The following is a 115,343-nucleotide window of genomic DNA, read 5'->3' as shown; positions in this document are numbered from 1 at the left end:
CCGATCACTTGATCGCCTGGACGAAACATTTCATCACCCGAAAGGCGCCATGCAACTGCTTCATTAAGTCCAGGGACAGGCACATCATATTTTACTACGTAGTTAAAGGAACGATAGAATATCGAACCAGTAGGGATCAGCATATAGCCGTTCGAGGTTATATGAATATGATTTCGGCAATTGATCATGAGTTTATCGCAAAAGAAAATAGTGAGCTATTTTTTCTTTTCATACCCGCAGAAATACTCGAACGCTACAGATATACATTCCCACCGGTTGCTCCCCTGTTGTCATGGAGCAAAGATCAAAATCTGCTAACCCTGTGTGAAAGGGACATAAAAGACGATGGCAGGGCAGCAAACCTGATCAACCAACTTACCATGGCGACAAATACAACAGTCGCCCCTGAACCCAGTATGATACTGGAAAAATTACTTATTACCGTCCTGGATCAGATGTTTCCCATACCAAAACACGTTTGGATACCTTCTCCATGCATAGAGGCTGTGCAGGCAGTTCGGACCGCAATACTTGATAATTTATCAAATGGGCGCCCCCCAGCCTTACAGAAGGTGTCGAGAATGGTGGGATTAAACGCTCGTAAGCTAGAAACCGTATTTAAACAATATTACGGCACTACAATGCTTGATTTTTATCAAACTGCCCGCATGGAGGCTATATACCGCGCATTGAGCGACCGAAATAAGCCACTACGGGAAATTGCCGACAATTTCAATTATGAGGACTATTCTACTTTCTCGGCAGCCGTTAAACGAAAATGGGGAAAGGGACCGCGGGGTATACGGTACGACTTACTCATAGCTCAAAAACAGCATGAAGGTACATGGCCGGTAAACAGCGTTGCCTCCTAAGTTTAGATACCCCTGCTCACAATATATAGAACACTTGCTCCAAACCACCTTTCCAGGTAAGCTGCGTAATTTTGGTGTAAACAGTTAATTGAATTGTTAGAATGGATCATTCTCCAACAACCACGCAGAAGATTAAATAAAATGCTTTTCTGAGAAACCAGAGCCAACAGTTTCCATGTAAAGTTCACACTTTCTATGGATAATGAGGATCTTCGAAAAAACAGCTCATCTCTGTTTAGTCATCAACTTATGTCTTAGCCTGAATATGAAAAGAGAGCAGATTGTATTTGTCATCGCGGTTTTACTGCAGGTCTTATTTTTTTATGCGGCTGTCAGCAAAGTATCAGATATGGAGAAATTTCGAACAGAGATCGGTCAATCACCATTGCTGACTTACTTTGTCCCGGTTATAGCCATTGGTGTGCCAGTGTTTGAGATAGCAATCGTAGGCCTTCTATATTTCGAAAGAACGAGGCTACTGGGGCTGTATCTTAGCCTCTTTCTTATGGCTGCTTTCACGGCTTATGTTATCGCAATAATGCGGTTTGCTTCGCACGTACCATGTTCCTGTGGCGGCATCTTATCTAATATGAACTGGAAACAGCATTTGGGCTTCAATATAGCCTTTACAGGCTTAGCACTTGCAGGTATACTTCTCGTTGAAAATTATACTAAAAAAGAGCTTAATAAAAAAGGTAAAGCCAACAACCTGAATGTAGGCATATTTTATAATCCTTAATCAAATTCCTTATGAAGTATCGAAAAATATTAATGACCACGTTGTTGGTTGTAACTGCTGTAGGCGCATTCTCGATGAAAGGCCACACAAACAGAGGACCATATATTTACGGCAAAATCGCCACCCAATGTCAGATACTATGCTCTACAACCCCTAATTATATTTGTGCTATGAATTCTAGCGACAACAAATATTATGGACTCGAAAATTGCACAACACCATATTCAGGGATGCGGTATGCGATGCCTGGTAATTGATCTTCTACAATAGGGCCGGAAAATCCGGTCCCATTGTACCATACTAGTCGAAATGAAAATAATTACAAAAGTTTCCGGATGTTTATTTTTCGGCATCATTGTCGTTTACTTTTTAGTCGTATATGCTCGCCGAAAAGAAGCGACTAACAATGGATTTAATAGAACAATTTTTAAGACAATTCATGATTCTCCTTCCATTACGAACTTACAAGTAAGTTCGTATTATATTATCGGTCTTTCAGAGAAAGTTATTTATCTAGGCAACCATGCCAGGTCCCAGCAAGTCCTAGTATTACCGTATAACGGAAATAAAGTCGATACCTCCTGGCTGAATATCCCGGATTCCACTCTATTTGGTTGGGGAGCAGCCCGTATTCACAAACAAGGAAACATTTTTTACCTGGCAGAGGGGGTGACTCCAAATATTATTTCGTTTCCCAAACTGGATACTGAAGGAGTATTATTGCAGCCTGGATTTAACCACTTCGATATCATAATACCGCTCGATAGCTTTTTTATATTTCGCATGTACGATACTTCCCTACGCAAGAATATTTTAGCACGTGCTCAGTATGGCCAGCAAGGCACTTCAAACCCGGCGCTTCTACAAAACCAGCTGGATGGGGTTTTCTCGACCGACGGCATGTTACTATTTGATAGTGCTACCAAGCGGTTCATATATGTCTATTATTATCGCAATGAATTGATCGCGTTTGATAAGGAACTGGGTAATGTAATTCATGGAAAGACAATAGATACTGTCAGCGTCGCACAAATTACAATGCAAACAGTCAAAAGCGAAAATAGTATCAAATTTTCTTCTCCACCGCTAAAGGTCAATAAGTATGCTTGCACTTATAATGGTCTTTTGTTTATATACAGCGGATTACGGGCAGACAATGAACGTGGCAAAATAGCTTTTACATCTTCACCCATTGATGTATATCGAATCAACAATTTAAAATACATGGGAAGTTTTTACATACCAAAATACGAAGGAAGAGGAATAAGAGATATGGCCATCTTAAATAACCGATTGGTTATTCTAAAGGGTAATGAAATTGCAGTATTTAACCTCCACCTCAAACTTCTTTTTAACATTGACTAAACTAATGCCTTAACTTATACTAATAACCAACATTTTGGGTGAGATGAGGGTTAAGGGCAATCTCAGATTGCGGAATAGGATATAAAGTATCTAAAGTGTTCCATCCCGGGAACTTGAGATCATTCAATACTTCATCAGCACGAAGCGTTCTTTTCAGATCGAACCATCTATGCCCCCATTCTGAGAAAAGTTCGACTTGTCGTTCCATGTATATGGCGTTCAATATACTATCAACAGATATTGCATCAAAGGGTGGTGTGCTCGCTCTCTCTCGAATAATATTAAGATCTGCGAGGGCACTATCTATCAACCCTAAGTGTGCATATGCTTCAGCTCTGACCAAATATAGTTCCCCAAGTCGAAGTAACATCAAATACTCTTGGACGTCGGCTCCTACCTGTACCTTATATTTATAAGGGAAATAAAACCTGTCATCTAAAATTTTTACGCTCCCCATCCATGCAGCTTGCCGCTTGTCGGTTGGTTCAAACGCTGTTTGAAGTTGTCTGCTGCATGCTACTAACGTCGGGACAGTATTTAGGATAAATATCTCCGCATCAAAAGTATTGTATTTCGGTAAACTGGGTTGCAATTGAAGTATGACTTCTGGACTATTTTTTAGAAATACATCCGTTAGTTGATCACAAAGATGATATTTGTTAGTACAATTAATAACAAGAGAGGCATTTACTACCGTTTGTTCCCATTGGTGACAATATAGATAAACCCGTGCAAGTAGTGCGCTTGCCGCGTACCGGTTGGCTCTAATGCGCTCCGTTCCGGAGATGTATTCATCTGAAAGCAGTGTACGAGCAGATATTAAATCATTTTTTATTTGGCAATAAACATTTGGTATTGGGCTACGGGAAAGTACGTTATTTACTTGGTAGCTGGTTGTTAGCGCCAAAGGCACCTGCCCGTATAAATTAACCAGGTAAAAATAAAAGAAAGCTCTTAGAAATAAAGCTTCCCCTAAAAGTTGTTGCTTAAGTAGAGGAGTGATCATTGATGAGGTATTTAGTCCCTCCAGCACACTATTACACTGATAAATAGACACATACAATTGCCGCCATATGTTCCAATTTATTGTATTTGTAGGTGATATGTCATTTGCATAAAATTCTTTTATTTCAGACATGCCAGAATAATTGTCCAATTCATCAGCGTTTAGTCCAGTTAAAAGCGTGATGCTTTGGTCACCAGAAGGGAAATTCAGCCTTTGGGATGACATCGCTGCATAAATACCTACCAAGGCTGCAGTGGCTGTGGAATCATTTGCAAATACCATAGGATTGGTTAGCCTATTCTCTGGGACTTTCACAGTTAAAAATTTCTTACAGCTGTAACAAAGTTGAAGAAATAGCAAAATGAATACGCAAAAGAAAATTCTTTTCATAACGCATTTAGCATTTAAAAACCAACTTCCACCCCGATCATGACAATCCGAAGTGGAGGAATCGCATTATTTATATTTTGATTCTCAGGGTCCAGACCTTGATATTGATTTATTGTTAAAACATTTTGCCCCTCGAGATACAATTTAACACGTTCAAGGCATTTTGTTTTTAGTATACTCCTTGTTAAATCGTAACTCATGGATAGATTTTTCAATCGCAAATAGGACGCATCACTGACTTTGGCATCGCTATGTGAAAAAATAGAGTAGGCATTATAAGCATCTACACCGTATCGTTGCGTAAATTGCTGAACACCCGTCGCTATTCCTGGATCCCGCCACCGGTTCAAAACGACTTTTGGTTGATTGGCTTGCATGCCAGGTGCGAGGCTGCCTTCAAATAAGTAATTGTATCCAGTTTGTCTATTAAACTGTATGAAAATGTCTATCCTTAATCCTTTATAAGTGATGGAGTTTTGCATACCGCCAAAAAATGTCTGGGACAAAACCTTATTGACAGTTAAATCGTTGGGAAAAGTAATTTGACCGTCTTTATCGACGTCTTCAAAAGTGTAAATTCCAGTATTTTTATCGACCCCAGTGAAATGGTACGCCTTAAATATATTTAAGCTTTTGCCTATCACGTATTGATCTCGGTAAATAGTCTTATCCAGTTTAGGAAAAGCTTCTAAAATGTTACTCGGAAATGTGAGATTAAAGCTAGTTGTCCATTTAAAACTTCGGTTTTTAATATTGATCGTATTTATTTCCACCTCAACGGCGCTATTCAATATAACTACTCCGAAATTACCTCTTACCGATTCAAACCCCGTAACAGTTGATAGTGAGTAGTCGATTAACTCATTGAAACAGCGACCATGATAGTAACTGATACCCAACCGCACCCTATGGTTCAAAAGGGCTGTTTCCAATCCGATATTCAATTTTCGGTTAGTCTCCCAGCTATATTCACTATTGTAAAGTCTTTCGGGCACAAACCCCAATCTATTCGCATATTTATATGGAGAATTCGACCAGGTACTCAAGTATTCATAATCTCCAATCTGATCATTACCAGTAATACCGTAGCTGAATTTCAATTTTGCGAAGTCAAAAATTTTAGACCTCTTTTTCTTGAACCATGGTTCCTCAGATAAAAGCCAGGCGATTCCAAATGCGCCAAAAGTCCCAAAATGCTGGTCTGGACCGAATCTGCTACTGCCATCGCGTCGACCTGTTACTTCCGCAATGTACCGGTTCATTAAGTCATACTCCACCCGTGCGTAAACTCCATTATACCGGTATTGGGAAAATCCTCTATTCACAACAAATGTGCTGGCTGCGCCTTCAGTTGTTTCCAATTGTGAAGGATCTATATACCCCGTGGCTGATAAAAACTGTGAGTTAGTTTGTATATCTTGAAACGTAATGCCGGATAGTAAGGTGATCTTTCCGCGTCCCACGTAGCGAGTATATTCTAACTGGGGTTCCGCAATCCATGAGAGCACCTTCTTCTGGGCGAAGTTGCTGAAACTGGTTGTTATTCCAAATGCAGGATCAAGGGTCGATACAGGTACTGGAGTTATTTCCTTTAAGAAGGTCGAAGTCCTACCAAGGTTTATCTTAACATTAAACCCTTTATAAGGATTATAAGTAAGATTACCATTTAAAATCAGATTATTGCCAGTCGCCTTATATACTTGATTAAGTGATGCGTATGGGTTTGTAAAGCCAGGTGTCCAGTTAAATGTTCCGTCTGCATTTTGCCCAGCAGGTGCGTTTGGTGGCAGAGTTAAGGCAGGAAAAGTAGGATCAGAAGATGGTAAAACCTTTTTATCTACCGTACCGAGCGAAGAAAAACTGGCGGTCACTTTCTTATCTTTCGTGCTCGTCTGCAAACTGGCATGCAAGAAACCTTTTGCGATATAAAAATGACCGGGAAATACGGTTGTTTCCTTGCGATAACTGGTCGATATAGAAAAGGTTGTCAGTTTGCCGCCACCGGAAACAGATAAACGTTCCTGGAAAATGCGGGCAGTCTGGCCAATGAGTTCTTCCTGCCAATCAACATTCCGGGTCGAATCCCAAGACAACAGATCATGATCAACTGTTGGATCTGGCTCAACCTGATCATTTTTAAAGGCTTCCCAACGCATCATGAGGTATTCAGGGGTAGAAAGCAATCTCATTTGAGATGCAACGCGTCCTAGGCCCACAGCAGTTGCAACCGTTATTTTACTTTTTCCAGGACGCCCCTTTTTGGTCGTGATCAGGATCACGCCATTGGCGCCCCTTGAGCCGTATATAGCCGTGGCATCGGCGTCTTTCAATACTGAGATGCTTTCTATATCCTGCGGATTCAAATTTGCTAGTGGACTTCCGTATAAAATAATTCCATCACCCGCCTGTATTAAAGTTGCTGAAGGAAATGGAACTCCATCAACAATATACAATGGCTCATTGCCAGCCTGAATACTGTTCTGTCCACCAATGCGAACTTTCACTTCACCATCAGACATTCCGGTCATTTGCTGGACAAATAATCCTGTGACTCTTCCCTGTAGCGCCAGCAAAGGATTGGTGACAGGTTGGATTCCAATCTGCATACTATTTAGAGTCCCAACAGACCCGGGATTTGTTCTCCTGGAGGTCGTGCCATAGCCGATTACAACGGGTTCATCTAACTCTTGCGCTGCTTTGGACAGTTCAATTTGCAATGTCACATCGTCACGAATTACCAATTCACGAAGTTCAAAGCCGACACAAGAAACGATTATTACGGTGTCTGAAATATTTCCGGTCAAAGAAAATTCACCTGTGGGGCCGGTGATGGTTCCTTTTGAAGTTCCTTTGAATTGTATCGATGCACTTTCTACCGGCCGGCCTTCTGAAATTACTGTGCCGTGTATTACATGCAAAGTTGTGCCATCTTTACGTCGAGTGATGACGATGGTTCTGCCGATCACCTTGTAGTTTAGAGGTTGATTATTAAAGATCAGATCCAGCAGCTTTTGAATTTCCAGATCAACTACTTCGATATCTACTTTCGTTGACTTATTGAATACACCATCTTCCACCCAAGCAAGATAGCCAGTCTGAGATTCGATAACGTGTAGAACATGCTCGATTGACAATTGTTTACCAGAGAGCGTAACCCTCTCCTGCCCAACGGTAACATCAAAAAAAAGGAGTGATGTAATCAGTATAAAAAATAACCTTCCCGAAAAGGCAGGCGTCGGTTTAAGGTAGGACAGCAAATAATTTGCTGTAACCAGGATAAGTGTTTTGTAGTCAGGATAGGTAGTCATAATTTTGTTCCTGATCTACAAATGACCCATATTTTGTAGTCGAAAGGCGGATGCTGATAGAAGCAGTATCCGCCATTTTATGTGGTACGTGCAACGTTTAAATGTTGAACATGCCAATTATAAAGATACAAACGGCTTTTCACAACTGTTCATCTTCGCCCATTAAACTTTTTTTCTATTGTAAAAAGGATGTGTAAGAATGATTAGCAGTCCTAAAAAGTAAAGCCAATAACGGTCAGAAGGCATAATGTTCAATGCCATATATAATACATATTAATATATCTAAAACCCAGGTAAAGGTGCATTTTTGGGGCAAGTTGTATCTCTTCATGCATCGCACACGTTGCAAGTATTTATCGTCCTCTTTTCTTTCCATCCTTTCGGCCCTTAATCAGCTTGCGCTGTCGCATGAAGCTAAACCGGGACATACTTAGATAATCGGCAAGGTCTTCTATGGTAACCAGCGATATAAGTCTTTCGAAACGATTTACCAATTTTTGATAGCGTTCGGAATGGGTGAGATACTTAAGATCATAGCGCAGTTCTTCAATTCGTTGCATATAATTAGCGGTAAGAATTCGAGACAGATTAGCTGCTTCTTTCGGGAATCGTTCTACGACCTGGGCAAATTGATGATGAGTAAATGTAATTAGAATTGTATCTTCTACTACGTCTATCAGCACATCTGCTCTTTGCTCGGTCCAGGAGACATTTTCAATGCCTATGAGTTGACCAGCAAACCAAAAGAAATCTGTTTCGTAGTTGTGTGTTTTGGGTGATCTAACCTTACGACGGACGGTTCCTTTTACGACAAACCAAAGGAATAATGGTACCGTATTCTGAAAATGTAGAATGGCTTTATTCGGAACAACAGAGATGGCGGGTTCCTTGAGCAGGTAATCACGAAATTCTTTACTGATCGGGCATAACTTTGCGAGTTCCTCAATCATGAAAAGGCTGTGACGACGATTTTCGTCCATAAACAGTTTTCCCCTTTATTTAATATGGGTTAAATAAAATGCTATTACCTAGCTAGTGTGGGAGAAAATGTTAGCCTTTTGCCACTAAAAGACAATCATAAAAAAGCAGGCGCCATAAATATACAAATGAACCCTTAATCAACAATAATAATCAACAATCCGGGTATATTTACTCATGGCGGCTGCTCCATTGGTTGTAACAATGGTATCGTTCCATCCGACGCTACATGTCTTATCCTGCCCTACTATAACAGCTCCGTTTTCCCAATGTTTCTTTTATAAACCGTACTCCCATTCTCCTTGCCAAAGATCCTGTCTACGAGAATTCTCCAATAAACTGGAAAAGTTGCTGATTAACAGACCAAGAAACTATCGCTTTTAGCCGGGTCTATCCAAAGCCTAATTGTTGGGCACAAAACTATATGGGAAACAGGTGCCGTGCCGTTTCTGATGCCACTATCTGATAGAGCGTATGCTACAAAACATATGCACCGTATGCACATTAAAATGTCACAAAGTGCCATCTTAATAAGTGCCTCCATGCAGTGTGGTACACAATACTCATAACCACCGCCGCTCGAGCTGTCAACTACTTATTTCTCCCAACTTCGGATATCTGTCCTTTTAAACAGAGACAAGTGCTGATTTTTACAATCAAATAACCGCAAATGGTTCGTTTACGGATTTTACGCCACTGCGGGGTTTATTGGCAAGAATGAAGATCTCCTAAAGTCAGATGTGTATGCAAATAGAATTGAAACGAATAGAATATAGTGCACGGTTATCTGAAGAGACGCTGGCTTTTAGTGCCGACATTTATATTGATGGCCAAAAAGCCGGATATGCGTCCAACAACGGACAAGGAGGCAGCACTGACTATCACTGGTACGATGAAAAGGGCCGTTTGCTAATTCAATCCGCGGAAAAATACTGCAAATCTCTTCCCGCAGAAGTCAATGAAGACATAGTGGTGGACGGCAAACCTTTGACAATTGAGATGACCCTGGAAACATTTATCGACAACCTGATGGGAAAGCATCTGATGGACAAAGAGATGAAAGCCTTTCAACGAAAAATGTATAAGGAAACAAAGACCGGGATTGTATTTGGCATTGAAAACCAGCAATACAAGGTGGTAAAATTCGTGAATAGAACCATTGAAGACATCTTATCTAAACCCGGTGGCGCTGAGCTATTAAAACAAACGATTATAAAAAACGTGATACCCAAACTATTGGCAAATCCTGGTTACAAAATACTCAATAACAATATACCCAAAGAGATTATCGAGTTGGCAATGCAGCAAATGCAGATCTCACAACTGGATGCTGGGAAGAAAAGGGTTATTAAACCGCCGGGGTCTGCCAATAAACGAGGACCGGCAAAAGGAAAATAATAAAGTGGGTAAATAATAAGGGAAGAGCGTATGGTGCATGGGAGTGTTTTTTCGGGACTTGGCGGGTTTGATCTTGCAGCGCAGTGGATGGGATGGCGTAATCAATTTTATTGTGAACTTGATCCGTTTTGCAGACGAATATTAAAATATTACTGGCCAGATGCAGAAGAAAACACAGACATCAAAGAATTCAACGCAGTTAAGTTTCGAGGAATGGTCGATGTCCTCACCGGAGGCTTCCCCTGCCAGCCATTCAGCCTGGCTGGACAGAAAAAGGGAACAGCAGATAACCGTTACTTATGGCCGGAAATGCTTAGAATCATTAGACAGCTTCAACCACGTTGGGTGGTGGCAGAAAACGTTCCTGGCCTTCTTAATTGGCGAAGAGGGCTGGTATTCCAGCAGGTCCAGGCTGATCTGGAGAATTCAGGCTACCAGGTCGCACCAGTTGTATTGCCGGCTTGTGCCGTTGGCGCGCCCCACCTTCGGTACAGAATATGGTTTGTTGCCTACGCCTACAAGTTCGGACAGTTGGGACATCAAGAACCCACGCAAGGATTCAACGTTGTTGACTGGCGGCATGCATTCAGTAACATTAATGTCGATGGGGCACGCAGGCAGGCTACCGACACCTACGGCGAGGGACTTCAAAGGCCCCCATCCGAGAGGCCATCACCGCAAGCCGGACGATCTGGGTGGGGTGATCCGGTTCGAACATGGGATAGCTGGCCAACTCAATCCCCGGTTTGTAGCCGAGATGATGGGATTCCCCGCGATCTGGACGCTATTACCTTTTCAGCCTGGCGTACACAAAGCATTCACGCATTAGGAAATGCGATCGTCCCTCAGGTTGCATATCAGATATTCCGCTCGATCGAAGCAATTGAGAAAATAACGGCTGGGCTACCGGGTGGCGGCTAAATGTAAGTAGACGCAATATCTTATATTACATCATGATACTAACGTCTTTGCAAAAAAGGGGACTATAGGTCCCCTTCATCGGCAAATGAATAATATCCATGTGCTGACATTATCAAATGATCATATAGCGCTATGTCCATGTAGCTTGCCGCTTCTTTAATCTTGCGTGTCAGCGCCAGGTCCGCGCTGCTCGGCTTCAGCGACTCACTGGGATGGTTATGCGCCAGTATAACGCCCGTAGCGCAGGCTTTGAGAGCAGCCGCCAATATCAGCCGGGTATCCATAACAGCTCCGGTAATCCCGCCTGTCGCCAGGTCAATTATCCCAAGTACTTTGTTCGCCCTATTCAGCAATAATACCTTTGTTTGTTCCAGCAACTCCAGCTTTGACTCATCCCAATGAGCCATCAATACCTCATAAGCTTTTCTGGCGCCATCAATGGCAGGTCTATCTTTTGCTTTTATCTTTCTGCGATATACTAGCTCAATTTCATCTACCTGCATGCTCACTAATTTGTTCGTTGTTTCCATAACAAAATCATTTAGAGATTAAAAAATTTATTATGGAACCATTCCAGGACAGGTGCGAGCCAGGCCAGAAGGAATCGCAATAAATGCCCCTGTCCGTTAGGACAGGAACAGGCGTTTTATGGCGAAGTCTTTTGGCCGCCCCGAAGCACCTCGTCCTAACTTTGTGCAGGAATAAATGCAAAGACCCACGTATTCACAAACTAAGCTGGCTAAGTGTTGACAATTCATTATTTTACAGCCGTAACCTCATCGTTGAAATCAGTGTTGACCAATGAACAGAAATAGATCAGATCTATCAAATTGGATCATCCATTTCGTGCATGATCGCAACGCCTCTCTTGAGCCAGTAGAAAATCCTGATTGGCCTATTAATAACTTCGTCCATAGTTATGACTATAATGGACAGGCCATCAGAAACGAATATCCAATCTGCAATGACGACCTCCCGTTAGATGAACATGCGGGCGCATTTCAGGTATTGCAAAAAGATCATTTTTTTGGGCTATCTGAAAGCAGGTTATTCTTTTAGAAAAAATCATAAAGGAGACGTCAAACCGACCATCTATGGCCCCAAGCCTGCCGTATGCTTCACCGAAATGCCGTTCAACTCCTTTCTTGAATACACGAAGACAAGAAATGACTCTGAGAATGTCACTCCCTATGGTATTGCCTTTCATAGAACCGATCTATTCAATCTTGGCGCCAGGCCTGTAATTTATGGTACGTCCGGCGATCACCAGGAAGCTCAACCAGGTAATACTTTTTATGGAAAGGGGCACAGAATGTTACACAGCAGTTGCAGCATTGGCCTTAAAGAGCAATACCGGTACTTATATACACGGCTGACCGGAAAATACCCTATTAATTGGACCCACGAAAGAGAATGGCGGTAGGCTGATACGACTGAGCGATATGACATACCCGGGTTGCCATTTTTATTACAGTCACTTTCTTACAACCTCAATAGTATTTTTGTATTATTTACGTACCGATCAAGAGGTAAACGAATTGCAAGATTTGGGGCAACGTCTCTATCATAAGGAAACCAACTACGCGGGTGATTCTTATAAATTGCACCTGTTAGGAGATTTAAGAATCATATCCCTGGAAACACTCAGTAGGAAAACGACCAATTTGCAACAAATAAGATTCGAAGACTTCGCGCCGCTGAAGGTCATTAAAAAGCTGCCACAACACCGGCCTTCGGCGACAATCAAGGAAATGGTAAAGGCCGAAGTGGCTGAGGCACTTAAATACCTTGATGAGTTCGAAAAGCACACGGCTGCTATCCATGCCTCGACAGATGCAAATATTCAACGTGATTTATTTGCTTATCTGAGCACTGTCACACCGGATGCTACTACAGAACTGACTCAGGCCATGCTGGATATTGATTATTTCAAAATTGACAATGGCCAATACATAGTCTCTCATAAACGCCTGTGGTATAAACATACGCCCTATTTTACCTTGGCAAAAGAGGCATTCGACAAAATAGCGGATCATCTGAAAGTTACATTACACCAGGAATTTTATTGTGAATACAGATTGGACTAACAATCTCCAGCGTTGATAAATAAGGTGACAGGAAATGCAAAGAAGGACGTATTCATTTAAAGTAAACGAAAAAGGTTCAACTATGTAGATGCCCTCTTTAATTCAATGATACACGTGAAAACATGCTATAAAATAGACTTTAATAATTTAACAAACGTTATTGAGGCGTGACTTGTGAATGTATTTCGCTAACGGTGTCTTGCCGCCGACTTCAGGGTGTCAACTAGATGTTTTCGCTGCTCTTCGTCTACTCTTTTTAAGTTTTCTATGGCACTAATTGCGACGTGGGTGGGTAACTGCCCGGCCAACGCGATTTCCCGGAGGTAATTCGCTTCCGCAAGCTCCTTTACGTTTGGTAAGTTTGCTCGCTGCGACCATTCTATCGCACGTTGGTAAAATTCCTTGCCTGTAGTTATATCATTCGTCCTGAAATAGTAAAATCCAGTTGTTGCCATCGCGAAAATCTTCTCCTCATTACTATTAGCTCTTCTGACTAATTCTTCTAACATTTTTTCTCCATTGACGAAGTCGCCCTTGGAGATGTAGGCAAAAGCCAAGTTATTTAATATAGGAAAATAGTTCGGATTACTACGTTTTCCTAACTCACCCACTTCTATAGCTAGATCATATTTTGACATTAGTCCTGTACACAAGAACGAAACAAAATGACTTGCACGTTTTGAAAAAGGTTGATCGAGTAGCCAGTTCTTGGCTTCCGCCAACGACTTATTATAGTCTTTGGCATGTAAATACTCAAAACTCCTAGCTTCAAATCCTAATGTCACTTTATCTATCCAGGGAGCAACGGAAATATCGCCTACGCTCTGTGACAGCCATTCTGCTTGTGCAAGACTGTTGTCGTTAGGCGCTAGCAGTGATTGACGCGTAAACTTTCGCGCCTTTTTAAATTCTTTGCTATGAAACTCCATCGTGGCCAGAACTCCGGCGAGCTCGGAAATAGCCGCATTAGAATAATTTTTTGATTCGATCATGGCAAGTGCCGGTTTGAGATTCACCGGGTTGCGCCCCATCTTATTTGAATAAGAAATATCCGCCGAGACAAGCAAGGGATCACTCTTGAGAGCAGGAGATAGACGAATCACACTTTGTGCAGCGTCATACTTCCCAACATGGTAAAAAAAACGGGACGCGGTACGTAAGAAATAGCGACTACGCTTATTGGAGAAATAAATGCTGATATTAACCGCCTGTTCTGCCTTTGTAAGGTCACCCAAAATGGAATATAGTCGGCCAAGCTCCAACCACAGAAGATCATTACGTAAATAGTATTTCAATCGGTTTTTTACATTCCTCATCTCCATTTGCACCTCATTATACAGACTTTCAAACGGAATATCTCGAATGCTCGGAAACTGTGGCTCGTCGCTCTCTCCGAGTACTTCATATACCACCTTTTTTAGCTGCGGAGCAATATGTTTTAGATGGGCCTGTAAATACCGGGCTGCCTCCTTTGCGATTTCGTGTTCATGATTGAGGTATGCAGAATTTACCAACTCCCAAGCATGGCCAATCGTTGGGATATGCTTCCAGTCGTAAATTTTTTTCTTTATCGTGAAATCGACGTTAGACGAGGCTTCCACAGGCTCATTCACCTGTAAGTTGCCGAATTCTCCTGCCGACTGCGCCATTGTATACTTCCTCCACCGGGGTATGATGAGACGTTTCGTGTCATCAAAGTAAATTGCCATATTACATTAATTTACTTTCGAACTTGGTTGTCAACCTGTCGAATATTGAAATAAAGCGTTCCATAGAATAACGACTCGTAGCATGGCTGTCTGGATGACCTCTTTTGCAAGGGTCCGGATCGCATAAATATTTTACAAGTTTCATAATTTCACTTGCGATCTGTTTATCTGAAAAGCGGTCTTCTAACTGTTCCTCCAGGTATTGCAAAATCTCTGAAAAAGCGTTTTTCATGTCCGGCAGTATCTCCTCATATGTTCCATTCCATACACCATACTGTAGTTCCGGGGGTAAGACGGTCGCATACAGACTCGTCATCGGACTTTGGGTATAATAGAAAGTAATCAAGCTCCCCAGATGATAAAGATCTGTCGCGATACGTCTTGTTTCCCATTCTTGATCAGTGTATCTGTACTTCTGTCTATATTTCTGCTCAGGCGGTGCATAATCCGGGTCACCCGCGATAGTCATGTTGAATATCGGCGACTTATTCTCCTTATTCTCTGCGCGACCGAGATCTGCTACCTTACAATTCCCGCCTTTGTCAAATAGCAAAACGTTGGAACACTTTATATCCTGATGTGCAATTCCTGCGCCATGTAGTTGCGAAATTCCTACTGCAACATCATGTAAAGAGCGCATCAAACAGGCATTATCAATTGCATCAAATACTTCAAAGAGATGATCACGTATCGTTGTCTCCGCTAACTCGAATATTAAATAGGGAACAAAATGCTTATTAGGATTATGCTCTATTGGCTGAACCTCACCAGCTGCCAGAATCTTTACCACCTTGTCCATCTTCTGACCCTTGCAAATATCCAGGAGCTCTTTTTCGTAGAGGTACATGGTAGTTATCTGATTTAACGCCAGCATACGATTATTTCCGGTAAGCGCCCTTGAAATATCAAACGCCTTCAAAAAGGCAATATCATCGCCTCTTTGAACTTTATAGCCAATCGAAAAGTTTCCCCCTGTTTTTTCTAACATCCCATTTTCGGCTTCCATTTGATTGATTCGTTCAATAACCACCCATTCATCTTCTAATTCCAGGTTGAGTAGGTATTCCGTCGGATTCTCCATTTAGCAGCAAGATTTAGCAGCGTTAAATTTTCCAGTAGGATTTGAAGATGATCACGAAAGACTCTTTTGATACCGTATGTATTTCAAGTAATCTAAGAGTTGCTTTTCTTCTTCATTGGTGAGTTCTTCTGCAGCCAACGCCGGAGAAGCAGAAAGCAGTCTGCTCTTTTCCGGTTTATAATCTTCTATAATACCAGCGGCGGCCAGAAAACTATCTAGCGGTTCGTTATATAATGAAGCTAACTTATATAAAACGTTTGCAGAGGGTTTTTTAATCTTTCCGTTCTCGAGTTGACTCAAGTAGGCATTTGAAATACCGGTCGATTCTTCCACTTGCCTCAAAGTCATGGGTATTAGTTCCCTTGAACGCTTTAATGCTTTTCCCAAACCGTCCATAAAGAGTATCGTTTTGTCTGTTTTGCAAAGGTAATCGATTCTACTCAGTTTACCAAATTCAGCTAAGTTTATGCTAATTAAAAATTAATTTGCTTGATATTCTTAGATTGTGTAATTTTACAACATGTTTTTAATTCTTAATTACATAGCTGATGAAAATACCAAAGGCTGGATGTTGTAGCACCCAGCCTTTAAGTGGAAAAAGTCCTCTGAAAACTTTTTCCCGCTGAGGCTCATCTCCTCAGTCTACGGAAATATCGTTTTACAAAGTAAGTGGTTTCCTCGTGAAAATACAAGCGTGAAACGAAGCTACACTGTCCGGTCGATTTCTCCTGGACGCGGCAGTAGGATTGGAGGAAAAACAAAACTTTTGTAAAAATGAAACAGAATGACTTAGTAGGGCTACAGCGTACCCTTGAGCTGATTATAGAAGGTAAGAAATTTACTTGGACCGAGCAATATATCACAGGTGCCCAGGTCCGCAAACTAGGAAATCTCAGCCCTGAGGCTGAGATCTATCTAAGGGTACAGGCCCCATGGAAGGATGAGCCCGTGCTCGACGACACTCTGGTAGACTTAGCCCGTCCGGAGGTCGAACATTTCTACGTACTGCAACCACTGGAGTATACTATCAACGGTGTTCGCTTTGAATCACGTAGCCAGTACATAAATGGAAACCTGATACATCAACAGGCATCTATACCAAGGGATCACCAAATATACCTCGCGATTCAGGGCCCATGGGATGACGAATTGATCGGTAACAATGATTTTGTTGACCTGGCACGCCCGGGAATTGAACACTTTTATTCTAAAGAAGTGGTGTATGAATTTCTGCTGTGGGTGAACGGCAAGGAGAAAGTCTGGAAGAAGTCGAAAATCAGCTATAGCGAAGCGATTATATTGGCTTACGGAGAACAGCTACCGAATGAATGCAGGGTATACACTGTCACTTATAAAAAAGGGCCGGAGCAAAACCCTGAAGGTTCTATGATTGAAGGTGATGTCGTATTTGTAAAATCAAAAATGATCATTAATGTCTCAGCAACTGATAAATCATAATGCAGATCTTATGAAACTGCAAGATTCCGGTTACGAGATAGAGGTTTGTGGGGGCTACTTGGTAGCCCACCACATCCCCTATGTCAATGCCAAGCGAGAAGTAGCCTATGGTAAGCTGGTATGCCCACTAACGCAAAATGCAGGCAAAACACTGCGTCCATCGGACCATGTGATGTACTTTGCAGGTGGTCAGCCTTGTAATACAGATGGACAGATCATTAAAGGTATCTATCACAGTGAACAGCCGCAGGTTTTTACGGACACTATAGCTGTGGATCGATCTTTTTCAAATAAACCGCCGGATGGATATGCGGATTACTACGAGAAAGTGCATACCTACGCAAGCATCCTTTCTGCACAAGCAAAGGCCCTTGACAAGGCAGCGACGCCACTCACCTTTCGACGTACGCAAACAGGCGAAAGTGAGAGTGTTTTTTGTTACCCGGATACTAATTCAGTTCGTGCGCACATAGTTGAAATCAACAAAAAGTTGGCAGGACAGAAGGTGGCCATTATCGGTTTGGGGGGTACGGGTAGCTATATCCTAGACTTGATCGCCAAAACACCGGTCGCGGAGATACATCTGTTTGATGCAGATGTTTTCTTGCAGCATAACGCCTTTAGGGCTCCCGGCGCACCGAGCTTGGATGAACTGGCCGAGGTGCATTTCAAAGTGGACTACTTCAAAAGACAGTATGAAACCATGCATCGCAATATCATCGCCCATTCAGTTCGCATTACATCTGAGAATATTTCCGAGTTAGCCGAATTTGATTTCACTTTCATCAGTATAGACAGCAACAGCTCGCGGGCAGTAATATCTGCATTTTTGCTGGGTCAGGGTAAGCCGTTCATTGATGTTGGAATGGGAGTGGAAATAGTAGGCGATAGTTTGATAGGCACGACGAGAATGACGGTTGGCACTGCGGCAAAAAGCGATCATCTGAAGAGCCGTGTAGCATTGATTGATGCAGAAGACGATCTGTATGCTTCCAATATACAGATTGCAGATCTGAACATGCTTAATGCAACGATGGCAGTTATCAAGTGGAAAAAGATGTTCGGCTTTTATCAAGATTTAATGATGGAACACAATGCAACCTACACAATCAACACCTCTCAGTATGATACCTCAGATTTTAACCCATGAATTTGTTGAGTTTATGCCAGACCAACTGGAAGATGGAAAGTTATACGTTTCGATCACCTGCAGTGTAGTGGTCCACAAGTGTGCCTGTGGTTGTGGCAATGAGGTGGTTATACACCTATCTCCCTCAGATTGGAAATTAACCTTTGACGGAGAGACAATCTCGTTGTCCCCATCAGTAGGTAACTGGCAGTTTCCCTGCAGGTCACATTACTGGGTTCGAAAAAACATGGCTATACCGGCCATCGAATCTGGCAGGAACAAATCTGGCTTTCATACATGGTTAGAACGACTTAAAAACAATATTAAATCCAAAAAACGTGCGAACAAAAAGCGCCGGCCTGGTAATGATCGTTTAAATAACTAGCGGAAGAAAGCCCACCGCGTGCCAATATTATCACCAAATGCCACAGGCATTCGATGACAACACCTTATTTATCCGTGTGAGTGATTCTGCTTACAGTCATCAAATATGTATGGAATGAGAAAAGATTATTTATTACCCGAACGATATTAAGGCGCCTAACCGACAGACAATTGGCCGCCGCCGGCCGGTTAAGATATGAGATTGAAAAAAATTCGGCAAGCACTTAAAACGAAAAATATAAACTATGACAGCAGCATACCGCAATGTACTGGATAGATTTGCCAATGGGGAACTTACGCTCGATAAACCGATTTATGACTATAGTGCTAACAGGCAACTTCATGAATTATATGACACTTTTTATATTGCCATGGATGGGCACCTGCAGGACAGGGCACAAATGTTAGGCTGGCCGCCACCCGTATTACTATTCGTGGAACGACCAACAGTAAACGCATTTGCCAGCCCCGGCAGAAATCCTAAGATGATCGGCATCAATTGCGGATTAGTTGAAACCATGTTCACATTGTTTGATGGCCAGCAGCAGGTGTTTGATCTGCCGGAATTTGCAGAAATTGGCCAGGTGTTGGCCAGTACAGGCAATGAACCATCGATATCAATTTTACAATTTGTTTTATCGTTCTGTTACCAGCACGAATATGCGCATTTGTTACAGCTAAGTCCGGCAGTACCTTTCACCGTCGAAGAAAGGCAAGGTTTGCCAACCCCTCCAGCCAGTGTTCCGGTAAGACACGCTTTGGAAATGGACGCAGACCATGTGGCAGCGCACAGGGTAGGTTGGCTGCTCACCGGGCATTTCAAAGATGAGCACGATAACTGGCAAAACGGCACCAGCGAACAGGTTACAGACCTCACCGCCGCCGCTCAGGCAGGTATATTCTGTTTAATGGTGCATTTTGCGAAAAAGTTTCCTGTAATATATTATGGTGAATTAGATCACCCTCATCCCTTGGTACGGATTGCTTTTATAGCCCGATACCTGCCTAAAATTATACGCGCCAATGTGCCGGATGGCATTGTTCTGGACGACCGGGCTGCGCTTACGAAGGCTTTTAGACTCGCTGAAAGACTCTTACTGCCCACATACGGAGACCCAGTGAAAAACCTTGCTACTATATTCGCCGCCAATGAAGCCGATATTCAAGCCTACGGTAATCAGATAATAGATTTGGCACGCAGTATGCCAGGCCTTAGCCATCATCGGGACCCGGCGCATTTTTAAGCGCTGCTCGCGGATGACCGGGTCGTTTGGGTGGTAGCTAGGTGTCGGCATCAACTCATTATCACCTTTATGATCCTTGTTTTGGTTAGAGACATACTGTTTACGTAGGAACATGAGTGCGGTGCTGTGTCAGCCAAAGAATCGTTTTGACTTACCATTCCATATATAGAAAAACTACTTAAATGAATCCTACCTTTACCCTATTGGGAAAAGGTGGGAATCTTTAATCGATGCTTCAGTAAAACTACTGGATCTATAAGATATAACGTCGACCAATATTAAACAAACAACCGTTTAGCTCTTTATTATTCTCTTACCGTGCAGCGGTGAGTAAATACGTGAGTAGGCAACCGGAAGATATTTATTTGTAATTGATAATAAGATATTTGCGAAAGCTTTTTGAATCCAGCCCAACCGACACCATGTCCAATATAGGAGAACGAAAAACCACCCTGACTGCTGGCAATGAAGGACAATCTAAACAAAAGCAGCAGCCGTAAAAAAACGACAGCGACGTTGAGAGGATGCGTGCCTACTCACTTTAATATAGAACTCCATATTTTTCCAGACAATATACCGTCAACAAAACGACGCTAACAATCAAAGTAGGTATTGGAACCAACTTTGGCAAAGTCAAATTATAATTCCCATCTTCCTAAAACTTCCAAATTAGTTCAGCCAATACAATGAAATTGGGATTGTGTAAATATCCCTATCGGTACTCAACTTAATGAATGAGCGTTATGAAAATAGAGATGAATGAAATAGGCGATCCTAACGCGGCTCAATTCTTTGTTAAGGGAATCGTATTTAACATTGACTACAAAACTTGCACGGTATATCCGCAAAAAAATCCCCGGCTAGCCACCTCCTTTGAGGGCGCCACCGCTAAAAGCGGCTATGTTCATGCCGTATTCAATAGTAAGACCGACTCGATTGAAAGAAAGGTAGTAGCAGACCAGGTTCATGAAACAAATATCATGTTACCGGAAATACTATTCAAAGATCCCATTAAAGACGATGAGACCCTGAACAAAATCAACAGGCAGTGTTTTAAGGATAATGCCGGTTTTGTCATCGCCAATCAAACCATTATAAATCGTTTATCGGGGCACTTAAGACAAGTGGATATCATGAACACCAAATATTTCCTGGATATACGCCTGGAAGAATTGCGAAATATTCACGATTTCACACGTAGTCTTTCTTTTAAAGATTTTTATCAAACCAGCGACAAAGTCACCGCCTGGTACGATGCAGTTAAAAAGCAGATAGCTGACATTGAGCCTGACTATTTAACCCGGACACCCAAAAATGTGTACCTGATTGAACTTCCCACCTGGTTTCGGCTGGACCCTGTATCATACGCCCGGATCGACAACTCCTTTGGAGGTCGGGTAAAAGGAGGTGATGCGGCCTATTTAAACGAAGTGATGATGGAAGTAAACCCGGTTGCCAAAGCGACACATATCTCCCAAACCTTTATCGCCAAAACCATTCTCAAAAACCGGCAACAATGTGGGTTACCCCCGGAAAAAATGAGAGTGATCCCACCCAACAAGACAAAGGGACGGAAACTAAAATGACGCAAGATAAGCTACAGACCGCTGGTAAGACGGCTGCAGGTATTTCCCGTTGGTTACGATGCCTACTAAGCTCAGTGTGCAGGAAAAATTGGCTATTCTTCAACCCGTCCTCGCAACCGTTCACCTGCAGTAGAATACATCAGCAGAAAAGCTGGTTGTTGACCATAATAGTTATTTGAAAGCAATTACTGTATACTATAGATCCTATATCAAGATCATCCAAACAGTTACCGCTTTTGATCACTTACTCACCCAGACCCGAGTAACTCCCATTTCTTTACTATTTCAATACTGAAATTATAGTGGTAATTCCGGATATAATCAACCGAGGTATTAACGTGTACTTGGCTAACAATTTTCAAACCCAAATCATGTGTTATGATGAGAAAAGAGGAAGTGTTGGTGATGAGGGCAGTTGCCATATGCCACAAGCCTTATTTAAAGCCCGAAGAGGCTCTTATTTATTGCAACCTGGGTAGAACACAGTTTGCGAAACGATGTGAAGAATTCCGGATATATAAAAACGGAGCAGGGTATTTTGCCAGAGAGGACCTTAACCGGCTGATGAGCGGAGAGCCGGTTCCTATGGTAACGAAACTGAATGGCCTGTAAGGTATCTGGGGGCTGACCAAAAAGTCAAAAAAGGCTTTTAGGTCGGCCCTTATCTTTTGGACGTATTTTATAGTTGATTTTTGGTGTAAACAAACGTAAAGGGGTTCGAGATGAAAAAAACACGGTGTTATTCATGCCAATTTTATCTTTTTAGACGGCCTGTTTGGTGCTTTTCAGATGGATCTTTCGCAAGTTATGGGCAAGAGCTATTAGGCCAAATTCGGTTTTTACCTTTTGTTTGCCTCGTAAATGGAATCGCCTGAACCCTTGATTCTTTTTTATATCTCCAAAACAACTCTCTACCTCGATGCTGCGTTTTCGCTTCAATATATCACATTCTTCACTTTTAAGATTATTGCGAGCTTGTTGTTTATAGTGCTCAAGAGACTGGTTGACTTTTATTGTGCGATTGGATGCTGATGTACCCTTACAGTCTTTTGCAAAAGGGCAACCCTGACAATTTTCACACTCATATAACCGACTAAAGCTGATATACCCGTTTTTACTACGATCTGTTTTGACATAGCGGAAGCGAAGGATTCTGTTGTTAGGACAGATATAACTATCCTTATTCTGGTCATGGATGAAGTTTTCTTTACGGAAAGGATTTTCAACATATTTACGACTTCGTTCTCTATGATACAGTGGGAATTTTACATAGGCCGCAATCTCCTTATCATCCATTAGTTCATAATTCTCCTGCGTGCCAAATATGCTATCTGCTATAATAGCAGCAGGCTCATATTCTCCATGCTGTTCAAATTGCTTAACATGGTCTTTAAAACACGCACCATCGTTATTCTTTTGATGCACGCTATAGCCAGTGATAAACTGATCTTCACTTCCAATAAGCACATTATACCCTGGTAGAACCTCTCCGTTTTTCATCTTCATTGCAGTAGCATCTTCATCTGTTGCACTATAGCCACTGCGGTTCTCACTAATGAGCTGCTGCCGTTCGTATTTATCTATACTGGCTTGATGGGTAGACAATTTTTTCTTTAGAGATGCTGCTTTACGTTTTAATCGTTTGGATGTTGTTACGGCAATAACTTTATCAAGCTTATTGCTTTGCGCCGCGATTTGTTCTTTAGTAACTGCTTGACCAGTTGTCCCGACTTCTTCCAGGTCTTTGTTGCCGTATTGAATTTGCTCTGCTTCATTGAGCTGATCAATCTGTTTGAATAACTCTCTACACTTTTGCTCTGTGGCTGCCTGATAACGTTTTGCATTCTTTTTCCAAACCATCTTATGCCTATTGGCATCGGCCTCAAATGTCGAGCCGTCACAGAAATAGTTTTCAAACTTGATATAGCTATGAGCGAGCAAGAAATCCAGCATCTGCTTAAACAACTCCTCGATAGTTGTTTTGAGCAATCCACTACGAAAGTTATTAATTGTGCGAAAATCCGGGCGATTATAGGCGGCCAGCCACATAAATGTAACATCCTGCCGTAACGCCTTTGCTATACGACGGCCAGTGTAGATTTTAACCGCATAAGCATATAGCAATATCTTAATCATCATCCGTGGATGATAAGCACTTGTACCGCCGCCTACATAGCTATCAAGTATGACCGTAAGGTCCATATTGTCCACCACCTCACTTACAATGCGCACAAGATGATGGGAATCAATTAGTTCACCCAGGTTAGGAGGTAATAATAAGTTCTGGCCGGGAGAGTATTGTTTGAATACCTGTTTAGTCTTAGCTTTGCTCATAGTATTTTTGGAGTGGTATTTAAAAATACTAATCGGCCCTCTTTCTGCAAAGAAAAGGGCCGACCTTTTTGGTCAGCCCCTTATCTGCATGGCCACCCTTAGAGCTCGATCCATCCATCATCGTCAATTTCTGGTGAAGCAATCTCAGGTCCGGCCGCCTCATCGGCAGGCCCGGGCGGCACCGCCTGGCCACTGGCTGCCGGATCACATTCTTCGAACGCAAGTTCGTCCGGATCGGACAGGTGATGTGGCAGCTGTTTGGGGGCAGGCAGCTTGATCACCTGGCCCATGGCATCTTTAGGACGGTGTCTTTTATAGGTCCTTTGTACCTGGTTGGTGGTGGTATGTCCAAGCAAATAGGCAATCGTAGCGTCATCGGCCTGGGCGTCCTTGAGCAGCACCGAGTAGGATAAACGACAACAGGACCAGGTGACTTCCTTATCACTTCCCAGTGCCTGACGGCACCATGCTTTGATCACCTTATTACAGGCCTCCAGGCAGGATAGCTGGAATAGCAGTTTGCCTGGTGTCGGCGTAATCCCTAAGAACCGTCTGCGTTTACGTAAGATAGCTGCTGCGATCGGATGCAGGTGCAGGATAACGGGTTGTTTGGTCTTTGCCTGCAGTAGTCTGGTCGTAAGATGGGTACCGTTAAAATCTGAAAATCGAAGCGGGGCAATATCACAATAACGCAGTCCTGTATACAGGCAAAAGATAAAGGCTTCAATAGTTTCGGTAAGGTGAGCAGGCGGTGGCACTTTCAGTAATGCCAGATAGTCTTCTACCTCCAGAATAGATTTTAGTTTAACACTGGGATTTCTGATGGCCGGTAGCTTATCTGTTGGACAAACTTTAAAATAGCCTTCCTGTGTGGCATTTTCCATCATCCTTTTGAAGGTGGCAAAATAGTTCTGGGGCGTTTCGCCGGTGAGAGTATCCAGCAGGTGTTGGCGAAAACGCTGGCATAGTGCATGGGTAATATCCAGGGGAGATATCACGTCGCGTTTGATGAACTTTTTGAATCTCGAGAAACAGCATTCCAGGTGGCGCCGGGCCACACGTTTGTTTTCACTGACAAACTGCTCATAGTATTCTAAAAAATTGCGTTTGACCCGGTGATTGGGAATATATCCGGTACCGATAGCCTGCTGGTCAAGGATCACCTGGGCCTTTTGCACATCAATGATCCGCTGCATTTCCACGTTGTGGTTCTTTTCCAGGTCCGTACGTGGATTGGTATATAAAAAATAGCCGGTGGATTTTCGCTGACCGGCTTCCCGGCCATTGTCGTAATAGAGGTAGATCTTATCTCCCCGCTCGTTCACTCGCTCTTGATAATTCATACGCACAATATTTTCAAATTCACTTGTAGGTGCGCGCAACCTGTGTGCCGATCCGGGTCATTGGCAGGTCGTCAGCCCTTGCAACAAGTGCGTTTGTGATGAAAAAGAATAGAAGCGTTGAAATCTGAGAAAAACATTTTTTTGGGCAGACAACTGACAAACTAACAGGATGGTGTACACTGAAATGGACTACACCAAAGTTGGGTGCCAAAATGCATGTTGGTTGTCAGTTGCGCGACTGTTCAAGGGGGACATTGTACATCAAAATTGTGTGCAGGTAATTGTGCAGCTAACAGTGCAGGTTGGGTGCTGAAATAAGTGCAGGTTACAATCTGTGTCATGTGCATGTGTCATTAGTGCGTCAAAAGGGGCGAAAAGAAGCGGGAAAAAGCGTACAAAAATGACACAGGCAAAAACAAAAAAGCTTGATAATCAAGTGATTACCAAGCTTTTTGAAGTGCCCAGAACAGGAATCGAACCTGCACTCCGTTGCCGAAACAAGATTTTGAGTCTAGCGCGTCTACCAATTCCGCCATCTGGGCAAGGCAACTGTCCTTCAGTTGCGGGTTGCAAATGTATATATTTTATTTAAAATCCCAAACATTTTTTTTATGCTTCCAAAAAACTATTCAAAACCTGGTCCGGGATGCTCCATTCGCATTAGAAATTAAACAGACAATTAGCACCGAAAACATCAGGCTTATATGAAGTAATTCCCTTCATGTAAGATGCCCGGATCTCAATGTTATGCTTTTTCTTTGCGCCGAGACCTATACGGATACCTATGTTCGCGGCCAGACCGGTGGAACTCCTTGTTTCAGATATATTATACTCATACCCGTATTCATTCAAAAAAGGTACGTATACCGAACCGACATGATAAGCATAACCAGCTCCAATAAAATAGCCCATTTTGTCACGGCAGGTACTGGAAGAACCGGCGCCGATATTAAAGTTGAGCATAACGGGAATATTGATCGTATATCCAAAGTCGCTATCGTCATAAATTGAATACGCGTATGAATATCCGTCATAGTAAGTTACAGAAAATCCGACGTTAAGGGGGACACCAACCGACAATGAAGTCTTGTCTGTCTCGGCAAAACTGAAGCGTGGAGAATACGACAATGTATAACTGCCTTTCGGCTCTGCTCTTTCAGCATCCTCTACGAAAATGCCTACACCGAGACCGTGAGAGAAATGTTGCGCTTGTGACACTTTTACGCCTGCCAGGCATACGGCGGCTAACAAAAAGATTTTTTTCATTGGTAAAGGGAATTAAATAAATAGTTCGTCTATAGTGATGTAAAGATACATTCCTGTAATTAATTGCAGAAATCCGGAGATGAATTCATTTTGGCTACAATAACCTCCTCTTTGGCAACATGCTCCCCGCTCCTATCAGCCACCTTTGCACTGTAATCAAACCACTTATAGCAATGAAAACGATCTTTATTACCGGCGCATCGGCAGGACTGGGTAAAACAACCGCTAAACTATTCCACTCCAAAGGCTGGAGAGTAATAGCCACAATGAGATCTCCTGAAAAAGAAACAGAACTATCCGGGATGGAAAATGTTATTCTACTACCCCTGGACGTAACTAATGCAGAACAGGTAAATATTACCGTACAGGAAGCCCTGAAACTGGCTGATATTGACGTAGTCTTCAACAATGCTGGTTATGGTCTGGTAGGGCCGCTGGAATTGTATACAGAAGAACAGATGATCCACCAGTTCGATACCAACTTCTTTGGCGTACTTAGAGTTACCAAAGCTTTCATCCCCTACTTCAAACAAAAACAAAACGGGCTCTTTATCACCACTACATCCATTTGCGGCCTGGCTACTTACCCACTCTGCTCTGTCTACAATGCATCCAAATGGGCACTGGAAGGTTGGAGCGAAAGCATGTCCTACGATCTCGCACAGTTTAATATCGGTATTAAAACGGTAGCTCCCGGCGGCATTAAAAGCAATTATATGAACGTGATGACTGTAGTTGCTGACAACGCGTACGACTCGCTAAACAGCAAAATGGCGCAAGGATTCACAGATGGCACACTAATGGAATTTTCCGACCCTGAAATCATTGCTGCAGTGGTCTACGAAGCTGCTACCGATGGAAAAGACCAAGCCCGTTATCTGGCAGGCGCGGATGCAGTAAGGACCTATAACAAAAGAGAACAACAGGGAGCGGAAGCTTACAGAAAAGAGCTCTCTGCTTATCTGGGCCTCAAAAGTCCGTTTAGTAAGGCGTAATTTAACTAACTTGGCATGAAATTCTTGTACGAAGAATTTCATGCCTGAATACATAAAGTATGGAATCAGCGAGCAAACAACCGTATATCTTTAATTCAATATCAGAGCTGCATCGGGCGCTTGGCCTGCCTAAACCATTGCATCCGTTGGTTAGCCTGGTCGATTATGCCAACATCAAAACAGATACTACAGCATTGTCAAAAGGAATGGTACTGAATTTCTATAAAGTATCCTTCAAAAAGAACTTTACAGGGAAAGTAAAATACGGACAGAACTATTATGATTTCGATGAAGGAGGATTGTCTTTCGTTTCTCCCAATCAGCTAATTTCAGCTAATGAAAAAGAAGCAGATTATGGCGGATATACGCTGTTGTTCCATCCGGATTTCATCCGCAACTTCCCACTGGGAAAGAATATCAAAAATTATGGTTTCTTCTCCTATTCCGTAGCAGAAGCTCTCTATCTTTCAGAAAAGGAAAAAGAGATCATTGTTGGCATCTTCAGAAATATTCAGCACGAACTGGAATCTGCCATAGATCATTTCAGCCAGGAAGTGATGATCTCTCATATCGAACTCTTGCTGAACTACAGCAAACGTTTTTACAGCAGACAATTTATCACCAGGAAAGTTGCCAATAATGATCTGCTGACAAATCTGGAATCCCTGCTGTCGGAACACTTCGATTCAGACAAAGCACTGACGAAAGGACTGCCTACCGTTCAGGAACTATCAGCACAACTGAACGTCACACCGCATTATCTTAGTGATATGCTTCGCTCACTTACCGGACAAAACACACAACAACATATACACAACAAGCTTATTGAAAAGGCGAAAGAAATACTTAGCACCACTAATCTCACTGTAGCTGAAATAGCTTATCAGCTGGGATTCGAGCACCCTCAGTCTTTTAATAAGATCTTTAAACGCAAGACGAAGATGTCTCCCGTTGAATTCAGAGAATCATTTAATTAATCATATAACTTTAGAAGGATCACATATGTCATATTGCAGCGCAATCGGGTACATGTCGGAAGAAAAAAAAGCGATACACAAGACCTACCATGATCAGTACTACGGCTTTCCTATACATGACGATAATGAATTGTTCTGTCGCCTGATCCTGGAAATAAACCAGGCAGGACTTAGCTGGGAAACCATTCTGAAAAAAGAAGCCGGTTTCAGAAAAGCTTACAGCAATTTCAATATTAAGAAAGTGGCAGCTTACACAGAAGAAGATAGAGAAAGATTGATGGCAGATCCGGGTATCATCAGGAACAGGCTGAAGATCAATGCGGCCATAGAAAATGCCAAAACTATCCTTCAACTACAAAAGGAGTATGGTTCTTTTGAGAAATGGCTGGAGTTCCATCACCCTAAAACAATAGAAGAATGGGTGAAACTATTTAAGAAGACATTCAGGTTCACCGGAGGAGAGATCGTCAATGAATTTCTGATGAGTACCGGCTACCTTCCTGGCGCTCATACCGCCAATTGTTCAGTATATAAAAAAGTACAACAGGCGAAGCCAATGTGGATGGTAAAGAAATAAGATGCATTCCCATATCAGCCGATATGGGAATGCACTGTAAATAAGACCTTACAAAGCAGGTTCTTTCTTATTCAGAAATACCAATTGCCCCATATGATAGCTAATGTGTGATGTACGGCTCAATAATACGTTTAACTTATTACGATGAGGCTCTTTAGCAAAATCCTCTTCTGATACCTTTGTGTGCCTGGACAACCAATCCTGCACCTGCATTTTGTTGAAGTTGGCTGTCAGTGCACTGTTCACGTTATCCCAGTACCCCTTCAGTTCTACAAGAGATGGAATATCATCAAAAGTCCTGTCAGGGTTTGTAAGGAAGAGCTTTTCCAGTTGAGGATATAAGCTATTACCCAGACCCAGTAATGGCAACAGACCATCAGCCGAAGCGATCAGGTGACCAAATAAATAAATGGCGCGGCTACGTCCGGGTGCAACTTCCGCCTGATAAGCAGCATCTTCATATTTATTGAAGAAGGCCTGCATACGGCTGTTATTTGTGTTCCATGCAGTCAGGATCTGTGAAATGATCTGTTCAGCAGGTGCTACTGCAGTGTTATTAAGTTGGGCGCTCATGGTGTGTTGTTTTGAGTTGTATCGAATAAGAAAAAGGGTGGCCTGACAGCGGACGTCTCTGCCCACCGCCTTATAATGTAATTTCCTCTGCAAATATATATATGATTTATTGACCAAACTAAATATTTCGATAAATATCCTCCAGGCAATAAAAAAAAGGGGCTTAATGCCCCTTTTCAACTTTTTCAAGATCAATATTTTGCTTTTTCTTAAACTCAAAGTTCATAAAGGAATTATCGTCCGGCACACTCAGATGGAAGTCCTTCAGTTCCGCTACCTCGATCATCAGATCATCTCCCGAGAAACCAAGCATATGCCCGCCTTGCCTGCGGCTGTCGGAGAGAAAATGGAAGTGATACCCTTCTATGCTGACACCGTTTATATAGGTCGGCAACTTATATCCTACCAATACTCCTTTAGTATTTTTTATATCGAAGAATTGCTGCGTGTTCAACAAAGTTGCCAGTGGTGGATAAGGACGTTCAGGATGGGCAGGAAAAGCCCTTGCCTTTACCTGGTTGAAACTACCTGAGATCCTGATAGCATACATACCATTCTTTTTCTTCAAATAGCTGTCAATTGCTTTGAAAACTCCTGCCTGATCAGCAGTACCATTAACAGAGAAAACGGTATCTGCCTTAAAGAAAGTAACAAATGCCAGAGCTGTCTTAAAACTATCTGGCACCTCAAAAGTCTGACCGCTGGACTGCGTCTGATAAGCTTTACCATCACAGATAGTCAGTTCCCCATCCAGCTCTCCCGGAGCACCCAGTCCGAAATCACCCTGCTCTTTAAGCTGCGTCCAGGGATAGGTTGCTTCAAATACCCCACCTACAAATGCATCGGCTATACCGTATTGAAAAAGTGTATTATATTTCACATCACTCCTTTTCTTTCCTGCCTTTTTTTCTTTGCCGTCCTTATGAAGCCTGTCTGCTGCAAAAGCGTTCCTGTTTACGCTATTCGTCGCCTTCTGTGCCTGCAGGGAAGGAGAGAATAACCCGCACAGTACGAATGCCAGTAATGTTCCTGTTCTGTTGTAATAGAATAATCGTTTCATGTCTTTATGATTGGATAATGGTAATTCAATAAAAAGTCGTCCCGCATGAACCGGGACGACTATTAAGCGGAAAGATCCCCCATCAGATCTTCTACTTAAACGTAGACTTTTAACATTACTATCTGTATGCAAATGTCTGTCAACTAATATGATATACAAATCCCCAAAGATGGGGACGTACCTGATCGGGCATCCTCATTTTTGGGGATATTAGCACGCCGGATTTTGTGTTTCCTTTGTAGTGTCAAACAAACTACTGATGACAATGCAAAAGTAGTGAATACACCTTATCTTTTATATAAATAAAACCTATAGCGACAATGAGCTGTGACATTGAAATGAAGATCATAGAAGGCGTTCCGGATGGCAGTAAGGATCAGCAAATAGTAACGGTTACGCCTGAACAGGTAGGTAAATCGATAGAAGCGATCATAGCAGAGCGGATCCGGTTGTCAGACAAACCGCTGATCTCTTTTATCGTAAAAACGTTTAATGAACAAAATATAATAGAAGAAACTGTCATACGGGTTATAAATAAAGAGGCATATTTCCGGCATTACTGGATATAATATGACTCTCCATACAAACGACAAAGTCCGCCTGTAAGGGCGGATTTTGCCATTTAACAAGATGATCACTGGCTGTTACAGGTTCACTGCTTTCATTTGTTGTTCGTTATATCTTGTACCTGCTGTAGCACCAACCGGTATGATGGATTCTAACTGTGTCATCTCTTCCGGCGTGAATACAATATTAGCCGCTGCTGCATTTTCCTCTATGTACTTTATACGTTTTGTTCCGGGAATAGCAGCCACTCCTTTGGAAAGCACCCAGGCTAATGCCAGCTGTGAGGAAGTAACGCCTTTGTTCGCTGCCAGGACCTGTATCTCTTTCAACAGATCGAGGTTTCTGTAAAAGTTCTCTCCCTGATAACGGGGTATCGTTCTGCGGAAATCATTCTCTTCAAAATCATCGGGACTTTTCAGGTCGCCAGTAATAAAGCCCCTGCCCAGTGGTGAGTATGATACGAAACCAATACCTGATCCTTTCAACACATCGAATATGCCGTTCACTTCAGGCTCGCGTTCAAACAGGGAATATTCTGTTTGTACAGCCGTAATGGGATGCACCTGATGCGCTTTACTGATAGTTTGTGCAGACACTTCGGAAAGACCGATATACTTCACTTTGCCAGCCTTTACAAGGTCTCCCATAGCGCCTACCGTCTCTTCTATTGGCGTGTCAGGATCCGCCCGGTGCAGATAGTACAGGTCAATATAATCCGTACCCAGGTTCTTCAGTGAGCGGTCTACCGATTTACGGACATACGCTGGTTTCCCATTGAAACCCCATGTCAGCTGTTCATTATCATCTATCTCAAAACCGAATTTGGTAGCTATTATGTATTTATCCCTGTTCCCTTTAATAGCTTTTGCGATGAGGCGTTCATTCAATAATGGCCCATACAGGTCGGCCGTATCGAGAAAATTAATACCGAGTTCAAGTGCCCGGTGAATGGTGGCCATAGATTCTTTTTCATCTGCTTTACCATAGATATTGTTACCTGCCAATGCTGTCATCCCCATACAGCCAAGACCTTCTACCGGCACATCCAGTCCCTGGCTACCCAGCTTCATTCTTTTCATAGTACTCATGAATCACTTTTTTCTGTTTACAATTGATGATGTCTCTCTTGTCAGGACGCGTCCCTGTATCTGATGACACAAAGGTAGGATGGACTATCTCCAGCAGATTAAACAAATCAAAGTATTAATTAAGTAATTCAACGGATAGATCATCCGGCAGGTAACAATGATTTTTCTTTCCTGATCTGCAAAGGGGTAAACCCTGTATGTTTTTTAATGAAGTTGTTGAAATAGGAAGCATATTCAAATCCAAGTCCATAGGCTATATCAGCTACGCTCCAGTCTGTATGCTTCAGCAGGGACCTTGCTTCCGATACGATCTTTTCATTGATATGTGCGGTAGTTGACTTTCCTGTTACTTCCTGTACAGCTGCATTCAGATGGTTTACATGGACGCTCAGTTTGTCAGCATAGTCACCCGCGCGCTTAAGAGCAAGAGGATACCTGGGAACATCTACCGGGAATTGCTTCTCCAGCAATGTTAAAAAGAGGTTGGAGATACGCGCAGCGGCATTATGAGGAGTGAAATAAGCTACTGCCGGTTGCATTTTTATTGCCTCATGGATAATCAGGTTCACCTGGCTTCGGATTACATCGTATTTGTATAGATACTCAGTATCTACTTCCTGCCTCATGCGGCTGAAAATACTCCGGATATAACTGGCCTGGAATTCGTCCAGAATATAAACAGGTTCTCCACCCGGCTTGAATAAAGGGGAATGCTGCAAACTATCCGGCCTTCCTCCCTCCTGGATGAACTGATCTGTAAAAACGCAGAAATAACCATCATGTTCCGCTCCTTCAACGGATTCCCATGAATAAGGAACAAACGGATTAGAGAAAAGAAGGATGGGGCCTTTCACTTCGATCTCCCGGTTGGCGTAGAGCAGCTTACCCCGGCCTGTAAGAATCAGACTGATCTTATAAAAATCCCTTCTGTTATAGGAAGCTAATGTGCAAAGGTATTCGCCGATAGAGGCCACTCTGAACTGTGACGGCCCCGCGCCATGATCTGTAACACTTATAATATCCTTCATATCTGATCCAATTTAATCAATCGGACTCAAAATTAAACAATTCAAAGGGAATCTATCTCAGGAACCGGGCGCGGAAATTTCAAGCAATTGGTCGTCATTACCGCCATTACTCGTGCAAACGTATACACGTCCCTGGGGAGATATACAGAGATCTCTTAAACGGCCCCATTTCCCATCAAAGTATAACTTTGGTACGCTTGCTACCTGACCTGCATTATTTAACGGGAACTGGTACAATGTGGCATCTTTCAGTGTTAACAGTAACAATGAGTTTTTCCATTGCCCGATACGGTCGTGATTATAGTAGTCAAGACCGCATACGGCAACAGTCCTGTTACCACTTGACCAAACCGGCATCTTAATGTTGGTGGTTACATTCGGCCAGCCATAGTTCTGTCCTTTTTCAATAATGTTGATCTCATCCTGTATATTAGGACCATGTTCCGAAGCATAAAGAATATCATTGACAAAGACCATTCCCTGCGGATTACGATGCCCGTATGTCCAGTAAGGATTACCCGGCACGGGATTATCCGCCGGAATAGTTCCGTCCAGATTAACGCGAAGGATCTTTCCATTTAGAGAAGATATGTTCTGCGAATTTCCGGTGTTACTGGCATCTCCCGTGGTAATAAGCAATTTATTATCTGGCGTTATGAGCAGGCGGGAACCGTTATGAACAGATGACGCACCGATGTTGTCAAGGATTGTTAATGGACTTCCTAGCGCATTATTACTAAAACTTAGCCTTACTACCTTTTCTCTATAGTCACCTCCATTATTATAGTTGTATACGACATACAGGTGTCCGTTGTTGAGGAAATCGGGATGATGTACCATTCCTAATAAACCTCCTTCACCCTGGGAAACAACATCCGGTAATTGCGCGGAGAAAATTGTAGTACCTGTTTTTGGATCGATCTTACTGATCTTCCCTCCCCGTTCTGTCATCCAGATATGATCGTCTTTTCCCCAAAGAATTTCCCAGGGAAAGTTTAGTCCGTCTTTTACCCTGCGGATAGAATCCACGGGCCAGTTATCATCAGGCCTATCGCCATCTTTCTGACAGGATACATTAATACTGGCAGCTATTAGCAACATCGAGATTGACAATACGTGGAAAGCTTTCATAAAATGGGGATTTAATAAAAGGCAGCAAATATCCTGCCCGTTAACAAATAGCGAAGATCATCTCCGGTAAGGTGCTTAACCTTAATTTAATATAATAAACTTTTTCCAAACTATATATTTGAGCGTCATATGCATGTTGTTCAAGATACAGATAGTTCACTACTGGCTGCTTTGCGAAAAGGAGATGACCTGGCATTCAGAATATTGTACGAGCGCTATTGGGCAACACTCTATACCATGACCTACCGCCGGATCGGCGATGAAGAAGCAGCAAAAGATATTGTACAGAATATATTTGTCAATCTGTGGACCTCGCGCAAAGAGATATTTATTGAAAGCTCCCTGGCACCCTATTTAAACCGTGCTGCACGCAATAAGACCATCAGTTATTACAAAAAGAACCTTGCGCTTATAAACCGGGAAACACAATTCCAGCATGAGCAGGTACAGTACTCCGCCGAATATGGACTTGAAGCGAAGGAACTGGAAGCGGTGATCAACAATGAAATAGCAAGTATGTCGGATACCATGCGTAAAGCATTTGTATTGAGCCGCCAGGAAAATAAATCTATCAGGGAAATAGCTGCTGAACTGCATCTTTCAGAACAGACCATTAAGAACAACATTTCCCAGGCACTTGACAGATTAAGAAAGAAAACACAACTCTTTTATTCAGAACCAGCCAATCTCTTAGGCGTTGTCCTGATCCTGTTAACAAATCGGTAACCTGTAGATAACATTCCGTTAAAGTACTTTCCGACTTTGGCGTGGTTAAGTTACTATATGGGTGACAATAACAACTCCTCGCGTAACAGAAAATCTGACCAGCAGGCAAATGCCTGGTACGATCAAATAAATGATGCACAACCATTTGATGCTTTCAGCAGTGAAGCTCAAAAGATGCGCATTGGTAATGAGATCTATGACCGCATACAACAGGATATTTCCCGGAAACGGCAACGTTTCCTACTTCCTTTAAAGATAGCTGCTGCCATACTTGTTCTTTTAATAAACAGTGCTTTAGTCTACAGGTATTTCCATCGTCCGGCTTCACATGAAAGACCTGTGATGTGGATGACAGTTACTTCCGGTGCTAATGAACTTAAAAAGATAACCCTGCCAGACAGCAGTATCATCCACTTGAAAAGCAATTCCCGCATCTGTTATACTGCTGCGTTCAGGACCGGTACTGAGCGTAGCGTACAACTGGAAGAAGGCGCCGCATTCTTTGATGTGAAAAAGGACGCCAGCCGGCCATTTACTGTGCATTCGAAAGGATTTCTGATCAGGGTACTGGGCACTTCATTTAACATCTCTGCTTACAAAGACCAGCCAGACTTTAAAGTAGATGTAGTGAGCGGAAGGATCAGAATAGAACACAGCGGAGGCTCGGGTATCAAAGTATTAGCAGAAGAAATGACAAAAGATCAATGCCTGACAGTTGATCTGGCTACTACAGATTATAAGATAGAAAAGAAAACAGTTTCGCCTGTAGTGAAGCCCAAAGCTGTTGTCAGACAGTTGACGTTGCAACAGATCGGACAGGAACTGGGCGACAGGTTCAATCTCTTTGTGCAGCTGAATAATCCGGAAAATGACACGTCCACTTATATAGTCGATCTCAATAACAGATCCCTTGAAGCTATATTAAAGACCTTATCTGAACAGACAGGATTTAGTTACACGATCGTAAACCAGCAACACCTGATTATTCAACCTAAAACATCAGACCACATGGAATGAGCTGTTAAAAAAAAAAAAAAAGCAAAAGTGGTGACACACTTTTGCTTTTGACAAGAGGTCCTGAAACAACCTCCATATTTTAATTAACTGATTGACTAAAAAAATTAATTAAAACACTACAAGATGCAATTTTTTCTGCAAAGAATGGTAAAACCAATGAAGAATTTTATCATTCCCACAACCTGTATTACCTGCATATTTATCCTGTTCATTACTTTATTCACTGGTAACAGCGCTTACGCACAGTCGACAGACGCTTCCATATCCGGCAAGATCACCAGCAAAGACGGTAAGGGCTTGTCTGGCGTATCAGTCACAGTACGTAATGAATCAACAGGGTTTCAGTCTGTGACTGTCAGCAACAAGGAAGGAAAATATTCTTTCATACAGTTGCCCCTGGGTAAGCCTTATACCGTTAAAGCGGCCTTCGTTGGCTTTGCTACACAGATAAAGAATCAGCTGTCAGTCAATCAGGGCGACAACCTGGTGATCGATTTTGTGATGAGTGAATCTGTAAGTAATCTGAAAGAAATAACCATCAATGCGAATACATTAAACAAACGTATAGACCGTTTAGGCTCCAGTACAGCAGTAACTGCACAGAATATCCAGCAGTTACCGGCGCAGAACAGGAATTTCAACAATCTGTCTGCATTGGCGCCTACTACAAATGGTTCCAACATCAGCGGACAGCGGGCATCTTCCACCAACTTCCTTATTGACGGCGCCAGTGCGAGGAACAACCTGACATCTGGTGCGCTGGGTAGTGGCCCCTACTCTCTTTCACTAGAGGCTATTCGTGAGTTTGAGGTGATCACCAACGTATATGATGTTACACAGGGCCGTCAGGGTGGCGGCGCTGTGAGCGTTGTAACTAAATCAGGTACCAACACACTTACAGGAAGTGTATTTGATTACTACCGTTCCGACTTCCTTGCCAGTCCTTATGATATTCGTGGAAATAAGCGCCAGCAGCAGTTCACCACAAACCAGTACGGCTTTAGTTTAGGCGGGCCTATCATCAAAGATAAACTGCATTTCTTTACTGCCCTTGACAGACAAGATGAGAAGCAGCCCTTTTATATTGCCGATCTCAAAGATGACAACGATGTAATTTCTAACCGCATCAGCAGAGGTGCTTTAGACACATTGCTGAATATTGCAAGGACTAAATATGGACTGAGCAATAATCCGCAGGTCGGTGAGTTCCAGCGTAAGACACTGGCCAATACATTCTTCGTACGACTTGACTGGCAGATCAACAGTAAGAACCGTCTTACTATCCGTAATAACTATAGCGACTGGAAGAACCCCAACAGCAATAGTGATAACTCGAACATTAACCTGTTTGAGGTATGGGGAAACTTCAAGTCCAGGGAGAATAGCACCCTGGCGTCCCTGCGTACACAGTTCTCACCTAACTTCCTTAATGAGCTGAAGGTACAGTACCAGAGTGCAACCCGTAACTACGTACCGAATAGTGAACTGCCGGCTGCAAACATTCCCCGGGCTATTGTTACGGTGCGTTCCTTCCTGCCAAATGGTACTATGGGAAATACAACCGTGCAGTTAGGCGGACAGCGTTTCTTCCCGGAAAACAACCTGGAAAACCAGATCCAGCTTGTGAACACGTCCTATCTCACCAAAGGGAAATACCGTTTCACTTTCGGTACTGACAATACACTCACTTACCTGGATACTTACATTTCCAGTGAGCAAAATGGCCGTTTCATATTCAACAGTCTGGAAGACTTTGCTAACCTGACCCCTTCCCGTTATGCCAGGGAAGTGCCTTTAAAGGGTATTCCTTCCGTACAGCAATGGGTAGTGAACGGATCCCTGTTCGGACAGATGCAGTTTGAACCCTTAAAGAATGTGGAAGCGTTGGTAGGCTTGAGATGGGACATCACAGGTTACCTGAGTCAGGCGGATTATAATCCGATCGTAGACAAGTCTTTTGGCCTGCGTACTGATAGCAAAATAACCGACGCCGGTAAGATCCAGCCGCGTTTGCAGTTAACCTGGGATATTAAAGGAAATAAAACGGATATCATACGTTTAGGCGCAGGTATGTTCTCTGCATATCCTGTGAACTATGCGCAGGTGAACAACATACAGAACAGTGGTACTATGGTGGCATCAATTGATGTATCCCGCCCGGCAACTGGTCCGAACCTTGTACCGGTACCAGATTTTCCATCTTACAGAAACGATCCTTCTACAGCTCCGGGGCTGATACCGGGAGTACCGACAGTATCAACTATCAACCTGAATGATCCAAACCTGAAGATGCCCTCCATCTTCAAAAGTAATCTGAGCTATAACAGGATATTCGGCGACTGGCTGCGTGTAGGCGTAAATTTCCTCTATTCATATACCAGCAACAACTATGTATATATTGATCAGAACCTGGTGGACCAGCCTTCTTTCCGTTTGACGAATGAAGATAACCGTGCAGTATTTGTTCCAGCCAGTTCAATCACGGCAGCGGGTATTACAAACAACGTACTGGGCAGAAAGACACAGGAAGTAGGCAGAACCCTGATGCTGACCAATGGCGCCAAACTAAGACAGGCAGCCGTGATAGTCGATGCGAGTTTAAGATATTTCAAAGATGGTTATTTTAATATCAGCTATACCTGGAATGACGCAAAAGATAACTCTTCCTATAACGGTAACGTAGCCAATACTTCTACTTTCAGACCAGTGAAATCAGACCCTCGCGATATGAGCGAAATGAACTATTCTGACAACCAGTTCAGGCATAAACTTGTCCTGTACGGTGCAACTCCCAGCTGGAAAGGGTTCACTTTCGCCGGTACGTTCAGAGGACTGGGTGGTACCCGGTATTCATTAACAGTGGATGCCGATATTAACGGCGACTTCGTGGGAGGTCCCGGCAATGACAATGACCTTGCGTTTGTATTCGATCCTTCAAATCCAAACACGGCCGCGGATGTAAAAGCATCTATGGAAAAGGTACTGGCCAATCCTGAAAACCGTGCTGCGAAATACATCCGTCAGAGCCTGGGCAAGATAGCAGACCGTAATGGCGGATCTAATCCTTTCTCCGGTACCTTTGATGTGAGATTACAAAAAACTTTTAAAACATTTAAAACACAAGGCTTGACCTTTAGTGTTGATGTGTTTAACTTCGCAAACCTCCTCAATAAGAACTGGGGAGTAAACTACAATTTAGGCGATCAGAGCCTGCTTTTCGTGAACGGATTCGATCAGGCTACTCAACAGTATAAATATCGTGTTAATGAGAATGTGGGAGTTACTACTAAAAACGGTACTCCTTATCAGGTCCAACTGGGAGCCCGCTACTCATTCTAAAGGTAATATCAATTAAATAATATGGATACCCGCAGAGATTTCTTAAAAAAGGCAGCACTGCTATCAGGCAGTGCCGCCCTTGCCAACGCGATGCCACCGGCTATACAGCGTGCACTGGCTATTAACCCGGAGCTGGGCAGCACATTCTATGATGCTGAACACATTGTATTCCTTATGCAGGAAAACCGCTCATTTGATCACCTGTTCGGTTCCCTGCAAGGCGTGCGGGGCTTCAATGATCCCCGGGCTATCCGCTTAAGCAACAAGAACAAAGTATGGCTGCAATCTAACAAGGAGGGTCAGACCTATGCTCCTTTCCGTCTGAATACCCTGAACACTAAAGTGCCCTGGATGGGATCGACGCCGCATGGCTGGACAGATCAGACAGATGCACGCAATGACGGTAAATATGACCGTTGGCTTGACGTAAAAAGGGCTTCCAGAAGAGAGAACGCAGACATACCACTTACATTAGGGTATTGCGACCGTGCTGACTTTCCTTTCTATTATTCACTTGCAGACGCCTTCACCGTATGTGATCAGAACTTCTGTTCCAGCATCACCGGTACGCACCCTAACCGTTATTACTGGATGACCGGCACTGTACGTGAAAAGAACGAGCCGGCCGGTGTTGCTCACCTGTGGAATATCAGCAACTATGCTACTCCTGAACTGAACTGGAAAACTTATCCTGAACGTCTCGAAGAGAACGGTATATCATGGAAAGTATACCAGAATGAGGTGACCATGGGATTCGGCATCAAAGGTGAGGAGAATGACTGGCTCAGTAACTTCGGGACCAACGTACTGGAATATTTTAAGCCCTACAATATACGGCTGCATCCTGGCAGTATTGCTAATCTCGAACTTAAGAAAGCGAATATCCTCAAAGAGATAGAACGCCTTGAAAAAGAGCCTGCGTCAGATGCGATCAACCTTAAAATAGCGGCAGCTAAGAAACTGCTGGTCAGCATAGAAAAAGATAAATTACAATATACCCAGGAGGCATATAACAACCTTCCTGAAGCAGAGAGGAAACTTAATGCTAATGCATTTACGGTTAACAGTAATGATCCCCACTACCATGAGCTGACCGCTATCAAGTATGAGGATGATGGTACCGAAAGAGAAATGAATGTTCCTAAAGGAGACATTCTTCATCAGTTCAGGGAAGACGTAAAGAACGGTACGCTGCCTACTGTTTCCTGGCTCATGTCGCCCGCCAACTTTTCAGACCATCCGGGTGAGCCCTGGTACGGCCCCTGGTATGTAAATGAAGTAATGGAGATCCTGCTACAGAATCCGGAAGTATGGAAGAAAACGATCTTCGTGCTTACCTATGATGAGAACGATGGTTTCTTTGATCACGTGCCGCCTTATGCAGTACCAAATCCTTATAAGGAAAATACAGGTAAGGTATCAGCCGGTATCGATCCTAAGATGGACTTCGCTACAAAAGACCAGCAGACAAACCCATCAGCCATGGCGAACAGGATCAGAGAGAGCTCCATCGGACTGGGTTACAGGGTACCTATGATCATCGCTTCTCCATGGACAAGAGGCGGCTACGTGTGCTCAGAGTTGTTTGATCATACATCCTCTTTACAATTCCTGGAAAACTTCCTTGCAAAGAAGTTTAACAAACAGATCAAGGAAGAGAATATCACGCAGTGGAGAAGAACCATATGTGGTGATCTCACTGCTGCGTTCAGGCCATATAACGGCGAGAAGATCGACAGTCCGGAGTTCCTGCAGAAACAGGCGTTCATGGAGAAGATCTACAGTGCTAAGTTCAAACAGGCTCCTGACAATTTCAAAGCCCTCACAAATACAGAAATTGACCTGATCAATAAAGATCATTCACAATCGCCTTACTTCCCGAAACAGGAGAAAGGGACACGTCAGGCCTGCGCTGTACCTTATGAGCTACTAGTGAATGGACAGTTTAACAAGGAGAAAAACAGTTTCAGCATCAGCTTTAATGCGGGCAACACTGCCTTTGGAGAACGTGCATCCGGCGCTCCTTTTATGGTATATGCCATGCAACCTTACCAGCATGAAGCATTACGTACCTGGCAATATGCCGCAGCTCCGGGAGATACACTGACTGATGAATGGACGTTGAATGCTTTTGATAATAGCAATTATCATCTGCGTGTATATGCACCAAATGGTTTCTATCGTGAATTTGCCGGTAATAAGAATAACCCTCAGATCAGGATAGAAAGCAGCTACGAGAAGGGCAAAAAGAATGCACTAACGGGTAATATTGTTGTGAGCATCACGAACCATGATACCAAAGCACATGTGATCGAAATAAAGGACAACAGTTATAAGAATGGTGCTGTTAAACGTACAGTGGCGGCTCAAGAGACCGTGAAGGTTGTGCTGAATTTAAGCAGAAGTCATCAGTGGTATGATTATACTGTGAGCGTTCAGGGAACGGATATGTTTGAAGGATTTGCGGGACATGTGGAGACAGGGAAAGTTAGTCAGACGGACCCGTTGATGGGTGGTGTAGTGTGAGGGGTGATGATTGATCTCATGATTATAATGTGACGATTATGATGTGGTGATTATGATGTGATGATTATAACACAACGATCGCAATACGATTAACACGAAACCCGGGGTTTGCAACCCCGGGCTACAAAAAAGGGACTCCTAACGGAGTCCTATTGTGTTTTGTTAATTGCCTGTTTGGTTAATATCAATGGTCATTTAAGGGTAGCCCTCTGCGCTGGAATTCCTTCCAGTTGAGGTATTCGTCGCCTTTGCGGTGTTCAACCATTGTGATGCAGTTATCTACAGGACAGACTATTTTACACAAGTTGCAACCTACACACTCTTCATCCTTGACGGTGTATGTGTTATATGGCTTTCCGTATGACAGGTTGATAGCCTGATGAGATCCATCTTCACAACTGATATAACACAAGCCGCAGTGAATGCATTTTTCCTGGTTAATTTCTGCGATGATATGGTAGTTGATATCGAGTTCTTCCCAATTTGTCAACGTAGGCACAGAGCGGCCAATAAAATCATCAATGGTTTTAAAACCCTTTTCATCCATCCAGTTGTTCAGTCCATCGCACAGATCATCGATAATGCGGAATCCATAACGCATGGCAGCGGTACAAACCTGTACGGTTGTGGCACCCAGTAGCATGAACTCAGCCGCATCCTTCCAGGTGCTGATGCCGCCAATACCTGATATGGGCACTTTAGCGGTAACAGGGTCCTGACTGATAGTGGTGAGCATCTTCAGGGCGATAGGTTTTACAGCGGGGCCACAATAACCGCCGAATGTAGATTGTCCGCCGACATTGGGATTAGGAACGAATGTATCCAGGTCTACGCCGGTTACAGACTGGATCGTATTAATGAGGGACAGGGCATGTGTACCGGCATTTACCGCTGCACGGCCTGTAGGCACTACTGAATGGACGTTGGGTGTCAGCTTGGTGATAACGGGTGTAGTAGCAGCCTCCATCACCCACTCCACAACACGGGCAGCAATTTCAGGGTCTTGTCCGACGGCAGCCCCCATGCCTCGCTCTGTCATACCATGCGGGCAACCGAAGTTCAGTTCGAGGCCATGTGCACCGGTATCTTCCACCTTTTTGATCAGTTCATGCCAGCTTTCCCGGTTGTTATCCGCCATAAGAGAAACTACCATGGCGCGATCGGGAAAGAGCCGGACGCATTCTGCGATCTCTTTCAGGTTAAGGTCAAGCGGGCGGTCGCTGATCAACTCAATATTATTGAAGCCCATTACACGGCTACCATTATAATTAACGGAAGAGTAGCGGGAGGATACATTCTTCACCTGGCTTCCTAAAGTCTTCCAGACTACGCCACCCCAACCTGCTTCGAAGGCACGCAATACGTTCACTTTTTTATCTGTAGGGGGAGCACTCGCCAGCCAGAAAGGATTAGGCGATTTGATACCCAGGAAATTTGCTGAGATGTCTGCCATAGTTAAAAGTTTAACAACGTTCGTTCTGCAAGTATTCCAATATTGCTTTCGCGCCCTCTTTTCCGGCCTGCACTGCATCTACTACCTCCTTACCGCCGTTTACACAATCGCCGCCAGCAAAGACACCCGCAATACTGGTAACACCATTACAGGTAGTGCTGATCTTTCCATGATCATTGCTTAATTGGTGACTGTATACCAATTGTTCGAACGGCATCTGACCTGCGGCCTTAATGATCATATCCACGGGCAGTATTATCTGCTCATCTGTGATCACCGGTTGACGACGGGCGCCACCTGCATCTTCAAGCTTTACAAGGTTGCAGACCAGCTGTGTGACCTTCCCATCTTCTCCTAATATTTCAGTGGGTGCGGCCAGCCAGACAATTTTGCATCCATCCAACAGTGCGATGTTAAGTTCAGCTTCTGTACAAGGCATTTCCTGCTGCGTTCTTCGATAGACCAGGGTCACTTCTTTTGCACCCAGTCTTTTGGCTTGTGTTGCGGCATCAATAGCTGTCATTCCCATCCCGATAACCGCCACCTGGTCACCTACAGGAACGGCAGGAAAACCACTGTTACGGATCTCATAAATGAAACTGATAGCATCTACAACACCATCCAGCTGCTCTCCGGGTATATACAGCTGACGTGCAAGACCAACACCGAAAGCGAGGTAAACGGCATCGTATTGCTGCTGCAGATCTGCTAAGGTGATATCCCTACCGAGTTCCTTATTGTATTGGATATCTATGCCACCGATAGAAGTGATATAATCTACTTCATCCTGACAGAATTGTGGCGTGACCTTATATGCGGCGATGCCATAAGTCATTAATCCTCCACCCTTACTTTCCTTTTCGTAGATAGTTACGTCTATACCTTCTCCCGACAACGCATGTGCGCAGCTGAGCCCACCGGGACCTGCACCAATCACCGCTACTTTTTTACCTATGGAAGGCTTCCTTTCAAATAAAGGCCACTTTTCCTGTATTGCTCTTTCTGTTGCATAACGCTGTAAGCGTGCAATAGGAATTGCTTCTTCCTCCATCAGGTTGTATACACAGGCGCCTTCACATAATTTTTCTACAGGACAAACCTTGGCACAACCGCCTCCCATGATATTAGAAGAGAATATGGTGTAGGCAGATCCTTTGAGATTATCTGTAGTGATCTGCTTAATAAATTTGGGAACATCGATACCAGTAGGGCAGCTTTTAGTGCATGGCGCGTCATAGCAGAACAGACAGCGGTTGGCTTCAACCAGTGCCGCATCCCGCGTTTCGAAGGGTGGGTGTATATCACTGAAGTGTTGTTCATATTCTTCAGCAGTCAATCGGTTATTATGTACTGCCATAAGGTGTGTTTAATCAATACTGATAACTTATGAGTTGTTCAGTATGAGGGGTATGCTTCCTTAAATGATCGATCCGATAGTAATAACGTTTATCGCTGCCTGTCTTATTGTCCTTACGCTGTATTAGTTCTATGAATGATTATAATTCTGTGAGTTTACCATATGTCTCGGGGCGGCGGTCCCGGTAAAACTGCCATACACTTCTTACCTGGTCGATCATATCGAGATCGAATGTGGCAATAAGCAGTTCGTCCTTGTCTTCTGAGGCGCTGGCAAAGATCTGCCCGCGTGGATCAACAAAGTATGACGATCCGTAGAACTTACCCAGGTTCCAGGGTTTCTCTTCTCCTACTCTATTGATACAGCCCATGAAATATCCATTGGCAGCTGCATGTGCGGGTTGTTCCAGTTTCCACAGATATTGTGACAAGCCCGCTACTGTAGCTGATGGATTATATACGATCTCTGCACCATTAAGGCCCAGCACCCTGGCGCCATCAGGGAAGTGACGGTCATAACAGATGTAGATACCGACCTTTGCATACCTGGTCTGGAATACAGGATATCCGAGATTACCAGGTTTAAAGAAGAACTTTTCCCAAAAGCCGGAAGTGTGAGGAATATGGTTCTTCCGGTATTTGCCCAGATAAGTACCATCAGCATCGATAACAGCAGCTGTATTGTACAATACGCCTGCCTGTTCTTTTTCATAGACAGGCACAATGATCACCATGTTATACTTTTTCGCATAGGCTGCGATCCTGTCGGTAGTCGGGCCGGGCACTGTTTCGGCCGACTGATACCATGCAGTATCCTGACCGGGACAGAAGTAGGGCGTATTAAAAATCTCCTGCAAACAGAGGATCTGTACACCTTTTTCACCCGCTTCTTCAATCAGCGGAATATGTTTTTGTAACATCGCTTCCTTGATCTCGTCGATGGTCCCCTCTCCTTCTGTTTTGGGTAAGCTCATTTGAATAAGTCCTGATTTGATAATACGCGACATGAGGATCTATTTTAGGGTAATGAATTTTTCAGATCTTTCCGCTGACCTTATTACGCTTGATGAATTGTCCGTAGCCTCTGGAAACCAGGCATTCGTTGTTATCAATTGCTACCTTTCCTCTCAGCAGTACGGTTTTCACTTTACCTGTCAATTCCCATCCTTCATAAGCGGAGTAGTCCACATTCATGTGATGGGTAGCTGCGGAAACAGTATGTTTCTGTTGAGGATCGAAGATGATGATATCTGCGTCACTGCCGACGGCGATCGTTCCTTTGCGGGGGAACATACCAAAAATCTTTGCCGGGTTGGTACATGCTACTTCGACGTATTTATTCAGGGAGATCCTGTTTTTGTTAACTCCTTCACTGAACAACAGTTCCATCCTGTTTTCAATGGCGGGGTGACCATTGGGGATCTTCGAGAAATCGTGCTCACCCATCAGCTTCTGTTTCCACATAAAAGGGCAATGGTCAGTGGCTACAATGTTGACAATCCCCTGGTTGATACCGGCCCATAACGTTTCCTGGTCTTTAAGTTCCCGGAGGGGCGGGCTCATGACCCACTTCGCACTTTCGAAGCCTTTGTCGTAGTTTGAAGCATCGAGCAAAAGGTACTGGATACAGGTTTCCACGAAGACTTTCTGATTCCGGCGGGTGGCATTACGTACGGCGTTCAACGCACCTTCACAGGTGAGATGTACGATGTAGGCAGGGCAGCCTGTATAATTGGCAAGATCTGTAAAACGTGCGGAGGCTTCAGCTTCCGTAACTTCCGGTTGAGAGATGTAATGATACAGTGGTGATGTTTTTCCTTCGGCCAGGTGTTTCGCAACAAGGTAATCAATCACGTCGCCATTGGTAGCGTGCACGGTGACCATGCCGCCCTGTAGTTTTACTTCCTGCATCAATGCGGTCATCTGCCGGTCGTCGATCATCAGTGCGCCTTTATAGGCCATAAAGGTTTTGAAAGAGGTAATACCTTCCGTTTCCACCATTGTTTTAATCTCCGTTTTGGTATTGGCGTTAAAATCGGTTACGGCCATATGGAAACTATAATCGCCTACAGCAGTACCTAAAGCTCTGCTGTTCCATTCATCCAGTGCTTCTCTCAGGGAGTGGCCTTGTTTCTGCAACACAAAATCGATCACCGTTGTTGTACCGCCAAAAAGAGCTGCCCTGGTACCTGTTTCGTGTGTATCGCTGGAGAAGGTACCCATGAAAGGCATATCCAGATGTACATGCGGATCAATTCCTCCGGGCATGACCAGCAGGCCGGAAGCATCGATGACGCGTTCGGCATCGGCGATGAGGTCTTTCCCGATAGCGACAACCTGTTCACCTTCCACTAAGATATCCGCGACGTAATCGTCAGTAGCGGTAATGATCCTTCCGTTTTTAATCAGCAGTGACATAATTGATCTCCTCCTTATTTTTTCCGGTGGTGGTAATGATACTATAAGAACGCATGATGAAGTAGTAACTGATGCCTGAAACAAAGAACCCTACGAACCATGCATAACTGTATAACTGAGTGATCCAGACGGGGACAGTTTCCGGGGATATAACTTTAACTGTAGTGAGGAAACCGGGAATGTTCGGAGCAATCCCCAGCAACAGCGCTACCATGGCATACCTGTTGAAGCCATTGGAGAAACTGTAGGCCCCCTGGGGCTGGTATAATTCATCAACGCTTAACTGCTGCTTACGTATCAGATAGTAATCAGTGATCATAATACCACCTACGGGGCCTAATAAGCCCGAATAACCAACCAGCCATGTGAAGATATACCCTGTAGGGTCGGCGACCAATTTCCAGGGGAAAATGAGTATTCCGATGATCCCCGTGATATATCCACCTATGCGGAAGTTGATCTTCTTTGGGGCCAGATTGGCAAAATCGTTGGCGGGGCTGATAATATTCGCGGCGATATTGGTGGCCAATGTTGAAATAGCTACAGCGATCATTGCGATGCTGACCAATATCTTGTTATCGAACCTACCTGCAAGGACAACGGGGTCCCATATCGTGATGCCGTATACGATGGTTGTGGCAGATGTCACCACTACGCCAATGAAAGAGAACAGTGTCATTGAAGGAGGCAGTCCTAAGGCCTGTCCTTTGATCTGTGCTTTCTGGCTGACAGCATAACGGGTAAAGTCGGGGATATTCAAAGAGAGCGTGGCCCAGAAGCCCACCATACCTGTTAGTCCGGGAATAAAGAACGCCCAGAAAGCAGCATTGGAAGTAAACTTCGAAGGTTGTTCAAGGATCGGGCCTAGTCCGCCGTCAACTGCGTTTATTGCCCAAAACAGTAATGCCAGTACGGCTATTGGTAAAAAGATAGCTTTGAATACAAGCAGTTTGCGAATGCTTTCTATTCCAAGATAAACGATATACATGTTCAATAACCAGAACAAAATAAAGCAGATAGCAGGGCCTGTGGCCAGCCCGAAGGATGCAGGAAACACAGGCGGTAAGGTGGCTAAGCGGGGAATCCACAATTGCAGCATCTGGTATAGGGCAAAGCCGCCTATCCAGGTCTGGATACCAAACCATCCGCAGGCAACAATAGCACGCAGCATGGCTGGTATGTTAGCTCCTTTGGTACCAAAGCTGGCCCTTGCAAATACAGGGAAAGGAATACCATATTTAGCACCGGCGTGACCGTTTAGGATCATTGGAATGAGTACAACGGTATTACCGGCAAAGATGGTCAGGATCGCCTGCCACCAGTTCATACCGCCTTCTATAAGAGAGCTGGCCAGCATATAGGTTGGAATACACAGGCTCATACTGATCCAAAGGCTGGCATAATTCCAGGTATTCCAGGTACGCCGGGAAGGAGGCACGGGAGCGAGGTCCTCGCTATAGAGTGTAGAGCGGGGAATCTGCTGGTTGATATCATGGTTTTGGCTGTCCATCATGTTTATCAGATTACTTATGCTTTTCGGACGTTATCAGCATTTTGGGGTTGCCATTCATCAGGGGCTGTGTATCATCAGTCGGTTATCCTAAGATAACATATTCGTCGGCAATAGACAATGCGTCTGCTATCATTGCCAATCCTTCATCAACCTGCGCCTGCGTAATACTTAAAGGTGGTGCAATAAACACATAGTTCCAGCGAACAAAAGCATACATACCCAATTGTCTGAGACGGGAGGCGATCCTGTTCATCACCGCCATTTCTTCCGGCTTTGCGTTAAAAGGCACCATAGGTTCTCTGGTATTCCGGTTTTTTACCAACTCGATACAACCTAGCAGACCGGTGTTCCTGAAATCGCCGATACAGGGATGGCGCTGTTTCATACGTTCAACCTCCTGTTCGATATATGCGCCCATTGCTGCGGCGTTCTCAATGAGATGTTCGTCTTCATAAATATTCAGCACCTCCAGCGCTGCTGCGCAGGCAACAGGATGCGCGGAATAGGTAAGTCCCAGCCAGAGTGTTTTATCATCGAAATGGGCAGCTATTTTATCACTGACGATCAATGCTCCCAGGGGTATATATCCGGCGGTAATGCCCTTCGCGGTAGCGATCATATCGGGTACTACACCGTGCAGGTCGCAGGCGAACCATTTGCCTGTTCTGCCGAAACCGCTCATGACTTCATCTGCGATAAGCAGGATGCCGTATTTGTCGCAAATAGCCCTGACCTTCTGCAGGTAATCCGGCGGGTATTTGATACAACCGGAAGAACCGCTCTCTCCTTCCATCAGAATGGCGGCCACGTTTTCGGGCCCTTCGAACTGGATCACTCTTTCTATATGACTGACACATTCGCGATTGCAGGTGTGTATTTCCTTTCCGAAGGGGCAGCGGTAACAGTATGGATCTTCGACGTGTACAATATTCGGCGTCTGCTGTGCATCATGCGGTAGTTTGCGGGGATCGCCCCCCGCAGTCATAGCGGCTGCTGAAGCGCCGTGGAAGGCCCTGTAACGGGCGATGATCTTATGCCTGCCTGTATAAAGGCGAGCGAGTTTGATGGCGTTCTCTATCGCGCTGGCGCCGCAAACGGTGAACAATGTTTTCTTCAGGTTGCCGGGTGTGATCTCCGCCAGTTTACGGCCCAATTTGCCACGGACTTCGGTTACACATCCGGGTGTAACATAGCTGACTTCCTGCATCTGTTTCATAACGGCGGCAGTGACCCGTGGATGGCCGTGGCCGATGTTGACATTGATAAGCCCTGAGGAGAAATCGAGGTAACGTTTGTCGTCATAGTCATAGAGATATACGCCGGCGGCGTACTTTATGGCAATAGGTGAGATACCTTTCTGTTTACTCCAGGAGAATAAGGTATAGTCCAGATTATCCTGGATAATTTCCTGCGCGTGAGATATAGTCTCTGTCTCTGACATACCAGTCGTTTAAATTGAACAATAATACTAACTCATCCAGTTTACGCCTTCTTCGGGATTCCATTTGGTAGTACTCTTCTTTAGTTTCGTCCAGAACTCTATGGAGCTTTTGCCGGTGATATCACCTACGCCAAATTTGCTTTCGTTCCATCCTCCGAAGGAGAATGGTTCGCGGGGTACAGGCACGCCTACATTGACGCCGATCATACCAGCGCTGGCCCTTTCCGCGATATAGCGGGCCATACCGCCATTCTGTGTGAACACGGAGGCAGCGTTACCATAGGGATTAGCGTTTTCGATACTGAGGGCTTCATCAACGGTATTGGTGCGCATGATACTGATAACAGGGCCGAAGATCTCTTCTTTTGCGACCGACATGTCTGCGGTAACATAGTCTATGACGGTTGGGCCAACATAAGTACCGTTTTCCTTACCGCTTACTTTTGCACCACGGCCATCTACCAGGATCCTGGCTCCCTGTGCCTCAGCTTCCGTGATGTATTTTTCTATTCTTTCTTTTGATTCTTTGCTGATAACGGCACCGAGATTTTGTCCCGGTATGATCTTTTTCACTTCTTCACATACAAGGTCAACTATATGGTCAACCTGTCCCACGCCTATCATGGCTGATGCCGCCATACAACGTTGGCCTGCGCACCCACTCATGGACGCAGCTACATTTTGTGCTGTCATACCCGGTTTGGCGTCAGGCAGAACGAGCAGATGATTTTTCGCACCACCCAGTGCCAGGCAACGTTTCAGATGCTGTGTGGCGCGCTGATAGACTATTTTTGCCACCTTCGTAGATCCAACAAAGGAGACTGCTTCAATATCGGGATGATCGCAGATAGCATCCACCACTTCACTATCTCCATTTACTATATTCAATACTCCATCCGGCAATCCAGCTTCTTTCAGCAAGCGCGCGAGGACTGCAAGACTGAGAGGAACTTTATCAGATGGTTTCATGATCATACAATTCCCCAGGGCGATGGCATTGGGAATTGTCCAGTTAGGTACCATTGCCGGGAAGTTAAACGGTACAATAGAAGCGACTACGCCCAATGGTACGTGCGATGTACGGCATTCCACACCGGCGCTTACTTCCAATATTTCTCCTGTGATCAATTGCGGCAGCGAAGTAGCGAATTCAGTCAGTTCTATACATTTCTCTACTTCTGCGATAGCTTCAGCCATCGTCTTTCCATTTTCTTCACTAACCAGCGCTGAAAGTTCCTGCAGATGCTGCTCCAGTAGATATTTATATCTGAAAAAGACCTGTACTCTTTCTTTGATGGGCATCTTGCTCCAAGCCGGGAAAGCCGCTTTTGCAGCTTGCACGGCATCATTAACATCTGCAGCGGTTGAGCAGGGCATTTCTGCCAGGATACTTCCGTCTGATGGGGAGATGATAGGGAGCGTACGTGGTGATGATACTTCTTTAAAGCTTCCATTAATAAAATTCCTTACCCGTTCGTATTTCATTGCCTTGGGGAGTTTGGGTTATGAATGCATTTTTTATACGATACCCTTAATTTACTGAAAAAAATGTACATTTAGTACGTATTTTCTATCATTTCTGCACATTTCATTTAACTCCTATTATTCAAGAGAAATGGGAAAAACTAAATCCGCTGATAAGATCCCTCTGGACGACCTGGATTTCTCAATCTTAACCTACCTTCAGCAGGATGGCAGGGTTTCATTTACAGTTATTGCTGAAAAGCTTAATGTATCTATTGGCACTGTCCGAACGCGGTTTAACCGGTTGATCGAAGATGGAACCATCAGTATTATCGGCCGGGTTGATCCGGAGAAAGTTGGATTCCGGTCTTACGCGCATATTGCGGTTTATGTGAGGCCTGCCACCATGAAGGAATCTGTGGCGAAAAAGATTGCCGGTTTACCGGAGGTAAGTTTTCTCGCTATGACTTCGGGGGCATATGATCTTGAGGTAAATGTCATGTGCCGGGATAATGATCATCTATTAATGTTCGTTGACCAGCTATCGACGTTTGACGGCGTGTACCAGACGAATACTACGATCTATTTCAAGGTATATAAGTATGCGCAGCCAGATCTGATGCTGCTGAAAAGATAAAAGCGTTAGGGCATACCACCGGTTGTACTAGTCAATGTTTCATTTGTTATTGACTTATTCTTAACGCTATACCTAACATTTCCTATAACTAGTCATTTCTCAGTTCGTGCTTTTGCTGGCTTGATGATACATTATCAGATGAGAAATTAATGCTGATATTCAGCGCCGCTACTACGTCGGTGATGTGGTTGGCTAGTGTAATTTGTGGATTTGCATTGCCGTTGCTGGCGAATAACAAACCGACGATGTTATTATGTATATCAATGATCACGGAGCCGGAGTCACCTTTCTCTGAGAAATGTTGGGAAGGGGTTATAGCCTGAATGGCGATCTGTCCCGTGAATGTGCGGTTTACACCTTCAATTGGAAAAGTGGTTGTAGGATAATTGATATCTACAATTCTACCTTCCGTACGTCCAGACACCTCTCCTACTTTGAAAACTGTTTGTCCGGCGATGGCGGTAGCCAAACCCACAATCACATTCTTCTCTGGTTTTCCCTCCACACTCAAGCCGTTGATCTCATTAGTCCATTGGGAACTGCCGTTGATGCGGGGATAATCTATTACTGCGATGGCGGCATCGACTTTATTGTTAATGGTAGCCTTGATGATACTACCTACAGCATTGACGTCGTCTTTGGGGTAGTATGGCAGTTGGTCTAAATTGACATCCGGTATCGTAAGAGGCGCCGGCTGGTATATTTTATCGCCCACTTTGGCATTATTAGCCATCAGCACATGCCAGTTGCTTAGCAGGACCGGTTTACCGCTTTCATTATCTGTAGCCAGGCAACCAAGTGTACCGTGGGCTATTTCATTGCCAAAGCTTTCCGGATCCTGCACAACAATACGGTTAGTAAGCTGAATACCTCCTTTGAGCGGGCGATAGGTATTCTTATCTACAGATGCATTAAAGCTTGGAATAATATTGACATCGGTAGGGATTCCATTAATTTCTGACGGCAAGACCTCCTCTGCCGACAATAGACTGTTATGTTTTTTCTCCTGGACATAGATCCTGATACACAGTGTATCAGTAATGTGCCCGTTGACTTCCTTCAGGCCGATGCTAACGTGATGTACACCGGGAATTTTGAGCAGGACATCTTCCACTCCGTTTTTCAGCATGTCCTGGATCATTTCGTTTTCCCGTTGCAGTTGCTCTCTCGATTTCATATTATTCTTGTTTTGTCTACTTGTTTGTCTAAAGATCGGTATTCAAAGAATGTATTGCAAATATGTGTGATAAATAAACAGACGGGCGGGCTATACCTGCGACTGGACAACGTCTGTTATAAGGCCATTGATCTGAGTAGGGATCATTTCTGCTGGCGGGATATCTGCGGGCTTTTTCTTTTCCTGCACGTATACACGCAAGCCAAATTGATCTGTCAAACCTTTCCTGGTTTCTTTATATCCGAGGCTGACTGATGTTACTCCGGGAATTTGCAATAATTTTTCCCTAGCGTCTCTGTAACGCTCTTTCAAGGGTGAAGAGGGAGAAATACTCATCGAAGCATTATTTGGGGTACTAACTTTTAGGGAGAGAATGACTTATCTTTTCTATAAATGTTTTTGGGGTGTTCGTAATATCCTCTCTATAGCAAACTACAAAATTTTCTTCAGATCTCAAATGAATTTTGACCTGCGCCATTCTACTCATAAATAAAATATAATTGGCATTTCGGAAATCTCCGATATCTTTGTTTTGAAAATCTTTTAAGCCTTCCCCGGGCAACGTAAACATAAATGTAAACAGAATGAGTAATCTGAGCTTATTTAAGCCCTTCAGCCTTAAGTCGCTGAATATAAAGAACAGGATTGTGATGGCCCCGATGACGAGGTCTTTTTCACCTAATGGAGTACCTGGTGATAATGTAGCAGGTTATTACCGCCGTCGAGCAGAGGGCGAGGTTGGCCTGATCCTTTCAGAGGGTACGGTCATTAACCGCGCTGCGTCTTCAGCTGACCCTAATATCCCCCGTTTTCATGGGGAGAGCTCCCTCAACGGTTGGCAACAGGTTATCAATAATGTACATGCCGCAGGTGGCAGTATGGGGCCACAGATATGGCATCAAGGGGTAATGGACAATCACCATTCCGGCTGGTTGCCCCTCACTCCTTTTGAAGGCCCGTCCGGTATTAACAGACCGGATAATACGAATGGCCTGGCGATGTCAGAAAAGAACATTGCAGATACGATCAAGGCTTATGGCGATGCTGCGGCGGATGCCAAACGCCTGGGATTTGACTGCGTCGAGTTACATGGCGCACATAATTACCTGATCGATCAGTTCTTCTCTGAAAAGACGAACCTGCGGACAGATGCTTATGGTGGTAAAACATTGGCAGAGCGGTCGAGATTTGCCATTGAAGTCATTAAGGAAGTACGCAGGCGCGTGGGTGATGATTTTGCTGTTATTATCCGTTTGTCACAATGGAAGCCTTATGACTACACTAATAAATTGGCGCTGACACCTGCTGAAATGGAGTCCTGGTTGCAGCCTATGGCGGATGCGGGCGTGGATATATTCCATTGTTCACAGCGTCGTTTCTGGGAGCCTGAGTTCGAGGGTTCTGATCTTAATTTTGCCGGATGGGCAAAGAAGATCACCGGTAAGGCCACTATCACTGTCGGCTCGGTGGGACTTAATGGTGAATTCCTGGCTGCGTTTAAAGGAGAGAGCTCTGCTCCCGATTCACTGGATGAATTGCTACGCAGGTTTGACCGTGGCGACTTTGATTTGGTAGCTGTTGGGAGGCCTATTTTGGCAGATCCGAACTGGGTGAAGAAGATCAGAGAAGAGAGGACTTCGGAATTGAAAGGATTCTCGAAAGAGGCATTGGCTGAGCTGCTGTAATTAAAATAAGGAAAGGCGCCTCCGGTAGATACCGGAGCGCCGTTTTACTACGAACCACAACAACTCTTAGCGACATAGGTAACCTCAGAAAATAAATCCTTTCATCGCCGGAAAGAGGCACCTTATCATACTATGTTTTGATACAAATTCTGGCAGCTTGTGCAATTTGAGAAGACGCTTTTTTCCGGAAGCAACCAGCATGTCTTTCACCGTAAGCTTTCCAATAGCTGTAGCGAAGTCTATTTCCCCCAAAAGACTTAACAGAAACATATTTATTGCATCATTGATATGTTTCGACTGGCTTATGTATTTGAAGTCTTTTATAAATAACTGAAGATCTAATAAACCTAGACGTTTATTATTTTTTCTTGCTTTGAAATAAATATCGTCCTGAAATAATATTACATCCTCATAGATAAATGCTCCTGAGACATCATTAGGATATATAAAGTTGATAAAATCCCAATCCTCTAACACAGGTGAGGTGTTGACAAGAAAGAGGACATCCTCAAACAGTTTAAAATTTCCTTCTGCAGTTATAATTAATTCTGCATGAATACCATTCATAAGGTTCAACACACATCCCAGCTCTTTATTGTATTTATGCAATTGGTCAAGCAATTCGTCTAACCATGCTTCCTTTTCCTCCTCATTTACATTTTCTAAGTTCAAATAAACCTTCTCATGACACATGAACCACATCCAGAATGATTGAGCTTTCTTTATATTAGGCATTGCAATTAGTTTTGGGTAATCTTTATTAATTGGATTCTTTGGAGTAGAGTATTATGTTCCCCGGCCTGAGTTTGGCCGGCGGCAGCAATAGCCTTCCTTATTCTCTATTCAGAGAACGGGATACACTATTTTTCGCTATCAGATATGGTTCCCCTGTTTGACGCTAGTTTAGTATAACATAGTGTCATCCAGTAATGGAACACAAACGACTATCAAAGTAGTCAAGGACTTAGGTGATGACTTATTGTATTTATAATGTGGGGGCTGATTTCAGTATGTGTCATACATGCGGCCAGGGGTAACTTTGATATGACACTTGATAGGTAGAATCCTTTGGGAGGCCGGTAGGTATTGAGGTTGGTGTTTGTTCTTACATGCTGGCTATTGTTCTCCTCCAGCAAGTTGTAGAGATCATTCAGATCCAGGATGCAATTTGTTTGTTGTTTCATTTGGATATGTAAGTTTTGATAATTGGGAAATGAACTGTCTGCCTGTGTTTTCTACACGTAGTAGTGGTAGGACTGGTAGTAGTAGGAACTTTAGATTTTTCATTATTTGGGAATTTAGATTTGGTGTTAAATAATTACGTTGGGATGTTAATGTTGCAAAGGTAAGTGATAAGATGATTCGGAAATGCTTGTTTTGAATTTTTTTTTAAATGAGTTTATAAAACCAACGATGCATTAAAATTTAAAACCAAGTGATGACACTTGAAAATATTCCAGCCGGAACTATACTCACTTCTGAAGGGCTTATATATAAAAAAGCTCAAATCATGTATTATACATAATTTGAGCTTTAGAATTGCATTATTAACTCACTGTTATTACTGAATCTCCGATTCAGGAGGTGGTAATTGCGTATAGTAATCCTCTATTACGGATTCGATCTCTTTGTCTTTAGACAACTTGTTGATAAGACTACTATCTCCCTTTCCCATAATCACGCCGTAAGTTGTAACGTCGGAAACAGCAACACCCTGGTTCTTCAAACGTTCCACAACGGAATTCAGATTACCAAGAGAATCTTCGTTCAGTGTTATGATTAGATCAACCTGCATATTTAAATCTTTTATGGAGCAGTTCCCAGCCCACAGCCAACATCAGTAGGCAGTAAGGGTGCCAATGACTTAGCTAAATTACGTAATTCCGTTTTTACCTGTGCAGGAGTAAAGGAAGGGTTCTTCTCCCATATCAGTGCAGCAATGCCTGCCACATGTGGTGTGGCCATGCTTGTACCGGAGATTGTCTTGTAGCGGAGTGGTGTTAACCATGATGAATAAACATCCACACCAGGACCAGCAATATATACATCCTGTCCGGGGTTGATAGACCTGTTTGAAAAGAAAGCGATATCCAGGGCGCTGTCGATAGCAGCAACCGCCAGTACAGAAGGACAGTTGGCCGGGCTGCTTACAGGAAATATTTGTCCTCCTGGTCTTCTGCTGTCATTGCCTGCTGCCGCCACAATTAAAGCGCCATTTGCTACGGCGTTGGCAGCGGCACGTTCGTAAGCAGTAACAAATGAAATACCAGGGAATACTTTTGCACCGAGGGACATCGATATTACTTTGCAATTTTGAGAAACTGCCCAGTTAATACCATTAATAGCCCATGCCTGGGCGCCGCGGCCACTGTTATCGAGAACTTTACCAATATAAATTTCACTATCGCCAGCCACTCCATATCGTGTGCCCACGTTGTCTTTTCTTCCACAAGCAGTGCCGGTACAATGGGTGCCATGTCCGTGCATGTCCTGCACACTGGTAAGTCCAGGTACAAGCGAGCGTTGATTGGCTGCAGGAACACGTCCGGCAAAATCAGGATGCTGGAGATCCAGGCCGGTATCCAATATTGCCACTTTGACGTTTTTACCCGTAAATATGCTGATATCACTTCCTGTTGCCTGTATACCCCATGTACACGGACCAGCGGCTACAGCAACCGGATTTGTAGCAGCAATGCCTTCCACTAACGGAGAACCTTCAAACGGAATAGAATACATCACCAGTTCCGGCTCTATTCTCAGCGGCTGAGTACTTAATACTGTTTCCATCATTTGTACCTGTTCCTGATCTGCCGAAACAAGTGCGAAACCAAGATCTTCATAAAGGAAGATATCAGCATCAGCGATGTTCTCTTCTTTAAAAGACTCAGGACTGTAATCACCGCTACTTGCTACGCTCATGCCCATTGCCTGACTGAAACTGTTGACAGCCTCCTGTAATGAAGTTTCACCATTCTCCGGCACAATGAAATAACGGCCTGTATAGATGGGATTCTCCAGATCATCGCCCGGAACAGGACTAGCTATTCCCTTATATTTTGTTGAAAAGGATTCCGGAATATCGGACATAGCTTGCCCTAAAAATGGAGCTTTCATTTAATTAAGTTTAGAGGTTAAATAAATATGTTGAATGACAAAATTGTATCTGACAATGCTGGTTCAATAAAGGAAGTGCTTTTAGAACAAAAAGCATAAGTTGATCAATAGCAATCTTCCTGAACAAAGTTACTTCCCTGACCATATTGGAAAAATACCAAGTTGTTTGTATTTTTTAATTTCCACACTGCACAGGCTTTTACCGTGGTTAATTCTTCCAAAGCCATCTTGAGTAACAGGCTATCTCCCAGTAATATTCAAGGCGCAAATGGGCAACTTCATCTGAACTTTATAACAAAGTAAATTGAACCGTCCAACAAACCTATGCCAGTCATTAGTCTGTAATTTTGAGGTAACGTTTAAAACTACAGATCATGAATAAAGTATGGTTTATCACAGGCAGTTCAAGAGGATTGGGAAGAAGTATTACAATGGCAGTACTGGCAAAAGGCGACTTTGTAGCAGCGACTGCAAGAAACCCTCAACAATTAAATGACCTGGTTGAGCAATATGGCGATCACATTATGCCCGTTCAACTGGATGTAACAGATTATAAGCAGGTTTATAAAGCAGTGGAAGACACCATTGCGCGTTTTGGCCGCATAGATGTCCTGGTTAATAATGCCGGATTCGGTATTATGGGCGCCGCAGAAGCTTTTACAGAGGAACAGGTACGCAGCCAGTTTGAAACCAACCTGTACGCACCGGTAGAAATTACAAGGGCGGTACTACCATATATGAGAAAGCAACGTTCCGGCAGGATATTGCAGGTGAGTTCAGTTGGCGGACGAATAACCAGTATAGGATTAAGCATGTACCAGAGTGCAAAATGGGGCTTATCAGGATTTAGCGAAGCATTGGCTAAAGAAGTCGCCCCACTGGGTATCAAGGTAACTTCAGTAGAACCTGGTGGCTTCCGCACTGATTGGGGAGGTGACTCTATGTCTTATGCGGAACAGATAGAAGGTTATGAATCTACTGTGGACAGCAGAAGCGAGATGTACAAAAACAAACAATTCATTCCCAAAGGGAATCCTGACAAGGCTGCAAAGGTACTGGTCGAACTGACAGATCATCCGGAGCCTCCCATACATCTTGTATTAGGTAGTGATGCCACTTCCCTATTGCAACAGGTAGATGCGATCAGACGGGATGAACTTGAAAAATGGCTTACTGTCAGCAATTCTACTGACGGGGATGATACTAAATAATAATTCTTAGCTTTGAATCATTACGCATAGCTGCTTTCCGGCAGCTATGCTATTTGACTATAACCGGGGATGATATGAATGAGCAAAAAACAACGAACCAGATCACTTACTCCTGTTACTATGATCAGGTAAGAGAGGGAGAACAATTTGTACCCGAGCATGTATTCAGTTATCAGCTATCCGGTACGCTTACCATGACTGATGGCGAGAAACAGTATATCTTCCGGGAAGGTGATTTCCGGTTAACCAAAAGAAACAGTCTGATAAAATTCACCAAACAGCCTCCGGTAAATGGTGAGTATAAAAATATCTCCGTATACCTGGACCAGCAAACACTCAGAAGCTTTGGTACTGAGTATGGGTATACATCAGAGAAACATCTGCAAACGCCACCTGCCATATTGCTACACTCCCACCCTCTTTTGAAAAATTATATGGATTCCTTACAACCATATGATGATTTGATGAAAGGGGATAATGATGTATTACTGTCATTAAAAGTAAAAGAAGCAATTGCTATTCTGCTGCAAACAAATCCGACGCTGAAAGATATCCTGTTCGATCTGACAGAACCCGGGAAGATCGACCTGCAGGCTTTTATGAATAAGAACTTCCATTTTAATGTATCGCTGGACAGGTTTGCTTATCTGACAGGTAGAAGCCTTTCGACCTTTAAGCGTGACTTTGAAAAAGAGTTTAATGCGGCACCTGGAAAATGGCTGCAGCAAAAGAGATTGCAAGAGGCATATTACCGGATCAAGGAGAAAGGCGTGGCTCCCTCAGATGTCTATATAGATGTGGGATTTGAAGATCTCTCCCACTTCTCTTTTGCGTTCAAGAAAATGTATGGGATGGCACCGAGTAAAATCTGATGCTCATCCGCGCTAAATCAGGCTACAAAAATCCGGAAACAGGCTACTTTTATTTTTTCGCTGAAATTGACCTTTGCGGTATAATACCAATAAGGTTATAAGATGAAAAAAGTAATACTGATCACAGGCGCATCATCAGGAATAGGCAAAGCTACAGCCATCCGGCTGATCAATGAAGGATACATTGTTTACGCCACCGCGAGGCGAATGGATAAATTAAAAGAGCTAGCGGACCGTGGTGCACGGGTGTTACAACTGGATGTAAATGACCATGAAGCTGTTCAACATACCGTATCTGTGATTGTAAAAGAACAGGGACGGATAGATGTTCTCTTCAATAATGCAGGTTATGGGATCATTGGGGCAGTAGAGGATGTTGATATTACTGAAGCACGCGAGCAATTTGAAACGAACGTGTTTGGCGTGGCAGCGTTAACAAAAGCTGTATTACCTGTTATGCGGCAACAGCAATCAGGAAAGATCATTAACACGTCTTCAATGTCTGGCAAAGTGTACGCACCGTTATCGTCCTGGTACCATGCATCGAAACATGCCTTAGAAGGCTGGTCAGATTGCCTGCGGCTGGAGGTTAAACCATTTGGGATAGATGTTGTGATCATAGAGCCTGGAATGATTGCTACGGAGTTTGGGGATGTTTCGATACCGCATATGAAACAACTTGCAGCGGCGGGCCCTTATTCATCTATGTACAAAGCCCTGCTTACTGCTGTTGAGAAATCCATACAAAAAGCACAGTCCTCCTCTCCTGATGTTATTGCCGATGTGGTATCCAAAGCCATCAAAGCCGACAAACCTGCCATCCGCTATGTAGCGGGGAACTTTGCCAAGCCTGCGCTTTTTATCCGCCGATGGTTTGGAGACAGGATCTATGATAAGATTGTTATGAGCCAGCTCAAATAACTTTAATAATTTTAACCTGTCTGCATATAAATCCGCAGTAACATGGCATCTAAAAAACCAGCGCATATTGTACTGAATTCTCTTTCAGCATTGCACGATTTACTTGGACTGCCCAAACCTGAACATCCGCTGATATCTGTTATGTATTCCAAAAGCATGCAATACCAGCATCGGGAGGCAGATAATGTAGTGATCAACTTTTATGCGATCTGTATTAAAGAGGGTTTTAAAGGGAAAGTGAAATATGGTCAGCGCGATTATGATTTCAGCGAAGGTGTAATGGCGTTCCAGGGACCCGGACAGGTATCTGGCGTGGAATTAGCAGATGAAAAGGATTTTACCATACAGTGGGTGATCTTTCATCCGGATCTGCTGCATGGCTATCCGCTGGCTAAAACCATAAAAGACTATGGTTTCTTTTCTTATGCTGCTAATGAGGCATTACATCTCTCGGAAAAAGAAAAAACAACGATTGCCTCTATATTGGTCAATATCGAGCATGAGTATCATACAAACATTGACAATTTCAGCCAGGATGTGATGGTCGCAAATCTCGACCTGTTACTCAGCTATTGCAACAGGTTCTACAACAGGCAGTTCATTACACGTAAGAAAGTGAACCATGACCTGCTGGTAAAACTGGAAGACCTGTTGTCGGACTATTTTAATAGTGGCATGGTACGGCAGTCAGGACTTCCATCAGTACAATATGTCTCTGCGCAGCTAAATGTTTCACCTAATTACCTGAGTGATATGTTAAGGACTTTAACAGGTCAGGGTACGCAGCAACATATTCATAATAAAGTAATTGAAAAAGCAAAGGAGTTTTTGACGACCTCAAAATTATCCGTGAGTGAAATAGCCTATGAACTGGGATTTGAACATCCACAGTCATTCAATAAATTGTTTAAAATCAGGACCGGCACAACACCTCTCAAATTCAGAGCAACGTTTAATTAACTGATAATCCCTGCTTAAGCAGCCGCACTGTTAAAAGTGTAAAAATTGCACTTCATAAAACTAATATTATTAGTAATATTGCTAAATAAATTAGTTATTCGTAAATCAACAGTCAGGTATGCCAGCAGAAAAAGCAGATATTATTTCACAATTGCAGAAGGATATCCTTCGTTTGCAAGGGTTCAGGTCGAAATCCGCCGATAGTACGCCGGATATAGACCTGGGCCCTATAAATACTGCTTTTCCCAATGCTACCTTCCCTACAGGCGCTGTGCATGAATTCCTTTGTGCTGTAAAGGAGCATTCCGCAGCTACAACGGGCTTTGTGAGTGCCTTGACCGGCAATCTGATGCGGCATGGCGGCGCCTGTATCTGGATCAGTGTGGCCAGAACACTATTTCCTCCTTCCCTGAAGACTTTTGGTATAGAGCCGGACAAGGTCATTTTCATAGACCTGCAACGGATAAAAGATGCTCTCTGGGTACTGGAAGAAGCCCTCAAATGTGAGGGTATTGCAGCGGTGATCGCTGAAATACCGGAGATCAGCTTTACGCAGTCCCGGCGGCTGCAGCTGGTGGTAGAACAAAGTAAGGTGACCGGTTTTATCCTCCGTACCTCTGCCAGAAATGCAAATACAACAGCTTGTGTAACCCGCTGGAAGATCACTCCATTACCGAGCCAACTGGAAGAGGGCATGCCAGGTGTTGGTTTTCCCCGCTGGCATGTAGAATTACTAAAAGTGCGCAATGGCCGTCCCGGCGTCTGGAACATGGAATGGGCCGATGGAAAATGTGTTGTTATTTCAGATAATAAAGCGTCGGCTTCTACGCAGGAGCGGCGATTAAAAGCGGGATGATATGTCTAAGCGATTTGTCTCGATATGGTTCCGTCATCTGCTGACTGACTGGCTTGTACGCAAACAGCCAGGACTGCAAAACAAACCCTTTGTTTTTACCGCCCCTGTACACAACAGAATGATCATTACTTCGGTCAGTCCGGCAGCGGAAGCACAGGGCATCAGAACAGCCATGCCGCTCGCGGATGCAAAAGCTATAGTGAGCTCTTTAGAAGTATTTGATGATCAGGCTGAAAAAGGTTCTCAATTGCTCAAGGCATTGGGCGAATGGTGTATCCGTTATACGCCTGTGGTAGGGATAGATATGCCAGATGGCTTGCTGTTGGATGTCAGCGGCTGTACCCATTTATGGGAAGGAGAACGGCCTTATCTGAAAGAGATCGTTACAAAACTCCGTGCCATAGGTTATGACGTGCGTGGCGCTATGGCCGATACTATTGGGACGGCATGGGCTATATCCCGCTATGGGAAGGTAACGCCCATTATTAATGCCGGGGAACAGTCTGCCGCATTGATGTCGTTGCCCTCCGCCGCCTTGCGGCTGGAAGAAGATGCTCTTGCCCGTTTACAAAAACTGGGATTACACCAGATCGGTAGTTTCATGAATATGCCCAGGGCTGTATTGCGCCGCCGGTTTGGGCAGCAGTTATTATTAAGGCTTGGGCAGGCATTGGGACAGGAAACAGAGGTGATCGAGCCTATTTATCCTGTATCGCCTTATGAAGAGCGGTTGCCTTGTCTGGAGCCAATCCGCACAGCTACCGGTATTGAAATAGCTGTTAAGGCCTTACTTGAACAGCTCTGTCTTCGTTTACAGAAAGAAGGCAAAGGACTGCGTACCGCTATCCTCAAAGGATACCGGGTAGATAACAGGATGGTACAGGCGGAGATCGGTACCAATCGTCCATCACACAATACAGACCATCTTTTCAACCTATTTGAACTGAAAATACCGTCCATAGAACCAGCATTGGGGATTGAGCTTTTTACATTGGAAGCACTAAAGGTTGAAGACGTCTCCCCTTCCCAGGAAGTATTATGGATAGGCAACCCTGGTTTAAAAACACCTGCTGTAGCAGAATTGCTGGACAGGGTGGCGGGCAAGGTCGGCGAAGAAAACATCCGGCGTTATCTACCTGCTGAACATTATTGGCCAGAGCGATCTATCAGACCGGCAACTGCTATTGAGGAAAAACCAACTACGACATGGCGTACAGATAAACCCCGGCCGGTACAATTATTGTTTAAGCCCGAGCCTATTGAAGTCACAGCACCGATACCAGATTATCCACCGATGTTATTCCGGTATAAAGGCAAATTGCATGAGATCCGCAAAGCGGATGGTCCGGAGCGTATAGAAAGGGAATGGTGGCTGGATGGCGGTGAACACAGGGACTATTATAATGTAGAAGATGCAGAAGGACAACGTTACTGGTTATTTCGTTCAGGACATTATTCGGGTGATAATTCACAATGGTTTATTCATGGCTTTTTTGCATAGTTAAAGTAATGATATATGAGCTACATTGATCTGCAGGTAACGACTAATTTCAGTTTCCTCCGGGGAGCCTCTCATCCAGAGGAACTGGTAGAACAGGCAGCATCTTATGGCTATAAGGAGATTGCCATAACCGACCGTAATACACTGGCTGGCATTGTACGGGGTCATGCTGCTGCTAAAAAAAAAGATATACGTATTATTCCTGCATGCAGACTTGACCTGATGGATGGTCCCAGCCTGTTGGCCTATCCTACTGATAAACCAGCTTATAGCAGGCTTTCCGCGTTGCTGACGAAGGGCAATCTGCGTGCAGAAAAAGGAGACTGTCATTTATACAAAAAAGATGTGTATGAACATGCTGAAGGAATTAAATTCATTGTAGTACCACCGGAACAACTGACACCAACTTTTGATTTTGAAGAACCATTCAAAAAGGCCTTAAAAGAATATGGCAGCGCTTTAGGCACACAGCTTTACATGGCTGCCACACGATCTTACCTGGGCGATGATCAGAAAAGATTATACCGTCTTTCGCAATTGTCCTCTCAATACCATATCCCATTGGCAGCTACCAATGATGTACATTATCATCATCCTGAACGTAGACAGTTACAGGATATATTGACCTGTGTCCGCGAAAAATGTACGATCTATAATGCAGGATTCCGGCTGCATCAGAATGCTGAAAGGTTTCTGAAACCTATTGCTGAAATGGAGCGTTTATTCCGTCAGTATCCCGGTGCTATCAGGCGTACAGAGGAAATAGCCCAGGCCTGTCAGTTTTCACTTGACAGCCTGAAATATGTTTATCCGCAAGAACTTACTACTGAGGGACGTACTCCGCAGGAAGAACTTACACACCTTGCCTGGCAGGGTGCCAGGGAACGTTTTGGAGATAATATACCAGAGAAGATCTCGTCTGCGATCGTTTATGAACTGAAATTTATGGACCAGATGAATTACGCCCCCTATTTCCTGACAGTGTATGACATTGTACGTTTTGCCAGAGAGCAGAAGATTCTTTGCCAGGGACGTGGTTCTGCTGCTAATTCAACTGTTTGTTATTGCCTGGGTATTACCTCAGTGGATCCTATGGAAATTGATCTGCTGTTTGAACGATTCATATCTTCGGCCCGCAATGAACCACCTGATATTGATGTGGATTTTGAACATGAGCGCAGAGAGGAAGTCATGCAATACATCTTCAAAAAATACGGTCGTGACCGGGCCGCTATAGTAGCTACAGTAACCCAACAAGGGCACAAAGGCGCTATCAGGGACGTGGGAAAAGCGATGGGCTTATCCGTGGATACGATCAACCGTTTATCTTCTTCGATCTGGCATCATTATGATGAAAGTCTGAGTGCAGAACGGATTGCAGAACAGGGTTTAGATATTAATGACCCACATCTCAGGAAAGTATTAGAACTGACAGAGCAGATGGTAGGTTTTCCACGACAGTTGGGACAGCATACAGGAGGCTTTGTAATTACGCAGGATAAACTCTCAGACCTATGCCCTATTCTGAATGCCCGCATGGAGGACAGGACCTGTATTGAATGGAACAAAGATGATATTGATGCACTAGGATTTCTGAAGATAGATGTACTGGCGCTGGGTATGCTGACCTGTATCCGGAAGGCTTTTGATCTTGCAAAAGCACACCATGATAAGGATTTCACATTAGCGAATATTCCCCAGGGGGATACGGCCGTATATGAGATGATCAGTCAAGCCGATACCATTGGCGTATTTCAGATTGAAAGCCGTGCGCAGCAGTCGATGTTACCACGGCTAAGGCCTAAAACTTTTTATGATCTGGTAATTGAAGTGGCGATAGTACGGCCAGGGCCTATACAGGGAGATATGGTGCATCCTTATTTGCGCAGGAGGAATGGAGAAGAAGAGCCTACTTATCCTTCACCGGAGTTAGAAGATATCCTTAAAAAAACATTGGGCGTTCCCCTCTTTCAGGAACAAGCTATGAAAATAGCTATAGTTGCGGCTGACTTTACACCAGCGGAAGCTGATGAACTGCGTCGTAGTATGGCTACATTCAAAGCAAAAGGAGTGGTTGCCAGATTTGAAAAGAAGCTGATCGAAGGCATGATGAAGAAAGGTTATGAAGAAGAATTTGCACGGCGCATCTTCAAACAGCTGGAAGGATTCGGTAGTTATGGATTCCCGGAAAGCCATGCCGCCAGTTTTGCATTGCTGGTTTATGTATCATCTTATCTCAAGTGTCATCATCCTGATGTATTTGCCTGTGCCTTACTCAATAGTATGCCTATGGGATTTTATCAGCCTGCACAGATCGTGATCGATGCACGTAATCATGGTGTGGAAGTAAGACCGGTTGATGTAAATCACTCCAACTGGGATAATACCTTAGAGGAATTAGTGGATAACAAACATTGCGCTTTACGCCTGGGATTCCGTCAGGTGAGAAGTTTACAGCAGGAAGAGATCGAAATGCTTGTATCCGCCAGAAAAGCTCCTTATATTACTATACTGGCCCTACGGGAAGCGGGTGTATCTCAGAATACCCTGGAAAAGCTGGCAGATGCCGATGCATTCAGGTCATTGGGATTAGACCGCAGACAGGCATTATGGGAAATATCTGCACTGGGCGATCGTCCTATTGGTATGTTTACCGGCAGGCCATCAGAAAGTACTACCGAAAAACCAGTAACTCTTCCGAAGATGACCGAAGCAGAGCATGTTATTCATGATTATAGTGCAATGTCCCTCTCATTGAAAGCCCATCCTGTGAGCTTTGTGAGGGAGAAACTCAGCATGCTGCACATCCGTTCTGCACGAGATCTGGACAACATAAGCGACGGTATGCCTGTGAAAATAGCAGGGTTGATACTTGTAAGACAAAGACCCGGAACAGCAAGCGGGATCTGTTTTATTACAATTGAAGATGAAACAGGATGTGCGAACCTGGTAGTATTCCAGAAGCTGTATCAGAAATTCAGAAAGGAGATCCTGCAATCCAAACTATTGATGGTAGAAGGCAGATTGCAACGTGAAGGTGAAGTGGTACATATTGTCGTGAAACATTGTTATAACCTGACAAAACTGTTACATCAGATGACAACGATCAGAGAAGAAGACATGCCACCACCAGTACAATCCGCAGAAAATCAGAAAACCATATTCTTTACGGAGGATAAATCAACAGATAATCAGACCAATATACAGGAGATCAAACTTCCCGGTGCCAGGAATTTCAGATAAGTACTCATTTTTCTGTCATTGGCAGGATATATACAGATATAATAGTACATTTTATAAAAAACAACCTATGAATCGGTACTTCATCCTGCTAATAGCCATGCTTTCCGGTAAAATCACACAGAGCTATGCACAAAATAACCCAGTGCCATTCACTGATATGATCTCGAAAGAGTGGAAGCTTGAATTTTACGGAGAGAATGGCAAAAAGCAGCCTCCTTCCCCACAACAGCAGAAAAGCAGGATGATCTTTAGTAAAGACAACAAGGTTTTATCTATTGAAAACGGGAAGAAAGAACAGGGCAGCTGGCAATATGATTCCTCAAAAAAGCTATTGACCATCAACAAGCAGACAGGGGAACAACTCCTGCTCCAGGTAATAAAACTGGACCAGGAGCGGTTTGTAGCCGGCTACCAGGACCCGGCAGGCGTTGTATTGGAGATACATATGCAGTCGGTCAGGAAATAAGTTATTTCCCGGTTACTTCGATCCATACAGGCGCATGATCGCTGGTTTTTTCCCAGCCCCGTACCTGACGATCAACTCCTCCGGCTTTCAGGCGTTTATCGAAATGAGAACTCAACAGGAAATGATCTATACGCAAACCGGCATCACGGCCATAGGCATTCCTGAAATAATCCCAGAAAGTATAGATCTTTTGATCCGGATATAATTTACGGATAGCGTCTGTCCAGCCCTGTGCCAACAGTTCCTGAAAGGCGGCCCTTGTTTCGGGTCTAAACAGGGCATCGTCCACCCAGCGCTCCGGCTTGTATACATCAAATTCAGTAGGAATAACGTTGTAGTCGCCCGTAAGTATTACCGGAAAATCTTTCGACAATAATTCCTTTGAATGGGCTTTAAAACGCTCAAACCAATTAAGCTTATAGTCGAATTTAAGCCCCGGAGCAGGATTACCATTAGGAAGGTAAAGGCAGCCCAGTACGAAGTCGCCGTTTATCACGGCCTCAATATAACGGCTGTGGGTATCTTCCGGATCGCCGGGCAGTGCACGCCTGATCTCCTCCACCTGCATATTGCGACTTAAGATCGCCACGCCGTTCCAGCTTTTCTGTCCGTGCCAGATGGCATTATAACCGGCATCTTTTATAGCAGCTTCAGGAAATTTCTCCTGTGGGGCTTTCAGTTCCTGTAAACAGACAACATCCGGCGCCGTTTCTTCCAGCCAGCGGAGTAAAACGGGTAAACGTCCGTTAACGCCATTGACATTATAGGTAGCTATCTTCATAATAATCAGCTTGGTTCAATTACAGTTAGCGTTCGCAGCGAAGATAGGGAAATAGCAGTTACCTGTGTTAACCAAACCATGGCAGTATATTTTTAAACCACCTGTGCAATTTCGGGGCGAGATATAAAAAGCTATAAATTTGCGTTATGGAACATCTACTGAAACATTTCTTTTTCAAGACTGTGGGATGCCTTGATTTTGATGCTAACACGGCCGGCAGTATCAAATATGAGGACTATAATCCATTTATTAAGATCCTTTTCCTGGAAGCAGGTGCTGAAGTAATGGTAGACTTCCACGAATATACGCTTGAACAGGATGCGTTGTTCTTTATCAAAGACGGACAATGGTACAAATTCTCCGGTAAGGGTACCTTATTATATTACAACCGTGATTTTTACTGTGTACAGATCCATGATACAGAAGTAGCCTGTGACGGGTTACTTTATAATAATGTATATGATATACCAGTGGTATTCCTGGACGAACAATCGTCTCAGCAGGCGAGGCACCTGTTGCAGGAAATAAAGAATGAACTAGCTGCTGAAGATAGTAATATGGAGGAAATGATCCGTATTTTCCTGAAGCAGCTCATTATACGTTCTACCCGCATGTGGAAGAAGGCGCATGAACTGGGAGATAATAGCGTGGCACAGGAGGTGGAATTTATCCGGAGATTCAGCCAGTTGGTGGAAGCTCACTATACAACCCATCACAACGTGGCCGATTATGCTGATATGTTAAATATTACGCCGAAGGCGCTGAGTAAACGAATATCCAGGCATAGCCCCAAAAGCCCTAATGATATTATTAAGGAACGCATTATACTGGAAGCTAAAAGACTGCTGATCCATACAACCCTCAGTGTAAAAGAGATCGGTTATAAGCTGGGATATGAGGACCCCGCTTATTTTGTACGTCTTTTTACGAACCAGGCAGATACTTCCCCCCTGCTTTTCCGCAAAAAATACGTTGAGGGGGAAAAAGTACAATAAGAATCGCCATTCGTGCATTGATCGCCCCTGACTGCTGGTGTAGCTTTGTGATATCAAATTAAATAATCACAATCAACACAGACAAAATGAAAAAGCAAATACTTTCTCTCGCGGCAGCAACCTTATTAAGTGTAGGCGCAATGGCACAGAATGTAAATCCTGACAATGATCCTAATATTGACAGTCACACCAAGGCCTTCCTCCATGCATTAAATAATAGTGGCGGTTCTCCTATTGAAACATTATCTCCGAAAGATGCCCGTGCAGTATTGGTTGGCGCACAGAAAAGCGTGAAAGTGGATGTTTCCGGCGTTACAATAACTGAAAAGACGATCTCACAGGACGGCCAGACCATACAACTGCATATTGTACGCCCTGAAGGCGCTAAAGGAGTATTGCCTGTATTTATGTATTTCCATGGCGGTGGATGGGTATTAGGTGATTTTCCTACCCACCTGCGTCTGGTACGCGACCTGGTAGTAAGTTCCGGTGCAGCAGCGGTATTTGTTGATTATACTCCGTCTCCTGAAGCACATTACCCTATAGCTATTAACCAGGCGTATGCAGCAACTAAATGGGTAGCAGCCAATGGTAAAGAAATTAATGTAGATGGAAAACGTCTGGCAGTAGCAGGTAACAGCGTGGGAGGCAATATGGCGGCTGTAGTAGCGTTGATGGCGAAAGATAAAAACGGACCTGTTATCAGAGCACAAATACTCTTATGGCCTGTAACAGATGCCAATTTCGAGACAGGTTCCTACAATCAGTTTGCAGAACAACGTTTCCTGACAAAAAATATGATGAAGTGGTTCTGGGATAATTACGCTCCCGACCTGGCGGTAAGGAAAGAAATTTATGCTTCTCCATTACAGGCAACACCGGAACAGTTGAAAGGCTTACCACCAGCAGTAGTACAGACAGCCGAAAACGATGTACTGCGTGATGAAGGCGAAGCATATGCCCGTAAAATGGATGCAGCAGGTGTGAATGTAACAATGATAAGATTTAATGGCGCTATCCATGACTATGGTTTGCTGAATCCTATCGCAAACACTCCGACAACACGTTCAGCAATGCTGCAGGCAGGAACTGAATTGAAAGTTCGACTGAAATAAGCAAAGGTTATAAAAGTGAGCAGGCCCTGACTACGTATTGAACGTAGTCAGGGCCTGCTCACTTTTATATAGGCGTATGAGTGAAAAAAAATATTTTTATTAACTTGGAGTTAACTAAAAAACAAGGAAAGAGAATTATATTTGAGTATTGTTTGGAAAAACCAGAAGTATCCATTCTAAACAGGCAGCATAAGCCTGATCCCCCCTGGAGATTTTATTGTTTTGTTATACGGTCATATAGCTTTAGAAGGCTACAATGCACGGCATCTGTTATGCTATTGTATTGATAATGCTTTCAATATTATTTACTATTCTTTTCAAATATATTCTAATAATTCGTAAACAAAATAATATAACATGATCACATTCAAACCTGTAGAAATTAAGTTTAACAATGAGAGAATAATGAGCCCTTACGAGTATGACAAACTGGTAAGAACAAACATTCATGTAATTTTATCCGCCAGGTTTGTACCACCGCCATTGGGTAGTAATCAGGTGCTGGGGCACGTTCGGGTCAAATTCAAGCCAGGTTATCGTTATACCTCAAATTAAACCTGCCTGAAATGTCTGAAAACAACGTCCCTATCCAAAGCAACAATACTAACAACCGTGGTAATCCGCTTAATATGGAATTACTACGGGAGATAGCTGACAATCAAAAGCAGGAGCTCAAATACAAGCAACAGGAGTTAGCGATAAGGCTCAAGGAAATTACCATGACACATCAGCTCTCGATGAAAAACATCGATGTACATGCCGAACATTTAAGGAATTCACCTAAGTATGTTTTCAAGCTCAAGTTCATGGCGTATTCACTGGCTGTTATCGTCCTGCTTATTTTGATTGTTTTCTTTTCATATTGTCTTTATAGCGGAAATAAAGAAATTGTCATGAGAGTGATAGAAATAATTGTCACGGCACTTCTGAGCGGAAGCAGTGGTTATGTTCTCGGCAAGACAAAAAATGAACGGACTGAAGCCGAGACATCATCATCAGGGTAATCCGTACAGCTGTTGCCCTCCAATGCATCTCTGCAGCAGCCATTAAGATCAAACACGAATAAGTATTATATTTGGTTACACCAAAACCCGGATATGTTACACATTGGTCTTATTAGGGAGGAAAAACAACCGCACGATAACAGGGTAGCATTTACGCCACAGCAATGTCAGTGGATCATTAAACATAACCCACAGATAAGCATCACTGTTCAGCCATCTGCCTGGAGATGTTTTACAGATGATGAATATAAAGCTGCAGGAATTCCACTCTCCGAAGACCTCTCCCATTGTGAGGTATTATTAGGAATAAAGGAAGTACCTGCCGAAAAACTGTTGCCCGGAAAAAAATACCTGTTCTTTTCTCATACACGTAAGAAGCAGCCACACAACAGGCATATGTTGCAGACTATCCTGGAACGCAATATTACCCTGATCGATTATGAATGCCTGGTACATGAAGATGGCCAGCGCATACTTGGATTTGGGTTCTTTGCCGGAGTAGTAGGCGCTCATAATGGCTTGTTGACCTATGGAAAAAAGACCGGGCAGTATAAGCTGGTACCTGTCCACAAGTGTCATGATTTTAAGGAACTGATCAATCACTATTTCGGGGCCAAACTGCCGCCGTTAAAGATCCTTATTACCGGATCCGGCCGTGTGGCAGCAGGTACACTGGAGGTGATGGGCCTCCTGGGCATTAAATACATTCCCCCGGAGGAATTCCTGATCAACAGTTACGCTTATCCTGTATATACACAGCTCAAGGCTGGGGAACTATATCTGCGGAAAACAGACAGGACCTATAGCAGGGAGGATTTTCATCTTCATCCGGAAGAATATGATTGCCGCTTCCTGCCATTTGTAACGGTGACGGACATTCTCATGAATGGTATCTACTGGGATCAACGCATTCCGCCACTATTCACCTGGAATGATCTGGCGAAAGACAACTTCCGCATTAAGGTCATTGCTGACATTACGGACGATACCAATGGGTCCATTCCCTGTAACCTCGGCGATTCCAGTATAGATGATCCTGTTTATGGCGTGGACAGGCATACAAGAGAGAGGACTGCTCCCTACCTGCCAGATAAGCTGGACATGATGTGCGTTAGCAACCTGCCGAATGAACTTCCCCGGGATGCGTCACAGTATTTCGGCGACCAGCTGATGAAATATGTGTTTGATGAATTACAGCAGGCTAATAGCACTATCGTACGTAATGCGACTATCGCGCATAATGGTACGTTGACAGAACGTTTTGAGTACCTGAAGGACTATGTGGAAGAACAAGACAAGGTACATGATTAGATAATTACGCAGGTTAAGGGGGATGCCCGCTAGTATATTTGTTCCTTTATCGCTGGCTTTTTGTTTGGTATAATCCTCGTGGGAGAACCGGCTACAGACAGGCGGCAGCTTTCAGCCTGCCTGTCTGCAGTATCTAACTATAGATACAGATAGTAAGCCTGCAACAATGAAACAAACGCCGGCGTATACGTTTGCTGATCCACTTCCCGGATAGCTATTGACCCAATCTTTGGTTCGACCTCTTCCCGGCTGAAGATCCCAATGCTACGAAAATAATCATGCCGTTCACTCTGTTTAACATGTAATACTTCCTGCAAATGGAATCCTGCCATATTTGCCATCGTCGTAAACTCAGCAAATGGACGGTAAGGCAATAAAACAGAGAAGGCTCCTTCGTGCTTCAGTTGCCCGTCAATAACCTTTAACAGGTCATTATAATCCAGCGTTGTAGCATGCATGGCCTGATTACGCAGGTGATTGCCACTTTTCAGATCTGATTCGTAAAAAGGAGGATTGGTAATGATGAAATCATACTGTACGTCAGTTGTCAATTCCCTGGCATCCGTCTCAAGGACCTGCAGGCGCTTATTCCAGGGTGAGGCCGCAAAGTTCGACCTGGCCTGACCAGCAGCAGCCGTATCCAGCTCTATGCCTGTTATGACAGCATTGGGTAATTGCTGCGCCAACATGAGTGACAGTAGTCCTGTGCCGGTGCCAATGTCCAGTATCCGCGATACATCCGGTTTTCCGGCCAACAGATGAGCAGCTGTACTGGCGCCCTGCAAACAGGCGTCCGTGCAGACCTTCATCGCGCACGCATCCTGGTATATAGTGAATTGTTTAAAACGGAAATAGTGATTTGCCATCTTCAGTTACTAGTGTTCAAAACCAGCCCTTGCTCCAGGTACAGCATCCAGTCCTACGAATTCTCCTGCCTGGTACTTATACCATGCAGTTATCGCTATCATCGCAGCATTGTCTGTACAATATTCAAATTTAGGGATGTACGTCTGCCAGCCATACTTCTCACCATACTGTTGTAAGGCTGTCCGCAGACCGGAATTAGCACTCACCCCTCCTGCGATACCTATCTGTTTGATACCTGTTTCCTTAGATGCTTTCACCAGTTTGTTCATCAGGATGCTGACAATGCGATGCTGGATGGAAGCACAGATATCCGCCATATTGTTCTCTGCAAATTGCGGATCTTTCTGCTGTTGTTCCTGCAGAAAATAAAGGATAGATGTTTTAAGACCACTGAAACTGAAGTTCAAACCAGGGATCTGCGGTTCGGGGAATTTGAACCTGTCAGGATCTCCCTGTTTAGCATATTTATCGATAAGAGGTCCGCCGGGATATGGCAGCCCCAGTAATTTGGCGCTCTTGTCAAAAGCCTCACCGGCCGCGTCATCCAGCGTCTCTCCGATCACCTTCATACTAAGAGGGCCATCGCAGCGTACGATCTGGGTATGCCCTCCCGAAACGGTCAGACATAGAAACGGGAAAGAGGGTTTCTCATTTCCGATGAAATTAGCTAAGACGTGCGCCTGCATATGATGCACCGCGATCAGAGGAATATCCAGCGCCAGTGCCATAGACTTTGCAAAACAGCTGCCTACCAACAAGGAACCGATGAGGCCAGGCGCCTGTGTAAAGGCAATGGCATTCAGGTCCTCTTTGCGAACTCCGGCCGTTTTCAGGGCCTGGTCCACTACGGGAACAATGTTCTCCTGATGCGCTCGGGATGCCAGTTCAGGCACGACGCCACCATATTGCTCATGAATAGTTTGATTGGCAATAAAATTAGACAGGATCTCTCCATCAGCCAGCACGGAAGCGCTCGTTTCATCACACGATGACTCTATGGCCAGTATTTTTACAGACATGCCCGCAAAGGTAGGAAATTATAGCCTTATCAATTGCTTCTGATAGCCACCACCGGATCCAGCTTGGATGCCAGGTAGGCAGGGATAAATCCTGCGATAATACCAACGATCGTCGAAATGGACAATCCTAGTATAACGTTGCTTAAAGTGAGTGTAAATTCGAAGAAACCGAGGCTGTTCACGCCTATAGTGATGATATATACCAGGAATAGTCCCAGCAATCCTCCCATGAGACAAAGGATGATGGATTCCAGCAGGAATTCCATGAGGATCACTTTCTTGCGGGCGCCAATGGCTTTTTTCAATCCTATGATATTGGTACGTTCCTTTACGGTCACAAACATAATATTTGCAATTCCGAAACCACCTACTACGAGGGCGAAAAAGGCTATAAACCCTCCTCCCAGGTTCACCATACCGAACATCTTGTTCAGGTCTCCGCTTACGGCAGTGATCTCATTCAGGGAGAAATCATCGTCTTCTTTAGGTCTTAAACGGTGTACGCTTCTCATAACGCCCCTCAATTCATCTTTCAGCTGCAATAAAGTGGCTCCCGGAGCAGCTTTTATGATCAGGAAAGGATCGGCAAAACGGCGCTCATCCACGATGGTACGGCCGTATAAATAGGGTACAACAATAGAGTTATCATAGTTAATCCCGTCCACCAGACTGGCTCCTTTCTTCTTCAGTGTACCAATGACGCGGCAGGGCCGGCCGGAGATAGACACGGTTTTACCCAGCGCCTTATCCGAAGTACCAAACAAACCTTCCCAGATATTGGCGCCTAAAATTGCCACATTAGCGCCAGCCTCGTTCTCTTTACCTGCAAAGAAACGGCCACCTACGAACTTCATGGCCTGGATCTTCTCGTAATCGCCACTTACTGCAAATAACTCGGTACCTTCCATATAGTCATCCCTGTATTCTACCCGCTTACCTCCTGAAGAAAAGGCAAATGCAGACAGGCCCGCGCTATGCACCTTCTCCCTGATAGGTCCCAGTTCCTGAAATTTAGGCAACGGACGGTTCACAAATTTCCACCACGGGAAATCCGGTCCACCATCCCAGGGCCATTTCTGGATATAGATCACGTCACTACCCAGAGATTCCACCTCATTACGGACGTTCTTTTCAAGACTATTGGTCGCGGTTAACACGGCGATGATACAGAATATACCAATGGTGATACCCAAAAGGGACAGGAAAGTGCGGAGCTTATTGACCCGCAACTCGAGGATAGCCATTTTCAGACTATTCCATAAAATTTTGATCGTGGCAATCATAGATACATGTAAATTAAAGATTAAACGTGACAATTCCGTACCTTTGCACACATTTTCCGTTATAAACTAATATGAAGTACGCAAGCGAGATAAATAAAAGGAAGACATTTGCCATTATCGCCCACCCGGATGCCGGTAAAACGACCCTTACTGAGAAGTTCCTCCTCTTCGGGGGCGCTATCCAGACCGCCGGTGCTGTAAAGTCAAATAAGATCAAGAAACATACTACCTCCGACTTCATGGAGATAGAGCGGCAGCGTGGTATCTCTGTTGCGACTTCCGTAATGACCTTTGAGTACCGCAATACCCTGGTCAACCTGCTGGATACTCCCGGTCACAAGGACTTTGCTGAAGATACCTACCGTACCTTAACGGCGGTAGACAGCGTGGTACTGGTGATTGACTGTGTGAAAGGGGTGGAAGAACAAACCGGTAAGCTGATGGACGTATGCCGTATGCGTGATACCCCGGTTATCATATTCGTGAACAAACTTGACCGCGACGGTAAGAATCCTTTCGACCTGCTCGATGAACTGGAAGAGAAACTGAACATACGTGTTCGCCCGCTGAGCTGGCCCATTAACATGGGTAAAGACTTCAAGGGTGTATACAACCTCTATAACAAGAGCTTCGTATCGTTTGCGCCCAACAAAAAGGCCACTGACGAAGATATTGTTGAACTGAGTGACTTGAGCAGCAGTTACGTTGATGAGCATTTCAGTGCACAGGATGCCGCCCAGCTGCGTAACGACGTAGAACTTATCGAGGGTGTATATGATACTTTTGATAACACAGATTACCTGGAAGGTAAAATGGCGCCTGTTTTCTTCGGTAGTGCCGTAAATAACTTCGGTGTGAAAGACCTCCTGGATACTTTCGTGGAGATCGCTCCCGTTCCCCGCGACCGTGAATCCAGCGTGCGCGAGATAAAGGTGAGCGACGAAAAATTCAGTGGCTTCATCTTTAAGATACATGCCAACCTGGACCCTCGTCACCGTGACCGTATTGCCTTCCTGCGCGTATGTTCCGGCCGTTTCGAACGTAACAAATTCTACAAACACGTACGCCTCGACAAAGATGTGCGTTTCAGCAATCCATACAGCTTCCTCGCCCGTGAAAAGAACATCGTAGATGACGCTTATCCCGGTGATGTGGTAGGTCTGTTCGATACCGGTAACTTCAAGATCGGTGATACCCTTACCGAAGGAGAAAAGTTCTATTTCACCGGTATTCCAAGCTTCTCTCCCGAACTGTTCAAGGAGGTAGTGAATAAGGATCCGATGAAAACCAAGCAATTGGAAAAAGGATTACGTCAGCTGACCGATGAGGGGGTAGCCCAGTTGTTCACCCAACACGGCGGTAACCGTAAGATCATCGGTTGCGTGGGCGACCTCCAGTTTGAAGTGATACAATACCGCCTGTTGCAGGAATATGGCGCTTCCTGTCAGTTCAATACATTGCCTTTCTATAAGGCTTGCTGGATCACTGGCGACAAGCAGAAGGTGGAAGAGTTCATCCGCTTCAAACAGGCAAATATCGTAGAGGATAAAGACGGGCACCTGGTTTACCTGGCGCAGTCCGAATGGTACCTGAATACAGAGCGTACCAACAATCCGGCTATCGAGTTCCATTTTACATCAGAGATTCATAAATAAAAAAGCCGCATCCTGTGATCAGGCGCGGCGTATTAAGAATTGTACGACCAACTCAAATCGAAGTACAATTGCAGACTGTCCTTATGTATGTAAAACAATAACGCAAAGCTATACCAGCTTTGCGTTACTTATTTATACAATCGGGAATTTGATTTACGCAATTGGGAATTCAGACCGGATCCGGCATTATCGCTTTGAATATTGCATGATGATCTCCCGGGTCGTTTTCTCTTCTTTGCCTTCAAAATGAGCATCCATATGCGTTTCATCTTTCCAGCGGTATATTATCTTCTGGGGGTAAGGGCTTTGGAGGTTTTCTGCTACAAAACCAACGGTTTTCAATACACGTAATTTAAACAGGACAGGCTCTCCCGTAGTTTTATCCTTTACAGCTGCAATCGTGAAATAGATAGCGTCCCCATCTCGGAACAGGAACATATCATCCAGTTTGGTACTGTCACTCCCTTCTATGCGCATAGTCCTGCCCTTCCAGGTATTATCGTCAACACGTTTCCATTTTTCGGCATAAATACCCAGCCTGGTCTTCATTGTCCAATATCCCTCCATACGGTCCAGGAAATGAAAATCAGCCAGGTTTACCTGTGCGCTTGCTATATGGCAGGCGCACAGGCAGAGTATTGTTAGCAGGCTATTGCGGAACGACAGCTTCTTCTCCATACATCTGTGATTTATATTTATGGGATGGAGAAGCTATGAATGGGCCAATATTCAATGATTGCCATTTCTCGTCAACTATCTTGATAGTAGCATCATCTGCAACGATGATATTGGGCCAGTCACGTTCGAAATTATCCAGCAGACGTGTTTTCAATGTTCCGTCCATTCCAATACCGGCGCCGGTCTTACCGGGATGTCCAGGCAATGCAGGTCGTACAACAAAGCTATCGCGACGGGGATCCAGGTTATTGCAGAAGCGCCACAGTGCAGAAGCCAGATCGCTGACATCTACAGTATGCTCTACGTACAATACCATTTTCACAGCCGTCATTTCCGGCAAACTGTATATCTGTTCGTTCAGCTCCTTAATATGCATAGGACGGGCCTTCTGCACCGACACCAGGATACAAGGAATATCCTCTTTCAGCAGAGAGTCATTGATCCCTTTTACTTCCGGAAAACGTTTCAGGATCTCTTCTTTGTTAAACGGATGCTTCTCTATGATCAGTTCACTCTCTATTTCCTCTTCGTATTTGCGGGTACCGTCAATACACATTTTACCGCCGAAGCCCATCTTCGAGCAGGAATGGTCCAGCACATCCATCGGCCCCTGGCTGAAATAGATGTCTGTAGCCGGGTTCAGATTTTTGAACATGTACCTGGCCAGCTCCTTATAGTCCTGTATATTGGTCCCTTCATCCGCGACCGCCAGTATCTTATTGAACATCATTTGTCCGGCGCCCCACATCGCATTCATCACCTTTTGCGCTTGTCCGGGGTAATCTTTTTTTATCTGGGCGATGACCAGGTTATGGAACACACCTTCCACCGGCATTTCCATGTCGATGATCTCAGGTACCATCGTCATTTTGATTGGCGCCAGGAAGATCCTTTCTGTCGCCTTTCCGATCCAGGCGTCTTCTTGTGGAGGAATTCCCACTATCGTGGAAGGGTAAACGGCATCTTTACGGTGCGTGATAGCTGTTACATGGAAACGTGGGTACCAGTCTGCCAATGAATAGTAGCCGGTATGATCTCCGAAAGGTCCTTCCCAGATCAGTTCTTCCTCCGGATCTACATATCCTTCTATTACGAAGTCAGCATCGGCAGGAACTTCAATTTCCGGTTGTGTGATACATTTTACCAGTTCCACCTTCTGCTTACGCAGGAAACCGGCCAACATGTACTCGTCTACATTTTCCGGCAAAGGTGCTGTAGCGGAATAGGTATATGCAGGGTCACCTCCCAGGATCACCGCTACCGGCATGCGTTTCTTCAGTTTTTTATATTCCATGAAATGCTTCGCTGACACTTTATGTTTGTGCCAGTGCATACCTGTCATGGTTTTATCGAATACCTGCATGCGGTACATGCCCACATTACGGGTACCTGTATTCGGATCTTTGGTATGAATAACGGGGAGTGTAATGAACGGACCGCCATCTTTAGGCCAGCACTGCATTACGGGTATTTTAGTGAGGTCAGGCTCTGACATGATCACTTCCTGGCAGGCGCCTTTTCCACTTACTACTTTCGGCATCCAGGATGCGAACTGTCCCAGTTTAGGAAGCATCGCCAGTTTATCCAGCAGACCTTCTTTAGGTTTTGACAATAATTTCACGAGTGCTTCTATCTCATTCGCCACATCATCCAGCTCCTGTACTCCCAGGGCCATACACATACGTTTGTAGCTGCCCATGGAATTGATCAGTACAGGGAAATCGTATCCTGTATTTTCGAACAACAGCGCTTTTCCCCCGTTGGGTGATTTACTTACCCTGTCGGTGATCTCCGCTATTTCCAGCTTTGGATCTACATAAGTTTTGATCCTTATCAGTTCTCCTGCCTTTTCTAGTGTATCTATGAAGTGTTTCAGGTTCTTATATGCCATATTTCTTATTACGATAAATGCGAATGACGAATTACAATCGGTGCAAAGATACACACAATCATAATTCGTCATTCGTAATTCCGCTGGCCGGTTCAGACCGGAGGATTTGTCCGGTGCCGGGAGATGTGCTTCCCGGGCCACTGCCCTGTACCCCGAGCGGTTAGCTGCTTTCCTGCAGGAAACCGGTCCTGGTGCTGGCAAACCTGATCACTGCGCCGACGCCTGGAACAATTATCTTACAATCCAACTACAATAGGACCTGTAGCGATCACCACTCTTGGTGCGCGCTGGTAGACAACTCTTGGACGTGGAGGCGGTGGCGGAGCCGGTACATATACTACCGGTGCTGGTTCTACATATACTACCTGAGCAGGTGCAGGACGGCAGCTGTAATAAGCGCCTCTGTAGTCTCTGCCACAATCATCCCAGCGACCGTGATGAACTCTGTAATTCTTTACACGGCAATCATTATGACGATGACCGTGGCCTCTTTTTCCTTGTGCTTGTGCTCCGAGTATACCTCCCCCTATCAGCAGTAATACTAATACTATCTGTTTCATACTGTTGTCGTTTAAAGTTGTTGGAAAAAAATAAAGATTGGAATAGTTGTCCGTTAAGAAATAATAATTTGATGAATAAAGATGATGGCGTTCGCTTGTTTTATTAAACGGTATTTTTTAATGTATAGTATGTGTATTCGGTTCGAGACATTTGTTTTGTTCTGTCTGGTTGATAAAATTCAAGAAGTATGCCAAAAAATCGTTCTCTGTTTTGTGTGGTTTATTATTAAGTAGTTTGTTGAGTAGATTGTTGTTTGTTGATTGCGTTTGTTGATGCGTTTGTTGATTGGCTTCGAACGGACCTTTTCCAGATGGGCCTACGGGCTGTACTCCTTTTCGAGCCCTTACTATCGGGCGTTATCAAGCGTGGGGACATTGAACGCTATTTAACTCCCGTCAAGCGTATCAACGCTCTCAAAGGACTAAGGCCCGTAGTCTCCATCTGAAACGGTCCGTACCTCCAGGCACTATATTATATTATGAAGAGTTGTTTTTATGCTCGCTCACTTTGGGGTTTCGATCTCGTTTTTGTTCTTATTCTTCGTACTATCTATTGCCTGTTGCCCCAATGCATTTGTCGTTCATCTATTGCTATGCAGATGTTGATGTTATTATTTATACGCCTATTTATGTTACTGTTTATGCTGCAGTTGACACTATGGTTATTGAGATACTGATCATCATATTGAGAACCTTTATTGATGTAGCAGTATTTTTCTCATTGATTAATTCTCTAACTATTAAAACAGAAGAGAGTGGGTTAATGGTTGATGGGTTAATTGAAGGGTGGAAGGTGAACGAAGGATGAAGCGAAAATAATGAAGGGCTGAGAACAGTTCATATGGACATCTGTTTCTGGCAGGTATCCGAATAAAAATAGCCTGTATCAAAAGTATGATACAGGCTATTTTGTTTTATCAGTAATGGATTATGGATTATAATCTTTTATAGTCTTTATATTATTTATAGTCTTGGACAGTTCGATACTTTTTGTTTCTTCCAATGATTGGGTCCGTAACCTCCACCGCCGCCAAAACGGTAGCTGAGTGTGAAGCCGGTGAAGACGTACCAGTCGTCGTACCTGTCAGAACCACGCTTTGTTCCGTCGGTAGGATATGAGGTCGGACTTACATGTCCGCCGGTCACTTCGTCGCCGCGGAAGGCAAAGTCTACGGCTTTTGAACCCCGGGACCTCAAAAGGGAGTTTCGGTCAACATAAGTAAGGCTTACGTCGTCCAGATAGTCTGTAAAGGTTTTACGGAAGCCTATTTCGAAGCCCGCGATCCAGTTGTCAGTAAGCAATATCTTAACACCGGCGCCAAATGGGATGGAGATCTGACGAAGGTTGTATTGTTTACGGGTAGGATATTGCGCCATCCCCTGCCCTTCTGTACTCAGCGGCCTCAGATTGACGGTATTCCCCTGGGCATCTTTGGTGGTAGGATAAAAACTGAAAAGCGCTACGCTACCAAAGACGTATGGCGTAATACGTTTTTCGTCCAGGTCCAGGAAGTTAAATTCAGCGCCCAGTTGCGCTTCGAAGATCGGAGAACGGAAGCTGAGATTACGTTTCAGCAGCATGGTGTCAGTATTGGTACTGTCTGCACCTGCGATCCTGCCATAAGTTAAGCCCGCACGGAAAGTGAGGTAACGGTTCACATCACGTTTTACAAATGCCCCTATGGAGTAACGGGTATATTTCAGGTCGACCCGTTGTTGTACCAGGTCGCCGCTGTAATTACTTGTTCCTAAAAAACCTCCGGCCTGCCAGTATTGACTAAAGCTTTTAAAGGGGGCACAGATCAATAAAACCACTACTACTCTATTCCATACAGCACGAGACAGGCATTTTTTCAATAAATTTAGATTTGGCATCAATTAAGGGGATTGATTAAAGATCATGTTTAGTCCTTCCGGAAGCACTCCGGAGTATTTCAGCAGGCATAAGGGGTAAACAGGCTAAGCAATCGCAATAATTGTACTAATTATACTTTAACGCCAGAAATAGATAAAAATTGTTAAATATTTCTAAAGTTGCGGTCGCAAATCTAATACTTTTACTTTCTTCTACACAAAATGTACTCAATAACGTTTATCGTTAAAACGTTTTTTTTCATAATCTTCAGTCAAAATCTTACATTCGATACGTATCACTTAATTAATTGTTTAATATGTGAATTATTATTAAAGTAATAACAGCTTACAGGAACGTTAGAAAAACCTTCGTAAACCATTTAACACCTCAAATCCACATTTACTATGAACCACAACCCTCCGGCTCATGAAATGGAGCTGATGGCACTCAAAGCATTATGTTTTGCAGATGACCACATATCAGAATCGTTCGAGATGAAGGATGTTTCGGAATGGCTTGGGATCTCGTACTCTTACTTCTATCACAGTTTTACCACCGTAACGGGTGAACCGTACTGGCAATACGTCAAACGTCATCGCCTGGAACTCTCTGCAGGTTTGCTCAGACATAGCGGATTTAACGTCAGCGAGATTGCCGACCGTACCGGTTATGCCACCGTTGCAGCCTATACCAAGGCATTCACGCAGTATTTCAACAAGAGTCCCCGCAGCTTCAGGAAGATCGACATTCTCCCGAATGAAAAACGTACCCTGGAAATGGTCGATATCATTGTTCAGGCCTTTGATAAAAAGGGCCACTTCATGACGCCTTTGTTCAGTTTTGAGATGACTGAAACAGACCAGCTGCCGGACAGTACGCTGTTCTATACATTGCTCTCCCGAGGCCAGGACCCGATCGCCCAGATGATCATGAAAATGACCAGGGAGGAAATGCGCATGCGTAACATCGTTTCGGCATTGAACCTGACTAATGCTAAAGTCATCACCAGTACACTCGATTCTGTGCCGGTGAACGACTATGAGCGAATGAGCATGTATGCCGGTATATTGATCCCCAATAAGGATATTACTAATCTCTTCCTGCAAACGGCCGTTGCTGAGCGACTTATGGCCAAACGTATACCCGGAGGACATTATATCACACTGCCGGTACAGACAGACTTTGCGACTGCCGGCATTCCCATGTACGAATTTATTGACAGGTACGTAAAAGAAGGTGTATTCAAAATGAGTGGTACTCACTTCTTTATATCATTGGTGGCCCCGAATTCCTGTGTCATCTATATTCCACATCTTAAACAGTTGCTGTAGAAATCATAGTAGTTGATGTCATTGTTCTTCTAATTGCAATTCTCATTCTCCTTTTCCCTCTTTAACATATATATTTGAGGGAAATACCGACTGTCCATGAATGAGGTGAAGTTGCCGTTTAATGCCAGACTGGCATTTACCCTATTATGTATTATACTGATCATTTATATCGCCCGTCTGGGCCATACTTTGATCATTCCCCTGGCATTTGCTATGCTTGTGGCTATCATGTTATTACCGCTGGCCAGTCAGCTGGAGAAATGGCGTTTCTCCCGTGGCGCAGCCGCATTTACCGTCGTACTTCTTTTTGTGATATTGCTTGTGGGCGTTCTGATGCTGCTCGCAACACAAATGGGGGCTTTTGTGGCGGATTTCCCACAATTGCAACATCAACTGATCCAACAGGTGGAGTCATTACAGACATGGGTAAACGTTAAATTCCATATTGATTCCACCCGGCAGATGGACTACCTGGAACAAATGGCGATGGGCACACTGGGATCTGCTACTTCGTTCGTAAGCACTACCCTGCTCTCTCTATCTTCCATGCTGATCTTCATTATTTTCGTACTGCTGTATTCCTTTTTCCTGCTGCTTTACCGTTCGCTGATCGTCACCTTCCTGATACGACTGTTCAGGGGACAACATCGCGATAAGCTGCTGGACGTGATCATGCAAACACGATACATCATCAAAGGATATGTATCCGGCCTGATGATAGAAATGATCGTGGTCGCCTTTGTAAACTGTTCCATGTTCTGGATACTGGGCATCAAATATGCTACCCTGCTGGGTATCATGGCAGCATTGTTCAATCTCATTCCTTACCTGGGCATATATATTGCTACCATCATCTGTATGGTGCTGACACTGACTAACAGTTCCCTGGCCACTACCATACAGGTCGGCAGCGGCCTGCTGATCGTTCACTTCCTGGACAGTAACATTTTACTGCCACGCATTATGGGTTCCAAAGTGAAGATCAATGCACTTGTCACAATTTTAGGGGTTGTTTTTGGAAACCTTATCTGGGGAGTTCCGGGTATGTTCCTTGCCATTCCTTTCATTGCCATTCTGAAGATCATTTTTGAACATATAGAATATATGCAGCCCTGGGCTATTTTATTGGGCGACGTAACGTTGAAGGGAAAAAAGAAACCGGTGCTCCCAAAGGACCCGGATCCTGTCAGTGAATAAATCGTAAAGATGGAAGTACCTGCGCTTACGACCGGTAACATCAGTCTCCGGCCGATAGATGAAAAGGATATTGCCGCGCTATTCAGCCTGTTCTCACACGAGAAAGTGGTGCGCTTTATGGACATCGAACGTTTTGTCAATGTTTCAGAAGCGGTACAACTGATCACTTTCTTCCGCGACAAACTGACCAGCGGAGAAGGTATGCGCTGGGCTATAACCACGAATGGACGGGATGAACTGATCGGTACCTGTGGCTTTCATCATATAAACAGGACGCACTATAAAATGGAACTGGGATATGATCTCCTCCCTGCTTACTGGGGCAAAGGCATCATGACCAATAGTATACATCGTTTACTGCAATACGGATTTGAGGAGTTACAGATGAACAGGATCGAAGCATATGTTGATCCCGGCAATACTCTCTCCTCTCAATTGCTGCAAAGGCTGGGATTTGAACAGGAAGGCAAGGTCAGACAGGCATTCTTCCAGAAAGGTAGGTTTGTGGACGCATTCATTTATAGCCTGTTGCAGAAAGATTATAAATATGACATGCAGTTTTAGACAGACTCAAAGACTTATCTGATAACTAAAGACATACATAAACAAAAGGAGCTGCCTCATATAGAGACAGCTCCTTTTCTGTTAACTGGTTTTATTCTTTAACGATCTTCTTTATCGTTCTTTTATCTCCCGTAACAATTTGTATGATATACATACCCACAGGCAATTTGCTAACATTCACACGATAAGTGTTTCCTGTTGTCAATCCTGAAAAATAAACCTTTCCATTGATGTCTGAAAGGGTGATCTGGCTTTTCTGTTTATTGCTTGCTGGCAGATTGATCGTCACCTGATCATGTGCAGGCACAGGATAAACTGTGATCTGTGATGCCTGATCGGCTTTAGGAGCAGCAAGTGCAATGGTTGATTGTCTTGCAGCGGCAGTACCGTAAACTTCCAGTTCATAGATTGAATAACCATACTCTGATCCACGTGCCGTACCATGTATGCGAACATATCTTGCAGTTGCAGACAAGCCGCTATGATCGTTATTCAGTGAGGTGTTACCCTGGATGTTTTTCGCTGTCACCCAGTTTGCATTGTCAGTTGAGAACTGTAACAGGTAATCCCTTGCATAGGCAGCTTCCCAGGCTATTTTAACCTGAGAGATATTGTAGTTGCTTCCCAGGTCAACAGTGATCGTTTGCGGATCTACATAAAGGGTAGCTGACCAACGTGTTGTGCTATTGCCATCCACTGCATAATTGCCTGCAAACTCAGCGCCTTCTATAGAAGATACCGCTACTGTTTTATTCAGGGCGATATTGGTAGCAACAGGCGTAGAAACCTGTGTTCCATATACTTCCAGTTCGTAGATAGAATAGCCGTAAGTTGTACCACGGGCAGTGCCATAAATACGAATATAACGTCCGGTACCACTCAGGTTCTGGAAGTCGTTACTCAGTGACGTATTGTTCTGAACGTCTCTCAGGAGACTCCAGTTCGCGTTATCGGCAGAGATCTCTACACGGAAATTCTTACCGTAGGCTGCTTCCCAGTTGATCTTCACCTGAGAGATGCTGTAGTTATTGCCCAGATCAACAGTTATTGACTGCGGATCGATGCCTTCTTCGCTTGCCCAGCGGGTCGATGCATTGCCATCTACTGCATTACCTCCGACAAGTGTACCGTCTTCTATGGATGTAACTGTCACTGTTTTTCCTAACGCCAGGTTAGTAGGAACAGGGTTAGTACCACCACCAGGAAAATCATCCGCAGGAACTAACATACGCTCGCGTACCCATGCACCTGCTGGTTTCAAACGAGCTGGGGTCCACGGACCATTAGAACATGTACCTGACTGCCATACAGCGCCTGAACGGAAGTCGTCGGAGTAGTTCCAGTTTGTCCAGCTGATCTTTTTGTTGCGCATCAGATCGATGTACTGCTGTGCCATAGCGAAATCATTTTCGCCATCGCCACTCGCTTCCTGTGTACCGAACTCGGTTACGAATACAGGAATTCTGTCGGACGCTGTGTTCAGCTGGTTCAGATACTGTGTACGGTGATCTCTCGCATAGAAATGGAAAGTGTACATGATGTTCGGGAACTGCAGCGGATTGTTGAAGATGTCTTGCAGGGAACCATCGCCGGAGAGGCCCATAGTGGACCATCCGTGTGTACCTACAAGGATCACCGCATCATTATCAATAGCGCGGATGAAAGGGATCATCTGGTCTGCATAGGTTTTGATCTTCGCCCAGGTAGCACCTGAGTTAGGCTCGTTACAGATGTCGTAGATAATGTTGTTCTTGTTCTTGTGTGTGTTGGCAATAGCCGAAAAGAATGTTTTCGCTCTGGAGAGGTTGTAGTTTGGATCACCTGGCGATAACTGGTGCCAGTCTACCAATGCATACATGCCACGTGCGGTGGCTTCTTCGATAAGACGGTTCACCTGTGCGGTAAAACCAGCAGGATCGGTTTCGTAACCGCCTTCCTGTACATACAATGAAATACGCAGTACGTCTGCACCCCAGTCGTACGCCAGTGCGTCAAGCGAGGCGGCAGTCAGACAACTTCCCCAGCCGTACCACTGGATACCGTGGGTACTCATACCTCTAAGCTGGATAGGATTGCCATACTGGTTGCAAAGTTTGGTACCGACCACCTTGAGTTGACCGTTTTTAGCTACCGGAGTTTGTGCGTGGGCATACGCTGCTAAGAACAGGCTTAGCAATAGAACAATTGGTTTGATTTTCTTCATGCTTACATGTATTTGGTTATTCTGAGAATACAGGTTGTTCACATTCCGGTTCTGAATTACAGCTGGCTACAGGTACATAACAATGGAGATGAAAAAGGATACGGTTATATCGGGTAAATATATAATATAAATTAAAGAACGGTTTACTCATTTTAAGCGGTACAAAATCCTATGTATACATTAACGTTAGGCAGGAACTACTCACTAACGAGGCAACCTTCTGTAATTTTTATATGGTTGCATTTACTGCTTTTTACTACGTTTGTAAGCATATAATCTTTTTCAGTATAATGAACTACAGGAACGCAACATTAGAAGACCTGCCGGAAATCGTCGCTATTTACAACACTACTATTGCAGGCCGTATGGTAACCGCTGATACCGAACCTGTTACGGTCGAAAGCCGCATTCCCTGGTTCAATGTACACTCGCCCGAGAAACGTCCTTTATGGATGGTGGAAGACAATGGCGTAACTGTTGGCTGGGCCAGTTTTCAATCTTTCTATGGTCGCCCTGCCTACGACGGAACTGCTGAGATCAGCATTTACCTGCATGAAGATCACCGTGGCAAGGGTTATGGCAAGACGATCCTGCGTTATGCTATGGAGCAGTGTCCTTCCATCAAGGTACACACCCTGTTAGGATTTATCTTCGCTCATAATGTTCCGAGTTTACGTTTGTTTGAACAGCTGGGATTTAAGGAATGGGCTCACCTGCCGGATATTGCTGTATTGGATGGTGTGGAAAGGAGCCTGAACATCCTCGGCAAACGTATCTATTAAGATAAAAGTTAATTGATTTATCATGTGGTGGATATATGCTTTACTCTCTGCCTTATTCGCTTCTCTGACTGCCATCTTTGCCAAAGTTGGGGTATCGGGGGTGAATTCAGACCTGGCAACTGCTATCCGGACGATCATCATATTGATCATGGCCTGGGGCATTGTATTTTTCAGGGGTGAGGGCAAGGGTTTACAGCATCTGTCGAAGTTCAGTCTGATCTTCCTGATATTATCAGGGATGGCTACCGGTTTGTCATGGATCTTCTACTTTAAGGCTTTACAAATGGGTAAGGTCTCTCAGGTTGCTCCGGTCGACAAACTAAGTGTTGCGCTGACGATCATTCTTTCCGTCGTTTTCCTCAATGAGGCTTTGACGATTAAAACTGCGATCGGTGCTGTGTTGATCATTGCGGGTACTTTAATACTGATTTTCTAATGATTGACGGGGTCAATTACCATAAGAGATATTCTAGCTGCAATAAGCTGGAAGACCATCTAATTAATTGGCAATTAATCGATAGCACATACTTGACTTAATCAATAGTTTAAGCTTACTACTTATCCGCGGTCCTTTGCTGCGGATTTTTTATTTCCGGAGATATCTGGCTGAGTAGTACCTGTTTCAACTTTATCCCTCCCTCAAAATTTAATTGCCGATATGGTTTGACTACGCTTTATACATGACGTATACATGCTTCATACACGACGCATACATGGATATAACTTGTCAGTCAGAGACGTCCTTATTAAAAAGCGGATGGGGCTTACAGTGATTCTGGTGTTGACCTTCTAGCTCGCAGTTCGGATGGAATCCCTGGCTGCACTTCTTTGAAGCTTCGTGCTTTTGAGCTTTTTTATGGCGGTTAGGCTTTGGAATACTTATTTAACCCCTGGTAGGCCGCATCAGCGTGCTTCAAAGAACTGAAGGCCAGTGATTTCCATCCGAATGCTCACCGCGGCCGGTCTTCAAAACAAATATCAGGGTTCCGTATAGTAGAGCTGGTAGCTTTTTTGTATCTCGATCATATATGTCTCATTTTCAGCTTCTTCATGTTGCCATATTCCTGGTACCACAGGCCTTTTATATAGATTTCACTAAACAAAAGGCCTGTAAAGCGGCCCAATAAGCCTGTGCATAGGAAACCACACCCTTTTTGCGGGTCTGATAAGCTAATGACGAGCCTTGAGCCAGATACGACCTATCTAGCGACTGACGCGACATCGGTAGGTTAGAGCAGATTGACATTGTAAAATCGTGGCATAGGGTTCATAAATAGCATATCTATTAAGGCATCGTGATATGTGCAACAAGATATGCGATACAGTAGCGATAGATATAAGCGACAGATATGCGAACATGTGACGATACATACAGGGCATATATGGTGATACATATGGCAGTACATAACGCTATTAAAGTATGATATCATATTTGGTCGTTCTGCTATTATTTTGGAGACCGGCCGTGGTGAGCATTCGGTTGGAAATCACTGGCCTTCAGTTATTTGAAGTATGCTGAAGTTTCATCCCCAGGGGTTTAATGGAACTACAAACTGCCTAACTGTCCAAAAATGCCCGATAGAAAGGAACTTCAAATAACTGCAGCCAGTGATTCCATCCGAACTGCGAGCTAGAAGGTCAACGCTGGAATCACAGTACCCCCCCATTCGCCAATTCTGGGCTGTCTCGTTTCTGTAAGGTAGATATAACTATATTAAAAGGTCATTTAAAGGTCACTTCAATATCGATTTGATATATAAATACCCTTTTGGTGCCCTTATGGTATCCTTTTAATAAGCCGATCGCCAATTGATCCGGTTGAGGGATGCGATGCGAGAGGTAACGGATGCAGGACGAAATAAATGATGTAAAGAAAAAGGTGTACCCGATAAGGTACACCTCACAAAATATATTCGAAAGCTAATTCTTACTTGGTGGTAATCAACTCCTTAATGCGCGTTATTTTGTATACGCAACGGCGGTCGCCGGCAATGATATGATCAGCACGTTTAACGTCTACGTCTTCTCCCATCAGGGCCTTGAAAGTATTCAGTTCTGATTCGCAAATATTTGCGCACTGGGTAGCGGCACAGCAGATAGGGCAATGGTTCTCGATGAAGACGAAGCCGTCTTCTTCTTCCCGCCATTCTGCAAGATAACCTTCGGAACTACGGATAGACGCAAATTGCGCCAGCCTTTCTGCCAGGCCGGTAATGCCTGTCAGTGCGTTCATATATTTCTCCTGCTGCTGGAACTCGCGGGCAGCCACGACCTTTTCGAGTGCGTCTTCCCCTAGTTCCTTGCGAATGGTTTCTATTATTTGCAGCGTCAGCTCCACATGTGTGTCAGGAAAGTGAGCATGGCCCAGCGGTGTAAGGTCCCAGATTTGAACAGGCCGGCCTACTCCTCTGGATGTTGTAGCCGACACCACAAGCCCCTCTTCTGCCAGCTTCAGCAGCTGCAGACGGGCGCCCTCTCCTGTCATACGTAATGCGGCTGCCAGCATAGCGGCCGATTGAGGCCCCTTCGTTTTCAGTAACTGCAGAAATTTATCGGCAGTCGCCTTTGTGATGGGTCTATAATTTTCCAAGTTATTACTTGTTTTATTCTCAAATGTCGTAATTTTGTAGGAGTTAAAAAAATTTGTTGCCTGAACAACAGCTTAAAACAGAGGAGCATTAAATGAACGTATTGATCTTCAACGGCACAATGGACAGTAGTCCCTATACCACTGCGAACCAGTTGACGGGCTACTTAAGTGAACAGTTCCGCCAAAAAGGATTTTCTACGGAGGTGTTCAGCCCTGTTGACGGCCATATTCCGTTCTTTGCATATCCGAAGGGTGACATGCCCGATTCCGTTAAACATATGTGCGACGTCTTTCTGAAAGCAGATGTGCACGTATGGCTCACCCCCCTCTATCATGGCAGCATGACCGGCGTCATGAAGAATACACTGGATTGGCTTGAAATGACCAGCAAGCTCAGTACTCCTTATTTAACGGGAAAGGTTGTAGCTTTGATATGCTGGGGAGACGGTTCTCAGGCCATGCAGGGCATCAATGCAATGGATTCGGTAGCCAAAGCCCTCAGGGCATGGGTACTACCTTTTTCAGTGCCAATCATGAAAGAGCATTTATATGATACGGAAACCAGGACGTTCACCGCATCTTATAAAAATAAGCTTGACAGGATGATCTCCCTCCTGGGAGACTCCAGGATCGGGGAAAAACGGCCGGTGATAAATACGCCCGGTGACCTCTGATCGGAACAATGGTAAAATAAAGGTGAAATCTGAAATAAAGGAAGCAATTATTATGATAACAGTATCAGAAAAAGCAGGCGAATATATAAAGGCGCTTATGGTCAAGGAGAATCACGCTCCTGGTACCTTCGTACGCGTTGGCGTAAAAGGCGGCGGTTGCTCAGGATTGGAATATGTGTTGAAGTTTGAAGCTACCGACCACCAGGATGGTGATCAGACCTTTGAAGATAAAGGCGTGAAAATAGTGGTGCAGATGAAAAGCCTCCTGTACCTATACGGCACTGAGCTGGACTATTCCGATGGTCTGAACGGGAAGGGGCTTTACTTTAACAATCCCAACGCTACCCGTACCTGTAGCTGCGGGGAGAGCTTCGCGGTGTAAACCTTCACCCGGACTTCTGCATTACTTAATTAACTCGGAAAATGAGAAACAGCAACGAAATAATAGATGACATAGCCAACCGGGAGTATGAGTTTGGCTTTACAACCGACATCGAGATGGAGATGGCGCCGGTGGGTCTTAATGAAGAGACCATCCGCTTTATCTCTGCTAAAAAGGAAGAACCACAATGGATGCTGGAGTGGCGCCTGAAAGGCTTCCAGGCCTTTAAAAAGATGCAGTTCCCAAAATGGCAGCATTTTGAAATGCCTGAACTGGACCTGCAGAAGCTTTCTTACTATGCCGCACCTAAGAAAAAGAAACAACTTAACAGCCTGGATGAAGTAGATCCGGAGCTGCTGGCTACTTTCGAAAAGCTGGGTATTCCCATCAACGAACAGAAAGCACTGGCCGGCGTTGCTGTAGACGTTGTTTTTGACAGCGTTTCCGTTGCCACTACTTTCAAAGAAAAATTACACGAACTGGGCATCATCTTCTGCTCTTTCGGTGAAGCGGTAAGGACACATCCTGACCTCGTAAAAAAATATCTGGGTACCGTAGTACCTCATTCCGATAACATATTTGCCGCGCTGAATGCTGCTGTATTCTCCGATGGCTCTTTTGTATACATTCCGAAAGGCGTGCGCTGCCCGATGGAACTGAGCACCTATTTCCGTATCAACGCGGAAAATACCGGCCAGTTCGAGCGTACCCTGATCATTGCTGACGATGATTCCTACGTAAGCTACCTGGAAGGCTGTACCGCTCCTAAACGTGATGAGAACCAACTGCATGCTGCAGTTGTGGAACTGGTTGCAATGGAACGTGCAGAGATCAAGTACTCTACTGTTCAGAACTGGTATCCTGGTGATAAAGACGGTAATGGCGGTATCTATAACTTCGTGACCAAACGTGGTATCTGCAAGGGAAACAGCAGTAAAATATCATGGACACAGGTTGAAACCGGTTCTGCTATCACCTGGAAATATCCAAGTGTGATCCTCCAGGGCGATGATGCTGAAGGTGAATTCTATTCAGTAGCAGTGACCCGCAACAAGCAGATCGCTGATACCGGTACCAAGATCTATCACCTGGGCCGTAACACCCGCAGCCGTATCATTTCAAAAGGTATTTCTGCAGGTCACAGCGACAACACTTATCGTGGTCTTGTACAGGTAGGTCCGCGTGCTGCGAACGCACGTAACTTCACACAGTGTGACTCCCTGCTGATAGGTGATCGTTGTGGCGCACACACCTTCCCTTATATCGAATCAAGGAACAGCACTGCTACCGTAGAACACGAAGCAACTACTTCCAAGATCGGGGAAGACCAGATCTTCTATCTGAACCAGCGTGGTATAGAAACAGAAAAGGCTGTAGCACTGATCGTAAACGGATATGCACAGGAAGTGCTGAACCAGCTCCCGATGGAGTTTGCGGTGGAAGCGCGTAAACTGCTTTCTATCACACTGGAAGGAAGCGTAGGATAATTAAACAATTTACAAAGCAAAAACAACAGAGAAACATACAATCATGCTGACGATTAAAAATCTGCACGCAGAAGTAGACGGTAAACAGATCCTCAAGGGCATCAACCTCGAGATCAAAAAAGGAGAAATGCATGCTATCATGGGCCCTAACGGTTCAGGAAAAAGCTCACTCTCTTCTGTGTTAGCGGGTCGTGAAAATTATACTGTTACACAGGGTGAAGTGATCTTCGAAGGAAAGAATCTGCTGGACATGTCTCCGGAAGATCGTGCACGCGAAGGCCTGTTCCTGGCGTTCCAGTATCCGGTAGAAATTCCAGGTGTATCTAACCTGCACTTCCTCAAGACTGCCTTAAATGAGATCAGGGCTTACCATAGTCTGCCTGCGATGGAATCAAAAGAATTCCTGAAGCTGACCAAAGAAAAACAGCAGTTGGTAGATTTTAATGCTAACCTGATGAACCGTTCTCTGAACGAAGGTTTCTCCGGTGGTGAGAAAAAGAGGAATGAAGTGTTTCAGCTGGCTATGCTCGATCCGAAATTAGCCATCCTGGACGAAACTGATTCCGGCCTCGATATTGACGCCCTCCGCATTGTAGCTGCCGGCGTAAATAAACTGCGCAGCGCAGATAAGGCTTTTATGGTTATTACCCACTACCAGCGTTTGCTGGAATACATCGTGCCTGACTTCGTGCACGTGCTGTACAATGGCCAGATCGTTAAGACTGGTACCAAAGAACTGGCACTTGAGCTGGAAGAAAAAGGCTACGACTGGCTGAAAGAAGAGGTACACCAGAAAGAATCTGTATAACGCAAAAAGAACATGACGAGCGATAAATCATTCTACGAATTTATATCCAACGGGGTACCTGGTCCCGAGCAGAAAGTAGATGCGGACAACGCCATCCTTCCTGCCCGCAAGCTGGCTTTTGGCCGCTTCAAGGAACTGGGTCTGCCTACCGTGAAAACTGAAGAGTGGCGCTATACTAACATACAGCGCTACCTCAAAGACGCTTTTACCCTGGCACAGGAAGAGCAGGGCACAGTAACGGCAGAACAACTGAAAGCGGCCGGCATCCCACAACTGGACAGCTATCGCGCTGTACTGGTGAACGGACGCTTGCAGGCCGACCTCTCTACCCTGCCTACCGGTGGTAAGATCACCGTTTCCAAAGTGAGCGACGCTGCCGGCAACCCACAATTGCAGGCATGGTTCGACAAACATCCGCACCTGCAGTCGCAGCCTTTCGCTGCTCTGAATGCGGCCCTGTTTGCTGACGGCCTGTTCATCGAAGCAGGTGTGAACGCCAGTCTGGACAAGCCTTTACATATCATTCATGTGTATACTGCTTCGGCGAACGCCTTCATTCAGCCCCGTCACCTGATCGTGCTGCATAAGAGCGCAACGCTGGAAGTAATTGAGAGTGCTGTAGGAATCAATGATAACGCGATCGCTTTCGTAAACGGCGTAACAGAAGTGGTACTGGAAGAAAATGCAGAACTCTGGCATTACAATATCCAGAGCACTGTAAAGAACAGCCGTCACATCTATCATACTTCTACTACACAGAAGGCCGACAGCCGTTATCATCATTTTAACTTCACCCTGCCATCTGCAGAACTGACCCGTAACAACCTCAGCGTAGCGCTGACAGGTAGCAATACGGAAACCAATCTGCACGGCCTCTACCTGGCTACAGGTACCCAGCATGTTGACAACCACACTTTCGTGGATCATCTCGTGCCTAACTGTAACAGTAATGAGCTATACAAAGGAGTATTGCTGGACGACGCCAATGGCGTATTCACCGGTAAGATCCATGTACACCAGGATGCGCAGAAAACAAACGCTTTCCAGCAGAACAACAACCTGCTGATGAGCGAAAAGGCCAACATCAATTCACAACCTCAGCTTGAAATATATGCAGATGACGTGAAGTGTAGCCACGGTTTTACCGTAGGGCGCTTCAGCGAAGAATCTCTGTTCTATCTCCGCTCCCGTGGTATTGGTGAAGAAGCCGCTAAATCATTGCTGGTAAATGCATTCGCATTTGATATTACCGATCAGGTACACATACCGGCTTTACAGGATTTCCTCGCAGAAAAGATCCGCCAGTATGTAGCCGGCGCTATCAATAACTAATTCGATCAGAAATTCCGATCTTTGCACGAGGTCATCCAGGTCCATCCCGGATGACCTCTGATGCTTCAGAGAAGAACGATAAACTTATAGAGTATTATGCAACACGTACCAGACATCACTGTTCCGGCCATAGATGTAGAAAAGATCAGGAAGGATTTTCCGCTGTTACAGGAAAAAGTATATGGATTACCACTCGTATATCTCGATAATGCTGCTACTACACAGAAGCCGCAGATCGTACTGGATACGCTGATGCACTACTATATCCATCTCAACAGCAACGTACATCGCGGTGTACATCATCTCAGCCAGGAAGCAACTGCTGCCTACGAGGATTCCCGTAAGACCGTAGCCTCCTTCCTCAATGCACGTAAATCTGAAGAGATCATCTTTACTAAAGGGACCACCGATAGTATCAACCTCGTTGCCTACTCATTCGGCCGTGGTGAGATCAAACCAGGTGATGTGGTATTGGTATCTGCAATGGAACATCATTCCAATATTGTTCCGTGGCAGATGATGTGTGAAGACAGAGGTGCTGAACTGAAGGTCATCCCTATGGATGAAAACGGAGAACTGATCATGTCTGCATTCACTGAACTGCTGACAGATAAAGTGAAGATCATTGCGCTGACCTACGTATCCAATTCCCTCGGTACTGTTAATCCCGTACGCGATATTATAGCTCAGGCACATGCCCGTAATATTCCTGTATTGCTCGATGCAGCACAGGCGGTGCAACATATGCCTGTGGATGTACAGGAACTGGACGTAGACTTTCTCGTATTCTCCGGTCATAAGATATACGGTCCTACCGGTACCGGTGTGCTGTATGGTAAAGAAGAATGGCTGGACAGACTGCCTCCTTACCAGGGTGGTGGTGATATGATCAAGACCGTTACCTTCGCCAAAACTATCTACAACGTACTACCGTACAAGTTTGAAGCCGGTACGCCGGATATCAGCGGCGCCATTGCGCTTGCAGCTGCTATCAAATACGTACAACAGATCGGTGTTGAAAATATCCAGGCATGGGAAGAACAGCTGGTGGAATATGCAGCGCAACAGCTGCAGCAGATCGAAGGCCTGCGTTTCATTGGTAATGCGAAACATCGTTCCGGAGCTATCTCCTTCCTGGTAGACGATATCCATCCTTATGACCTGGGAGAGCTGCTCGACAAACAGGGTATCGCTATCCGCACCGGGCACCACTGTGCTGAACCTGTAATGGGCTTTTTCTGCATCCCTGGTACCGTACGTGCATCCTTTGCCATGTATACGACTTTCGAAGATATAGACAGATTAGTAGCCGGCATCAAAAAAGCCGCCGCTATGTTAAGATAACAGGATTATGACTATCAAAGAAAAACAGGACGAACTGATATCAGACTTCTCTTTTCTGGAGAACTGGATGGATAAATACGAACACATTATTCAACTGGGTAAGGAACTTCCGCTGATTGACGAAAAATATAAAACGCCCGATCACCTGATTAAAGGTTGTCAGTCGCAGGTATGGTTACATACCGACATGCAGGACGGCAAACTGATCTTCACGGCCGACAGTGATGCAGTGATCACCAAAGGGCTGGTAAGCCTGATGATCACCGTGTTTTCCGGACATACGCCTAAAGAGATCGCGGAGTCTGAAATATACTTTATTGATGCGATCGGATTGAGCAGCCACCTGTCTCCTACCCGTTCCAACGGGCTTCTGAGCATGCTCAAGCAGGTCAAGTTATATGCAATTGCCTATGAGGCAAAATCTCAATCACAAAAAAACGGCAAAGAGTTATGAGCGAAAATACATTGACACTACGCGACAGGATTGAAGAAACATTGCGCACAGTATTCGATCCGGAAATACCGGTGAACATCTTTGAGCTGGGCCTGGTATATGAGATCAAGATCGGTGATAATAACCGTGTCGGCATCATCATGACACTCACCGCTCCCGGTTGTCCGGTTGCTGGCGATATCATACGTGAAGTGGATGAAAAAGTAAGGGATATCGAAGGCGTTTCTGACGTAGATGTGACCCTGACCTTCGATCCACCATGGACGAAAGAGATGATGAGTGAAGAAGCCAAGCTGGAGCTGGGTTTCATGTAAACCAAAGCTATAGCACCACATACGGAAATTATCAGTAAAGCCGGACTGTTATTGCAGTACCGGCTTTTTCATTTCATGCCCCCTCCTGTTCCTGTAAACGTCCGTTATACTATTGTTATTTGCAGCGCCGGTGAACATTCCCATTGGTCAGGTTGTTATAAGGTTTCCTATCTTTATCGTTCTTATTACCTTATAAAACTCATTTATGCTTGAACAATTAACGCAACTCATTCAGCAAAGCGGTCTGCAATCTGTCATCAACAATCCGGAAGTCCCCAACGAGCACAATGATGCTGTGATTGCCGAGGCGCAGAACTCCATTCTCTCCACTTTCGGTCAGCTGAATGCCAATGGTGAAACACAACAGGTAAATGACGCCCTTGATTCTGCTGATCATCCTGTTACACAAAACATACAACAGAACTTTGCCGGCAACATCATGGAAAAGTTTGGCATCAATAGTGCTACTGCTACTAGCATTGCTGCAACGCTGATCCCAACTGTTCTGAATGCCATCAAAGGTGGTGGCGTACAAGGCGGTGGTGGTGTAGGCAACGGCTTTAATATCCAGGATATCTTATCGTCCCTCGGAGGTTCTAACTTCGGTAGCGGTGGTTTTGGCAGTGGTAATATCCAGAGCTCTATCAATAATATTGGTGGCAAACTGGGACTTGACAAAGACGGCGACGGTGATGTTGATCTGAACGACATTACAAAGATGTTCAGGTAATTATCAGATGGAACTTTTAACCATTCCAATCAATAATTATGAGAAACAAACAATTGAGCACTATTCTCCTCTGCGTGGTATTTGCATCTATGGTAGCCTGTAAAGGAAAACCAAGCGACACACAGATCCAGGCAAAAGTTACGGAACAGTTAAGCACAATGCCAGAAGTGACTGCTGATGTCAAAGACGGTGTTGTAACCCTTGCAGGTAATGTAGCTGACGATGCCACTAAGGCTTCTGCTGAAGCATCAGTGAAATCGACAGAAGGTGTGAAGAGCGTTGTCAACAACATTATGGTAACGCCATCTGCTCCGCCTCCACCACCAGCAACTGACAGTACTGCTGTTGTCAATACCGCTGATGATGCGCTCCGTACCGGCGTTACGAACATCTCCAAAGATTTTCCCGGTGCTGACATTAAAGTTGACGCGGGTGTTATCACGGTTACGGGCCAACTTTCTGCTGCTAAATGGAAAACATTAAAACAGGCTTTGGATGCTTTGAATCCGAAGAAAGTTGATGCTTCAGGTCTTACTGTAAAATAACCTTCTAAATCACTGTTTATGTCATTACAGGACAAATACAAGGAACTGATAGATACAGCCAGATCTGCGGGCACCGGTAATCTCCAGGTGAATGAACAGGAAGGCGTATTACATATCAGCGGCGATGCGCCCAGCGGTGCTGTTAAAGATAATCTCTGGAATATCTACGGGAAGATCGATCCGAATTTTCTCAGCGGCGATGTTGTTATGGACATCAAAGTAGCGACAGCTGTTGAGGGGGCTAAACTGGAAGTTGTTACTCAATCGTCCAATCTCAATGTACGGAAAGGTCCGGGGGTTGATCAGCCTATCATTGGTAAAGCTGCGCATGCGGAGATCGTTACGCTGATCAGCAAGCATAGTGATGAATGGTGGTTGATCCGTACGAAGGCTGGTGAAGAAGGATATGCGCATTCGCAATATCTCAAGCCGGTTGAATGATAGTTATTTTTTAATGTTTTTAAAGGCGAACGGTTTATGCTGTTCGCCTTTTTATTTTATCTGTCCATGGATTGATGCGTTTGGATTAGGTTATGTTGGGGCCTATGCGGGCGGTTCAGTAGGGACTGCGGGCTGTACTCCTTTTCGAGCACTAAGGATTGAGCTTTATCAAGCGTATGGGCTTTGGGAATTCCATTTAACCCCTATCAATCGTATAGAGGCTCTCCAAGGACTAAGGCCCGCAGTCTCCTCTGAAACCGCCCGCTGCTTAGAGGCTCCCAAGAAATAGGTGGACGCCCAATTTTCATCTGCTATACATAATATCATAGTTTAAGTTTAACGCAAGTCCAATCGTCTCAATATATCTTCATAATAAAGCTAAATGCACGTGATAGCCTCTAAAGCTATAGTCAATAATTAAGCGAATGCCTATACCAGATGCCGGATTGAGGTGGAGACTGAGGGCATTAGCCCTTGTAGAGCCCCTATACGATTGATAGGGGTTTAATAAAGATCCTAAAGCCAATCCGCTTGATGATGCTCAATAGTACGTGCTCGAAGAGGGGTACAGCCCGAAGTCCCACCTCAATCCGCGAAGGTCTTAAGAGAGCAGACATCAAGAAACCCTTCAAGAATTTCACATATGCAATAAGAAAGGCCCTAACCACAGCAGGTTACTACGACCTTACTTCGCTTCTTTCAGCATGTACCCATTCGCCTGTTTCTTCAAACCATACTTGATCGTACGCTTACCACCAGATGGCTTGCTGTCAAGATCACCATCCTCATAGACAGGGTAACTACGGACGATCTGCCGTTGTTGTATATAAAAAGAATCCCGTCCGCGATAACCCTTTGGAGCTGCAGCATTCACATCGCCTGGCAAAATGCTGAACGCCTTATTGTTAATATAAGTTACTCCATACACGCTACCGGTAGCGTCGGTACCAGTAGAAGTGGTGAACAGATAGATTTCCGGGTTCTTATCATTATCGAGATCTTCGATGGATGTTTTCAGCAGCGTTCCCTTCACATCACGGATCACTGTGCTGTCAGCTTTTGAAGAGTCTCCTTTAAGATCGGATGCAGCAATTGTGATAGAACGGCCGGTACCGTCTCCTTTGGAGACAATAGCATATTTGTGATCTTTAAAACGGAGCGTTCCGGAAACGGGCTCCGTTCCACCCTTTCTCACGTTTGACTCCTCCTCGCCCGCTGCCATTGCACTCCCGGCATTCGCAGTACCACCAGCAGCATTCTCGCTCGGGTTTGCTGCTGCACTTTGTGAGGCCTCTTCCTGTATAGCGCTGGAAGAGTCTGCATCGATATCCTTATTACTCTTCATGGGCGAATTACACGCGATGCCGAATATCAGCAGGAAACAAATGATGGGTTTCATACTTTCTCTTTTTATTTTTTTTAAATCTCAGAATGAAGCTTATCAGTCTCATAATGTTAACACGGTGAAAATAAAACAAGGAGCATGCCGAATACATGGCATGGACCGGCCTCTTACCTGTCTGCTGACTTATCTTGTGCGTTATCGGCTGGGTTATCTAGTGGTTTATCCTATGGCTTGAAATTATAAACAGATGTTAATTTTTTACCGTTCGTCAAATCGTTATTTGATTTAGCCACTTCCGTTTTTATCTTTGCGGTTCCAACTGGAGTGCGAAATTAACATGGTAAAAACGAACAGGCATATAATACGCAGGTTTTTACTGTACATCCTGCTGTTATGCGGCTTGATGGCAGGCCAGCATGCCGTGGTACAAGCCAAGTCGCTAAAACAGGGCAAAACGCTTTGTTTTGAACGCCTTTTCGATCATGAAACGATCCATATCCCCTATATCGATAATGGCGATACCAGTTTGGACGAAGAGGAAGATATACAGCTCATCCTACGGGTAAAAAAAGTACCGCGCAAGAGACGGTATTATATTACCAGCAATTCGCAGTCTTCCGGTTATACCACACGCCTATTACAAATACAATATAATCACGACTTCTATATACCTATCAGGGAAAATAAGACTGGTGTGTATAAGCAGCAACATGCTTTTCTGCCGGCATACTACAGTTTCCTGTCAAGGTATACGCCCTTCTGAATAGTTTCACCTGTATTAGTAGTTATCTGATAATCTGAGCTACTAATACTATAAACGCAAACCCGTTTTCATTACTATACACATGCAGCTGCAATCGCTGACGGCAATTCATTGTCTGTCGGCCGGTACTGCATGTATTAAACAACCAGGACCGTTCATTACGGTTCTGCAAAACTATTCACTCCTATCATGCGAACGTTTTCAAAGATCAACATACTGGCAATGAGCATTGCCCTGGGGGGATGCATTACCCGGGGAGAAAAAATCAACAATCAAAACGAGATACAAACATTTCCCGTGCTGCAGCTTTCATCCTCTGATACTGTGCTGCACAGGAATTATGTGGCGGATATAGAAGCGGTACGTAATGTGGAGATTCGTGCCCGCGTGAATGGGTTCCTCAACAAGATCTATGTAGACGAAGGACAACACGTGCAGCAGGGACAGCTGCTTTTTTCACTCAATGATGAAGAATACCGCTCTGAGCTCGCCAAAGCCAAAGCGGCTCTTAGCAGTGCTATCGCAGAAGCAAAAGGTGCACAACTTGAATTAGACCGTGTGCAGCTGCTGGTGGCAAAGAAGGTCATTGCGCAAAGTGAACAGGAAGTAGCTAAAGCCAGACTGGCAGCGGCAAATGCAAGAATTGAAGAGGCCAGATCAGCCGAAAGCAATGCTGCGACAAGATTGTCATACACTGTTATCCGCGCTCCTTTTGAGGGATATATAGACAGGATACCATCCAAAGCCGGAAGCCTGATCGGCGAAGGCGCTTTGCTCACTTCCGTATCAGACATTAAAGAGGTGTACGCTTACTTCAACGTGTCGGAAACCGAATACCTGCAACATAAGCGGGCACAGGCTACGACAGAGCATCCACAGGTGCATCTCATACTGGCGGATGGAACAGACTATTCCTATCCGGGAAAAGTAGAAACAGTAGAAAGTGAATTTGAAGAAACGACCGGCTCTATTGCCTTCAGGGCTAAGTTCCCGAATCCGAAAGGATTACTGAAACACGGCGCCAGTGGCAAGGTGTTGCTGAACAATGATCTGCCGGGAGCTATACTGCTGCCGCAGAAGGCTGTATTCGAAATGCAGGACAAAAATTATGTATTCATCCTGGATGCAACAAACCAGGTAAAGATGAAAAACTTCATACCAGGCCCGCGACTGGCAAAATGTTATGTGGTGCAGTCAGGTCTGAATGCCGGCGACAGAGTAGTATACGAAGGTGTACGTAATCTGCGTGACGGCATGAAGATCAATCCTGCTATCATAACGCTGGACAGTATTAAGGGGTTATAGCACTGCGGGGACATCATGCGGTGTTTTGGATGTACAGCGTGCAGCTGTTCTGAGAACGCATGCTTATAGCGGAGGTTAGTTTTTTCATCTTTATTACATTTTTATGTTTGATACTTTTATAAAGCGGCCTGTGTTGTCGCTGGTGATCTCATTGATCATCGTTCTGCTTGGGTTGCTTGCTTTATTTACATTACCTGTTACACAATTCCCTGACATCGTTCCTCCATCGGTAACGGTGACGGCCAAATATACCGGTGCGAATGCAGAGGTGTGCGCGAAGGCAGTGGCTACTCCGCTGGAACGTGCTATCAACGGTGTGCCGGGCATGACGTATATGTCGTCCGTATCGAGTAACAACGGTATAACGCTGATACAGGTTTTCTTTAATGTAGGTACCGACCCTGACCAGGCGGCGGTGAACGTACAGAACCGCGTGGCCACGATCATTGACGAGCTGCCGGAAGAAGTAATTAAGGCAGGTGTGACGACGGAGAAGGAAGTAAACAGTATGTTGTTATATCTCAACGTAATGAGTGAAGACAGCACACTGAATGAACAATTCATCTACAATTTTGCCGATATCAATGTATTGCAGGAGTTGAAGAGGATTGACGGGGTAGGTTTTGCCGAGATCATGGGGGCAAAGGAATACGCCATGCGTGTGTGGCTGAAGCCCGATCGTATGCTGGCATATCAGTTATCTGCGGATGAAGTGATAAACGGTATACGCAAACAGAATATTGAGGCGGCTCCGGGTAAAACAGGTGAAAGTGCGGATAATGATCCGCAGGTATTACAGTATGTATTACGTTATACGGGCAAATTCTTTGAGCCTTCACAATATGAGAATATTATTTTAAGAGCTAATCCGGATGGATCTGTGCTGCGATTGAAAGATGTGGCTGATGTAACTTTTGGTGCGCTCAGTTACGGCATGGTATCGAAGACAGACGGAAAGCCTTCTGCTTCTATCATGCTGAAGCAACGTCCCGGTTCCAATGCACAGGACGTGATCACCAATGTGAAAAAGCGGATGGCGGAATTAAAGGCCAGCTCTTTTCCTCCGGGGATGAGCTACAACTTCAACTATGATGTATCCCGGTTCCTGGACGCCTCTATTCATGAGGTATTAAGAACATTGATAGAGGCCTTCATACTGGTATTTATCGTAGTGTTCCTTTTCCTGCAGGATTTCAGGTCTACCCTGATCCCCGCGCTGGCAGTACCTGTGGCACTGATAGGAACATTGTGTTTTATGCAGCTGATGGGCTTTTCCATTAACCTCCTAACATTATTTGCGTTAGTATTGGCCATTGGTATAGTGGTGGACAATGCCATTGTTGTTGTGGAAGCCGTCCACGTAAAGATGCAGGAAACGCATCTGGCGGCCTTACCGGCAACACTGGCGGCTATGAAAGAGATCAGTGGGGCGATCGTTGCCATTACACTGGTAATGTCGGCGGTATTCGTACCCGTGGCCTTCCTTTCGGGTCCTGTAGGGGTATTTTACAGGCAGTTCTCACTGACGCTGGCAATAGCCATCGTGATATCGGGTATCAATGCGGTAACCCTCACTCCTGCGCTTTGTGCCCTTATGTTGCGTCATACGCATGATGCAGGCAAGCCCCGGAACCTGCTGCAGCGTTTCTTTGATAAGTTCAACTACAGATATAATAAAACAGAAAAAGGTTATTCCCGCCTTGTGGGTTATATAGCAGGCCGGCGTATGATCACTGTGATCATGCTGATCGTGTTCTTCATAGCCACCTGGGGGATCAGTGCGGTATTACCGGGAGGTTTTATTCCTTCGGAAGACCAGGGGATGATCTATGTGAATGTGACCACACCTGCCGGCGCTACAGTAGCGCGTACAGAAGCGGTGCTGGACGAGGTGCAGAAGATCGCTTCACGGCTGGAGGAAGCAGAGTCGGTTTCCACACTGGCAGGCTTCAGCCTTGTGAATGACGTGGCGGGCGCTTCTTACGGCATGGGGATGATCAACCTGAAGCCCTGGGAAGAAAGGAAACGTTCTGTGAAAGAGATCATTGCAGCGCTGGAGAAGGACAGTAAGATCATTTCAGATGCCAGTATAGAATTCTTCCCTCCTCCCACTGTACCGGGCTTCGGTAACTCGAGCGGGTTTGAGTTGCGTGTACTGGATAAATCAGGTAGCGGCGATCTTCAGCAGACGGCGGAAGTGACCAACAAGTTTATTGCGGCACTGAAAGGCCGTCCGGAGATAGGAAGTGCCTTTACAAGTTTCGACCCTGAGTTCCCGCAATATATGATCCACGTAGATCAGGCTATGGCGGCTCAGAAAGGCGTTAGTATAGAGAATGCGATGTCGACCCTTCAAACACTGCTCGGCAGCTTCTATGCGTCTAATTTTATCCGTTTTGGGCAGATGTATAAAGTGATGGTCCAGGCATCTCCCCGTTACCGTACCAAACCGGAAGACGTCATGCATTTATATGTGAAGAACGACATGGGTGAGATGGTACCTTTCTCCAATTTTATCAGAATGGAAAGAGTGTACGGTCCGGAACAGCTGACGCGATACAACATGTATACGGCGGCGATGATCAACGGTGACGCTGCTCCTGGTTTCAGTAGTGGTGATGCGATCAATGCTATCAACGAAGTGGCCAAACAGGCATTGCCCCGTGGTTATAGTTTTGAATGGAGCGGCATGACGCGTGAGCAGATATTGTCAGGCAACCAGGCCATCTACATTTTCGGGCTCTGTCTCCTGTTCGTATACCTGCTGCTGGCCGCACAGTATGAAAGCTTCCTGTTACCGCTGCCGGTGATCCTTTCATTACCGGCCGGGATCTTCGGGGCATTCTTAACGTTAAAACTGGCAGGGCTGGAAAACAATATTTATGCCCAGGTGGCATTGGTGATGCTGATAGGATTGTTGGGTAAGAACGCCATCCTGATCGTAGAGTTTGCGATACAAAGGAACAAACAGGGATTGTCTGTACTGGAAGCGGCAAAAGAAGGAGCCGTGTCCCGTTTAAGGCCGATCCTGATGACCTCTTTTGCGTTCATAGCAGGTCTTATCCCGCTTTGTATTGCAGACGGCGCCGGTGCTATGGGTAACCGTTCCATCGGAACAGCGGCCGCCGGAGGGATGTTGATAGGTACTGTTTTCGGGGTTGTGATCATTCCGGGACTATATGTTTTATTTGCGACTGTGCGTAAAAGGACGGCAAAGCCTAAAGGTATGAAGCAGCCTGTAAGCGTTATGACCGTGCTGTTGGCAACCGGATTGGTGGCAGGGGTGTTACAGGGTTGCTACTCGCCGGCGAAACTTACCTTACCCGAAGGGCCAAAAACGCCCGCTGCATTTGATACCACGCAAACGGACAACGGTAATAAAAGTGTTAGCGCTAGTGACAGTTCCGGTATCGGTGCTTTGAGCTATAAACAGTTCTTTACGGACCCGCTGTTGCTGCAATTGCTGGACACAGCTTTGGCACATAATACGGACATGCTGTTGGCCACACAGCGAATGGAAACGGCAAAGGCACAGCTGATGGCGGCCAGCCGTGCATGGCAACCGGAGGTGAATATTGCCCTGAGTGCCGGTGTTGATCGCTGGGGCGACTATACCCTGAACGGCGTGGGTAATTACGATACCAATCTATCTCCCAATATCAGCGACAAACAGCGCATACCTGGACCTACACCTGATTACTTTGCAGGCTTACGCAGCTCCTGGGAGATTGACCTCTGGGGGAAAATGCGCAGCCGTAAACAGGCGGCTATGCTGCGCTTCCTGGCCAGCGACCAGGGACGTCAGCTGATCACCACACAACTGATAGCGCAGGTAGCGGGTATGTATTATCAGCTGATGGTACTGGATTACGAACAGGAAGTGATACAAAGCAATATCGTCCTGCAGGAATCGGCACTGGCTACGGTACAGATACAACAGGAAGCAGGCAGGGCCACGCTATTAGCAGTTCAGCAGTTCTCCGCCCAGTTACTGAATACGCGTAGTATGGCGTTAGGACTTAAGCAGCAGTCGCTCGAACTTGAAAACCAGCTGAATGCTTTACTGGGACGATTCCCACAGCCAGTCAGAAGGAATGACTCGCTGCTTTCGGCCCCGTTGCCTCCTTTTGCGCAGATCGGGGTACCGGCCACTATGCTGGCCCGCAGACCAGACATTCAACAGGCTACATTGGAGCTGGCGGCAGCAAAGGCAGACGTGAAAGCGGCGCGTGCGGCATTCCTGCCCTCGCTGAACATTACGCCGTATGTGGGTTTCAACTCCTTTAATGCGGGTTTACTGTTCAATACTCCGGCCTCCCTGGCCTATGGCGTATTAGGCGGCATATCGGCTCCGCTGCTCAATAAAAGACAGCTACAGTCACAGTATAATATTAGTACGGCGGCAGGGATGACGGCCTTTTATCAATACCGTCAGATGGTCATCAACGGCTACCAGGAGGTGATCACAGCGCTGGGACAACTGAAGAATGGTCAGGAAGCTTATACGCTGAAAGAAGCAGAGGTACAGATGCTGAAGGATGGGGTTTCCACCGCGAATGATCTCTATGCTACAGGCTATGCCAACTACCTGGAGGTGATCACCGCACAGAAAAGCGTACTCGAGGCCGAGTTGGCACTTGCGGGTAACAAAAAAGAATTGTTCCTGGGAACGATCTCTTTGTATCGCGCACTGGGCGGAGGCAGACAGTAATAATTAAAGCTATCCTAATATAGTGCGGATGCAGGATATACGAATAAGGCAACAGATATTCGTACATTCGCGCATCCGCACTTTTACATGATAAAAGTTTGGACGGAACGATTTTTGAGGTATCCCTATGGCCAATTACATTACAAAAGAATGATATTAATCGTAGATGATAAACCGGAGAACATCTTATCCCTCAGGAAGATTCTAGAACTGCACGACTTCGAAGTTGATACGGCATCCTCCGGTGAAGAAGCGTTGAAGAAAATTCTCAGGAATAATTATGCGCTTATCATACTGGATGTACAGATGCCCAGCATGGACGGTTTTGAAGTAGCGGAGACGATATCCGGTTATAGCAAGGCAAAGGATGTTCCTATCCTGTTTTTGTCTGCCGTCAATAAAGATAAAAAATTCATTGCCAAAGGATATGCATCCGGAGGCCTGGACTACATTACTAAACCAGTAGATCCGGACATTCTGCTCATGAAGGTGAAGACCTTTATCAGGCTTTATGAACAGAACCGGCAACTACAGGAGATGCACGCCTCCCTTCGGAAAGAAGTGGAAGTGCGTAAAAATGCACAGGCTGCGCTGAATGTCAAAGTGCAGGAACAACATTCCATTCTCGAATCACTTCCCCAGGTAGCTTTTACGGCCAGCGCAGACGGCGTAATCGAGTATGCTAACCGCCACTGGTTCCACTACTCTCCTTCCCTTACACAGTTTCCTCTTACATACGACCATGAGCAGCAGCAAATGCCGGTATGGGAGAATGCCATTAAGGCGGGACTACCGTTGGAAAAGGAAGTTTACCTCCATCACCGCCAGCACAATCATTACCGCTGTCACCTGTTAAGGGCTATTCCACTGGAAGAAGAAGGACGTATTGTAAAGTGGGTAGGCACGTTCACAGATATTGCTCATCAGAAACAGGCCAATGAAATACTGGAACAAAGAGTGGTGGAACGTACCCACGAGCTCCAGGAAATGAACCAGGCGCTTGAAGCCAGCAACCACGAACTGCAACAGTTTGCGTCTGTCGCTTCCCACGACCTGAAAGAGCCGCTGCGGAAGATCCAGTTATTCGGTACTATCCTGCGCGACCGGCATCTCCTTTCTAATACGGAGGCACTGCAATATATGGAACGCATCGTCAGCTCGTCTGCACGCATGACGCGGCTGATCAATGACCTGTTGCAATATTCAAGGTTGTCTGCTGACGTACCTTTTGAGGAAGTGGACATCAATGCCATCATCCGGGAGATACTGGCTGACCTGGAATTGTCTGTCAGGGATGCCTGTGCCGAGATCACCACCAGTAATTTTCCGATCGTGGAAGCCATTCCCGGCCAGATCCGCCAGGCCTTGCAGAACATTATCAGCAATGCGCTGAAGTTCACGCGTCCCGGTGTGGCGCCTTGCATCAACATTCATGCAGAACGGGTACTGGAGAAAGAGTTTTTTAGCCAGGCGACAGATGACGGCCCTTATTGCCGGATCACTATCAACGACAATGGGATAGGCTTTAATGAGATGTATCTGCCGAAGATCTTCACACTGTTTCAGCGACTGCACGGTAGTGATGTTTATGAAGGAACGGGTATCGGACTGGCCATCGCGAAAAAAGTAATAGAAAGACATCAGGGAATTATCGGGGCCACCAGTAAGGAGAACGAGGGGGCTACCTTTATCATGGTATTGCCAGTGGCACAGCCCCGGCAGGGAGAGTTGAATTAAGTTCAGACGACACGGTTATCGTCGTTCAGGCTTTTCACAAAAGCGATCATTTCCCCGATCCTGAATACTTTGTCAACCTTCACGATGTTAATAGCATGTCTTGGCATAAAGGAAACTTCTGCAGTATCAGGGTCCTGCACAGCAGTAAAACCTCCTAACTCCTGAACGGTCTGTAATCCTTCCGCGCCATCTACATTTGCGCCTGATAATAACAAACACGATAAGCGGCTGCCGAACACTTCTGCGGCAGACATGAATGTAACATCTATGCTTGGGCGGCTGTAATGCACTTTCTCCGAGGCATCTAATGTAAGTGAACCGTCCGGCTCTATTAACAGATGGTAATCTGAAGGCGCTACATATATGCAACCAGCCGACAATATATCTTTCTCTTCGGCATCCTTTACAGACAGCGTTGTTTTAGTAGATAATAATTCTGATAACAGTGTATCACTATCCGTCCGCCGGTGTAGTACGATGATAACGGCCAGCGGCCATTCCGGCTTCAGTTCGGGCAGCAGTTGCATCAGCACGTCCAGGCTGCCTGCAGAGCCACCGATGACCAGCAATTTGGGAAGAGATGTCATGTTGCTATTTTTCTCCAGATCTTTTCCTTGTGTGCAATAGGCTTGAATAATGGGGCTACCGTGGTAAATCTCAGCGTTTCTTTTGCACCCAGGGCCAGGAAGCCCAGTTGCTCCAGGCTTTCACTGAACAGGTGTAGTACTTTATCCTGCAAGTCTTTATTAAAGTAAATGAGCACGTTCCTGCAAACGATCAGTTGAAATTCATTGAACGACCTGTCTGTCACCAGGTTGTGGGCCGCAAAGATGATCTTCTCCCGTAGCATATCTGAGAACTTAGCATATTCATAATTCGCTGCGTAGTAACGGGAAAACTCCTGCTGGCCGCCTGATAGCTGATAGTTCTGTGAATATTGCTGCATATACTGTAATGGGAAAATGCCTTTGCGGGCTTTCTCCAGTACACTCTCGTTGATATCTGTAGCGTAGATGACAGATTTATGCAGGAGGTTCAGTTCATGCAGCAGTATGGCGACGGAATAAACCTCTTCCCCGGTGGAACAGCCGGCATGCCATATTCGGATCAGGGGGTAAGTGGCCAGTACAGGAAGGATCTGCTTGCGGAGTTCCTGGAAGAAACCGGGATCTCTGAACATTTCCGTCACATTAACGGTGATCTGTTCCATGAGATATACCAGGTATTCCGGATCTGTTTTAACCCTGTACCGGAACTCGGCAAAACTGGGGAAACGGTCTGTAATGTATACGCGCTGCAGCCTGCGTTTCACAGATGCGAATGAATAATCAGTAAAGTCGTATCCATATTGCTCCAGTAAATCATTCAACAGTAGTAAGACATCCTCATCCTTTAAATGGCGCAGGTTCTCCATCATTGCGTATTTCGTTCTGTTTTTCCCGTTGTAAGATCGCAAAGTTTTCTGGCATTTCCATATCGCATTTCAATCTTCCGTCATATTGCATTATAAAGTTAAACGTCCCGTCCATACCGGCTCTGCAGTTAAAATCCAACGTAAATAGTACACACGAATACTACTTTATTCCTATCTTTAGGTAAGACCTTGTCAGCCGTTAGAAGATTTATTTTTTCGTTCCGTACCTAGCCAATGCCAACACATGCCACTTTTTAGTACCAAAGGACCACTTTGTGCGTTCTTCCTGTTGACGGCTTTCATTGCCGTTGCTTTTCGTCCCCTTAACAGCGATAAAGGCAGGTTACAGTTACGTGGTATTAATACAGCGACTAATAAAACTGTGATTTCCTATAATGAGGACAAAAGCATTGCAGAGCTGCTTACCATCTATAAAACAGCGGAAGGCAGTTATACAACGACGCGCATTCCGGTTTATAAGAATGGCAGGCTGATAAAAACATATATAACGGATGATGATGCCTCGCATGCACCGACCTTGTTCTCTTCTTTTGAATATTCGAAAAAGGGGAATATCAGGAGGATCATTTACTACCTGGATGGATTGGTAAACGGGTATGATTCGCTGGCATACAATGACAATGATCAGATCATTGCACGTTATTTTTTCAATAGTACACAGGATGGATCATCCTTCGAAAATAACAGTTGCCAGTTCTATACCTGGGACGAGAAAGGTAACATTGTTATGATCGAGAATATGGGGCGGGTAAACAGGAAACTTCCATTTACCATAAGTTCCATGACGACGTACACATACGATGATCATCCGAATGCACAGCAGCAGATAGCTGCATTGTGTTATCTCGTGGATATTACAGCAGCGAACCTGTCTGCAAATAACATAGTAACCGAAACGATCACGGCTGCTATCAGTAACAATAGCACCGTGAATCATTATTCATATACATACAATGAAGCGATGTATCCGACAAGGATCACCACAAGATATGCTGTGAATAATGAAATGACGGTGACAGAGCTGGAATGGAACTGACGGAAACGGTCATGTTAAAGGACATATTGTGCTGAAAATACGTGACTCCTACGGAGCCAGTTATGTGATAGATTGATATTGCTTGCCATCAATATGATCATATAACTGACCGTGGGAGTCACGTATTTTTTTTCAATGTTAACTGTTCTCCTCTTCCTTATTGAGGATAAATGATCTGAGTAGCCCTTACATCACCAGCCGTGAATCCAGCCCAGTTCAATACAAATGAGTTCATCACAGAATTGGCATCTACACTTGGCGTACCGGAAATGAATACACCCTGAGTCTGGTTAGTGTGATAGAAGCCGATAGTGTGGCCCAGTTCATGTGTGATCGCAAACAGTTTCTGACTGGCAGGCAGACTGTTGTAGTTACTGTTGATCTCAACACTTACGCCTGGTCTTCCGTTAGAAGTTGGCAGATAAGCACGTGCGATCCAGTTAGCGGATTCAAAGCCCATAAACACCCTGGTGTAAACACCTGAAGGGGAAGAGATGACAGACATACCCAACCTCGTACCGTTAACAGCATTCCAGTTGTTAACAGCGCCCGTAATAGCTGTTCTCCAGGCAGCAGGTACTGCAGGATCGATATACAGCCTTACGTTCGTGTTGTAGGTGTTGCTGATCAGATAAAGGCCTCTCCAGTGTTCACCGGAAGGAATACGGTCAGGATTAGCGTCGTTGGCTACGCGTTTTTCCACTTCCTCTTTTGAAATGAGCACGTCGCCATCCAGGATAAACTGATCACCTTTCAGAACGATCTTGTCCTTTTTAAATCCCTGTGTTTCCAGGTAGCTTACCAGTTTTTCAGTGTTGTCTTCAGCTTTAACGCCGGGCTTCGCGTTGTCTTTGCTGCAAGCAAACAGGAAGACTGGCAAAGTGAGAAGGAGAAAATAAATTTTGCGCAGATAGATTGTCTGGGTTTTCTTTTTCATTGGTTTTATTTTGAGGGTAAAAAAAGAGCTACGTACGCGGTGTATGTTCAATTTACAATAAAAAAATAATGCAAAAACAAATTATTACTATCACTGCTAAACGTAATTGCATCTGTGACCGGTCATCCTAAAACAAGACAGGACAAGCCTTTAAGACTTGTCCTGCTGCAAAGATATTGCGCCATCAGCGGTGTTTAATTAGCAAGCTGCTGCTCTTTAATAAATGCGTTCAGCTTCTTGCCACTGCCCGCGATCCATACGATATCTCCTTCCTGCAATTGCATATTTGACTCCGGATTTAATATCCTTCGTCCTTTCCTTTCCACGCCCAGCACGATTCCGCGGGTGCGTTCCCGTATGCCGAGCTCACGTATGGTCTTATCAGATAGACGTGAATGTTTACCTATCAGGAAGTGTTTCAAAGCGATCGGGTCCGCGTCTTGCGGCTGTGGCTCTACATCTGCGCCCGATGGTTCCAGGAAGCGGTTCAGCTTTTCCAGTTGTTCATCGGTACCAATTCCCGTGATAACATCACCAGGAAACAGGCGTTCATTTTTATCAGGTGCATAGAGCTTCTGTCCTCCTCTGTTGATTAACGCAATATTAATCCCGAAGTTCTCGCGTAAAGCTAATTCTAACAAAGTCTTGCCTGCCGCAGGTGAGAGCGGACGGATCTCAGCTACCGCCAGATGTGCATCCCAGGGGGCCAGTACAGACTTATTGAGCCCTCCTACTTTTGCATCGCGTGCATTGAAGTTGGAGAAGAAACGTTCCTCAATTGTCGTGTAGAAAGTCTGGACCTTGTGCCGCAATGCGAAGATCAGTAAGATGATAGCCATCGTAACCAATAAAGCAATAGACGGCGAGAAGAACCTGTCCATAAAGAACCCGATCAGGAACACCGCCAGCACGATCCTGGATAAACGCAGTAATAATAATGGGCCACGGTATTTCTTTTGCTCCCATATATTGGAGGATGCCTGGCTATTGATATTCCTTAACGCCAACGCCCAAAGGAAAGGCATCATCAATACCAATGTAATTACCGCACTGACTACACGTCCCCAGTTATAGCCGCCATTGAACCTGATCTCCACCAGTGGTAACAGATAATAATAAGATAAAAGTGTGATCGCCAGTATAACCACAGAATAGATGGTCATGTTGACGAAGTAAGACCTTAACAGCTGTTTCCAGTCGCTTACAACAGAAATGGTCTGCGCTGCTGCACTATACCTGTTTAAGGCTGTCTTCCAGCGATGAGGCAGCAATGCTGCTATTTTCTCATAGAAAGGTGCGGACAACCGGATCATATACGGTGTCGTGAAGGTGGTTACTGCCGACACGGCAACTGCCACCGGGTAAAGGAAGTCGCTGGTCACTTTCAAA

100 protein-coding genes and 1 tRNA gene (2 of these 101 cut by a window edge) are annotated in these 115,343 nt (G+C 44.7%); 58 read left to right on the top strand and 43 right to left on the bottom strand.

All coding sequences use genetic code 11. The annotated features are described in order from the left end of the window. From C7475_RS27340 to C7475_RS27330, 3 genes are all read left to right on the top strand, one after another. A protein-coding gene (locus C7475_RS27340) for an AraC family transcriptional regulator (protein ID WP_110056606.1) crosses the window boundary here: on the top strand, window positions 1–872 show its 3' portion. The gene continues 166 nt to the left of window position 1, outside the view; 872 of the gene's 1,038 nt are visible here — the last part of the coding sequence; the start codon falls outside the window, past its left edge; it ends in the stop codon at window positions 870–872. Window positions 873–1,137: 265 nt separating this feature from the next. Continuing rightward, the gene (locus tag C7475_RS27335; RefSeq protein WP_110056693.1) at window positions 1,138–1,611 is read left to right on the top strand and encodes a MauE/DoxX family redox-associated membrane protein; all 474 of its coding nucleotides are present in this window, start codon (window positions 1,138–1,140) and stop codon (window positions 1,609–1,611) included. A 309-nt stretch (window positions 1,612–1,920) separates the two neighbouring features. Then, window positions 1,921–2,976, top strand: a complete 1,056-nt coding sequence (locus C7475_RS27330; protein ID WP_110056605.1) for a hypothetical protein — start codon at window positions 1,921–1,923, stop codon at window positions 2,974–2,976. Between the two features lie 19 nt (window positions 2,977–2,995). Here C7475_RS27330 and C7475_RS27325 read toward each other — a convergent pair whose 3' ends face one another. The 3 genes from C7475_RS27325 to C7475_RS27315 all read right to left on the bottom strand — a co-directional run bounded on the left by C7475_RS27325 (window position 2,996) and on the right by C7475_RS27315 (window position 8,660). Then, entirely contained in the window at window positions 2,996–4,372 is a 1,377-nt protein-coding gene (locus C7475_RS27325) for a RagB/SusD family nutrient uptake outer membrane protein (protein ID WP_110056604.1), read from the bottom strand. Between the two features lie 14 nt (window positions 4,373–4,386). Next, window positions 4,387–7,680: a SusC/RagA family TonB-linked outer membrane protein gene (locus C7475_RS27320; RefSeq protein WP_110056603.1), complete on the bottom strand. Its 3,294-nt coding sequence runs from the start codon at window positions 7,678–7,680 to the stop codon at window positions 4,387–4,389. Window positions 7,681–8,033: 353 nt separating this feature from the next. Next, the gene (locus C7475_RS27315; RefSeq protein ID WP_110056602.1) at window positions 8,034–8,660 is read right to left on the bottom strand and encodes a Crp/Fnr family transcriptional regulator; all 627 of its coding nucleotides are present in this window, start codon (window positions 8,658–8,660) and stop codon (window positions 8,034–8,036) included. 742 nt (window positions 8,661–9,402) lie between these two features. Between C7475_RS27315 and C7475_RS27310 the strand changes: the two genes are divergently transcribed. After that, on the top strand, window positions 9,403–10,056 hold the full coding sequence (locus C7475_RS27310; protein WP_110056601.1) for a hypothetical protein: 654 nt from the start codon (window positions 9,403–9,405) through the stop codon (window positions 10,054–10,056). Window positions 10,057–10,086: 30 nt separating this feature from the next. Continuing rightward, window positions 10,087–10,977, top strand: coding sequence for a DNA cytosine methyltransferase (locus C7475_RS27305; RefSeq protein ID WP_110056600.1), 891 nt, complete (start codon window positions 10,087–10,089; stop codon window positions 10,975–10,977). 62 nt (window positions 10,978–11,039) lie between these two features. On the opposite strand, the gene C7475_RS27300 is transcribed toward C7475_RS27305, so the two are convergent. Continuing rightward, window positions 11,040–11,507 (bottom strand): JAB domain-containing protein, encoded by a 468-nt coding sequence (locus C7475_RS27300; protein WP_110056599.1) that lies wholly within the window; start codon window positions 11,505–11,507, stop codon window positions 11,040–11,042. A 497-nt stretch (window positions 11,508–12,004) separates the two neighbouring features. Here C7475_RS27300 and C7475_RS27295 point away from each other — a divergent pair, with 497 nt between their 5' ends. Both C7475_RS27295 and C7475_RS27290 read left to right on the top strand, forming a co-directional pair. After that, window positions 12,005–12,400: a hypothetical protein gene (locus C7475_RS27295; RefSeq protein WP_146217668.1), complete on the top strand. Its 396-nt coding sequence runs from the start codon at window positions 12,005–12,007 to the stop codon at window positions 12,398–12,400. A gap of 241 nt (window positions 12,401–12,641) precedes the next feature. Then, window positions 12,642–13,064: a hypothetical protein gene (locus C7475_RS27290; RefSeq protein ID WP_146217667.1), complete on the top strand. Its 423-nt coding sequence runs from the start codon at window positions 12,642–12,644 to the stop codon at window positions 13,062–13,064. Window positions 13,065–13,252: 188 nt separating this feature from the next. Here C7475_RS27290 and C7475_RS27285 read toward each other — a convergent pair whose 3' ends face one another. Genes C7475_RS27285 through C7475_RS27275 form a run of 3 tightly spaced genes read right to left on the bottom strand, consistent with a single transcriptional unit; the run spans window position 13,253 to window position 16,250 of the window. Further along, window positions 13,253–14,773 (bottom strand): hypothetical protein, encoded by a 1,521-nt coding sequence (locus C7475_RS27285; protein WP_110056596.1) that lies wholly within the window; start codon window positions 14,771–14,773, stop codon window positions 13,253–13,255. Window position 14,774: 1 nt separating this feature from the next. Beyond that, on the bottom strand, window positions 14,775–15,854 hold the full coding sequence (locus tag C7475_RS27280) for a serine/threonine-protein kinase (protein WP_110056595.1): 1,080 nt from the start codon (window positions 15,852–15,854) through the stop codon (window positions 14,775–14,777). Between the two features lie 51 nt (window positions 15,855–15,905). Beyond that, a complete protein-coding gene (locus C7475_RS27275) occupies window positions 15,906–16,250 on the bottom strand; it encodes a helix-turn-helix domain-containing protein (protein WP_110056594.1) in 345 nt (114 codons plus the stop codon). 378 nt (window positions 16,251–16,628) lie between these two features. Here C7475_RS27275 and C7475_RS27270 point away from each other — a divergent pair, with 378 nt between their 5' ends. The 6 genes from C7475_RS27270 (at window position 16,629) to C7475_RS27245 (ending at window position 22,267) form a co-directional block, all read left to right on the top strand. Beyond that, entirely contained in the window at window positions 16,629–17,312 is a 684-nt protein-coding gene (locus C7475_RS27270) for a multiubiquitin domain-containing protein (protein WP_110056593.1), read from the top strand. Window positions 17,313–17,322: 10 nt separating this feature from the next. Then, window positions 17,323–18,462 (top strand): ThiF family adenylyltransferase, encoded by a 1,140-nt coding sequence (locus C7475_RS27265; protein ID WP_233259979.1) that lies wholly within the window; start codon window positions 17,323–17,325, stop codon window positions 18,460–18,462. Next, entirely contained in the window at window positions 18,407–18,826 is a 420-nt protein-coding gene (locus C7475_RS33580; protein ID WP_370445444.1) for a DUF6527 family protein, read from the top strand. The genes C7475_RS27265 and C7475_RS33580 overlap by 56 nt, the downstream gene beginning before the upstream one ends. A gap of 244 nt (window positions 18,827–19,070) precedes the next feature. Then, window positions 19,071–20,069, top strand: a complete 999-nt coding sequence (locus C7475_RS27255; RefSeq protein WP_110056590.1) for a hypothetical protein — start codon at window positions 19,071–19,073, stop codon at window positions 20,067–20,069. A 743-nt stretch (window positions 20,070–20,812) separates the two neighbouring features. Next, window positions 20,813–21,655: a hypothetical protein gene (locus C7475_RS27250; RefSeq protein ID WP_146217666.1), complete on the top strand. Its 843-nt coding sequence runs from the start codon at window positions 20,813–20,815 to the stop codon at window positions 21,653–21,655. A gap of 378 nt (window positions 21,656–22,033) precedes the next feature. Continuing rightward, entirely contained in the window at window positions 22,034–22,267 is a 234-nt protein-coding gene (locus tag C7475_RS27245) for a hypothetical protein (protein WP_110056588.1), read from the top strand. A 150-nt stretch (window positions 22,268–22,417) separates the two neighbouring features. Here the strand turns inward: C7475_RS27245 and C7475_RS27240 are convergent, their stop codons facing one another. The 4 genes from C7475_RS27240 to C7475_RS27225 form a co-directional block, all read right to left on the bottom strand. Beyond that, window positions 22,418–23,989, bottom strand: coding sequence for an IS1182 family transposase (locus C7475_RS27240; RefSeq protein ID WP_110056587.1), 1,572 nt, complete (start codon window positions 23,987–23,989; stop codon window positions 22,418–22,420). 98 nt (window positions 23,990–24,087) lie between these two features. After that, complete coding sequence (locus tag C7475_RS27235) at window positions 24,088–25,332, bottom strand: site-specific integrase (protein ID WP_110056586.1); 1,245 nt, start codon at window positions 25,330–25,332, stop codon at window positions 24,088–24,090. Between the two features lie 458 nt (window positions 25,333–25,790). Continuing rightward, window positions 25,791–25,874, bottom strand: a tRNA-Leu gene (locus C7475_RS27230). Window positions 25,875–25,992: 118 nt separating this feature from the next. Then, complete coding sequence (locus C7475_RS27225; protein ID WP_110056585.1) at window positions 25,993–26,598, bottom strand: hypothetical protein; 606 nt, start codon at window positions 26,596–26,598, stop codon at window positions 25,993–25,995. A 173-nt stretch (window positions 26,599–26,771) separates the two neighbouring features. On the opposite strand from C7475_RS27225, the gene C7475_RS27220 reads away from it, so the two are divergent. The 3 genes from C7475_RS27220 to C7475_RS27210 are packed head-to-tail and all read left to right on the top strand — an operon-like array spanning window position 26,772 to window position 29,147. Further along, on the top strand, window positions 26,772–27,593 hold the full coding sequence (locus C7475_RS27220) for an SDR family oxidoreductase (RefSeq protein WP_110056584.1): 822 nt from the start codon (window positions 26,772–26,774) through the stop codon (window positions 27,591–27,593). Window positions 27,594–27,652: 59 nt separating this feature from the next. Beyond that, window positions 27,653–28,570 carry an AraC family transcriptional regulator gene (locus tag C7475_RS27215; RefSeq protein WP_110056583.1) on the top strand — a complete coding sequence of 306 codons (918 nt, stop codon included), beginning with the start codon at window positions 27,653–27,655 and terminating at the stop codon, window positions 28,568–28,570. A 52-nt stretch (window positions 28,571–28,622) separates the two neighbouring features. Continuing rightward, the gene (locus C7475_RS27210) at window positions 28,623–29,147 is read left to right on the top strand and encodes a DNA-3-methyladenine glycosylase I (RefSeq protein WP_233259978.1); all 525 of its coding nucleotides are present in this window, start codon (window positions 28,623–28,625) and stop codon (window positions 29,145–29,147) included. A gap of 48 nt (window positions 29,148–29,195) precedes the next feature. Here the strand turns inward: C7475_RS27210 and C7475_RS27205 are convergent, their stop codons facing one another. Then, on the bottom strand, window positions 29,196–29,720 hold the full coding sequence (locus C7475_RS27205) for a DinB family protein (RefSeq protein ID WP_110056581.1): 525 nt from the start codon (window positions 29,718–29,720) through the stop codon (window positions 29,196–29,198). A 163-nt stretch (window positions 29,721–29,883) separates the two neighbouring features. Then, complete coding sequence (budA, locus tag C7475_RS27200) at window positions 29,884–30,780, bottom strand: acetolactate decarboxylase (RefSeq protein ID WP_110056580.1); 897 nt, start codon at window positions 30,778–30,780, stop codon at window positions 29,884–29,886. A 320-nt stretch (window positions 30,781–31,100) separates the two neighbouring features. Between budA and C7475_RS27195 the strand changes: the two genes are divergently transcribed. Next, window positions 31,101–31,349 (top strand): hypothetical protein, encoded by a 249-nt coding sequence (locus C7475_RS27195; protein ID WP_110056579.1) that lies wholly within the window; start codon window positions 31,101–31,103, stop codon window positions 31,347–31,349. 75 nt (window positions 31,350–31,424) lie between these two features. Here C7475_RS27195 and C7475_RS27190 read toward each other — a convergent pair whose 3' ends face one another. The 3 genes from C7475_RS27190 to C7475_RS27180 all read right to left on the bottom strand — a co-directional run bounded on the left by C7475_RS27190 (window position 31,425) and on the right by C7475_RS27180 (window position 34,594). Further along, complete coding sequence (locus C7475_RS27190; protein ID WP_110056578.1) at window positions 31,425–32,435, bottom strand: aldo/keto reductase; 1,011 nt, start codon at window positions 32,433–32,435, stop codon at window positions 31,425–31,427. A gap of 140 nt (window positions 32,436–32,575) precedes the next feature. Beyond that, a complete protein-coding gene (locus C7475_RS27185) occupies window positions 32,576–33,463 on the bottom strand; it encodes an AraC family transcriptional regulator (protein ID WP_110056577.1) in 888 nt (295 codons plus the stop codon). 57 nt (window positions 33,464–33,520) lie between these two features. Beyond that, window positions 33,521–34,594, bottom strand: a complete 1,074-nt coding sequence (locus tag C7475_RS27180) for a sorbosone dehydrogenase family protein (RefSeq protein ID WP_110056576.1) — start codon at window positions 34,592–34,594, stop codon at window positions 33,521–33,523. 129 nt (window positions 34,595–34,723) lie between these two features. Here C7475_RS27180 and C7475_RS27175 point away from each other — a divergent pair, with 129 nt between their 5' ends. From C7475_RS27175 to C7475_RS27160, 4 genes are all read left to right on the top strand, one after another. Beyond that, entirely contained in the window at window positions 34,724–35,320 is a 597-nt protein-coding gene (locus tag C7475_RS27175) for an RNA polymerase sigma factor (protein ID WP_110056575.1), read from the top strand. 57 nt (window positions 35,321–35,377) lie between these two features. Continuing rightward, the gene (locus C7475_RS27170) at window positions 35,378–36,337 is read left to right on the top strand and encodes a FecR family protein (RefSeq protein WP_110056574.1); all 960 of its coding nucleotides are present in this window, start codon (window positions 35,378–35,380) and stop codon (window positions 36,335–36,337) included. A gap of 123 nt (window positions 36,338–36,460) precedes the next feature. After that, on the top strand, window positions 36,461–39,676 hold the full coding sequence (locus C7475_RS27165) for a TonB-dependent receptor (RefSeq protein ID WP_110056573.1): 3,216 nt from the start codon (window positions 36,461–36,463) through the stop codon (window positions 39,674–39,676). A gap of 21 nt (window positions 39,677–39,697) precedes the next feature. Further along, window positions 39,698–42,202 carry a phosphocholine-specific phospholipase C gene (locus C7475_RS27160; protein ID WP_110056572.1) on the top strand — a complete coding sequence of 835 codons (2,505 nt, stop codon included), beginning with the start codon at window positions 39,698–39,700 and terminating at the stop codon, window positions 42,200–42,202. A 184-nt stretch (window positions 42,203–42,386) separates the two neighbouring features. On the opposite strand, the gene preA is transcribed toward C7475_RS27160, so the two are convergent. From preA to C7475_RS27125, 7 genes are all read right to left on the bottom strand, one after another. Further along, window positions 42,387–43,655, bottom strand: a complete 1,269-nt coding sequence (gene preA / locus C7475_RS27155) for an NAD-dependent dihydropyrimidine dehydrogenase subunit PreA (protein ID WP_110056571.1) — start codon at window positions 43,653–43,655, stop codon at window positions 42,387–42,389. Between the two features lie 10 nt (window positions 43,656–43,665). Continuing rightward, window positions 43,666–45,012 carry an NAD(P)-dependent oxidoreductase gene (locus tag C7475_RS27150; protein WP_110056570.1) on the bottom strand — a complete coding sequence of 449 codons (1,347 nt, stop codon included), beginning with the start codon at window positions 45,010–45,012 and terminating at the stop codon, window positions 43,666–43,668. A gap of 139 nt (window positions 45,013–45,151) precedes the next feature. Then, window positions 45,152–46,018, bottom strand: a complete 867-nt coding sequence (locus C7475_RS27145) for a nitrilase-related carbon-nitrogen hydrolase (RefSeq protein ID WP_199236296.1) — start codon at window positions 46,016–46,018, stop codon at window positions 45,152–45,154. A 28-nt stretch (window positions 46,019–46,046) separates the two neighbouring features. Next, complete coding sequence (gene hydA, locus C7475_RS27140; RefSeq protein ID WP_110056568.1) at window positions 46,047–47,429, bottom strand: dihydropyrimidinase; 1,383 nt, start codon at window positions 47,427–47,429, stop codon at window positions 46,047–46,049. Further along, window positions 47,413–48,942, bottom strand: coding sequence for an NCS1 family nucleobase:cation symporter-1 (locus C7475_RS27135; RefSeq protein ID WP_233259977.1), 1,530 nt, complete (start codon window positions 48,940–48,942; stop codon window positions 47,413–47,415). Before C7475_RS27135 ends, hydA begins: the two co-directional genes overlap by 17 nt. Before the next feature lie 82 nt (window positions 48,943–49,024). Then, window positions 49,025–50,383, bottom strand: coding sequence for an aminotransferase class III-fold pyridoxal phosphate-dependent enzyme (locus C7475_RS27130; RefSeq protein ID WP_110056567.1), 1,359 nt, complete (start codon window positions 50,381–50,383; stop codon window positions 49,025–49,027). Between the two features lie 27 nt (window positions 50,384–50,410). Further along, window positions 50,411–51,868, bottom strand: coding sequence for a CoA-acylating methylmalonate-semialdehyde dehydrogenase (locus tag C7475_RS27125; RefSeq protein WP_110056566.1), 1,458 nt, complete (start codon window positions 51,866–51,868; stop codon window positions 50,411–50,413). A 130-nt stretch (window positions 51,869–51,998) separates the two neighbouring features. On the opposite strand from C7475_RS27125, the gene C7475_RS27120 reads away from it, so the two are divergent. Beyond that, a complete protein-coding gene (locus C7475_RS27120; protein WP_110056565.1) occupies window positions 51,999–52,484 on the top strand; it encodes an Lrp/AsnC family transcriptional regulator in 486 nt (161 codons plus the stop codon). 88 nt (window positions 52,485–52,572) lie between these two features. Here the strand turns inward: C7475_RS27120 and C7475_RS27115 are convergent, their stop codons facing one another. After that, window positions 52,573–53,661 carry a hypothetical protein gene (locus C7475_RS27115; RefSeq protein WP_146217665.1) on the bottom strand — a complete coding sequence of 363 codons (1,089 nt, stop codon included), beginning with the start codon at window positions 53,659–53,661 and terminating at the stop codon, window positions 52,573–52,575. Between the two features lie 90 nt (window positions 53,662–53,751). Further along, complete coding sequence (locus C7475_RS27110) at window positions 53,752–53,997, bottom strand: hypothetical protein (RefSeq protein WP_110056563.1); 246 nt, start codon at window positions 53,995–53,997, stop codon at window positions 53,752–53,754. Window positions 53,998–54,245: 248 nt separating this feature from the next. On the opposite strand from C7475_RS27110, the gene C7475_RS27100 reads away from it, so the two are divergent. Beyond that, window positions 54,246–55,346 (top strand): NADH:flavin oxidoreductase, encoded by a 1,101-nt coding sequence (locus C7475_RS27100; protein WP_110056561.1) that lies wholly within the window; start codon window positions 54,246–54,248, stop codon window positions 55,344–55,346. Between the two features lie 84 nt (window positions 55,347–55,430). Here the strand turns inward: C7475_RS27100 and C7475_RS27095 are convergent, their stop codons facing one another. The 3 genes from C7475_RS27095 to C7475_RS27085 form a co-directional block, all read right to left on the bottom strand. After that, window positions 55,431–56,081 (bottom strand): hypothetical protein, encoded by a 651-nt coding sequence (locus tag C7475_RS27095; RefSeq protein ID WP_110056560.1) that lies wholly within the window; start codon window positions 56,079–56,081, stop codon window positions 55,431–55,433. Window positions 56,082–56,907: 826 nt separating this feature from the next. Then, window positions 56,908–57,141 (bottom strand): hypothetical protein, encoded by a 234-nt coding sequence (locus C7475_RS27090; protein WP_110056559.1) that lies wholly within the window; start codon window positions 57,139–57,141, stop codon window positions 56,908–56,910. Between the two features lie 11 nt (window positions 57,142–57,152). Next, complete coding sequence (locus C7475_RS27085) at window positions 57,153–58,463, bottom strand: S8 family serine peptidase (RefSeq protein ID WP_110056558.1); 1,311 nt, start codon at window positions 58,461–58,463, stop codon at window positions 57,153–57,155. Between the two features lie 374 nt (window positions 58,464–58,837). Between C7475_RS27085 and C7475_RS27080 the strand changes: the two genes are divergently transcribed. The 8 genes from C7475_RS27080 (at window position 58,838) to C7475_RS27045 (ending at window position 68,493) form a co-directional block, all read left to right on the top strand. Further along, window positions 58,838–59,674 (top strand): oxidoreductase, encoded by an 837-nt coding sequence (locus tag C7475_RS27080; RefSeq protein ID WP_110056557.1) that lies wholly within the window; start codon window positions 58,838–58,840, stop codon window positions 59,672–59,674. A 74-nt stretch (window positions 59,675–59,748) separates the two neighbouring features. Further along, window positions 59,749–60,546, top strand: a complete 798-nt coding sequence (locus tag C7475_RS27075) for an AraC family transcriptional regulator (protein WP_110056556.1) — start codon at window positions 59,749–59,751, stop codon at window positions 60,544–60,546. A 102-nt stretch (window positions 60,547–60,648) separates the two neighbouring features. Next, complete coding sequence (locus C7475_RS27070; protein ID WP_110056555.1) at window positions 60,649–61,467, top strand: oxidoreductase; 819 nt, start codon at window positions 60,649–60,651, stop codon at window positions 61,465–61,467. Window positions 61,468–61,509: 42 nt separating this feature from the next. Continuing rightward, window positions 61,510–62,427 (top strand): AraC family transcriptional regulator, encoded by a 918-nt coding sequence (locus C7475_RS27065; protein ID WP_110056554.1) that lies wholly within the window; start codon window positions 61,510–61,512, stop codon window positions 62,425–62,427. Window positions 62,428–62,545: 118 nt separating this feature from the next. Beyond that, window positions 62,546–63,283, top strand: coding sequence for an ImuA family protein (locus C7475_RS27060; protein ID WP_110056553.1), 738 nt, complete (start codon window positions 62,546–62,548; stop codon window positions 63,281–63,283). Between the two features lies 1 nt (window position 63,284). Then, window positions 63,285–64,784 (top strand): DNA polymerase Y family protein, encoded by a 1,500-nt coding sequence (locus C7475_RS27055; RefSeq protein ID WP_110056552.1) that lies wholly within the window; start codon window positions 63,285–63,287, stop codon window positions 64,782–64,784. 15 nt (window positions 64,785–64,799) lie between these two features. After that, the gene (locus tag C7475_RS27050) at window positions 64,800–68,027 is read left to right on the top strand and encodes an error-prone DNA polymerase (protein ID WP_110056551.1); all 3,228 of its coding nucleotides are present in this window, start codon (window positions 64,800–64,802) and stop codon (window positions 68,025–68,027) included. 67 nt (window positions 68,028–68,094) lie between these two features. Further along, window positions 68,095–68,493 (top strand): lipocalin family protein, encoded by a 399-nt coding sequence (locus C7475_RS27045; protein WP_146217664.1) that lies wholly within the window; start codon window positions 68,095–68,097, stop codon window positions 68,491–68,493. A 1-nt stretch (window position 68,494) separates the two neighbouring features. Here the strand turns inward: C7475_RS27045 and xth are convergent, their stop codons facing one another. Then, entirely contained in the window at window positions 68,495–69,274 is a 780-nt protein-coding gene (gene xth / locus C7475_RS27040; RefSeq protein ID WP_110056549.1) for an exodeoxyribonuclease III, read from the bottom strand. 146 nt (window positions 69,275–69,420) lie between these two features. Here xth and C7475_RS27035 point away from each other — a divergent pair, with 146 nt between their 5' ends. The 5 genes from C7475_RS27035 to C7475_RS27020 all read left to right on the top strand — a co-directional run bounded on the left by C7475_RS27035 (window position 69,421) and on the right by C7475_RS27020 (window position 73,699). After that, window positions 69,421–70,269 (top strand): AraC family transcriptional regulator, encoded by an 849-nt coding sequence (locus tag C7475_RS27035; protein ID WP_110056548.1) that lies wholly within the window; start codon window positions 69,421–69,423, stop codon window positions 70,267–70,269. Window positions 70,270–70,355: 86 nt separating this feature from the next. Then, the gene (locus C7475_RS27030) at window positions 70,356–71,384 is read left to right on the top strand and encodes an alpha/beta hydrolase (protein WP_110056547.1); all 1,029 of its coding nucleotides are present in this window, start codon (window positions 70,356–70,358) and stop codon (window positions 71,382–71,384) included. Between the two features lie 357 nt (window positions 71,385–71,741). Further along, complete coding sequence (locus tag C7475_RS32845; RefSeq protein ID WP_146217663.1) at window positions 71,742–71,939, top strand: hypothetical protein; 198 nt, start codon at window positions 71,742–71,744, stop codon at window positions 71,937–71,939. 11 nt (window positions 71,940–71,950) lie between these two features. Next, window positions 71,951–72,388 carry a hypothetical protein gene (locus C7475_RS27025; protein ID WP_110056546.1) on the top strand — a complete coding sequence of 146 codons (438 nt, stop codon included), beginning with the start codon at window positions 71,951–71,953 and terminating at the stop codon, window positions 72,386–72,388. Between the two features lie 93 nt (window positions 72,389–72,481). Further along, complete coding sequence (locus C7475_RS27020; RefSeq protein WP_110056545.1) at window positions 72,482–73,699, top strand: NAD(P)-dependent oxidoreductase; 1,218 nt, start codon at window positions 72,482–72,484, stop codon at window positions 73,697–73,699. Window positions 73,700–73,836: 137 nt separating this feature from the next. Here the strand turns inward: C7475_RS27020 and C7475_RS27015 are convergent, their stop codons facing one another. From C7475_RS27015 to C7475_RS27005, 3 genes are read right to left on the bottom strand one after another with little or no spacing between them, the layout of a single operon-like run. Further along, window positions 73,837–74,565 (bottom strand): tRNA1(Val) (adenine(37)-N6)-methyltransferase, encoded by a 729-nt coding sequence (locus C7475_RS27015; RefSeq protein ID WP_110056544.1) that lies wholly within the window; start codon window positions 74,563–74,565, stop codon window positions 73,837–73,839. A gap of 9 nt (window positions 74,566–74,574) precedes the next feature. Continuing rightward, entirely contained in the window at window positions 74,575–75,585 is a 1,011-nt protein-coding gene (gene tsaD, locus C7475_RS27010) for a tRNA (adenosine(37)-N6)-threonylcarbamoyltransferase complex transferase subunit TsaD (RefSeq protein ID WP_110056543.1), read from the bottom strand. A 29-nt stretch (window positions 75,586–75,614) separates the two neighbouring features. Beyond that, window positions 75,615–76,868 carry an ABC transporter permease gene (locus C7475_RS27005; RefSeq protein ID WP_110056542.1) on the bottom strand — a complete coding sequence of 418 codons (1,254 nt, stop codon included), beginning with the start codon at window positions 76,866–76,868 and terminating at the stop codon, window positions 75,615–75,617. 71 nt (window positions 76,869–76,939) lie between these two features. Here C7475_RS27005 and C7475_RS27000 point away from each other — a divergent pair, with 71 nt between their 5' ends. After that, entirely contained in the window at window positions 76,940–78,523 is a 1,584-nt protein-coding gene (locus tag C7475_RS27000) for a peptide chain release factor 3 (RefSeq protein WP_110056541.1), read from the top strand. A 186-nt stretch (window positions 78,524–78,709) separates the two neighbouring features. Here the strand turns inward: C7475_RS27000 and C7475_RS26995 are convergent, their stop codons facing one another. The 4 genes from C7475_RS26995 to C7475_RS26975 form a co-directional block, all read right to left on the bottom strand. Next, a complete protein-coding gene (locus C7475_RS26995; RefSeq protein ID WP_110056540.1) occupies window positions 78,710–79,201 on the bottom strand; it encodes a hypothetical protein in 492 nt (163 codons plus the stop codon). Further along, on the bottom strand, window positions 79,173–81,092 hold the full coding sequence (locus tag C7475_RS26990; protein WP_110056539.1) for a menaquinone biosynthesis decarboxylase: 1,920 nt from the start codon (window positions 81,090–81,092) through the stop codon (window positions 79,173–79,175). The genes C7475_RS26995 and C7475_RS26990 overlap by 29 nt, the downstream gene beginning before the upstream one ends. Before the next feature lie 236 nt (window positions 81,093–81,328). Next, window positions 81,329–81,652, bottom strand: coding sequence for a hypothetical protein (locus tag C7475_RS26985; RefSeq protein WP_110056538.1), 324 nt, complete (start codon window positions 81,650–81,652; stop codon window positions 81,329–81,331). 963 nt (window positions 81,653–82,615) lie between these two features. Further along, window positions 82,616–83,509 carry a DUF6089 family protein gene (locus C7475_RS26975; protein ID WP_158286628.1) on the bottom strand — a complete coding sequence of 298 codons (894 nt, stop codon included), beginning with the start codon at window positions 83,507–83,509 and terminating at the stop codon, window positions 82,616–82,618. A 402-nt stretch (window positions 83,510–83,911) separates the two neighbouring features. Between C7475_RS26975 and C7475_RS26970 the strand changes: the two genes are divergently transcribed. The 3 genes from C7475_RS26970 (at window position 83,912) to C7475_RS26960 (ending at window position 86,599) form a co-directional block, all read left to right on the top strand. Continuing rightward, window positions 83,912–84,838 (top strand): helix-turn-helix transcriptional regulator, encoded by a 927-nt coding sequence (locus C7475_RS26970; RefSeq protein WP_110056535.1) that lies wholly within the window; start codon window positions 83,912–83,914, stop codon window positions 84,836–84,838. Window positions 84,839–84,934: 96 nt separating this feature from the next. Continuing rightward, window positions 84,935–86,035, top strand: coding sequence for an AI-2E family transporter (locus tag C7475_RS26965; RefSeq protein ID WP_110056534.1), 1,101 nt, complete (start codon window positions 84,935–84,937; stop codon window positions 86,033–86,035). Window positions 86,036–86,044: 9 nt separating this feature from the next. Continuing rightward, window positions 86,045–86,599 carry a GNAT family N-acetyltransferase gene (locus C7475_RS26960; RefSeq protein ID WP_110056533.1) on the top strand — a complete coding sequence of 185 codons (555 nt, stop codon included), beginning with the start codon at window positions 86,045–86,047 and terminating at the stop codon, window positions 86,597–86,599. Window positions 86,600–86,690: 91 nt separating this feature from the next. On the opposite strand, the gene C7475_RS26955 is transcribed toward C7475_RS26960, so the two are convergent. Then, window positions 86,691–88,802: a cellulase family glycosylhydrolase gene (locus tag C7475_RS26955; protein WP_110056532.1), complete on the bottom strand. Its 2,112-nt coding sequence runs from the start codon at window positions 88,800–88,802 to the stop codon at window positions 86,691–86,693. A gap of 290 nt (window positions 88,803–89,092) precedes the next feature. On the opposite strand from C7475_RS26955, the gene C7475_RS26950 reads away from it, so the two are divergent. After that, window positions 89,093–89,584 (top strand): GNAT family N-acetyltransferase, encoded by a 492-nt coding sequence (locus C7475_RS26950; RefSeq protein WP_110056691.1) that lies wholly within the window; start codon window positions 89,093–89,095, stop codon window positions 89,582–89,584. Between the two features lie 22 nt (window positions 89,585–89,606). Continuing rightward, window positions 89,607–90,020 (top strand): EamA family transporter, encoded by a 414-nt coding sequence (locus C7475_RS26945; protein WP_110056531.1) that lies wholly within the window; start codon window positions 89,607–89,609, stop codon window positions 90,018–90,020. Between the two features lie 1,491 nt (window positions 90,021–91,511). On the opposite strand, the gene C7475_RS26940 is transcribed toward C7475_RS26945, so the two are convergent. Then, a complete protein-coding gene (locus tag C7475_RS26940) occupies window positions 91,512–92,174 on the bottom strand; it encodes a metalloregulator ArsR/SmtB family transcription factor (protein ID WP_110056530.1) in 663 nt (220 codons plus the stop codon). A gap of 92 nt (window positions 92,175–92,266) precedes the next feature. Here C7475_RS26940 and C7475_RS26935 point away from each other — a divergent pair, with 92 nt between their 5' ends. The 11 genes from C7475_RS26935 (at window position 92,267) to C7475_RS26885 (ending at window position 100,685) form a co-directional block, all read left to right on the top strand. Continuing rightward, window positions 92,267–92,848, top strand: coding sequence for an NADPH-dependent FMN reductase (locus C7475_RS26935; RefSeq protein ID WP_110056529.1), 582 nt, complete (start codon window positions 92,267–92,269; stop codon window positions 92,846–92,848). Between the two features lie 52 nt (window positions 92,849–92,900). Next, on the top strand, window positions 92,901–93,230 hold the full coding sequence (locus C7475_RS26930; protein ID WP_110056690.1) for an iron-sulfur cluster assembly accessory protein: 330 nt from the start codon (window positions 92,901–92,903) through the stop codon (window positions 93,228–93,230). 41 nt (window positions 93,231–93,271) lie between these two features. Beyond that, window positions 93,272–94,717 (top strand): Fe-S cluster assembly protein SufB, encoded by a 1,446-nt coding sequence (gene sufB, locus C7475_RS26925; protein ID WP_110056528.1) that lies wholly within the window; start codon window positions 93,272–93,274, stop codon window positions 94,715–94,717. A gap of 43 nt (window positions 94,718–94,760) precedes the next feature. Then, on the top strand, window positions 94,761–95,525 hold the full coding sequence (sufC, locus tag C7475_RS26920; protein ID WP_110056527.1) for a Fe-S cluster assembly ATPase SufC: 765 nt from the start codon (window positions 94,761–94,763) through the stop codon (window positions 95,523–95,525). Window positions 95,526–95,537: 12 nt separating this feature from the next. Continuing rightward, entirely contained in the window at window positions 95,538–96,857 is a 1,320-nt protein-coding gene (gene sufD, locus C7475_RS26915; RefSeq protein ID WP_110056526.1) for a Fe-S cluster assembly protein SufD, read from the top strand. Window positions 96,858–96,953: 96 nt separating this feature from the next. Next, window positions 96,954–98,201 (top strand): aminotransferase class V-fold PLP-dependent enzyme, encoded by a 1,248-nt coding sequence (locus C7475_RS26910; protein ID WP_110056525.1) that lies wholly within the window; start codon window positions 96,954–96,956, stop codon window positions 98,199–98,201. 7 nt (window positions 98,202–98,208) lie between these two features. Next, entirely contained in the window at window positions 98,209–98,655 is a 447-nt protein-coding gene (locus C7475_RS26905) for a SufE family protein (RefSeq protein WP_110056524.1), read from the top strand. Beyond that, window positions 98,652–98,969: a DUF59 domain-containing protein gene (locus C7475_RS26900; RefSeq protein ID WP_110056523.1), complete on the top strand. Its 318-nt coding sequence runs from the start codon at window positions 98,652–98,654 to the stop codon at window positions 98,967–98,969. Before C7475_RS26905 ends, C7475_RS26900 begins: the two co-directional genes overlap by 4 nt. A gap of 205 nt (window positions 98,970–99,174) precedes the next feature. After that, a complete protein-coding gene (locus C7475_RS26895; RefSeq protein WP_110056522.1) occupies window positions 99,175–99,699 on the top strand; it encodes a hypothetical protein in 525 nt (174 codons plus the stop codon). Window positions 99,700–99,737: 38 nt separating this feature from the next. Further along, a complete protein-coding gene (locus C7475_RS26890; protein WP_110056521.1) occupies window positions 99,738–100,244 on the top strand; it encodes a BON domain-containing protein in 507 nt (168 codons plus the stop codon). An 18-nt stretch (window positions 100,245–100,262) separates the two neighbouring features. Next, a complete protein-coding gene (locus tag C7475_RS26885) occupies window positions 100,263–100,685 on the top strand; it encodes an SH3 domain-containing protein (RefSeq protein WP_110056520.1) in 423 nt (140 codons plus the stop codon). A 685-nt stretch (window positions 100,686–101,370) separates the two neighbouring features. Here the strand turns inward: C7475_RS26885 and C7475_RS26880 are convergent. Next, window positions 101,371–102,084 (bottom strand): hypothetical protein, encoded by a 714-nt coding sequence (locus tag C7475_RS26880; RefSeq protein ID WP_110056519.1) that lies wholly within the window; start codon window positions 102,082–102,084, stop codon window positions 101,371–101,373. Between the two features lie 349 nt (window positions 102,085–102,433). Here C7475_RS26880 and C7475_RS26875 point away from each other — a divergent pair, with 349 nt between their 5' ends. The 4 genes from C7475_RS26875 to C7475_RS26860 all read left to right on the top strand — a co-directional run bounded on the left by C7475_RS26875 (window position 102,434) and on the right by C7475_RS26860 (window position 110,546). Further along, on the top strand, window positions 102,434–102,793 hold the full coding sequence (locus C7475_RS26875) for a hypothetical protein (protein ID WP_146217662.1): 360 nt from the start codon (window positions 102,434–102,436) through the stop codon (window positions 102,791–102,793). A 189-nt stretch (window positions 102,794–102,982) separates the two neighbouring features. Beyond that, window positions 102,983–104,098, top strand: coding sequence for an efflux RND transporter periplasmic adaptor subunit (locus C7475_RS26870; protein ID WP_110056517.1), 1,116 nt, complete (start codon window positions 102,983–102,985; stop codon window positions 104,096–104,098). Between the two features lie 103 nt (window positions 104,099–104,201). After that, a complete protein-coding gene (locus C7475_RS26865; RefSeq protein WP_110056516.1) occupies window positions 104,202–108,809 on the top strand; it encodes an efflux RND transporter permease subunit in 4,608 nt (1,535 codons plus the stop codon). Between the two features lie 150 nt (window positions 108,810–108,959). Further along, complete coding sequence (locus C7475_RS26860) at window positions 108,960–110,546, top strand: response regulator (protein WP_110056515.1); 1,587 nt, start codon at window positions 108,960–108,962, stop codon at window positions 110,544–110,546. A gap of 2 nt (window positions 110,547–110,548) precedes the next feature. On the opposite strand, the gene C7475_RS26855 is transcribed toward C7475_RS26860, so the two are convergent. Both C7475_RS26855 and C7475_RS26850 read right to left on the bottom strand, forming a co-directional pair. Then, entirely contained in the window at window positions 110,549–111,133 is a 585-nt protein-coding gene (locus C7475_RS26855) for a chemotaxis protein CheB (RefSeq protein WP_110056514.1), read from the bottom strand. Beyond that, window positions 111,130–111,963: a protein-glutamate O-methyltransferase CheR gene (locus C7475_RS26850; RefSeq protein WP_110056513.1), complete on the bottom strand. Its 834-nt coding sequence runs from the start codon at window positions 111,961–111,963 to the stop codon at window positions 111,130–111,132. Before C7475_RS26850 ends, C7475_RS26855 begins: the two co-directional genes overlap by 4 nt. A gap of 241 nt (window positions 111,964–112,204) precedes the next feature. Here C7475_RS26850 and C7475_RS26845 point away from each other — a divergent pair, with 241 nt between their 5' ends. Next, the gene (locus C7475_RS26845; RefSeq protein ID WP_110056512.1) at window positions 112,205–113,017 is read left to right on the top strand and encodes a hypothetical protein; all 813 of its coding nucleotides are present in this window, start codon (window positions 112,205–112,207) and stop codon (window positions 113,015–113,017) included. Window positions 113,018–113,174: 157 nt separating this feature from the next. Here the strand turns inward: C7475_RS26845 and C7475_RS26840 are convergent, their stop codons facing one another. Further along, window positions 113,175–113,954, bottom strand: coding sequence for a M57 family metalloprotease (locus tag C7475_RS26840; RefSeq protein WP_110056511.1), 780 nt, complete (start codon window positions 113,952–113,954; stop codon window positions 113,175–113,177). Window positions 113,955–114,148: 194 nt separating this feature from the next. Next, window positions 114,149–115,343, bottom strand: partial view of a cation:proton antiporter gene (locus C7475_RS26835; RefSeq protein ID WP_110056510.1) — the 3' portion only. The gene runs 1,052 nt beyond the window's last position; 1,195 of the gene's 2,247 nt are visible here — the last part of the coding sequence; its start codon lies off the right edge, out of view — the gene reads right to left on this strand; its stop codon occupies window positions 114,149–114,151.

The sequence above is a fragment of the Chitinophaga sp. S165 genome (assembly GCF_003182155.1).
Classification (GTDB): domain Bacteria; phylum Bacteroidota; class Bacteroidia; order Chitinophagales; family Chitinophagaceae; genus Chitinophaga.
Note: the sequence above shows the minus strand (reverse complement) of the source record. Positions and strands in the feature narration are given on the sequence as shown.

Coding starts and splice junctions, on each gene's coding strand:
- C7475_RS27335 (WP_110056693.1), top strand. CDS start 1,138: ATGAAAAGAGAGCAGATTGTATTTGTCATCGCGGTTTTACTGCAGGTC.
- C7475_RS27330 (WP_110056605.1), top strand. CDS start 1,921: ATGAAAATAATTACAAAAGTTTCCGGATGTTTATTTTTCGGCATCATT.
- C7475_RS27325 (WP_110056604.1), bottom strand. CDS start 4,372: ATGAAAAGAATTTTCTTTTGCGTATTCATTTTGCTATTTCTTCAACTT.
- C7475_RS27320 (WP_110056603.1), bottom strand. CDS start 7,680: ATGACTACCTATCCTGACTACAAAACACTTATCCTGGTTACAGCAAAT.
- C7475_RS27315 (WP_110056602.1), bottom strand. CDS start 8,660: ATGGACGAAAATCGTCGTCACAGCCTTTTCATGATTGAGGAACTCGCA.
- C7475_RS27310 (WP_110056601.1), top strand. CDS start 9,403: ATGCAAATAGAATTGAAACGAATAGAATATAGTGCACGGTTATCTGAA.
- C7475_RS27305 (WP_110056600.1), top strand. CDS start 10,087: ATGGTGCATGGGAGTGTTTTTTCGGGACTTGGCGGGTTTGATCTTGCA.
- C7475_RS27300 (WP_110056599.1), bottom strand. CDS start 11,507: ATGGAAACAACGAACAAATTAGTGAGCATGCAGGTAGATGAAATTGAG.
- C7475_RS27285 (WP_110056596.1), bottom strand. CDS start 14,773: ATGGCAATTTACTTTGATGACACGAAACGTCTCATCATACCCCGGTGG.
- C7475_RS27280 (WP_110056595.1), bottom strand. CDS start 15,854: ATGGAGAATCCGACGGAATACCTACTCAACCTGGAATTAGAAGATGAA.
- C7475_RS27275 (WP_110056594.1), bottom strand. CDS start 16,250: ATGGACGGTTTGGGAAAAGCATTAAAGCGTTCAAGGGAACTAATACCC.
- C7475_RS27270 (WP_110056593.1), top strand. CDS start 16,629: ATGAAACAGAATGACTTAGTAGGGCTACAGCGTACCCTTGAGCTGATT.
- C7475_RS27265 (WP_233259979.1), top strand. CDS start 17,323: ATGAAACTGCAAGATTCCGGTTACGAGATAGAGGTTTGTGGGGGCTAC.
- C7475_RS33580 (WP_370445444.1), top strand. CDS start 18,407: ATGCAACCTACACAATCAACACCTCTCAGTATGATACCTCAGATTTTA.
- C7475_RS27255 (WP_110056590.1), top strand. CDS start 19,071: ATGACAGCAGCATACCGCAATGTACTGGATAGATTTGCCAATGGGGAA.
- C7475_RS27250 (WP_146217666.1), top strand. CDS start 20,813: ATGAAAATAGAGATGAATGAAATAGGCGATCCTAACGCGGCTCAATTC.
- C7475_RS27245 (WP_110056588.1), top strand. CDS start 22,034: ATGATGAGAAAAGAGGAAGTGTTGGTGATGAGGGCAGTTGCCATATGC.
- C7475_RS27240 (WP_110056587.1), bottom strand. CDS start 23,989: ATGAGCAAAGCTAAGACTAAACAGGTATTCAAACAATACTCTCCCGGC.
- C7475_RS27235 (WP_110056586.1), bottom strand. CDS start 25,332: ATGAATTATCAAGAGCGAGTGAACGAGCGGGGAGATAAGATCTACCTC.
- C7475_RS27225 (WP_110056585.1), bottom strand. CDS start 26,598: ATGAAAAAAATCTTTTTGTTAGCCGCCGTATGCCTGGCAGGCGTAAAA.
- C7475_RS27220 (WP_110056584.1), top strand. CDS start 26,772: ATGAAAACGATCTTTATTACCGGCGCATCGGCAGGACTGGGTAAAACA.
- C7475_RS27215 (WP_110056583.1), top strand. CDS start 27,653: ATGGAATCAGCGAGCAAACAACCGTATATCTTTAATTCAATATCAGAG.
- C7475_RS27210 (WP_233259978.1), top strand. CDS start 28,623: ATGTCGGAAGAAAAAAAAGCGATACACAAGACCTACCATGATCAGTAC.
- C7475_RS27205 (WP_110056581.1), bottom strand. CDS start 29,720: ATGAGCGCCCAACTTAATAACACTGCAGTAGCACCTGCTGAACAGATC.
- budA (WP_110056580.1), bottom strand. CDS start 30,780: ATGAAACGATTATTCTATTACAACAGAACAGGAACATTACTGGCATTC.
- C7475_RS27195 (WP_110056579.1), top strand. CDS start 31,101: ATGAGCTGTGACATTGAAATGAAGATCATAGAAGGCGTTCCGGATGGC.
- C7475_RS27190 (WP_110056578.1), bottom strand. CDS start 32,435: ATGAGTACTATGAAAAGAATGAAGCTGGGTAGCCAGGGACTGGATGTG.
- C7475_RS27185 (WP_110056577.1), bottom strand. CDS start 33,463: ATGAAGGATATTATAAGTGTTACAGATCATGGCGCGGGGCCGTCACAG.
- C7475_RS27180 (WP_110056576.1), bottom strand. CDS start 34,594: ATGAAAGCTTTCCACGTATTGTCAATCTCGATGTTGCTAATAGCTGCC.
- C7475_RS27175 (WP_110056575.1), top strand. CDS start 34,724: ATGCATGTTGTTCAAGATACAGATAGTTCACTACTGGCTGCTTTGCGA.
- C7475_RS27170 (WP_110056574.1), top strand. CDS start 35,378: ATGGGTGACAATAACAACTCCTCGCGTAACAGAAAATCTGACCAGCAG.
- C7475_RS27165 (WP_110056573.1), top strand. CDS start 36,461: ATGCAATTTTTTCTGCAAAGAATGGTAAAACCAATGAAGAATTTTATC.
- C7475_RS27160 (WP_110056572.1), top strand. CDS start 39,698: ATGGATACCCGCAGAGATTTCTTAAAAAAGGCAGCACTGCTATCAGGC.
- preA (WP_110056571.1), bottom strand. CDS start 43,655: ATGGCAGACATCTCAGCAAATTTCCTGGGTATCAAATCGCCTAATCCT.
- C7475_RS27150 (WP_110056570.1), bottom strand. CDS start 45,012: ATGGCAGTACATAATAACCGATTGACTGCTGAAGAATATGAACAACAC.
- C7475_RS27145 (WP_199236296.1), bottom strand. CDS start 46,018: ATGTCGCGTATTATCAAATCAGGACTTATTCAAATGAGCTTACCCAAA.
- hydA (WP_110056568.1), bottom strand. CDS start 47,429: ATGTCACTGCTGATTAAAAACGGAAGGATCATTACCGCTACTGACGAT.
- C7475_RS27135 (WP_233259977.1), bottom strand. CDS start 48,942: ATGATGGACAGCCAAAACCATGATATCAACCAGCAGATTCCCCGCTCT.
- C7475_RS27130 (WP_110056567.1), bottom strand. CDS start 50,383: ATGTCAGAGACAGAGACTATATCTCACGCGCAGGAAATTATCCAGGAT.
- C7475_RS27125 (WP_110056566.1), bottom strand. CDS start 51,868: ATGAAATACGAACGGGTAAGGAATTTTATTAATGGAAGCTTTAAAGAA.
- C7475_RS27120 (WP_110056565.1), top strand. CDS start 51,999: ATGGGAAAAACTAAATCCGCTGATAAGATCCCTCTGGACGACCTGGAT.
- C7475_RS27115 (WP_146217665.1), bottom strand. CDS start 53,661: ATGAAATCGAGAGAGCAACTGCAACGGGAAAACGAAATGATCCAGGAC.
- C7475_RS27110 (WP_110056563.1), bottom strand. CDS start 53,997: ATGAGTATTTCTCCCTCTTCACCCTTGAAAGAGCGTTACAGAGACGCT.
- C7475_RS27100 (WP_110056561.1), top strand. CDS start 54,246: ATGAGTAATCTGAGCTTATTTAAGCCCTTCAGCCTTAAGTCGCTGAAT.
- C7475_RS27095 (WP_110056560.1), bottom strand. CDS start 56,081: ATGCCTAATATAAAGAAAGCTCAATCATTCTGGATGTGGTTCATGTGT.
- C7475_RS27090 (WP_110056559.1), bottom strand. CDS start 57,141: ATGCAGGTTGATCTAATCATAACACTGAACGAAGATTCTCTTGGTAAT.
- C7475_RS27085 (WP_110056558.1), bottom strand. CDS start 58,463: ATGAAAGCTCCATTTTTAGGGCAAGCTATGTCCGATATTCCGGAATCC.
- C7475_RS27080 (WP_110056557.1), top strand. CDS start 58,838: ATGAATAAAGTATGGTTTATCACAGGCAGTTCAAGAGGATTGGGAAGA.
- C7475_RS27075 (WP_110056556.1), top strand. CDS start 59,749: ATGAATGAGCAAAAAACAACGAACCAGATCACTTACTCCTGTTACTAT.
- C7475_RS27070 (WP_110056555.1), top strand. CDS start 60,649: ATGAAAAAAGTAATACTGATCACAGGCGCATCATCAGGAATAGGCAAA.
- C7475_RS27065 (WP_110056554.1), top strand. CDS start 61,510: ATGGCATCTAAAAAACCAGCGCATATTGTACTGAATTCTCTTTCAGCA.
- C7475_RS27060 (WP_110056553.1), top strand. CDS start 62,546: ATGCCAGCAGAAAAAGCAGATATTATTTCACAATTGCAGAAGGATATC.
- C7475_RS27055 (WP_110056552.1), top strand. CDS start 63,285: ATGTCTAAGCGATTTGTCTCGATATGGTTCCGTCATCTGCTGACTGAC.
- C7475_RS27050 (WP_110056551.1), top strand. CDS start 64,800: ATGAGCTACATTGATCTGCAGGTAACGACTAATTTCAGTTTCCTCCGG.
- C7475_RS27045 (WP_146217664.1), top strand. CDS start 68,095: ATGAATCGGTACTTCATCCTGCTAATAGCCATGCTTTCCGGTAAAATC.
- xth (WP_110056549.1), bottom strand. CDS start 69,274: ATGAAGATAGCTACCTATAATGTCAATGGCGTTAACGGACGTTTACCC.
- C7475_RS27035 (WP_110056548.1), top strand. CDS start 69,421: ATGGAACATCTACTGAAACATTTCTTTTTCAAGACTGTGGGATGCCTT.
- C7475_RS27030 (WP_110056547.1), top strand. CDS start 70,356: ATGAAAAAGCAAATACTTTCTCTCGCGGCAGCAACCTTATTAAGTGTA.
- C7475_RS32845 (WP_146217663.1), top strand. CDS start 71,742: ATGATCACATTCAAACCTGTAGAAATTAAGTTTAACAATGAGAGAATA.
- C7475_RS27025 (WP_110056546.1), top strand. CDS start 71,951: ATGTCTGAAAACAACGTCCCTATCCAAAGCAACAATACTAACAACCGT.
- C7475_RS27020 (WP_110056545.1), top strand. CDS start 72,482: ATGTTACACATTGGTCTTATTAGGGAGGAAAAACAACCGCACGATAAC.
- C7475_RS27015 (WP_110056544.1), bottom strand. CDS start 74,565: ATGGCAAATCACTATTTCCGTTTTAAACAATTCACTATATACCAGGAT.
- tsaD (WP_110056543.1), bottom strand. CDS start 75,585: ATGTCTGTAAAAATACTGGCCATAGAGTCATCGTGTGATGAAACGAGC.
- C7475_RS27005 (WP_110056542.1), bottom strand. CDS start 76,868: ATGATTGCCACGATCAAAATTTTATGGAATAGTCTGAAAATGGCTATC.
- C7475_RS27000 (WP_110056541.1), top strand. CDS start 76,940: ATGAAGTACGCAAGCGAGATAAATAAAAGGAAGACATTTGCCATTATC.
- C7475_RS26995 (WP_110056540.1), bottom strand. CDS start 79,201: ATGGAGAAGAAGCTGTCGTTCCGCAATAGCCTGCTAACAATACTCTGC.
- C7475_RS26990 (WP_110056539.1), bottom strand. CDS start 81,092: ATGGCATATAAGAACCTGAAACACTTCATAGATACACTAGAAAAGGCA.
- C7475_RS26985 (WP_110056538.1), bottom strand. CDS start 81,652: ATGAAACAGATAGTATTAGTATTACTGCTGATAGGGGGAGGTATACTC.
- C7475_RS26970 (WP_110056535.1), top strand. CDS start 83,912: ATGAACCACAACCCTCCGGCTCATGAAATGGAGCTGATGGCACTCAAA.
- C7475_RS26965 (WP_110056534.1), top strand. CDS start 84,935: ATGAATGAGGTGAAGTTGCCGTTTAATGCCAGACTGGCATTTACCCTA.
- C7475_RS26960 (WP_110056533.1), top strand. CDS start 86,045: ATGGAAGTACCTGCGCTTACGACCGGTAACATCAGTCTCCGGCCGATA.
- C7475_RS26955 (WP_110056532.1), bottom strand. CDS start 88,802: ATGAAGAAAATCAAACCAATTGTTCTATTGCTAAGCCTGTTCTTAGCA.
- C7475_RS26950 (WP_110056691.1), top strand. CDS start 89,093: ATGAACTACAGGAACGCAACATTAGAAGACCTGCCGGAAATCGTCGCT.
- C7475_RS26945 (WP_110056531.1), top strand. CDS start 89,607: ATGTGGTGGATATATGCTTTACTCTCTGCCTTATTCGCTTCTCTGACT.
- C7475_RS26935 (WP_110056529.1), top strand. CDS start 92,267: ATGAACGTATTGATCTTCAACGGCACAATGGACAGTAGTCCCTATACC.
- C7475_RS26930 (WP_110056690.1), top strand. CDS start 92,901: ATGATAACAGTATCAGAAAAAGCAGGCGAATATATAAAGGCGCTTATG.
- sufB (WP_110056528.1), top strand. CDS start 93,272: ATGAGAAACAGCAACGAAATAATAGATGACATAGCCAACCGGGAGTAT.
- sufC (WP_110056527.1), top strand. CDS start 94,761: ATGCTGACGATTAAAAATCTGCACGCAGAAGTAGACGGTAAACAGATC.
- sufD (WP_110056526.1), top strand. CDS start 95,538: ATGACGAGCGATAAATCATTCTACGAATTTATATCCAACGGGGTACCT.
- C7475_RS26910 (WP_110056525.1), top strand. CDS start 96,954: ATGCAACACGTACCAGACATCACTGTTCCGGCCATAGATGTAGAAAAG.
- C7475_RS26905 (WP_110056524.1), top strand. CDS start 98,209: ATGACTATCAAAGAAAAACAGGACGAACTGATATCAGACTTCTCTTTT.
- C7475_RS26900 (WP_110056523.1), top strand. CDS start 98,652: ATGAGCGAAAATACATTGACACTACGCGACAGGATTGAAGAAACATTG.
- C7475_RS26895 (WP_110056522.1), top strand. CDS start 99,175: ATGCTTGAACAATTAACGCAACTCATTCAGCAAAGCGGTCTGCAATCT.
- C7475_RS26890 (WP_110056521.1), top strand. CDS start 99,738: ATGAGAAACAAACAATTGAGCACTATTCTCCTCTGCGTGGTATTTGCA.
- C7475_RS26885 (WP_110056520.1), top strand. CDS start 100,263: ATGTCATTACAGGACAAATACAAGGAACTGATAGATACAGCCAGATCT.
- C7475_RS26880 (WP_110056519.1), bottom strand. CDS start 102,084: ATGAAACCCATCATTTGTTTCCTGCTGATATTCGGCATCGCGTGTAAT.
- C7475_RS26875 (WP_146217662.1), top strand. CDS start 102,434: ATGGCAGGCCAGCATGCCGTGGTACAAGCCAAGTCGCTAAAACAGGGC.
- C7475_RS26870 (WP_110056517.1), top strand. CDS start 102,983: ATGCGAACGTTTTCAAAGATCAACATACTGGCAATGAGCATTGCCCTG.
- C7475_RS26865 (WP_110056516.1), top strand. CDS start 104,202: ATGTTTGATACTTTTATAAAGCGGCCTGTGTTGTCGCTGGTGATCTCA.
- C7475_RS26860 (WP_110056515.1), top strand. CDS start 108,960: ATGATATTAATCGTAGATGATAAACCGGAGAACATCTTATCCCTCAGG.
- C7475_RS26855 (WP_110056514.1), bottom strand. CDS start 111,133: ATGACATCTCTTCCCAAATTGCTGGTCATCGGTGGCTCTGCAGGCAGC.
- C7475_RS26850 (WP_110056513.1), bottom strand. CDS start 111,963: ATGATGGAGAACCTGCGCCATTTAAAGGATGAGGATGTCTTACTACTG.
- C7475_RS26845 (WP_110056512.1), top strand. CDS start 112,205: ATGCCACTTTTTAGTACCAAAGGACCACTTTGTGCGTTCTTCCTGTTG.
- C7475_RS26840 (WP_110056511.1), bottom strand. CDS start 113,954: ATGAAAAAGAAAACCCAGACAATCTATCTGCGCAAAATTTATTTTCTC.